Genomic DNA, 115,343 nt, shown 5'->3' with positions numbered 1-115,343 from the left:
ACCACGTGCAATAGAAATCACCCCTAAAGGAATTGAAATACTTGGGGTTAACAAAAACGTTAATAAGATTCCAATAGTAGGTACTGTAGCAGCGGGAAATCCCATCTTAGCTATTCAGGATACAAATGATTATTTCCCATTACCTAATAATTTCTATCAGTCTAGTGACCAACTATTCATGCTAAATATTCAAGGTGATAGCATGACTAAAATTGGCATTTTTGACGGCGATCAAGTTATCATAAGACGACAAGCGACCGCCGAAAATGGCGATATTGTCATCGCCATGAATGACAATAACGAGGCAACTTGTAAACGATTTTTTAAAGAAAGTGATCACTATCGACTTCAACCAGAAAATGACGATATGGCTCCAATTATACTAAAAAAAGTAACTATTTTAGGAATTGTAGTCGGATTATATCGCTCTCACATTAACTAAATAACCGGACCATTATATTTTTTAACAGGCATTTTATCAAAATCATATTTCTCTACATCTTCAAAAGTGGTTAAATAACTACTGATACTTTCAGAAATCATGAGATTGACGATGCCTGTTTTTTCATGAAATACAACTACCGGTTTTTTATTTGCTACCGCGTATCCAATTTCAAAGGCCGTTCCACTATCAACATTTTCACCAGTAAAATCAATTACTGCAAACACTAAGTCAGCTTTCAATATTTCATTGACATCTTCATGATATATTTTATTTGCCCATTCCGGAGTTCCTGGCTTTTCACCTGGCAAATTAGTAGTTCTAGGACTAAAAAAACTTTCGACAGTTGGGTTATTAGTTAATATATTTTCTAATTTTTCAATTCTTGATACCTGTTCATCATCAAAAAATGGACCAGCTAAGTATATTTTTTTCATAATACTAACCTCTTTCTAAATAAATTCGTTGATTATTCTTAACGCCAGATAATACAAAACGTGATAAATCATTTGATACATCCAATTCAATATCATTAACGATTGAGTTAGTCCATTGTTGGAATATTGTTTCATATCTACTAATACTAATTTTATGACGTTTTTCTAGCATATTTGTCAACTCAGTATTACTGTTGAATTTTTTAAAATTGGGTTGCAATGACATAGCGAAAAATTCACCTTGTGCACCTGAACCATAACTAAATAACCCAATTTTATCTCCTGATTTAAGTCCTTTTGAATTATTAACCAATGATAATAAGCTTAAATATAATGAACCCGTATACAAATTACCAACTTGTTCACTGTAAATTTTGCTAGCATCAAATCCTTTTTTTAAATTAACTTGGGATTCAATACTTGTTTCATCTAAAATTGAGCGTAACCCCTTAATGCCCATTTTTACATATGGTAAATGAAATACGAATGCCTTAAAGGAATTAACACCAACATTATTAATCTTCTTATAATTTTGCCAAGTTTTTTGAAAAAAGTCTACATATATGTTGTTAGAATAATGACCATCGACCAAAGCTTCTGTTTTATTTAACGGACGCCAAAAGTCCATAATATCTTCTGAGTGAAAAGAACTATCTCCATTGAAAGCTAAAATACTTGGGTTAGCACTGATAATCATTGCAACAGCGCCGCCCCCCTGTGTAACTTCACCAGGAGTATTTAATCCATATCTAGCAACGTCAGATCCAACCACAAGCGCCTTACTATTTGGATGTGCTTTTACATAATCTTTAGCCATTTGGATTCCAGCCGTAGCCCCATAACAAGCCTGTTTAATTTCAAAGGCTCGAGCATTTGAATTAAGTTTTAAAAGATTTTGCAAGTAAATTGCAGCAGATTTAGAGTTATCAACTCCTGATTCAGTTCCAAAAATAATTAAATCAATATCGTTTTTACAGTCACAAATAATTGGATAAGCTGCATTAGCTGCCATAGTTACAGCATCTTGGGTTACTGGTATAACTGATTGATTTTTTTGACCTATTCCAATCAAATATTTATTGGGATCCTCATTTCTAGCATTAGCTAAGTCATACATCGATATATACATATTTGGTGTAAAAAAGTTTATTTTATCAATTCCAACTTTCATCAAGTTTCCTCCTAATAAATTTTATAATATAAAAGCACACCAACATTGGTGTGCATATTAGCAAAATAATTAAATAAAATGAACTCTGTATTTATCAACATTATTTAAAGAGGTAATAACTTGACCTTCTTGTAAATCACCAGCATAAACGAATCCTTCGTGTTTATGACCAGTTGAAATGAAAGTCCATTGAATTACAGCATTACCTAAAAATCCTCCCGAAATTCGAACTCCAGAAAGCTGTCCAGTACTCTTGTCTGACAATTGTACTTCTTGATTACCTAAGTTTGGATTTATATTTAAGGTTAACATTGTACACTCCTTATAAAAATATGTAATACTATGATTAATATAACATATTTTTTACATAGTTTTATAATTAATTATAACATAACTAAATGTTATAATGTTTCATGTATAGAGAGGAGTATCTTTGATTGCCAAAAAATGATAGAAAAAATCAAGATAAATTAGAAAAAAAATTTAAAAGCCACTGGTATACAAAATGGTGGATATACGTTGTTTTAATATGCATATTTGTTTTATCATCTTACGTTTATAAAAAGGTTGAAAAACAAAGAAACAACAACCGAATTGCTCAAGAGCAAAAAATTAAAGCACCTAATACAGTTAATAATAATGTATTTTCAGGAGTTTCACAAAAACAAAGGCATAATGAATTAACTAACCATATCAACAATAAAATATTATTAAATAAAAAAATATATGGTGATTATAAAATTAGTTTTAATAAATCTGAATATCTAATAATTAATTTGCCTAAAAATAGTGATCTAATTAATCAATTAAATCATGGAACAACTGACACATGGGATAAAATGGCCCATAAACTATTAAAAGCTACGAAATGGATTAGTGGTAATTATGGTAAACAATACGCAAACATTGCTATAACTTATAACAATGAACAAAATAAGATATTTTTCTTAGCTCAAAACGGACATATAAAATTTAATGTGTCTGATAAAATAAAAGAAAACTTAAAAAATAAGTAAAAACAGGTAACTCATGTGAATATGGGTTACCTGTTTTTAAATTTATCAAGAAAAATTCTAACAAATGGCGAAAAAGCATTATAAGTTTTAACGTCATTGTATTGTCCATTGGTTTCGCCCCAAGCAGAAATTGAAGCACCAATATTGTTCTTACTTTTATCAATATCCTTGTTATGTTCATCATTCCAAATAGATGGATTCCAAGCTTTTAATTCATTTTTCCAGGTATTAAAAGAACTTTTTGTAAATGAACTTTTATCTAAAATAATGTATGTGTAATAGTTATTGCAATTTATGGTTTTAAAACCAGCACGATTTAGTTCGGGCATGGTAGCTCGTAAATGGACATTTTTATTATATTCATCTTTATCACTTACTTCACCGCTCAAGCTCCAATAATTAATTAAAATATTTTTATTATATTTATTAATAACTGACTTATGAAAACTATCATTCCACATCATCATGTTTAAGCCATGACTATTTATATAATCATCCATTTTATTAATATAGTTAACTACATCATTTTCATTTTTTTGATTATCAACTGATATTTCATCACCACCAATTGAAAAGTATGAATTTTTAGGCAGCATATCTACATATTCATTGAGTAATGTTTTACAAAAATCAATTGTTTCATTTTTTTGATAATACATTTCATTATATCCATCTGGATTCTTTATTTTATCAACAATTTGTTTGCCATTATCTGTATAGGACAATAATTTAAAAATGGATTGAGCGTGTCCTGGAACGTCAATTTCAGGAATTACTTCAACCTTATGTGTATAACCATAATCTATGATATCTAGCAACTGATTTTTAGATAAAAAAGCTAAGTTAGTATCGCGGTTATAATAAGTATTACCAACTATTTTTGCATTATCAACAGTTTGTCCTAAAGTACTGCTCTCAACACCAAATCGTTCGTTATCATTTAAATGCAATAATATATAATTGCCACCATGATCATGAATATCGTTAATGTATTTTTTTATGTAATCTGGAGAATGATAAACTCTAGCACAATCTAAGTTAACGCCATACATTTTATTTGATCTATCACTGTATACATTTAAACCTGGACTTAATGTTTTAATTAAAGAGATAACTACTAGTATTGTAAATAGTATAAATATTTTAATTTTCATGTTTTAATCCTTCTCTCAATAGTGATAATTATATCATCATAAGCGATAAATTTAATAAATTAAATATTTATGTAATAAAAAAGTCTAAAACTTATAAAAAGTTTTAGACTTTATATTTAAAGTAATTCTGCAAATACATCTTCTTGGCTATTTAAAAATTCATCACCTGGACCGATGTTAGTAACTTTTATATTTTTAACAGCTTTTTCTACCAAATCGTCAACATCAATATTACCCTCAAACATTCTAGCTTTTGAAGTATCAGGCTTGGTTTTAGGCGCTGGAGGTGTAAAAATAGTACAACAATCTTCAAATGGTAAAATAGATAAATCATAAGTACCAATTTTTTCAGCAATTTTAATGATTTCAGTCTTATCCATTGAAACTAAAGGTCTCAAAACGGGTAAATTTGTCACATCATTTATGGCCATCATACTTTCCAAAGTTTGTGATGCAACTTGCCCTAATGACTCACCTGTAAAGATACCCTTACAGTTACGTTGCCTGGTAATTACGTCAGCTATTTTTAACATCATTCGACGTTGGATGGTCATTAAATAACCTTCCGGAACTTTAGCTTTTATTTCTTCTTGAATCTCAGTAAATGGAACTTCGATAAATTGAACATTACCAGAAAATCTAGCAATTTTAGCAGTTAACTCTTTAGTTTTAGCTAAAGCTTGAGGACTAGTATATGGCGGACTGTAAAAATGAATCATATCAATTTTAACTCCTCTTTTCATTCCCAAGTAAGCAGCTACTGGTGAATCTATTCCACCAGATAGCATCATAGTAGCCTTACCGCCAGTTCCTACTGGTAAGCCTCCAGCACCTTCAATTGTGGAGCTAGATAAAAAGATTCCATTCATTCTGACATCAGCTTCTAAAACTATGTCTGGATTCTTCATTTTAACTTTAATACCATTCACATTATTTAATACATAACCACCCAAAGCATCATTTATTTCTCTAGTGTGCAATGGGAAATTTTTATCCTGACGTCTAGTTTTAATCTTGAAAGTCATTCCTGGCTTAAATTGTTCTTGAATCATAGATACAGCAAATTCTTTTGCCTTATCTATATCTTTTTCAATCCTTATAGCTGGCGAAAAATTTTCAATACCAAAAACGCCCTTCAGACGCTCAATTACTTTATCAGAATCTTCACCATTTAGCTTAACGTGTAATCGATCATGTTGAGCTAAAATATGCAGACTACTAAAATCTTTTAAAGCATGTCTTACATTATTTCCTAGCTGTTGAATAAAGTCTTTTCGGTTTTTACCTTTAGTAGATAATTCACCGTAACGAACCATTATTTCAGAGTACTTCATGAAGTTATCCTTTCTTTTTATAAAGTTAACCATTTATTTTACTGAATTTTGCATATAAAACATCAAAAACTTGGTTAAATTGTCGTGCCTCTTCAATCGTATTGTTTTCGTCTAATGAAACCCTAACTGCACTATCAGACAAAGATTGTGGAACCTCCATCGCATTTAGTGTTCCTGAAGTTTCTTTTTTCTTTGACGAACAAGCACTAGTGGTAGAAATATAAATACCATTATCTTCAAAAGCATGTACAATGGTTTCACCCCTAACTCCAGAAATTGCAAAGCAGAGTATATGTGGAGCAAACTCTTTTTCATCTAATTTAGAAAAAATAGTCACATTTTCAAATTTATCTAAATGATTATATATTATTTTCTTAATAGATATTTGATTATTAACGCTCGAAGATTCATCTTCCATTAGTAATCTTAGCGATTTAGCCATCGATGCAATTGCGGGTAAGTTTTCAGTTCCACTACGCAAATTACTTTCTTGTCCTCCGCCATCCATCAACGATTCAATGTGACGACCAAATTTTTTATATATGAAACCAATTCCACGTGGAGCATGAAACTTGTGACCTGAAAAAGTCAAGAAATCAATTCTATTATTTTTTAGAATATAATTCAACCCTTTTCCGATTCCCTGAACTGCATCGACATGAAAATGAATACTTGGAAAATTTTTTAAAACTTCAGCAGCTTCGACGATTGGTTGGATTGATCCAATTTCATTATTTACTAACATAATAGATACTAAAATAGTATCTTTACGGATTGCAGACTTAAGAGCTGATAATGATATCCTACCGCTTTTGTCAACTGGCAAATAAGTAACATCGTATCCTTGTTTTTCTAATTGCTTGCAAGTATTGATAACAGCTGGATGTTCAATAGATGTCGTAATAATGTGCTTGCCATATTGTTGCTTAGCTAAGGCAGTCCCTTTAATTACCCAGTTATCACCTTCCGTGCCACCGCTAGTAAAATATATTTCGTTAGTTCTCACGTTTAATAAATTAGCAATTTGTTTTCTTGATTGTTGTAAAAGCTGAAAAGATTTTTCACCAAAATCATGTAAACTTGATGGGTTACCCCAAATACTTTCTGAAACTTTTACATAAGTATCTAAAGATTCAGAGTTAACTTTTGTAGTTGCACTATTATCAAAATAAATCATTTAATTCACTAGTCTCCCAATTAATAGAACTATTATATATATCTAGGCAAATAAAAGCAAAGAAAAAATAACTAAATAATTTAGTTATTTTTTTCTCTGTTATATTCAGATTGTACTCGCTTTAGTAAACCTGGTTCAACTTTTTCTAAAGCTGTCGCAATAGTTTCTAAACTTTTATCATATTCGTAAGTATTATCAAAATAATTTTTAGCTTTTTCACAAGCCAACGAAACGTTCTCATTATCATTTTTATAGTGATTAGAGTATTGCATTAGACGTTCAGATAAAGCTGCATTGTCAACAATTGACTGCGTTATGTGCAATAATTCCTGCATATCCTCACTAACCAAAGAAAGCTTCTTATTAATAAAGTCCATACTGATTTTATCTTGATTAATATCTCTGGACAAGTCTTTAACTCGTTTGTAAAGAGCGTCATATTTTTCTAAATAATCTTTACTTACTCCAGGTAAATTTAGCCTATCGATTTCCCTCTGCATATTTAATAAGTTTAATTCAAACTGTTGAACTGACTCGCGCGCCTTAATCTCTTCATCATTTAAATCAGCAACAGAATCATTAATATCTCTTTGTTCTTTTTCAATTTTACTTAAGTTGGTTTTAGCTTCTTGTTGATTAGACAATATTTCAGAATAAACTGCTTCGCCAGACTTAAATAATTGATAATCAGTTTTATAAATGCTGTATATCTCATTAATAGCATTTGCGAAGCTTTTAGCATTTTTAATTTCATCGTGTTCAAGAGTATAATTTTTGCTTAATCTCTCTAGCTCTGCCATTAAAGCGTTATTTTGTTTTTGAGCATGAAAAATAAAATCATGAACTATCTTCATGTTTTTAATAACTTTCTTTTTAGCTAAAATTTCTTTTTCCATCTCTTCGTACATATAATCAATATGGTCTGAAATAGCATTATTATAAGAAACCACTTTTCCAATCTCTAAATCCTTCAAAAGTCTTAGTGATTCACTTACTTTAGCCTCAAGTTTAGAAATTAAGACTTCAAAATTATCATCTGAAAAACGATAAGATTCTTCAATCATTTTTTTATGACCAGCTTTTATCTCACTAAGCTGACTAGGAAATGTTTTATTAAGACTCTTGTATAAATTAGGAATATTTTCCATTAAATGCTTAATTTGTTTAAAATGATTATCTACTGTGCCTAACATTTTTTCCGCTGAGCTGTGATCACCACTATGCACCAACTTAGTAAACTGATTAATCTCTTTTTCTAATTTTCCAAGATTATCTTCAATTTTTGCTGCACTATCACCATATAAATAATTTTCATTAAGAATTTTTTTATTGTATTGCTTAAATTCTTTATTGAACTCTCTAATATTTTTAGTGTGCTTTTCATTTAACTTTTCAAAATCAGAAAGTTCTATTTTTAACACCTGTAAGCGTTTATTTATCGACTCAATTTGCGATAAGTTTCGCTTTTGTAAATTATTGGCAGATATAATTTTGTAATTATGTGCAAACTTTTTAGCCTTAGAAAGTGCGTCTTTTATGCTATTAATCTCTACATCAAAAATTACGTTATATTTCTTAGAGTAATCTTTAAACTGCTTTAGTGATTCTCCGTTTAATTTCAATTTTTTTATATTTTTAAAGTCATTTTCAAGAGAATTATTAATAACACTATTTAACTTTTCTTCGGTTCTTTTTATATTCTTTTGTAGGCTATATCTAGCAGTATAGAAAATGAGCCCCAAAATAATGAGAATTATTATAATAATTATTAAAGCTAAAGTTAATATGTGGTTAGACATTGTGTTATCCGTCTCCTCGTAATTTTAATCTTAAAATAAAAAGTATGTATTAATTGATTTTTATTGTAGCAAATAATAGAATCGTTAAATAACATTATATCATATTGAAAACATAGTCCAATACATAATTTGAAAGGAGTTCATACATGAATAAAAATATTTTGAATAAGCAACTATCAGCACTAATTGGAATAGAAACTGATAAATGGGCTAATATGGCTAACATGTCAGCTTTTATAATGCAATTTATTGATGATATTAATTGGGTTGGGTTTTATCGCTACGAAGAAAATAACGATGAGTTAATTTTAGGACCCTTTCAAGGAAAAATGGCTTGCGTGCACATTAAAAATGGTCAGGGCGTCTGTGGTAAGGCTTTTAAAACACAGGAAACACAACGCATAAGCAATGTTCATGATTTTAAAGGACATATTGCATGTGATGCTGATAGCATGTCAGAACTAGTTATCCCCTTAGGAAAATTTGGCGTATTAGATATTGATTCGCCCAAAAAAAGTAGATTTTCAGAAAATGATCAATCACTATTAGAATCAATGGCAAATATATTCATTAAAACATTGACAAATTAATAATAATTAAGTAGAATAATCAACGTGTAAAATAATGCAGCAGTGTATGGTAAGCTCGTCAACATATTGATGCCATATTGGTTCTACAAGTACCCCTACGGCTGCTGGGGTGAAAGTTGCAAAACAATATGCACGAATACTAAATACACAAAAGATTATTTTACTCCAAAAAAATTATTGGAGGAACTTTTTATGTCTAGATATACAGGTCCAAGTTGGAGAATTTCACGTCGTCTTGGTATTTCTTTATCAGGTACTGGTAAAGAATTAGCTCGTCGTCCTTATGCACCAGGAGATCACGGTCAAGGTCGTCGTCAAAAACTTTCAGAATACGGTCTTCAATTAAAGGAAAAACAAAAGCTACGTTTTATGTATGGAATGACTGAACGTCAATTCTCATCACTATTCGTTCGTGCAGGTAAAATCAGAGAAGGTCGTCATGGTGATAACTTTATGATTTTACTAGAACGTCGTTTAGATAACGTTGTTTACCGCTTAGGTTTGGCTACTACTCGTCGTCAAGCTCGTCAACTAGTTAACCATGGTCACATTACTGTTGATGGTAAACGTGTAGATATTCCTTCATACGAAGTTAAAGTAGGACAAGTTGTTAGTGTTCGTGAAAAATCAAAAGACTTACAAATCATTAAAAATGCTGTTGAAGCCGTTGTTGGACGTCCTCAATACGTTGAATTTGATGCTGATAAGCTAGAAGGTTCTCTAACTAGATTACCTCAACGTGATGAAATGAATGCTGATATTGATGCTTCACTTATCGTTGAATACTACAACAAACTATAATTTATTTATATTTTGTTGCCAAAAGCGTTTTGCATATGCAAGGCGCTTTTTTATTATACTTTTAATTGTTAATATTATAGTTAATAATTAACTTATAGGAGGAATTAAAATGAGTTCTAATGATAATGTAAAAGGTCGATTAGACCAATCAGTTAGTGGTACATCCCCAAAAATAAATCCAGATGAGCAAAGAAAATATTTAGGTACATTTAGAGAACGTGTTTCTTTAGGTATCAAAGTTAAAGATTTATCAGATAAATATGCAATTAAATGTCTAGTAAACGAATTTCAAAAGAACAGTGATTACCAAATAATTCTTAATGGTAATATTGGTCATGATTTACTATCTCCATTCATTAAATTAGCATCCCAAAACAATATAAAATTTACTGTAAAAAATGATTCTTTTTATAAAGACGGTGCCGATGACTACGGTGTTATATACGCTAACAAATCAGCAATAAATATTGATAAGATTGATTATAAAGAAAAATATCCTAAAAAACAGGCAAACGTAAATAGTAAAGAAACTAAAGATAAAAAAGGATTTCTCAGTAAATTGTTAAATATTTTTAAATAGGAGGTCATTATTTGAAGCCCCTAGCCTATCGCATGCGGCCTAAAAACATTAGTCAAATTGTAGGTCAACAACATTTAGTTGGAAAAAATAAAATTATTTATCGTATGGTTAAATCTAAAACACTATCTTCAATGATTTTATATGGCCCCCCTGGTACAGGAAAAACTAGCATTGCTAGTGCTATTGCCGGAACTACTAAGTATGCGTTCCGAATTTTAAACGCTGCCACTGATACTAAAAAAGATTTACAAGCAATTGCTGAAGAATCTAAAATGAGCGGTACCGTAATTCTATTACTAGATGAAATTCATCGACTAGATAAAACTAAACAAGACTTTTTACTGCCATTAATGGAAAGTGGCAAAATTATTCTAATTGGTGCAACTACAGAGAACCCATATATTAGCATTAATCCAGCGATTAGAAGTAGAGCTAGCATTTTTGAAGTATTTTCTTTGAAACCTAATGACATTAGTGAAGCAATTAAAAGATCTATTAAAGATAAAACTAATGGTTTAGGTCAATATAATGTAAATATTTCAGAGAATGCAATTAAATTTTTGTCTGAAGGAACTAATGGTGATTTAAGAAACGCTTTAAATACGTTAGAAATTATTGTTATGTCAGGATTGTCTGAAAAAAAGGTCGTAAACATTTCATTAGCTGATGTAGAAGACTGCTTACAAAAGAAACCTATTGCTGGTGATAAAAATGGTGATAGTCACTATAACGTTATTTCAGCTTTTCAAAAATCTATTCGTGGATCAGACGTCAACGCTGCTCTTCACTATGCAGCTCGATTAATATGTTCTGGCGATTTGCAATCACTTTGCAGAAGACTAATGGTAATTGCCTACGAAGATATTGGTTTAGCTAATCCAAGTGCTTGTAATCGGACCATCCAGGCCATTGATGCTGCTAATCAATTAGGCCTGCCAGAGGGACGAATTCCCATTGCTGACGCTATAATTGAGCTATGCTTATCTCCTAAATCTAATTCCGGAATGTTGGCAATTGATAAAGCCATTGAACGTGTTGAGCAAAATAATTATGGAAACATTCCAAGTTACTTAAAAGATAATCACTATTATGATGCAAAAAAGATGGGTGTTGGAAAAGATTACAAATATCCACACAACTACCCAAACGACTGGGTAAAACAGCAATATCTACCCGACAAAATAAAAGACGATTGCTACTATATACCAAAGAATAATGGAAAATTTGAAACTGCTTTTGAGCAACAATACAATAAACTGCTAAAAGCTCAAAATTTTAATAACAATAGTTAATTAACGAGGTATTTATAAATGACAGCAATAATTATATTAATGATAGTGTTTGCCGCTTTACAATTAGTTGTAGGTTTATTTTTATTTAAGCATCAAAATAAACCATTTATGTCTTTTCATCCAGAAAAAAATAACATTCTAAGTCAAATAATTAAAAACTTTAGTTTTATCTTCTTAAGCACGTTTGTGATAACTTTAATTTCAATAATAATATCGAACATTGTGTTTATGATGATAGTACTTTTTGTTGGTTGCATGGTTGTCATGGCACTACAACTCACCCTATCAAAATTTTTCTTAAAGTAAGTGCTTATGCTTATACATTTTTTAAAAATAAAGTAAAATATAGGTTGCGAGGTGATTGTTATGTTGCAAGATTACAACAATATTTTAGTACCAATTGATGGATCCAAAAATGCCGAATTAGCTTTTAACAAAGCTCTGGAAGTAGCTAAACGTAATAAGGCTCATCTACATTTAGTTCACGTGGTAGATGAAAGAGCTTTTCAAAACTTATCCAGTTTTGATGCTAAAATGATAGAAGAAATTACTGAAAGTTCTAAAAAAACTCTCGAAAAATATTTAAAGAAAGCAAAAGATTTTGGTTTAGATGGTACTGACTATTCAATAGAATATGGATCACCTAAAGTTGTCATAGCTAAGGATGTTGTAGGTAAACTAAAAATCGATTTAATTATGATGGGTGCAACTGGACTTAACTCAGTTGAAAGATTTTTAATTGGATCAGTTACCTCTTTCGTAACTAGGGTTGCAAAATGCGATGTTTTAATTGTAAGGACTGACTTAGATAATAAATAATTTAATAATTATAAAAAGGCACATTAGAAGTTTATATTTCTTCCAATGTGCCTTTTTTGAATTGAATATATAATTTCTTGGAAATAGCAACAGACATATCATTTTTATAGAAGCTACCCAAATCCAACGCAAATTTTAAATGTTTGAAAGCTTCAATGTTATTATCTAGCTTAAATAGGCTTATAGCCTTTAAATTTTTCAATTCACAGAGCTTAAATGCAACAAAATTTCTTTTAATATTTGATATTACAGAGCCATAAAATCTTAAAGACTCTTCATACATACCTAGGAGCTGATAATTTTCAATTATTTTTGAGTAAAGCAATGTTAAAAATTTACCATTATGCTCATCAAAATCAATTTTGGACAAATCATAACTTAAAGAATTTATTTGAGAAAGTAAATGTCTTACATCAAGTTGTTTTTGAACAAGATAGATTTCTAAAATGCCAACTGATGCACCAATGCTGTAAACATTGTTAGGAATATTTTTACAAAGCCTAATAACTTGATTATAAAAAAACATTGCTTGATTTAAATCTTTATGTAAATGAAATTGTAAGTAACCATTACAATAGTTGTACTTAATTCGATTCGTCTTGGAATCAATCAAATCATAATTAACATTCTGCAAATAGTCACTAGCTTTTAACCACTGGTTACTAAAAATGTAATTATCAACATCTTCTGAATGGTTAAAATTATTTTCTGAACCATTTACTACTTCGTCGATCGATATATCTAACTTTTTACATATAGAGCTTACGGTACTAATGCTAGGACAACTACCATTTTTTTCAATTGTACTAATGTTAGGCTGTGTACAAATTCCCTTACACAATTGCATTTGGGTTAACCCTCTAGATTCCCTGTACTTTTTTATAACATCGCCTTTTATATTCAAATTGTTATAAGCTCCTTTTATAATATTTAAAATATGACATAAATAAATATTATATTATAACATCAGTATTTTTTCAACAAAAAAAGATAATATCATAATTATAGATATTATCTTTTTTTATTAATTATGAAAGTGGTTTAAAATCATGAATAATTTCAGCTTTTCTACTAAATTCATCGAAAGCAAGTTTAATTAGACGATCAATTAGTTCAGTATAACTAATTCCTGAAGCTTCCCATAGTTGTGGATACAAGCTAATATTTGTAAATCCTGGTAGCGTATTAACTTCACCTAAGTATGGTATATCATCTTTAGAAACTAAAAAGTCAATTCTAGCCATCCCTTTCAATCCTAAAGCTCGATAAGCAGCTAGTCCCATCTCTGTAATTTCTTTAGATAATTTATCTGATACTTCAACTGGAATATCAAATTGAACTTGACTTGCATCAACAAATTTATTGTCATAAGTATAAAATGCATCATCTTCTGGAACTTTAATTGCACCTAAGCACGAAGCAATCGGATTTTCATTACCTAATATTGAGATTTCTAATTCTCTTGGACCGTCAATAGCTTGTTCAGCAAGTATCTTATAATCATATCTAAAAGCATCACTTAAGCTATCTTCATATTCTTTTTCATTCGTTACTTTATGAATACCTACTGATGAACCTTGGTTAGCAGGTTTCAAAAAGATAACTTTACCTAATTTTTGACTTAACTTATCATAATTCCAGTCATCTTTATTGAAAGGTGTAATAAGTTCATACTTAGTATTTCGTATTCCATTTAAATTAAGCATTTTTTTAGTAATATCTTTATCAAATCCCATAGCAGATTCTAAGATACCACTACCAACATAAGGTTTATTCATTAATCTTAATAATCCTTGAATAGTACCATCTTCACCTAAATTACCGTGAATAATGGGGAAAAATACGTCTATATCTTTCACTTTAGATAAGTTAATAATGTTAGCTAATGGATTAGATTGATCTAATTTAGGTAATTCTTCAGCAACTACATCGTCTTCATTTTCACCATTAAAAACACGGTGTGAAGCCTCGTTACTCAAGATGACACCATTTTTGGTAATTAAAAACAAACTGATATCGTACTTATCTTTATCCATTGCATCGTAAATGTTATGTGCAGATCTTTTTGAAACATCATGTTCGGATGAATTCCCACCGAATAATAATGCTAAATGTAATTTTTTATTCAATTAAATCCCGTCCCATCTATAAATCTAAGAAACTTAATTATAGCATTGTTTACTTAAAAAATATATTAAAAAAGTAGCTCTAATCTTTATAAATTTGAATTTTAGAATTAAATTTATAACTTAAGGTAGCTAATATTAAATCAACAATTAGCATATCAAAGGCAAATAAAAACGGATTAAAGTATAGACCTTGCTTTACAACATTTATCCCAAAAATAGAAAGAATAAACTTACCCAGTGAAAATATGAGATTGTTACCGCCAACATACTGTAAATATGCAATTATAAAACCAATCATAAATGGAATTGCAAAAACTAAAGCAACAATCACAAAGATTAATATTCTTCTAACTTTTTTAGTAAACATCAAGTAAAAATTATTCAGCGCCATAAAAAAGAATGTTGAAGATAACGTTAATAAAATAGACAACAAGAAAGCCATAAAGAAATTAAGAATTGGATTATGAAAATAAGAATATAAAGAAACGTCTCCGTATAAATTGTATGGGATAAAATTATTGCCACTTTTAAAAACATATGGTTTTTCAATTAGCATTAAAGCAAAAGATACTATTTCTATTATTAAAACAAAACCACAAAGGAGTAAAGTTCTAGTTTTCCAATATGATTTTCTAGAAATTCCGTTAGATATTGCAAATCTAAAATTTGTATTATTAAATAAAGTATTTATTATTAATGAAATACCCAGAGAAATAGTGATGAAATCAGGAGAAATTCCAGTAAAAACATCACCAAATGAAAAATTACCCGTAAAGATACGTAAAACAATCGGTAAAATCCAAAACAATAATAAGAAATAGAAGAAAACCCAAAACGTAATATTTATATAACTATGAATCAAATAATTTTTTAATTTTAAATGCATCATAACAACTCCCTCGAAAAATCTATTCTTTATCAGTCAAATTAACAAATAATTTTTGTAAATCTATATTAGATATAGTAACTGTATCAGGAATAGGCTTATCATTTAACTCACCAAAAATATAATTTGATTTTATTTTTCCAAGTGCTTCTGATCCAACTATATTCAACCCATCTGTATATTCATCTACCTGAGAAGCAGGCCCTGTAACCGCATAAGAAGAGGCTAAAATATTTTCTGTAGAGTCATCTATTAATATTTTACTATTTTTAATTACAATTACATTACTAATAATATTGGCGATTTCTTCAATAATATGTGTCGATATAACAAATGTTCTAGGTCTATCACTATAAGTTTGAATTAAAGCGTTATAAAAAACATCCCTATTTTTAGCGTCCAAGCCTAAAATAGGTTCATCCAAAAATATATAATCAGCAGGTACACATAACGCCACTATTATCTTAACAATAGAATTATATCCTGTAGAAAGATTTCCAAATTTACTATTTAAGTTCAATTTAAATTCATCAGATAATTTTTTACATAAATCATTATTAAAATCTTTATATATGTCCGATACCCAATGAAATAAATCCTTAATTTTAAATTTATCTGGATAAACATCAATCTCACTAGTTAAATAAACTTTTGACAAATTTTCGTCATTATCATGAATAGTAGAACCATTAAGTGTTATTGAACCACTATTACTAAATTTACGGTCAGCTATAATGTTCATAAGCGTACTTTTACCAGCACCATTACGTCCTAATAATCCATAAATTTTCTCAGGTTCAATCTTTAAACTAACGTTATCTAAAATAACATCTTTACGAAAACTTTTAACTAAGTTTTTAATTATGATACCTTCGCTCATGCTTTATACCCCCGCTTAATTAAATTAATTATTTGAATTTCATCAATATTTAAATTTTTAGCTTCATGTACTAAATTGACAATATAATCATTATAAAAATTTTCTTGTCGATTCTTTATAATCTTGCTTTGTGCACCTACACTAACAAAAGTACCTCTACCACGTCGTTTTTCTAACAGTTTATTGTCAACTAATATGTTCATACCCTTTAAAACTGTCGCAGGATTAATTTGGAAATTTTTAGAAATTTCAGTTGTAGATGGAATCTGACTGCCCTCTTTAAAAGTTCCTGTAAAAATAGCATCTTCAATTTGTTCTGCTACCTGCAAAAAAATAGGTTTAGCACTATTAAAATTAAACTTCATCAATCTTTCACCTCAATCTAATAAAAAGATTTTTTAGGTTTGTTACTGTTGTAACTAACTATATATTCAAAACATTAATCTGTCAATAATTACATAAAAAAAGAGTTGAAATTTTCAACTCTTATAATTACTATTTAACGTTTCCTGCTGGTAAAACTGCTCCATGATATTTATTTTTAATCCATTGTTGGGTTTCCTTTGACTGCAACGCTTTTAATAATAGTCTAATTGCACGACTATGCTCGTTATCTTTCCTAGCTACTAAAATATTATTGTAGGGAGAATTAGGAGAAGATTTTTGCAAGGCAATTGAATCTTTATCTGGATTAAGTCCACTTTGCACTGCATAATTTGAGTTGATAGCAACTGCATCACCCTCATTATGCTGATAAATCATTGGCATTAACTTAGCTTCATAACCAGTTTTAAATTTTAAATGTTTAGGATTCCAACTTATGTCAGAAAAATTAGCCTGTTCAACTTTAACGCCTTTTTTTATTTTAATTAAACCGTTTTGTTGAAACAATTGAATAATTCGACCATAATCTGGAGCATTACTACTTACTAAAATAGTTGCACCATCTTTTAAATCAGCCAGTTTTTTAACTTTTTTAGAATATATGCCCATCGGTTCCAAATGAACTGGACCTACATTGACTAAATTTCCATGATATTCTTTATTCCAAGTATCTAAGAAAGGTATGGTTTGAAAATAATTAGCATCAGTTTGCTTACCTACTAGAGCACGATTAGGTAAAACATAATCTTGAAAAGTCTTAATGTCTAATTTTATGCCTTCTTTTTTTAGTTGTGGAGCAACATGTCTTAAAATTTCAGCATGTGGAATGTTAGAAGCTCCTACAATCAAAGTATTTTTAGATTCATAGGTTCCCGGACCAACCGAAATTAAACCAATAAGGGCTAAAAATAGACAAATAATGACTGTAATTTTTTTCATAATTGTCTTTCTCCTCCCTATTTTATAAAGCTCTTTTGTCTACATGTTTAACTAATAAGTCACCTACAAATTGAATAATTAAAACAATTAGTAAGATAATAACTGTAGCGACCAATGTAACTGTATTGTTGTTAGATTGAAAACCATCTAAATATGCTAAATAACCAAGTCCACCAGAACCAATTGCTCCAGCCATTGCTGTATAAGAAATAAGTGAAATAGCAGTTACCGTTCCACCAGCGATTAATGCTGGCATACTTTCAGGTAATAAAACTTTCCAAATTACATCCCAACTGGTTCCACCCATAGACTTAACTGCTTCAATTACCCCAGCATCAATTTCTCTAAAATCGGCTTCAACCATTCTAGCATAGAATGGAGCTGCTGAAATTACTAATGAAGGAATTGCTGCCTTTGGTCCAATGATTGTCCCCACTAAATTTTGCGTAAATGGTAATAATAAAACAATTAAAATGATGAACGGAATTGAGCGAAAAACATTAACTAAAAACGAAACCAACCAATTAATAGCTTTATAACCGATTCCTTTTTTATCACTAGTTTCAAATAAAATTAAACCCAATGTAATTCCTACAAAAATGACGATAATCATAGAAATGGCAGTCATCCAAACTGTTTCCCAAGTAGCTTGTTGCATTGAGCTCCAATTAACATTTTTAAATTGAAAATAAGATTGAATTCCCTGATTATTCATGACTTATCACCTCAGTTTCGATTTTCAATGATTTCAAATAGTTAAGTGCTGCTTGTTGTTCTTCTGCATTTTTACTTTGTAAATGTATAATTAAAGATCCAATAGAACCACCTTGGATTTGATGAATCGAACCTTCTAAAATACTAATATCAACTGAATTAAACTTCCTTAATAATTGAGAAATGATTGGTTTTTGAGCTTTATCACCATTAAAAGTAAGCTTAACAATAATCCCGTTAGGATATTCTTTAATTAGATTATTAACAGTCGAGTTTAAATCATCTGCATTTACATTCGAATCTTCATTAACAAAACGTTTAGTAATTTCTTTTTGCGGGTTATTAAAAATGTTAACGACATTACCCTGTTCAACTACTTGACCTTTTTCCATTACAGCAACTTGTTCAGCCACTTTTCTAATTGCATGCATTTCATGAGTAATAAGCAAAATAGTTAAATTTAATTTTTTATTAATGTCCAATAATAAATCTAAAATTTCATCCGTTGTTTGGGGGTCTAATGCACTAGTGGCTTCGTCAGAAATTAAAATTTCAGGGTCATTAGCTAAGGCTCTAGCAATTCCCACTCTTTGCTTTTGACCACCAGACAATTCGGATGGATAATCATTTTCACGACCTTCTAACCCTACCAACTTAACTAGATTTAATGCTTTTTGATGGCGTTGCTCTTTTTTTACCCCTGCAATTTCTAAAGGCAATTCAACATTTTGAATAATTGTTCTAGACCATAATAAATTAAAATGTTGGAAAATCATTCCAATTTTTTTACGTTCTTCTCTCAAATCGTGATTATTTTGTTTTAAAATATTTTTCCCATTAATCAGAATTTCACCACTACTTGGAGTTTCAATTCCATTAAGCATTCTAACTAAAGTGCTTTTTCCGGCACCAGAATAACCAATAATTCCAAATATTTGTCCATCGTCAATTTTTAAATTAACGTTGTTAACAGCTGTTAATTCCGAGTTACTTAAGTGGTATTTTTTAGAAACCTGTTTAAACTCAATCATTAAAATAATTCTCCTTTCGTATAAAAAAAGCTTTCCACCTATACTATAAAAAAATTATAGTAAAGGGTGAAAAGCTTCACGTTACCACCTTTATATTATAGTTATTTCACAATAACTAACTTAGCAAGTTAAGATAGAAATCTTAACTTTGGCATTATAATGCTTGCCAAACACTACAGGCTCATAAAATTATACTTACCTATAATTTTTTTACGAAGGACCATATTCAATAAGGTGAGCTCTCCCTTTTTCACCAAATCAGGGCTCTCTAATGCAGCCAACGCCTATTTACTCATCCCACAATCAATTTTTAACAAAGTATATATAAAGTGTAATAAAAAGTCAATTAAATTGTTTATTTTAAATGAAATCTTTTTGTCCGCTAAACATATAACCACGGTTGTGATATTGCATGGACATAATTAAACCAATTCCAATCATATTACCAATCAATGCCGAACCACCTTGACTAACAAATGGCAACGGAATTCCAGTTAGTGGTAATAAACCAATACTCATACCAATATTTTCAAAAACATGGAATAAAATCATCATAATAATTCCGGTGGATATATATGCGTAGTAGACATTCTTAGTTTGAAATGTAACCTTAATCATCTGATATATTAATAAGAAATACAACAAGATTAGTAATAAGCCACCAATGAATCCAAAATTTTCACCTACTACTGAAAAAATCATATCTGATTCTCGAACTGGAACGTATACATGTGACACATTAAAACCAGTTCCGTGAATACCACCAGAACCAATAGCTTTGATACTTTGCCATAGTTGGTAGCCAGAACTACTTAGGTTACTAGCTGGATTAAGCCAATCATCAACACGATTAAATTGATATTCTTGGAAGCCAATTGACTCTAAAAATTTTCTACCACCAGGTATAATTACCATTAGTAATGCTGTTCCACCTAAAGTAGCAGCAGCAGTAAAAGCTGGCACGATAATTTTCCAAGTAACACCTGAAATAATCACCATACCACTAAGAATTGCCAAGAATACTAACATAGTTCCAAAATCATTTTCTAATTTTAACAGTACACAAATAGGTAAAGTCCATAAAACCATTTTACCAATTAAAATAAAATCATTTTTGACACTATGATAATTAAAAGCGTTATTATGTTCAACAATTACTCTAGCTAACATAACCACAAATGCTGGTTTCATAACTTCAGCCGGTTGAAAAGTTAAAGGCCCAATCTTGAACCAACTTTTAGCACCCGTTTGTACATAGAAATAACGACTGTAAAAAATTAGCAAGGCTCCTAATAACAATAAAGCCCCCCAATAAATAATTGGCGCTACTTTCCATAGCTGTTCCGAATCAAACTGCATCATAATAATAACAATGCCAACTCCGATTGAATACCAAATAACTTGCATAATAAGCTGCTTAACAATGTTATTAGAACTAGAATCATGTGACATTGCAATAAAAATCGAGCCTAGACCTACCAATGCTAACATTAAAACGCAGAAAATAATTCCCCAATCAATACGGTTATCTTCCTCGTTTGATTTTTGATTTTTTGTAACCAATTGAAACGTCCCCTTTTACATCATAATGACTTCAAAAGGCGTCATTAATTTTTGTGTAAGTGATATTCGCTTAAAAGAACTTCAATTCCTTCATCAGCATTTTTTACACGAAAAACGTCATCATTTGATGATGTAACTTCATACTTATTATTTTCAATTTCACGAATTTTACCGATGCTTTCATTGCCTACTTTAAGAACATCGTAAACATCACCGTTTATTTTTTCGCTTTCCAGTTGAACTTGAATGTTTTTTTTACTTTTTGACATACTTACCTCCAAAATAAAAATAGTCGACTTAATATCGGCTACTTTAAGTTAATTGAGCGACGATATTGATCTCTTGCTCGCTTATTTCTATAAATTGAAAACTTATCAGGTACTGGATCATATCCCCCCTTAATAAAGGGGTTGCATCTGATAATTCTGGATATCCCCATTATTAAACCTAAAATAACTCCATGCTTTTGCAAGGCAGTTATCATATATGTAGAACAAGAAGGATAGTATCTACAAGTCGGTGGAAACAATGGTGATATAAACTTTTTATAAAAATTTACTAGTAAGATTAATATAGTTCTCATTATTCTTCACTAGCGTTAATTAATTTACTTTCTTTACCAGCTTTACTAATATGTTCTAATAATGCACCAGCACCCTTAGCAACATTGTTCAAAGGATTTTCTGAAATAACTACCGGCACTGTTAAAACATCAGCAATGGCCTTATCAATTCCCTTAAGTAAAGAACCACCACCAGTTAACATAACTCCACGATCAACTATATCTGATGCTAATTCAGGTGGCACTACTTCCAAAACATCTTTAGCAGCAGTAATGATTTGATTTACAGTGTCTGATAGTGCTTCACCAATTTCTTTACTAGTTAGCGTTAGTGACTTAGGCATTCCTGTAACTGCATCACGACCTCTAACTTCCATAGTTTTAGAGTCGTCTGAGTTTGTATCAGCATTACCAATTGTCATTTTAATTTTTTCAGCAGTGTGTTCACCGATAATTAAACTATGGTTATTTTTAACGTAATTAACAATATCAAAGTTCATCTGGTCACCAGCTAAACGAATTGAATTACTTGCAACAATATCACCTAATGACAGTACTGCAATATCTGAGGTTCCACCACCAATATCGATTACCATGTTACCTTTTGGTTGGAAAATATCCATTCCGGCACCAATGGCGGCAACTTTAGGTTCTTCTTCTAGATAGACCTTACCACCACCTGATTTTTCAGCAGCTTGAATAATTGCTTTTCTTTCGATATTAGTAATATTTGTTGGTGCACAAATCATAGTTTTAGGTTTAGACATAAAACCTTTAACATTTAATTTATTAATAAAGTAAGTTAGCATTTTTTCAGTTACATCAAAATCTGAAATTACACCATCTTTTAGAGGTCTAATTGCTCGGATGTTACTAGGCGTTCTACCTACCATACGGTAAGCTTCTGAGCCCACTGCCAATACTTTGTTAGTTTGAACATCAATTGCCACTACTGATGGTTCATTTAAAACTATTCCTTTTCCTGTTACATATATAAGAACGTTAGCTGTTCCCAAATCGATGCCAATATCTTTTGCCATCATTGTTCCTCCTGAGTATTATCTTTCATTATTAATATCTTGTTTAATTTTATCTAAATTGATTTTGCTATTTTCATCAATGTTTACACGTCTTACTTTAGCGCCTAATTTAACTAGCTTATTATGGAAATCATAATATCCACGATCTAAGTATTTAAGATTTCTAACTTGAGTAATTCCATCCGCAACTAATCCGGCTAATACTAAAGCTGCACCAGCACGTAGGTCTGTAGCCGCAACCTCAGCGCCACTAAAACTAGTTGGGCCCTCTAAAACCGCGCTACGGCCATGTATTTTATATTTTGCATTCATTCGACGTAATTCTTCCAAATGCATAAAACGATTTTCAAATACATTTTCAGTTAACATGCTAATTCCATTTGCAGCTAACTGAAGGACGCTCATCTGTGGCTGCATATCAGTAGGAAAACCGGGATAAGGTAAAGTTTCAACATTAGTTGGCTTTAATTGCTTAGGACCAATTACTTGGATTCCCTCTGGCTTAACTTTTACCATCGCACCCATTTCTTTTAATTTAGCTATTAAAGGTAAATTGTAAGCAGCATCAGCATCTTTAACTAAAACATCACCATTAGTCAAAGCAGCAGCAACCATAAAGGTCCCCGCTTCGATTCGATCTTGTAAAACGTTATGTTCTACACCATGCAAGCTAGAAACACCTTCAATGGTCATCGTATTAGTTCCGGCACCAGATATTTTAGCACCCATAGCATTTAAGAAGTTAGCTAAGTCAACAATTTCTGGTTCCATTGCAACATTTTTGATAGTAGTTTTTCCGTCGGCTAAAGTAGCTGCCATCATAATGTTTTGAGTAGCTCCAACACTTGGAAAATCTAAATAAATATTACTACCCTTTAAGCCTTCTTTTGCAAAAGCTTCTACATAACCATCATGTTGCTCTATTTTAGCTCCCATGGATTCAAAACCTTTAAGATGTAAATCAATTGGTCTAGATCCAATTGCACAACCACCAGGTAATGCAATCTTGGCATGTCCCATTCTAGCTAATAAAGGTCCCATTACTACGATTGATGCGCGCATTTTAGAAACATATTCAAATGGAGCCTCAGTAGAAATATTGTTTGAAGCATCCATAGTCATTGAATTATTTTCACTATCAAAGTCAACGTCAATATTTAAAAATTTCAATACTGAACGCATAGTATAAACATCTGATAGTCTCGGTACATTATTTAAATGAACAAGTTGATTTTCAGCGAGTATAGATGCTGCCATTATCGGTAACACTGCATTTTTTGAGCCTTCAATATTTACACTACCATGCAAGCGATTACCGCCTTCAACAATTATCTTTTTCAATGGTAAACCTCCTAGATGTATACACCTCAAATTTGATTAAATAAATCGTGAATTTCATAAAGTAACGTTATAAAAAAAGAAGCACATAAATAGCCTAAAGCTACTGATAACATAATTATTAGCGCTTTAAACTGTGGTTCATGCATTCTTAGAAATTTTTCCAAGTGCAAATCTACAATACACCAAAATGCAATAAAGATAAAAAATAAATAACATACAATATTTAAGATTATTTTTAAGTTAGAATAAAGCATAAAATACCTCTTTAATAACCTATACTATAACACAAAATGGCCTTTTTGTCTGTTATGTAAAATGAAAAAAGCTTCCACAATAAGTGTGGAAGCTTTTTATTAGTGTTTAGAAATATTGATTCGGTTAATCGCTCTTTGCAAAGCAATTTGACTACGTCTTAAAGTAGCATCGTCATGTTTTTGACGTGCTTCTTCAATTCTACGTTGAGCTCTTTCACGTGCTTTATTAGCACGTTCAACATCAATATCTTCTTGTTTTTCGGCACTGTCAGCAATAATTGATACGTTATTGTTAGAAAATTCTATAAAACCACCGTTAACAGCAATTTCATCAGTATTTTCACCGTATTCAACTTTTGCTATATCTACTTCTAGCGAAGCAATAACCGGAACGTGATTAGGCATGATTCCTAATTGACCACTTTTAGTCTTAACAACAACTAAATCGGCAGATTCACGTTCATATACCTTACCATCAGGAGTAACGATACTAACGGTTAAAACTGAACTGTTATCAGCCAATCAGAACCCTCCTTAGTTGTTTGCAGCTTGCTTCATTTTTTTAGCATTTTCTACAACGTCTTCAATAGGACCACAATTTCTAAAGGCATCTTCTGGAAGATCATCATACTTACCTTCTAGAATAGCTTTAAATCCAGCAACAGTTTGGTCAACTGGAACATATTTACCAGGTAAACCAGTAAATTGTTCAGCAACACTGAAACTTTGTGATAGGAAGAATTGAATACGACGAGCACGACCTACGACAGTCTTTTCTTCGTCAGACAATTCATCCATACCTAAAATAGAAATAATATCTTGTAATTCACGATATCTTTGTAGTTCTTGTTGTACAGCTGTAGCAACTTTATAATGTTCTTCACCAACAATTGAAGGATCAAGTGCAGATGAAGTAGATGCTAATGGATCAACGGCTGGATAAATACCTTGTTGAGTCAAGGAACGTTCCAAGTTGGTAGTTGCATCCAAGTGAGCAAATGTAGTTGCAGGAGCAGGGTCGGTATAATCATCGGCTGGAACGTAAACTGCTTGAATAGATGTAATAGCACCCTTCTTAGTAGAAGTAATACGTTCTTGCAATTGACCCATTTCAGTAGCCAATGTTGGTTGGTAACCAACGGCTGATGGAATACGACCTAGCAAGGCTGAAACTTCTGAACCAGCTTGAGTAAATCTGAAAATGTTATCAATAAATAATAGCACATCAGTACCGACTTCGTCACGGAAGTATTCAGCAAGAGTCAAACCTGTCAAGGCAACACGCATACGTGCACCAGGTGGCTCGTTCATTTGACCATATACCATGGCGGTCTTTTCAAGAACACCTGACTCTTTCATTTCAAAGTACATATCGTTACCTTCACGAGTACGTTCACCAACACCGGTGAAGACTGAGATACCGTTATGACCTTGAGCAATATTATGGATTAATTCTTGAATTAAAACAGTTTTACCAACTCCGGCACCACCGAATAATCCAACTTTACCACCACGAATATATGGTGCTAATAAATCAATTACCTTAATACCAGTTTCAAGGATTTCAGCAGATGGGTTCAATTCATCATACTCTGGAGCATCTCTATGAATTGGCCAACGTTCTGCATCTTTATCAAATTCTGGGCCACCATCAATTGTTTCACCAAGAACGTTAAATACACGACCTAAAGTATCATCACCTACTGGTACTGAAATTGGTGATTCAGTGTTTTCAACTTCCATACCACGACGTAAACCATCAGTTCCGTCCATGGCGATAGTTCTAACAACACCGTCACCTAATTCAATAGCAACTTCGGTAATTAAATCTTCGTTTTCACTTTTCTTAACTTTAAGAGCAGTGTTAATATCAGGTAATTTAACGTCCGTTGGGAATTCAACGTCAACGACTGGTCCAATAACTTGTACAATTTTACCAGTACTCATTTTCGTTAATTCCTCCCATCATATTAGTGCTTCAAGGCTTCTTGACCACCAACAATTTCAGTAATTTCAGTGGTAATAGCAGCTTGACGAGCACGATTGTATCGTAATTCCAATGAAGATATTAAATCATTAGCATTATCTGAAGCAGACTTCATAGCAGAAGAACTAGAAGAATGTTCAGCAGTTTTAGCATCTAAAATAGCTCCAAATACTAAACTTTCAGCATATTGAGGTAATACAACATCTAAAACAGCTGATTCATCAGGTTCGATGTCATATTCAGCATTGATTTCAGCTGGTTTAATATCATTGCTTGCGTCTTCTTTAAACGCTTCACTATCCATTGGCAACATTTTTTCTGCCCTAAATGTTGAAGATACTCGATTAACAAAGTGGGTATAACAAACATAAAGTTTGCTAAATACACCATCATCATACATAGAAGTTACTGTCTTAACGATTTCTTGTATTTCCTTAAAAGTAGGAACATCGGATACATCATTATATTCATAAGCAACATTTGCACCACGCTTCTTATAAAAATCAGCACCATTGCTACCTACTGCAAGAATAATATAATCATCTTCGTTAGGAGTGTGTTCTTTTATGAAATTATTTGTCTCACGAATAACATTACTATTATAACTTCCAACCATTCCACGATCAGAAGTAACAACTAGATATGCTGTTTTCCCATTCTTTTGGGAGTTTGCATTACTTGAGGAATTTAAACTATCTAACAAATGAGACTGAGCTAAATGCATTACAACAGCTTTAACACGAGAAACATATTCCTCATAAGCAACTGAATGCTTTTGAATCTGACTCAACTTAGAAGTTGAAACCATTTGCATCGCAGTCGTAATTTGACGTGTATTCTTAGTTGATGCAATACGATGTTTAACATCATTAATAGATTCAGCCATTAGTTCTCACCATCCTTCAAGCTAGTTATTTTTTTGTTCTTTTTCAGTTGACTTACTTGGTTGAAAAGTTTGTTCAAATGCATGAACAGCTTCATCCATCTTATCAATATCTGGTAATTTACCAGTGTTTACGATTTGATCTAATAGGTCTCTATGAGAACCATCAAAGAATGCAAATAGTTCACTTTGGTAACGTGCGATATCGTCAATTGAAACTTTATCTAAGTATCCATGTGTTAAGCAATACAAGATAAGAACTTGTTTTTCAACTGGTAGTGGTGAATGTAGTGGTTGTTTTAATACTTCCACAGTACGAGCACCACGATTTAATTTAGCTTGAGTAGCTTCATCCAAATCAGAACCAAATTGAGCAAAGGCTTCTAATTCGTGATATGAAGCTAAATCAAGTCTTAAGGTACCAGCAACTTGCTTCATAGCTTTAATTTGCGCATCCCCACCAACACGAGATACGGAAGTACCCGCATCAACCGCTGGACGAGTTCCTGAATAGAACATGTCTGAGTTCAAGAAGATTTGTCCATCAGTAATGGAAATAACGTTTGTTGGAATATAAGCAGAAACATCACCAGCTTGAGTTTCAACAATTGGTAAAGCAGTCATGGAACCGCCACCCAATTTGTCTGACAATTTAGCAGCACGTTCAAGTAAACGTGAATGAGTATAGAAAATATCACCAGGATATGCTTCACGACCAGGTGGTCTACGAAGAATAAGTGATAATTCACGGTAAGCATTAGCTTGTTTTGTTAAATCATCGTAAACGATTAAAACATGCTTACCTTTATTCATAAAGTATTCACCCATAGCAGCACCAGCATATGGAGCAATGTATAACAATGGAGCAGGTTCAGCAGGACCAGCTGATAATACGATTGTATAATCCATTGCACCATATTTTTCTAGTGTTGAAACTTGTGAACGTACAGTTGAATCTTTTTGACCAATAGCAACATAAATACAAATCATGTCTTGATCTTTTTGATTCAAAATAGTATCTACGGCAATTGAAGTCTTACCAGTTTTTCTGTCACCAATGATTAACTCACGTTGTCCACGACCGATTGGAACTAATGAGTCAATCGCTTTAATACCTGTTTGTAATGGTTCAGAAACACTTTGTCTGTCCATGATACCTGGAGCCTTTTTTTCAATTGGTTGAGTATTTGATGTTGAAATATCACCTTTACCATCAATAGGTTGTCCTAAAGCATTGATGGTTCTACCAACCATAGCATCGCCCACAGGAACTTCCATGATTTTACCGGTACGTTTTACAGTATCGCCTTCACGGATTCCATCAAAATCACCTAAAACAACAATACCAACATCATTGCTTTCAAGGTTTTGAGCCATACCAAAGACGCCATTATCAAATTCAAGTAATTCGCCAGACAAGGCGTTATCTAACCCATGAGCACGAGCAACACCATCACCAACATAAGTAACAGTACCTGTTTCTTCAACAGATAACTCGTCTTTATAACCAGCTAATTGTTGCTTGATTAGAGCACTGATTTCCTCAGCTTTAATGCTCATAAAAGTTTCACCTCTTTGATAGAATATTGTTAATTCAATAGAAGTTTCTTGATATTAGATATCTTTGTCTTAACGCTTCCATCAAAAATAACATTTGATGATTTAACTACTAAACCACCAATTATGCTTTGATCTACTTTGCAGTTAAAAATAACTCTATCAGCATTTACACGTTTGGCAAAAGTTTGAGAAAGATTATTTTTTTGATCATCAGTTAATGGAACTGCACTAATCACATTAGCGTGAACAATTTTGTTTTCTTCATCATACAAAGCTTCAAAATGTTCAACGATTGCTTGTAAAGCATCCACTCTGCCTGCGCCAACTAATACTTTAAGTAGGTTCTTAATGTATTTAGAATCTGCATTATCAATCAAAGGCTTAATTAATTCTTGTTTCTTACTTTCTGGAAAACTAACGTCAGCCAAAACTTGCGATAAGTTAGCATTATCATTAAAGATTTGTTCAATCTGTTTTAATTCAGCATAGCCTGAGTCAAGTTGGCCGTCAGCTTTTAACACTTCAAAAAGTGCTTTTGAATAACGCTTTGCGAATGTGATTTTATCTAGCATTTTGCTTCCCCAACCCTTCAATATAAGAATCAATCAATGCTTTTTGGTCGTCAGCTTTCAATTCTTTTTGAATGATCTTAGAAGCAATTTCAATAGACAAATTTGCCACATCATCTTTGGTGTTTGCTAAAGCATCTTTACGTTCTTGTTCAATTTCTTTTTGAGCAGAATTTTTGATACTTTGAGCATCAGTTCTTGCAGAGTTTACAATTTGTTCACCTTGTTGCTTAGCTGTGTCTTTAGCACGGTTAACAATTGCAGAAGCATCATCTTGTGATTTTGATAAAGCTTCTTGACGTTGAGCAGCTAATTTTTCAGCTTCTTGACGTGATTTTTCTGCAGAATTAATATCATTGGCAATTTTATTAGCACGTTTGTCCATCATTTCGTTTAATGGACCCCAAGCAAAATGCTTGATTAGTAACATTAAAATAATAAAACAAAATGCTGTAAATAAAAGGTTACCAGTGTAAAGTCCTTCTGTTAAAACAAATGGACTACCAAATAACAAATGTGAAAACATCTATCGACACCTCCTTCTATTTGTTATTTTTAAAATAAATTACTTGTTCATTACAAGTAAAGAAATAACAAAGGCAATAATAGGCATAGCTTCAACTAAACCAACACCAATGAACATGTTAGTTCTTAATTCACCAGATAATTCAGGTTGTCTAGCCATACCTTCTAGCATCTTAGAAATAACGATACCATCACCGATACCACCACCGATAGCGGCACCAGCCATAGCGATTCCAGCAGCAATTGCTCCCATAATTAAAATCCTCCTTAGTTATAAATAATCTTATTCCTCAACTTCTATTTTTTGAGAAATATATACAGATGTCAAGGTTACAAATACAAAGGCTTGAATACTACCTAGAAAGACTGAAAAGCCTTGCCAAAGTAGTGTTAAAGGAACAGCAATAACCATGGTAATTGGTCCATGAGAAAAAGCAAAATTCATAATAACACTAAGTAGCATTTCACCAGCGAAGATATTACCAAACAAACGTAACCCTAAAGTTAAGAAGTTAGTAAACTCTTCAAAAATACTAAGTGGTAACCATACCTTAAATGGTTTTAAGTAAGTATTATTAAAATAACTCTTAAAACCAAATTTCGATACTCCCGCAAAGTGAGCCAACATTAATGTCATTAAGGCTAAAGTCATAGTGACAATTGGATCAGCAGTTGGACTCTTTACATAAGAGACATCGTTATAAGTCAATTGGATAAATAATCCTAATTGGTTGGAAACAAAAATGAAGAAAAATAGCACGAATGCATACAAACTAAATGCTCGTGAAGTGTTCTTATCAAGCGAACCCTTAACAATATTATTTGTAAAATCAGCCATCATTTCTAAAGCGTTTTGCTTACCGGTTGGTACTAATTGTAATTTTCGAGATAACACGAACATCAAAATAAATACCACTGCCGATGCAATAACAACAGAAACCATGTTACCAACATTAAAGGTTAATCCAAAAAGCTTAAAAGTAGAAACTGGATCGTTCACAGACTATCACCCCTTTTCGTAACCCCAGTCACTTTACAAAAATGCAAAGCATTAATGGCGTATTTTAATATAAAATACATTGAAATATTACCACCATTCAAAATTAAATTCAAAAGAAAATTAACAAACTTTTAAAAATTAATTACAAATTTGACAAAAAGATAGACAATATTTCTTATATGTAACATACACCATTATAAGCTTTTTTGTAATAGTTAATTGAAAATTAATCTTAATTTTTTATTTAGTACCAAATAAACGGTCACCAGCATCGCCTAGTCCTGGGACTATATAACCATTTTCAAGTTTTTCGTCAAGTGCAGCTGAATATACATCGATACTTGGATGAGCTTTTCTCAATGCTTCGACTCCTTCAGGAGCAGCTACTAAACAAACAAATTTAATATTTTCTTCAGCTACGCCACGTTTTACTAAGGCATCAATGGCCATGATTGCAGAGCCACCAGTTGCTAGCATTGGATCAACCACAAATATTTGACGTTTTTCAATATCACTTGGTAACTTCACAAAATATTCATGGGGTTCGAAAGTTTCTTCATCACGATACATACCAATATGACCAACTTTAGCTGCTGGAATTAAATCTAAAATTCCATCGACCATCCCAATTCCCGCACGAAGAATTGGAACAATTGCAACTTTTTTTCCAGATAAGCACTTCGAATTAGCTGTTCCCATTGGAGTTTCAATTTTAATGTCTTCCAATGGCATATCTCTTGAAACTTCAAAAGCTAGTAATGTAGAGATTTCGTTAACAACTTCACGAAATTCTCTAGTTCCACAATTTTTATCTCTTATAATTGTTAGTTTGTGTTGAATCAACGGATGATTCATAACTTGGAATTTGCCCAAATCTAAACACTCCCACTATATTTTTATTTTGCTAAAGGATGTGCATCTGTTAAAGAACGAACATCTTTTTTTATTTTTTCAATAACTTGTTCGTTATCATAATTTTCAATTGCATCAATAATTAACTTAGCAACTTTACGAGAATCATCTTCATTAAATCCACGTGATGTTATAGCTGGTGTACCTAAACGTAAACCACTAGTAACAAATGGGCTTCTTTGTTCATTAGGAATAGCTTCTTTATTAGTAGTTATCATAACTTCATCTAACAAGTTTTGAACTTCTTTACCACTTAAACCAGTATCAGTTAAATCTAATACCATCAAATGATTATCAGTTCCGCCAGAAACCACTTTAATATGTTCAGAATTTTTAAATTCTTCCGCCATAGCTTTAGCGTTCTTAATAACTTGTTCACAATATGTCTTAAATTCATGTTGTAAATCTTCAAAGAAACAAGCAGCTTTAGCAGCAACTACATGTTCTAAAGGACCACCTTGAGTTCCTGGGAATAAAGCTGAATTTATTTGTTTAGCATATTTGGATTGAGATAAAATCATTCCACCACGTGGTCCACGTAATGTTTTGTGCGTAGTGGTTGTAACTACATCAGCAATGCCAATTGGACTTGGATGTAAACCAGTTGCTACTAATCCAGCAATATGGGCCATATCGACCATCAAATAAGCGCCTACTTCATCAGCAATCGCTCTAAATTTATGCCAGTCAATAGTTCTACTATAAGCTGATGCTCCAGCTACAATCAGTTGTGGTTGCACCTCTTTAGCAATTTTTAAAATTTCATCATAATTCAAATGTTCAGTATCAGGATCTAAACCATAAGAATATGATTGATAAATTTTACCTGAAAAGTTAACTTTGGCGCCATGTGTTAAATGACCACCAGCATTTAAATTCATTCCTAAAATTTTGTCTCCTGGTTTCAAAAAGGCCGCATAAGCAGCTTGATTTGCTTGTGAACCAGAATGTGGCTGAACGTTTGCAAATTCAGCTCCAAATAATTTCTTAGCACGTTCAATTGCTAAAGATTCAGATACATCAATAAATTCACATCCACCATAATATCTACGTTTAGGATATCCTTCAGCATATTTATTGGTGAGTACAGACCCTTGAGCTGCCATAACTGCGTTCGATACAACATTTTCAGAAGCAATTAATTCAATTGTATGCTCTTGACGTTTTTCTTCATTACTAATTGCATTCCATAATTCTGGATCTTTTTGTTTGTAATCGTAATTCATAATAGAGACAACTCCTTAGGATTCATAAGAATTTTAATTTTAGTTAACTTTACTTTGTAAAATGAGTCTGACCAGCAGACTTATTTAAACGATTCATATAAGCTTCACCAATTCCATTAGCATCAAATGATTGCGTTAAAATTGATTTAACTTCAGATTCATCATCAAAATGACGTAGTCCGGCAAATAATAGATGACTTGCTGAATTAACATCTTGACCTAGGCTAAACGTTTCAACATTATCAGGAATGCTAAATTCAGCAATCCTGCTGTCAGTTGCCATCATTCCAACTGGACTATTTTGCTTGCTGGCCCAGACTAAAGCATCAGACCAATCATCTTCATGGTCGATAATATAAACTTGCGCATTTGGTGCATAATGTTTATATTTCATGCCTGGTGCTTTAGGAACTTCATTTTTCGCTACTTTATGATGTTCATCTAAAACAGGACCAATTATTTTAGAAATATCGTCCGAAGTAACTGCTCCTGGTCTTAATATTGCTGGTGTATCAGTTGACATATCTAAAACCGTCGATTCTACCCCAAATTTTGAAGTGCCATCATCTAAGATACCAGCAATCTTACCTTTTAAATCATGATAAACATGTTGAGCAGTTGTTGGACTAGGTTTACCCGATGTATTAGCTGACGGTCCCACAATTGGAACTCCTGCTTCTTTAATTAATTCAAGAGTTACCTTATTGTTAGGGTTTCTAAATGCAGCTGTATCTAGTCCACCAGTAACCGCTTTAGATAAACTACCTGGTTTTAATTTAAAAATAATTGTCAAAGGTCCTGGCCAAAAAGTACTTATTAATTTTTTAGCTGCTTCAGACAATGGTTGTGCATATTTTTCTACCATTTTAATACTGTCTACATGTACTATTAAAGGATTATCACTTGGACGTCCTTTAGCAGCATAAACGCTTTTTACCGCAACCTCGTTAGTAGCATCTGCACCTAATCCATAAACAGTTTCAGTTGGAAAAGAAACTAGATTACCATTTTGAATTTCTTTGGCTGCTTGTGGTAAATCGTTTACTGTATAAATCTTCGTATCCAAAAACTATCACATTCCTTAATCTTGAATTTTAACCATTCTTGGATGATTAGCTAAATCTTGCTTTGTTTCAATCTTAGATAATGGGTTTTTTTGTTTAAAAATATCAACGACCGCATCTTGTTGCTTGAAACCAATCTCTAAATATAAAGTAGAATTTTGTTTAGAAACATCACCCCTTTCAAGTGAGATGCGTTGATACAACTCCAAACCATTATTTTTAGCAAATAAAGCTGTATGTGGTTCGTATTTTACCACACTTTCATCCATATATGGAGTTTCATCACCCGAAATATACGGAGGATTCGAAACAATAATATCAAATTTCGAATTAATGTTTGTAAATAGGTCACTGTGCTTAAAATTAATATCAACATGATTTTTTATTGCATTTTTTTCAGCAACTTCTAGGGCTGCCGATGAAATGTCGCTAGCCCAAACATTCCATTGCGGACGTTGTTGCTTTAAAGCAATCGCAATCGCCCCGCTACCAGTTCCAACATCCAAAACATTTAAAGGTCCATCAGCATTATCATTTAAAATCCAATCTACTAATTCTTCGGTTTCTGGCCTCGGAATTAAAACATTACTATTTACAATTAAATCGTTCCCATAAAAATTAGCTTTTCCAATGATATATTGTGCCGGTTCTCCATTTATAAACCGGTTGATATCAGTTTGAAATTGTTTCAATTCATTTTCAGGCATAATTTCACGATAATGCATCAGTAAGTGAACATCATCCCAATTTAAACGTTCCATCATCAAATATTTAGCAGCATCTACGGGTAAGTTTTGTGCCTTTATGCACAAAGAAGCCCTTTTTTGGGCTTCAAAGTAAGTAATCTTATTCATTTTTAAGTTGCTCCAACTTTTTAGCTTGGTCTGAAACAATTAAAGCATCAATAATCGTATCTAATTCACCATTCATAACCTTATCCAATTTATTTAATGTTAAACCAATTCGATGGTCAGTTACACGATTTTGTGGATAGTTATAAGTTCTAATTCTTTCAGAACGGTCACCAGAACCAACTGCCGACTTACGTTCAGCGTTGTATTCACTTTCTTCTTTTTGTTGGTAATAATCATAAACACGTGACTTCAAAACTTGCATTGCTTTCATACGGTTTTGTTGTTGAGAACGTTCATCTTGCATAGCTACTACAATCCCAGTTGGCAAGTGGGTCATACGAACTGCTGATGAAGTTTTGTTAACGTGTTGTCCACCAGCACCAGAAGCACGGTATACATCAGTTTTAATGTCTTTGGGATCAATATCAATATCAACATCTTCAGCTTCTGGCATCACACCCACTGTAGCAGTGGAAGTGTGAATACGACCGGCAGATTCAGTTGCTGGAACACGTTGTACACGATGCGCACCATTTTCAAACTTAAGCTTAGAGTAAACTTTGTCACCTGTAATCATGATAGCAATTTCTTTAAAGCCACCCACTTCAGTGTCGCTTTCGTCAATGACTTGAGTCTTCCAACCTTGGCTTTCAGCATAACGAGTGTACATATTGTATAGATCAGCAGCAAATAAACTACCTTCATCCCCACCAGCAGCACCATGAATTTCCATGATGATATTTTTATCGTCATTAGGGTCTTTAGGTAGTAACATAATTTTAATTTTTTCTTCTAAATCAGCTTTTTCAGTTTCTAGACTACTAATTTCATCTTTAACCATTGATTCCATTTCAGAGTCTAGTTTTTCTTCAAGCATTTCTTTATTGTCATCTAGTTGTGAAGTAACATCTTTATATTTATTGTAAGCTGCTACTACATCACGCAAGCTTCCTTCTTCTTTAGAAAGCTTCATGAATCTTTTGGTATCCGCAATAACTTCTGGATCACTAATTAATTCATTTAATTCGTCATAGCGGTCAACTACTGATTGTAATTTTTCAAAAATTTCATCCATAATTAGTTAATCTCCTTATTTATTTAATGAATCAAAATCTGGATTGAAGTAATGTTTACGACAAACAGGGTAATAAGATTCATTACCACCCACTTGAATTTGTTCACCCTCATACACAGGTGCATTATCATGAAAACGTAAGTTCATGATTGCCTTATGTCCACAAAACCAACAAATTGTTTTCATTTCTTCAATTTTATCTGCATATAATAATAAATATTTTGAACCTTCAAATAAATTATTTTGAAAATCATTTTTTAAACCAAACGCCATTACTGGAATATTAAGTTCATCCACGATTTTAGCTAACTCTAATACATTTTTCTTACTTAGAAATTGTGCTTCATCAACTAAAATACAGCTTGCTTGTGGGTCCAATGATTGAACCATTTCAAAACAATTATCTTGGTCACTGATTGAATGCGCCTTTCTGCTAAGTCCAACTCGTGAAGCTACTACATCATGTTCTTCTCGAGTGTCTAAAGCACTAGTCATAATGATAACTGACTTTCCTTGTTCCTCATAGTTGTGAGCAACTTTAATGATTTCAATTGTCTTACCACTATTCATTGCTCCGTAACGATAAAATAGCTGAGCCATCTAAAAACTCACTTTCTTCATTTAATTTTCATACTCTATTATAGCGAATTTAATAAACAATTTCGATAGTGGTTTAAACATTCAGTCCTTAAGCCTAACTTATCTATTAAATTATTCATTTATAATGTTATTTAAAGATATATCCAATGAAAGTATGGTAAAATTTTCTATTATAATTATCGTAAATAAAGGGAGTCTTTTAAAATGTCAATTCGCAGTGGTATTGCAAGTTTTGCCGGTAAATCTTCTTACTGGTTCTTACACACTTTTTTGCATGGAGGTAGTTCCTTACCTGGTAAAATAACTACTAAAATCGATCCAAATATTTTATCACACTTAGGTAAGAACTATGATGTAATTGTAATAACGGGTACGAATGGAAAAACACTAACTACCGCCTTAACCGTTCAAGTATTAAAGCAAAAATACCCTAACATCTTAACCAATCCTTCTGGCTCAAATATGGAACAAGGTTTAGTTACAACTTTTTTAAAAGCTAAAAATCCTAAAACCGGACGTAATTTAGCAGTCTTAGAAGTGGATGAAGCTAATGTGATTAAATTAACAAAATATATTAAACCTATTGCTTTCGTGTTTACTAATATCTTTCGTGACCAAATGGATCGCTATGGTGAAATTTACACTACCTATCAAAAAATCATTGACGGTGTAAAACTAGCCCCAAATGCTACCATTATTGCGAACGGTGACGCTGCTATCTTTAATTCTGTCGATTTACCAAATCCAAAACTATTTTATGGATTTAAAAATGGAAGTGACGAAGATGATATCAAAGCAAAGCCTAATACTGACGGCGTCTTATGTCCTAACTGTCAAAATATTGTGCACTATCGTTACATTAGTTATGCCAACTTAGGTAAATATTTCTGTCCTAACTGTGGATTTGAACGTCCTAAGCTAGACTTTGCCTTAAACAAGATTAATGAATTAACCCCGGAATCATCCACTTTTGAAATTAATAATCAAAAAATCAAAATTGACATTGGCGGTGTTTATAACATTTATAATGCACTTGCTGCTTATTCCGTTGGTAAATTTTTAGGCGTTGAAGATAACAAAATTGCTCAAGCATTCACTAGTAATGAACGAGTTTTCGGACGTCAAGAAAAAATAAATGTTCATGGTAAAGATGTTACTTTAATTTTAGTTAAGAATCCCGTCGGCTTAAATCAAGTCATTGACATGATTTCATCCGATAAACATAAATTTTCATTTATCGGATTATTAAACGCCAACTATGCTGATGGAATTGACACTAGCTGGATTTGGGACGGTGATTTTGAACGCCTGCCAAATATGAACATTAAAAAATATATTACTGGTGGAGAACGTTATAAAGACATCACATTCCGTCTCAAAGTTGCTGGTGCCCCGTCAGAAATCCACGAAATAGAACCTAATTTAGATAAAGTAGTAGAAAAGATAAAAGATGTTCCTACTGAAAAAGTCTATATTTTAGCAACGTATACTGCCATGCTAAAATTGCGTAGTATTTTTGCCAATAAAGGTTACATTAAAGGAGGTATGGAATAATGCAATATGAATTGAACATTGCTCATTTATATGGTGATTTAATGAACACTTATGGTGACTTAGGTAATATTTTAGTTTTAAAATATTATGCAAAACAAATGGGCGTCAAAATTAATTCAAAAGTCGTAAGTCTAGATGAAGACTTTAAAGCTGACGACTATGACATTGCCGTATTTGGCGGTGGACAAGATTTTGAACAAGTAATTGTTTCTAAAGATATCCAAACTAAAAAAGCGGAATTAATTAAATATATTGAAAGCGACGGCTGTCTATTAGCTATCTGTGGTGGTTTTCAACTATTAGGTCATTACTATATTGACGCTAAAGGTGATAAAATTCCCGGAATTGGAGCTTTAGATCACTATACTGAACCCCAAGACAATAATCGTTTTATTGGTAATATTTTAATTAAGAATCCGGAAAACGGTGAAGAATATCATGGTTTTGAAAATCATCAAGGTGTTACCCATCTTGGTAAAAACGAAAAGCCATTGGGTATGGTTGAAAAGGGCTATGGTAATAATGGTCAAGATCATACTGAAGGAGCAATTTACAAAAACGTTTACTGCACATACTTTCATGGACCCATCTTAGCACGTAACGGTAATTTAGCTAAAAACATTTTAATGGAAGCGCTAAAACGTAAATATCCAGACCAAGATTTAAGTAAACCAGCTAGTCTTGAAGTCCCAGCTTCATACTAAAAAAGAGTGCGAAATCATTTCGCACTCTTTTATTTTAATCATTTAAAAAACTATCAATTATTTCTGCACGATAAGTCATGTATTTTTCATTAGGTGCTTTTGGATGAATTCGATTCGATAAGAAAATCAGTGCCTGCTTCAGTTTCGGTTTAATAACAATAAAAGTTCCCGTATAACCACCTTGCCAAATGTAAGTTTGACCGTGCTTATCTTTATCAATCGCCCAGCCAAAACTGCGTCCTAAACTTCCATTAATTGTTTGGTCTTCAAATAATTCATCAACTAAGTTAGGCGAAATAATTCCATTATTTTGGGGATTAATTAGCCATTTAACATATTTAATTAAATCATCAAGTGAGCTAAATAAGCCAGCCGAACCACAGTCTGCTTGCAAAATATTGGCTTTAGGGTCATCAACTACGCCTTGTAATAAGCCTTTATCTGGTGTGACCTCAGTTGGCACACATTGACTTTTTTCTAAAGGATTAAATGAACTATCAAACATATTTAGTGGTTCCAACACTCGCCTTTTAATTAAAGTTTGAATACTTTGTCCAGTAATTTTCTTAGCAATCAAACCTAAGAAAATAAAATTAGTATCACTATAGTTCATTTTACGGTTGATATCTTTACCAACTTTCAGGTTCAATAAAGCATCGATTAGTTCGTCATGGTTTAACTCATTACGGTGCGGAATATATCCTTCAATTCCCGAAGTATGCGTAATTAAATTTCTAATCGTAACCAATGGATATTTCCACTCTGGCAAATATAAACTGATTGAGTCATTAATAGCTAAACGTCCCTGTTCCGCTAATTGTAAAATAGCTGGAACTGTCCCCACTACCTTAGTTAAAGAAGCCAAATCGTAAATTTGATTTTCTAGCAATGGTTGTGGACTCGGCACCCATTGTTTATCGCCTAATACTCCAGACTTAATTTGCGTATTATCAATAAATGCATATGTAACCCCTGGTACAATTTTGTTTTCCACTAATTTATTAATTAATTCTAATGTATGTGTAAATTCCATCTTTTAATCACCTTGTTTATATTTTAAATTAAGTGTAAATAAAAAAGCAATCTTTTTCAGATTGCTTTTAATTATTTCAAGTCATTACCGATAAATTGTGAATTATATAGGTCAGCGTAAAAACCGTTTTGTTGCATTAATTGATCATGATTACCAGTCTCAATAATTTGACCATGATTCATTACAATAATATTATCAGCATCCCTAATCGTTGATAAACGATGGGCTACCACAAAACTAGTTCGACCTTGAATTAATTTATCCATTGCAGCTTGAATTAATGATTCAGTTCTAGTATCCACAGAACTCGTAGCCTCATCTAAAATAAGTAGTTCTGGATTAGATAAAAAGGCACGGGCAATAGTTAACAATTGACGTTGTCCCTGTGAAATATTAGATGCACTTTCATTAAGAATTGTGTTATAACCGTCAGGTAACTTTTTAATGAAAGTATCAGCATGGGCTTCTTTAGCTGCAGCATAAACTTCATCATCAGTTGCTGAGGCACGTCCGTATTTAATATTATCAAAAATAGTACCTGTAAATAGCCAACTATCTTGTAATACCATCCCAATGCGTGAACGTAATTCTGGGCGACTCATATCACGAGTATCCACACCGCTAAAACGAATCGAACCAGCTTTAATGTCATAAAATCGTTCTAGTAAATTAATAATCGTAGTTTTACCAGCTCCAGTAGGTCCTACGATAGCTACGGTGGTGCCCTTTTTAACTGATAAATTAAAATCCTTAATTAAAGGTACCGCTGGTTCATAGTTAAAGTTCACATTATCAAAAGTTACTTCATCATCAGTTTCAATGGCTGGAACGTTAGCTAGATTATCATCCATTTCAGGTTCATCTAGTATTTTAAAAATACGTTCACTAGATGCAATTGTTGATTGAATTGTATTAGTTAAATTAGCTAGATTACTAATGGGTTGATTGAACATATTAGTGTATTGTAAAAAGGCTTGAACATTACCTAGTGAAATACTACCATGTGCAACTTGAATCCCACCGATAATTGCTACAAATACGTAGTTAAGATTTTTAACAAAGTTCATCAAAGGAAAGATGAAACTAGAAATAAATTGAGCTTTCCAAGCAGCTCCGTAATATTTTTCATTTTGCGTTTCAAATTTATCAATTGCTTCTTCTTCACGATTAAAAGTTTTAATAATATTATGACCAGCAAAAGTTTCTTCAACTTGACCATTTACAGTTCCCAAATGTTTTTGTTGTTTACTAAAGTATCGTTGTGAACGTGGTGTGATTAATCCAACAATAATTGCTATCACTGGTAAAGTTGCTAAGGCAACCAAAGTTAGCGTTAGACTAATTGTAAACATCATGTATATAACACCAAAGAATAACATGATACTGGTAATAAATTGTGTTAAATTAGTCTGTAACATCGTGGAGATATTATCCATATCATTAATCATTCTGGACATAATATCACCGTTAGAAGTTTTATCATAATATGAAATTGGTAGACGTTGCATTTTTGCTTTAAAGTCTTTACGTAATTGATAAACTACCTTTTGTGAAATATACGTCATAATGAATTGCTCGGCAACGTTAAACAAGGCACCAATAATATATAGAATAGCAACTACTAATAAGATATGTCCAACCGCACTAAAGTCAATTGGAATGCTACTTAATTTAATTCCACGTTGGTTAGCCATGTAACCCTTAGTAACACCATTATAAATTTCAGTCGTAGCATTACCTAAAATCTTAGGCGTCACAATTTGTAGTATAACTGCCACGATTGATAGTACAATCACAAACGCTACGCCCCATAACCAAGGACGCATATATTTAACTAAGCGCCAGGTTGCTTTCCAAAAATTATCAGGTTTTCTCTTCTTAGCATTATCATTATCCATTATTAGCACCTCCCTTTTTAAGTTGTGAGTCTAAAATGGCACGATAGACTGGATTATTATTAGCTAGTTCATCGTGAGTGCCAGAACCGACTAATTTTCCATCACGCAATACTAGAATTAAATCAGCGTTAGCAACGGTTGAAATTCTTTGCGCTACGATTAAAGTGATTGCGTTTTGAATTTTTGCATTTTTATTCAAAGCCATTCTCAACTCTGCGTCAGTCTTAAAGTCTAGTGCTGAAAAGGAATCATCAAAGATATAAACGGAGGCGTTTTTCAAAATAGTTCGCGCAATTACTAGCCGTTGCTTTTGACCACCGGAGAAGTTATTACCATTTTGTTCAACCGGTGCATCTAGACCACCAATTTCATCGTTTACAAACTCATCGGCTTTGGCTACTTTTAAAGCCTCCCAAATTTCATCGTCAGTGGCATGCTCATTTCCATACTGCATGTTTTCTCTAATCGTTCCAGTAAATAGAACGGCTTTTTGTTGCGTAATAGAAATATTACGGTGTAACTCGGCTTGACTAATGTTTTGGATGGGTAAGCCATTTAATTTAATTTCACCACTAGTAACGTCATATAAGCGTGGTACTAAATTAACTAATGAAGATTTACCAGAACCGGTTTCTCCAATAATGGCAACCGTTTGACCACGTTTAGCACTAAAGTTAATATCTTCCAAAGCTAAATGATTGTCTTGACCATATTTAAAATTAACATGCTCAAACGATAAGCTACTTTCTTTATCAGCTAGGTTTTGGTTTCGATCATCTTCTGGATCTTTAATTGAAGTTTCTACTTCTAATACTTCATTGATACGTTTAGCAGAAGCACTAGCTCGCGGAATAAAAACAAACATAAATGATAACATCATGAAACTAATTAAAATTTGTGTTGCATACGTCATAAAAGCAACTAGATTACCTACTGCTAAGGCGTTATTAGAAATCATTTTGGCACCGAACCATACAATTCCAACATTCGTACCACTTAAAATTAAAGTCATAATTGGAAACATCAATGAAACAATCATAAAAACTTTTATTCCATTACTAGCATAGTTACGGTTTTGTCCGTCAAAACGCTGTTGTTCATATTTATCACGGTTAAAAGCACGAATAACCCGAACACCCGTTAAACCTTCACGAAAAATTAAGTTCAACTTATCAGTTTTACTTTGTAATTTTTTAAATAATGGCCCTGCAAAGGACATAATAATAACTACTACAATTGCTAGAACAATTAATGATACAAAGAAAACAATGGTTAATCGTGGGCTCTTGATAAATGCTAATGAGATTGCACCAATAAGCATGATTGGTGACATAAACATCATTCTTAAAACCTGAATCATAACATTTTGGATTTGCACTACATCATTAGTGTTACGTGTAATTAGTGATGCATCCCCAAACTTATCTAAATCTTGATCCGATAGATACATAATCTTGCGATACATAGCACTACGAATCTTTTTACCCATTTTTTGCGATTGAGTCGCTGCAAAGTAAATATTTCCAGCAGCTGCTAAAACTCCAATCATTGCCACAAATAACATCTTGAAACCTTCGCTCCAAATGTAACCAATATTATTTTTAGCAACTCCATTATCAATAATGTTGGCAGTCACCGTGGGTAAATACAAATCGCAAGCAACTTGTACAATTAAAAAAAGAACTGCAGCAATTACCGCACTCCATACTAAATATTTTTTGGATAATTTAAGCAAATATCGTCACTCCTTACTTATATATATTTTAAATAAACGTAATAGCCATTATATACTTTAATAATTTGCTTGAAAAGTATAAACTCTACTTGTGAATATTAAACACAACTAACGGGGGTAACATCATGAGCAGTAACTCTGACACGATTAGTAATATTTTATTCTATATTCAAAAAAATCCAGAAAAAGCTATTTTTAAAAGTGGTCAATATAAAAATTCCATACAAATCTTTATTCCCGACGATATTAAAATAGGTAACACTAATTTATTCTTTCCAAAAAGCAGGCTACGTGTCAATCGCATGAATACTGACTTCATGGAAAATAATAACGACTTAATTAACTATTTTTACAATTTAACTAACGATGAAGAAAATAATTACACCGAAGTTTGGGTAACCACTGGCCATATTATTAATCACCATAAATTCATCATTGATTTATCATTTGAATAAAATAAAAAGGTCTGCCGAAGCAGACCTTTTTAGAGATTGGGTATACTGGGCTCGAACCAGTAAATTGCGGATTCAGAGTCCGCTGCCTTACCAATTTGGCGAATACCCAATAAATATTACAATAAATATATTAAACTTAAATAAATATACTGTCAAATTTTTATTCAATATATAATTGAATTGACATTCGTCACTATCTTATATATAATATTGGTGTATTGTTTTATAGTTATTGCCCACTGGTCAAACTGGTTTAAGACGTCGCCCTCTCAAGGCGGAGTTATGGGTTCGAGCCCCATGTGGGTGATTCATACTAAAAAGCACTTAGCATATTGCTAAGTGCTTTTTTCGTTTCACTAGTAACTTAGAGCAAAGTAATAACATTTACGCCACTGCTTATTTAAACTTTTCACAGTTATGGTTTTCATACTACCTGACAGCGGATCATTATAGAAGAATACGCGACGATTGAAACCAACAATAATAATTGGAACAATCACATCATCATTATTTTTAATCCACAGCATAGTTGGACGATTACGCAATAGCTTACTTCTAACTCTTCGAAAAGACTTATTAGTTAAATCTTTGTAAGAACCCTTCAAGTTAACAAACAATTTAAAGAAGTGTTGGGGTGTATATATGAAATGACTATACTGACTAACATTCATATACTTATTAAAAGTATCCATATCAATATCTATTCCCGCAAAATTCAACATCATTTTAACCGCGCAAAAATACATTTCAGTATCATTAGTTTGGCTTTTTAGAGGTTCTAAGTTCAAGCGACGATAATTGTTACGTATAAATTTAAAAGGTACCCACCCCGCTCCATTAATCGAATCATCAAAATGAAACCAAGCATGTTTTTTATAAAAGCCCATTTTATTAATCATAAATTCTTTGTTGTTATCCAAGCGTTTAAATGAACGTTTTTCTTTTCTGGATTGGGTCATTTCTTGGAGACACCATTTTTCCATTCTAGAACGTTTTAATTTGATATAAAAAGGCATTAAATTTTCAAATGCTATTTCCTTATTTTTCATGGATTCATCCCTTCAATAACTAAGACGTTATATCATAACATTATAAAACAAATTAATCCCCTAATGGTGAAAAAATCCAATATCATTATAAATCCTTATCACAGCTGAACGGATTACTTTATTTTTTGGCAAAAATATGATAATATTTTTTATATACCTATTTTGGGGTCGTTATGGATTCGACGGGTATAGTTCGAATTCGAATTGCGTTCCGTAGCGGCGTCTACGTAAAAACGTCCAGTTTTTAAATTATAACTGCAAAAAATAATTCAAACAACGTCGCTTTAGCTGCCTAATAAGCAGACAACGACAATCCTCCTAGCTTCGTCTATGAGTTAGATCTGGGTTTTATATAAAGTAGACTTACGCCAACAGCTCCCACCTGAAGTTGTTGGAAGAGACTAATCAGGTTAGCTAGGTATGGTAACCCTGGAATACGGTGTTCTACCTGGTGAAATTTAAATAGTATCCCTATGAGCGTAGATATTCGGATGGCGATATGCTCGGACGCGGGTTCAACTCCCGCCGACTCCATTAGCCAACAAAAAGCTGATATAAAAGGACTTAAAAGTCTTGTTATATCGGCTTTTTTATTTAAAAAAGGTAACAATATAAACACATATAATCAAATACAATGGTAGCCAATATGGTAGCCAAAAATAAAATAATTATCGTTGGGGATTTGGTATAACAAAAGGGATGCTATTTTTTAGCATCCCTTTTGTTATACATTCAAACGTAGTGTTTTTATTACCAACAGATAAAAGTATGAAGTGTCCCCTAAGCTTCATACTTTTTGATGTTATAGTTAGCGATTCTTGCTAACTGCCTTTATTATAATGTTCAAGCCTATATACAAGTTAATATATTCAATTGAAACTTAATTTTGTTTATATTCAAATAATAATTCTAATGGTTTCCAAACATTATGATTAGTAATATCTTTATCATAAAAAGTATTACTATAAACTAATCTATTGCCATCAGGACGAACAAAAGCAAACTTCTTTTCAGGTGCAACTTCTTTAATGTAATCTTTTAAAGCATTAAATTTAGATGTAGAGTAATCATCTATATCGCTATTTTTTCCACCCTTGGTTTCTATGATATAAATTTTTCCATATATATCTTGAACTAAATAATCTGGGAAAAATCCTTCCTTTTTAGCACCATAAGCAATGGAAAAGTATTGATGTCCACGATCTAAACTACGATACCACCATTTAATATTTTCAGACTTTTCTAACCATTCCTCAAGCTGTAATTCAGGACCATATTTTCCAACACAATTAGCTTCTGAATACCCTTGATAAACATTTTTCTTTAAAACTTTTTTCTGTTTTTCCTTATCCATCAAAACTTTATAAGATTCTATTTTAGGAAAAGTGAATGGTACTTCGTCAACCAAATCAGGATTAGCATTGAACAAATTAAGATTATTACTATCCATCTCTTTAGCATCATCACGCAATTTTTTATAATTATTAATTATAAATGATAACAATTCTATATTTTTTAAAGATAGTATTGGGGGTACAAATAATCCCTCTCCACGATTACTAAAAAGTTCAACTAAGATTGCATTAACATCTCTTGGGCTAGATGTGTGAAGGTATTTTTGAATATCTTGTTCTCTATCCAGTAAAGTTAGTCTGTTCTTTTTAATGTCAAATAAACTGTTAACTTCAATGTATTTTACATGGTCGTTTTGAACATCTTTTACTAAATTATTAGATTTACCAATTTTTTGAATAATAAAATCTGAAAATACATAACCTCCGTCCATTAATTTTCTTTTATTAATAGAATTATAATTTTGTTTATCACGAGAAAGATTATATTTTTTCATTAATAAATTCCAATATGAACGGGTAGTTTCTTCAATGGTCATCTTAGATAACTCATTTGACTTTATAGATTTCAAGTGAAAGTCAGGAACATCAGGATTTAAACTATATTGCGCAATACGACAGCTACTTTTATCTTTTAGAACTTCATTGATATAATTTGTATCATTTGAAAAAACAAATGAATTATCTAGTAATTCATTATCATAATGAATTCGTTCAGGCATTCTTCTTATACGTCCAATTGTTTGTAAAGTGAACTCAACTTCCATATTTACACGTAAAGTAACTAATATTTTTGCTCTAGGAGCATCCCATCCAGTTGAAACCGCTTGTTTCATTAATAAGTAGTTAATAGGCGAATTGTTTTTTTCAATGTTTTCAATATTAAAATGATCACCTGATAACCAACGGGCAACTTGTTCTTCTTGTTGCCCAATGTCTTTTAAATAATCTTCTATACTTCCAATCAATTCTCCTCGAGCTTTCATGTATTCTTTATTTCTAGAACCACTCTTTTCGTCCGGAAGTTGTATAAGAACAAGCGGATTGATGTCTTTATTAATTTCCTGGTAAGCCTTTTTAATTTCACGACGTTTTTCGTCTGCTAAATCTAAAAAGTAACTAACCGGATTAGATACGTTATCTCCTTCATTAGCTCCAATATTCAAAATAACAGACCTAGTAATCATACCTTGACGAATAACATCTTCATCATCTACTTGAACTAGTTCATATGCTTCGCCCTTGGACTGTGGTGTAGCAGAAGTTCTAATGATTTTATCTGCAGAAAATGAGTCAATGAAAGTTTGAGTATTCGCATTACGATTTCTGTGTTCTTCATCAACAATTACTACAAAGTGAATGTTATTATAATGTGCTTCTGAAATTCTTTCAAAAACATTGGCTACCTCTCCATCCCTAGTAGCTATATTACCTTTTTTTGTAACCTGTTCCCAATTAATAAAAGTTACCGAATTATTATCAAACCCATTTGTTAAAGCATCTTGAAGCATTTGTGGCTTTACTAAACTAGATTTATTTAAAGCACTTCTATATGATTGTTCTTCTAATTCACCGTTTCCTGGAGTAAGCCAAACAAAAGCATACTCATAGTCATTAGGATTATTTTTAATAATGGAGTCCATTAAAGAAATTAGCATTACGGTTTTACCACTTCCAGTAGGCGATGAAAAAATAGTAGTTTTTTTTGAATTGGGATTAAAGAAAATATTTCTCAGCCTTGTAACTGCCAGTTCCTGAAAATCTTTTAATTCTATACCAATCATAGTCCTGCCTCCTTCATTTCCATTGCAAAAAATGTTTCTGGAATATCTATGATGTCTATGTCAACTAATTCTTTCAATAGTTCACGATTGAGCATCTTATGAGTTTGGCTTCTCATATAAATAGTTGATATTTTTGATAAATCCAGTTTATTTAAGTCATCCCTTTTATTAACTATCGCAATATCTGAACGATTTAAATCAACTCCATGTTTTAACTCTACTAATGCTTTTATATTGCTTAATAATTTTGTTTCTAAATCATCTGTATTTTTATCTATAAAATCTGTCTTAAAATATTTAAGATTCATAGGTACTTCTTTATTAATATTAACCATTCTTTGATAAGTTGTATCAATTACTTCATCATTGTTAGCAAGAATAAATCTATAGTTTCCCTTGTTTTCATTGTTTAGCTCCATAACAGATTCAGCTGTTGTTCCAGAACCTGCAAAGAAATCTAATACATTAACATTTGTTTCCTTACCACTCGTACAAGTTTCTATAAGCTGTTTTATTAAACGTTTTGGCTTTTTACCATTTTTAAATTTAACTCCTCCTTCAGATGAAAGATTCCCACCATCTGAAGAAAAACCTTTCCAAAGGTTTCCCCTTAATGTTCTTTCACCATAACTATTAAAGTAATCATCGGCTGTTCCTATTCTGTCATAATACCTAAAAATTGATACAGGATTGTTATTTTTATTAAGAATTACGTATTTGTTATTTAAACGTTTCACATGATGAGAGCTAAGAGTCGATAAATCTTCACTATTAACACTATTTAATTTATCTCCTATCCTAAAAATTCTTTTAGAAATATCTTCACTATATATCCAATTTTTAACAGTTGAATTAACTTGAATAAGCTTATTTAAACTTGGCATATCTACTTTTAAATGAGCATTTAAAAATTCATTCTTTATCTTTAGTTCACTATTTATTTTGTCAGAAAGGTTAATAATTCCTTTATCAGTATCATCAAACTTAGAGTAATGAGTATCATATCCTAAAACACTATCATATAATGGTCTTTTAATAATTTGGGTATTACCATTGCTATAAGCAAATACAAATTCAGTGGTTTTAACTACGCTTCCATTCATAGCAGCAAATCTTCTAGGACCCGCAACAGCAGATGTTTCTACATGCAAATCAGCTGCCATGTTTTTATAGCCAAATATTTCATCTAACAACAATTTGAGTTGATATCCTTCTTTGTTATCTATGGATATAAAAATTACGCCGTTTTCACTTAAAAGTTTTTTAGCAATTTTAAGTCTACGCTCCATAAAGCTAAGCCATTTAGAATGTCTAAATTTATCATCTTCATCTACAAAACTATCATTGTACTTAAAGTCCTTATTTCCAGTATTGTAAGGTGGATCTATATATATAACATCTATTTTACCAAGATGCGTTTTTTCAAGAAGATGCAAACTATGTAAATTATCTCCTTCTAGTAAAAAGTTAAAATCTTCACTATCACTATCATGTATTTTTTTACATTTATTTTCTAAAAACACTGGTATTTTGGACTTCATTTCTTCCTCAACCTTCTCTGGGTGTTCTTCCCATACAAGACCATATTTCTTAGAATTTAACATTTTACTTATTTTTTCTAGTTTTTCAATATCACTAGGATTATTAGATTCACTTATTAAATAATTCAAGTACTCAATAGCATTAAATTTTTTTTCACTTTGAGATTTATTATTACTATCTTCATTGCTCATATAAATACAATCCTTTCTATAAGAATATATTATAACAACAATACACAGTAAATAACTACCCATAATCATACTACCCATCCGCCCCCTAATCTGTTAATTTATGCATAGTAAAACTGTATATTAGGCAATGGGCTAAGGAGTTGCCAATATTCTAGCAGGTGGCGTTTATAATTAATTAAATAAGCTAAAGGGCTATCAACTATTAAGCTACCAGCACACCTTGTGGTGCTGGGTTAGAATATTTGATAGCCCTTTTAATATTCACATGAGTTCAGTAATTCGCCACCTGCTAGAATATTCATGGCGGATTAGCCCATTGCCCTCTCCTATTCATAAGTAATTAACAAATAACAGATTAGGGGGCGGATGGAGAGTTTAACAGTTTGTCCCATATTTATAATAAAGTGGGACAATTAGTATTTACAGCTACATCATCGCATTTATGAGTGCTAATCAATATGAAGTGTCCCTTATTGTAATTCATAAGTGGGACGGACTGAAACCCCTATAATATAACCTTTATAAGCATTGTGTCCCATTTGTCCCACTACTTTTCAACTTCTTTATATATATTAATATATATACAAACTCACTTCCGTGTATAGAGTTATATATTTATGGGACAAGTGGGACATAAGTGTAATAAAAGCAGTAATAACAATATTTTAAGCTGTCCCACTTCTATAATCAGTAATGGGACACCCTTAGCCTATATAACCTTTCTAATCATTGTTAAATCAGTATGTACAGGCATTTGTCCCACATTTATACAAACTGGGTCACACGTTTATAGAATAAGTTTTATTAATAATTATTTTATGTTAACATAAAATGGTTAAATTAACTTTGGAGGACTATTATGAAACTTAGAAAAATTTTGGGATTACTAACGCTTCTTTCTATTGTATGTATATTAATGACAGCATGTAAAAAAAGTTTAGCAGGTCATTATGAAGCTAATGATAGTGATTATAGCTATTTAAATGATTCAGTGGACTTAAATAAAGATGGAACTATTAAATATGTACATAGAAGTACTAATAAAAAAGAAAGTGGAATTTACGAAACTTTTGAAGGAACTTGGAAACAGGATGGAGACACACCATATATCAAAATAGATATAAAAAATGGAAATTATGACGAATATAGCGCAGGAAAACATTTAACGGCTAAAGTTTCAGATAATAAATTTACCGCTGATCATCAATCTGGCTGGGATAATAACTTAAGCTTACCTAAAAAATAATAAAAAATGCTCCTATTTTAGGAGCATTTTTTATTTATAAAAGCATTGAATGGCCATACCATGAGAACTTAAATCAACGTTGGATAATAACCTAATAGGTAGATTGTTCACCTTACTATATAAATCACTATATTCATTGAATGACATTCTAACTTTGCCTTTGTTATAATCTTCTAGAATATTTTGAATCTGGCGGACAAACTTACTGCGGGAAGTCGCTGCGTACCCATTCTCGCTACAATAACGGGTATAAGCAATATAAACCGCTTTAGTGCTAATCCGTGCAACATCCCATTGCCTAAACTCTTCATCCACGAACTCCTTAATTGGATCGTTCTCCTTTTCAAACTCATTTAAAGCTTGATTAGATACATCGGGAACAATGAACTTATCAAAGTCTGAATACACGTTCAGAGCTTTAAATAATACATATTCTAAGACATCAGCACGCTTTAAGTAAATATCCTTAATCTTCCAGTTATCTGAATTGCCTTGATAATGTTGACGAAATGGCACAATCAACATCCGACGATACGTTCCACCCTTATTACTAAAGTGCGGTAAGCCATTAAAGGATTGAATGACAGTCGGAGTTAGTTGAGTGGTAAAACTATCCTTGCCCTTATACTCAATATTAACCACATCCCCCGTTACCACACTATTAAAGTTGCTACTATCACGAATATAGCCACTCGGGTTATCATCGCCAATACAGACCGATTTACCCATTAAGCGTGACATCGCAAAACGTTCGCCAAATTCATTCACTTTAAGCGTGGCCACGTTATGTTGACCGACTAGATTAGCTATCAAGCTCTGAAACGTCCCCTTACCACTGTTACCAAGTTCGGAGTTTAAGAGAATCGCTTTACGACGTGTATAGTTTCCATTTAAAGCATCGGCTAAGACTTGCCAAAATAAAGTCTCTACTTGCTTATCCACGTTACCTGCTTCATCTTTAGCTAAGTTCATCAACCAACTATCAACATCCCATCCATCTAAATTAGGGGTATTAGCTGGTTCATTGTATTTAGCATCATAACGAGTACTAACTTTACTGGAAAAGACGTGAGCAGGCGTATATGGTTCTAGCTGCTTGGTCTTTAGGTTAAAAATCCCGTTACCAACTGGAATTAAGTCCTTGGTGTGTTCTGGTTGACGAATTTCTGTAATCAACATTTCAATCTTGTTGAGAACTTCGCCAATCCCCTTACTACTATAGTTCATGTACATTGCATTGATTAAACGACGGATATAATCATAATTACGTGTGTACAGCCCAAACCACGGACTGCGTTCATCACTTACATAGACGGCCACTCGTTCACCCTCATCAATTGAAAAACGTGTGAAGTGAAAGTATTTCAACATGATTTGCGCACCATTTAAATAACTTAGCTTACCATCCCTACTCTGTTGTACTAACCTTTTCGCATCCCTACATGCTTGTTGTAATTCATCAAAGTTTTCGGTATGAATGACTTGGTGGGGCTTGTTAGCAATACTTTTAAAGATTGCTTTCATTTCACTAGGCTTAAGGGATGGTTGCACATAGTTATCATTAATGTGGTTGAACCATTTCCATACTAATGTTTGATCTGCACCTGTAAAAAATAACTTTCCTAATATCTGCACCATTTGAGTATTACGTTGTCCCTGCTTAATTCCATGAATATACATGTCCGTGAGCTTTAACAACCAACTATGAGCCTTAACATTGATGTTATCATCCGTAGTTGGGGATGCTGGTTGCCTTGCTTTAGTTTCAATAGACTTAGTAATCAAACGCTTTAACCATTTTGGCATCGGTGGCACCGTGGTATTGATTAATAACTGGTCGTTAGCGGTTTGTCGATAGCCAGCACTCGGATAAATAATTGTCGACGTGGTCTTAACTTCAATCGCCCCACATTTATCCAAACTTAGTTGACTTGGTACATCAATCTCCAAATCATTTAGATAGAAAAAATGTATCCCTTGATTAGGGGTTATTTCAATAACAGAGCTATCCATTTTATAACCAGCTAGTTCTTTATCATTTAACCACTTCGTACCACTCAACTGTTGGTCGTGATTATCCACATCAATCACGATTAAATTACTCTTGCTAGGGTTTATCGCTACATCATATAAAACATTTCCATCTGCTTGCGGTTGAAACCACTCCGTTAGTTGTTCAATATCATTGGTCGCTTGATTCAACATGTCCTTAATTGCTGGACGTTTCGTGCCTTTAATCAATGGATAAAGACAAATTCCATTACTAGATAGTGCTTGAATGTATTCCCAGGTAGCCATGTGCGTACCCCTTTATTTAATTGTATTTTTTGATATAATAAAGGGTATAAAAGCCTTATACCTGAAGACTTATCAGACCGTTACTCGCCAAAGTAAAACGGTCTTTTTTTATACCCTAATTTATCCATTTTGTAACTTCCTTGTTAACATCCCATTCCCCAACGACATGTTTTTTATTGTGCTAATAAATATTTATTAATTTCTTGCTTGTTAAAAAATACAACTTCCATATCATCTAGATAATGGACGGGCAAACCTTGCGCCATAAGTTTCGCTAATGACTGTGGACTAATCCCTAACCACTTAGCAGCTTGTTTCTTACCTTTAAGCCAGGGCGTGTTTAGATTAACCTTATCTTCCGCATTCAAGATTGCTTGATGCATTAGTTCTTGTACATAGTTGTAAAAAGCAGTTTCTTGAGCTGGTGGGAGTTTAAATTCCATTAAGCACGCTCCTGCACAGTATTACCTAACATGTATTGATCAAGTTGTTGTTTATCGATACGTTTGACGTTTCCTACCTTGATAATTGGTAATCCATTCTCAATCATTTTCTTTAATGTAATGTAACTGTTGATATCCAAATACTTCATAGCTTCCTTGTATTTCAAGTAACGTGCATTGTTGTTCATAATAAATAGCCTCCAAATATTTTTCAAGACGATTTGTCTTGTTGATGAGATTAATAATATACAAAATATTTTCGGCTGTCAAGACATTTAGTATTGAATTGTGCTATTTTTTGTTATACTCTTATTAAGCGAGGTGTTAAATATGTACAATAGATTACGTGAAGTCCGTACAGATAAAGGGATTTCCCTAGCTAAACTGTCAGACGAATTAAAGAAAAAAGAAAATTTAAATATTTCAGCCGATGCGTTGGCTAAATATGAACGTGAAGTCCGTGAACCTAAGTTATCCACTTGGAATGCATTAGCTCATTACTTTCAAGTTAGCATTACTTATATTCAAGGGTTGAGCAATGTTCGCCAACCTGAAAATGTTAACTTAAGCCAACTTTCTACGCGTGAATTAGAAAATATTCAACAAGAGCGGTTATATGCTCAATGCAAACAATTAAGAAAATTATTTCTAACTACTAATGAATCCGATTTACCAGATAAAGAGTTTCAACAAATCGATGAGGAATTTAAAAAAATTGAACGATCTATTATTAATAATGACCGCACAGATAGTAGTTCTGTGGAAACTATGTTATTCATTTTAAATGGAGTCTTTATCGCTTTTGTATCTAGTCGCCATTGTAATAGAAATGCTGGTAACATAACCGAAAAACTGCTAGATGACGTGTTAGAGTTATATAATGATGATGGAAGTTTAAAAAAATAATATTATGTAAGATTAGAAGAAATGGACTATTTTCCATATTTAAATGGTTACGTAATTAAACACGTTTAGTATATTAAATTTAATATTAAAATAATAACTATAAATACATACCCAATTTCCCCAACGATATAAAAAGGGATGTATAGAATGGCAAGTATTAAAAGTTATAAAAATAAAAATGGAGATAAACTTTACCGAATACAACTTTATGGTGGTTTGAATCCACAAACTGGTAAGGTTCAAAGAATCAACAGACGTGGTTTTAAGAGCAAAAAAGAAGCCACCCTAGAAGCTTCAAGATTAGAGCTTGAAGTCGCACAAGGTGGCATTCAGAAAGAAAATAATATTAAATTTGAAGAAGTATATCACCATTGGTATCAAGCATACATTAATACAGTACGTGAATCTACTTATGCTCGAACTGATGCAATGTTTAATAATCATATCTTACCAGCATTTGGCAATAAACGCATTCGCACAATTAAGATTAATGAGATACAAAGAGCTGTTAATCAATGGTTCAAGCTCGCCCCTAATAACTTTAAAAAGTGGTTTAACTACACTTCTAACGTCTTTGACTACGCTATTAAGGAGCAATACATTAAAGACAATCCTTGTAAGCTGGTAAACATCCCTAAGAAACAAATTGCTTATGGAGATAAACCAGCAAACTTCTGGGATAAGAATCAATTATTAAACTTTTTTAGTTACATTTATCCAGATAAAGAACTAGAAAAGTATACCCTATTCCGTGTATTAGCATTTGCCGGCGTTAGACGTGGTGAATGCTTGGCACTAACCTGGGATGATATCGATTTTAACGAGCAAACTATCCGTATTAATAAAACATTGACACAAGGGCTTAAAGGTAAGCAAATCGTACAAGCTCCAAAAACACGTAAAGGTCGCAGAACTATTAAAATGGATAAGTCTACAATGGACTATTTAGAGCAATGGCGATTATCACAACGTAAACGCTACTTGATGCTTGGATTTAATACCTTTCAGAAAAGTCAGTTAGTGTTTGCTTCTAGCACTAACAATCATAAGTGTTTAAATACACCTGCTAAATGGTTAAAGAAGATTATTAAAGAGCATAACCTAACTAAAATAACCGTGCATGGTTTCAGACATACACACGCATCCGCCCTATTTTCCGCTGGTGCATCTATTAAAGAAGTTCAAGAGCGATTAGGTCATGAGGACATCCAAACTACAATGGATATTTATACCCACGTTACTAATCAACAAAACCAAGAAGCTGTAAATAAATTAGTTAAATATCTCAATTTTTAGGTCAATGGTAGCCAATATGGTAGCCACCAAACAATTAAATATGTAAATACAGTCCTATGGATAGCGGTATTAAAGCATTTGTAAAGTTGTGGTGTTCAAAACCCGCCGACTCCATTAGCCAACAAAAAGCTGATATAACTAACGGTAATAATCGTTGTTATATCAGCTTTTTTATTATTTTTAGTACTAATAAGTAAACAAATGGAACAATTAAATCTTAGTTGTTTTCTTAGTTAGTATTAGTTATTTTCTTAGTTAAAAAAACACATAAATAAATTATATCTGGGGAATGATATGTCAAGGGGATGCCATTAATTTAGCATCCCTTTTTGGCATTAGACGTGGTGAATATTTGTCACTAACCTGGGAGGTCTAAACTGCTATATTAAGTTGCTTTTTTATTTACTATCAAAGTGTCATAATAAGAAAGGTTGTATATATTTAAATGGAGATTTTTAATATTTTAATGATAATAATAATATTAGTTACTATTGTTAGTGGATATTCCAAAGGGGTTTTACAAAATTCGAAACTATTTTATTCATTAATGTGCTTACTTATAATATATGGATTTGTAAACACATTTTACTTCATCTCAATACTAGTGAATAAATGATGTAATTCTATTGCTATAATTCATTTTTATTAATAAGTCGCTTGCCCTATGTTAGGGAAAGCCCATGATATTAGTTATTTATGTTCTCCATTTGGGAAAAGTAGCATTAAATAAACGAATTCACAAAAATATTTAGGTTTTGTAAGGCTTTTAGCGACATTAAAATAAAATATATTAATAGTAGTAGATACACGATTACGTTATTTAAGTACAAAAAAGAGTGTATTTATTAAGCTATTTTATATATAGAGTATGATTTACAAACACTGTTTTAATGTATGTCTAAAGACATTTCCTATAAATATTATGATAGTGTCGTGATTTACGACTGTATTAGAATAATTATAACCAAGGATAAAGTACCAGGCTATTTCTTAAATTAAAACTTCTAATTTGTATTTTTTATTTGTAGCTATATAATTTAGATAATATTTATTAAGGAAGTAATAATATGCGTAAACTAAAAGTCTTAATTTTTGTACCATTGTCATTTATTTTATTTTATTTAGTTTCTTACCATGCTAGTGCTAATACGAATTCAAATAATAATTTAAGTTTTAATATTGAAAACGTCTCTAAACACTTTGTATCAGGTACTACAAATAAATACACTAATGTTAATGTTTTAGGCAAAAATATTAGAAGTAACACCAAAGGTTATTTTAGAATTTATTTAAAAAACAGTATTCGCTATAACAAACTAACTAAATTCCATTTAACTAAAAATAAAATGAGCAAAAATGTTTATGCCAGATTGTATAGTACCAAAGGCATTAATATTAATACTGTTGCTAAAGCTACTAAGTATGCTAGCTCTATTATTACTGGTAAATCAGCTCATAACTATATTTGGGGCGGTACTTACGATAAAAAAAGCAAATCTTATATAGTTAGACCAACGAACTTTAAACTACAATCTGAAGGTTTTACTGGAACTGGTAATATTTACAGTGTTCATAAGAACGGAATTATTTATGATTATGATTTTTAAAAACTAAAAAACACTTTAAGTTAAGATGACTATCAAAAGTTGGATAATAATATTCAACACTTGATAGTCATTTTTTAATTAATTAAAAGCCAACTTCGGTTAAGTCAAATATTTTAAGGCTATTAATTAGAATAATGTTTAATTTCAGAAACTTAATAATAATAGTAAATAAATTGATTATAGATATTGTGCCAATTCTTAACATAAACTTTAATAAAGAATGTAAACAACTTAATAAATATGACTAAAAGTATGAATATTGTATTACCTAATTTGAGTTTAAAAGACCTTATAAAGGATATCATAACAGTTAATACAAGGGTTTATTTTTTACTTATCTAAATAAAAATTAATATTGTAATTAATAATAATTAAAATATTTATATTTAAGAAATTTCACTTAACCTTGTACATTTCCTCAAACAAATTTATTATCTCCTATAACCTAACGTAATAGTCAATATAAAAACGAGTTTTCGTTAAGTAAATTTACCGTTTACTTTATAGTTAACTTAATAATCACGAACTAGTAGGTTTGTATTAAATTACGTCTTTATGTATAAAAACTTTTATGAGTACAATATTATCAGATTAAAATTAAGTTTTAGGAGAATAGTAATGGAATTTAAAGATAAATTGAAGCTACTCAGAGAAAAAAGAAATTATACTCAATCAGAATTAGCTAACAAACTAGGTACTTACAGAATTAAAGTATCCAGTTGGGAAAACGGAAATAGCTATCCAGATATCAAAATGATTGTAAAAATATGTGATTATTTTAATATTTCAATAGATGATATCTTAAATGAAGATAAAAAAATAATTGAAAAATTTAAAAATGATAAAAAGAAGATAAAGTTATATTCATACATAACTATTATTTCTCTATTTGTAATGCTTACTTCTTTCGTATTAATTTATAATTCAATGATAACAGGCATCAACGCTAATGAAATAAAGGTCATAAAAGTTAAAAAAATACCAGTAATCATACACAAAAAGATATACAACAAAATAAGAACAGAAAAGGACTATAAATATTACGTTTATGTAAAATTTAACTCTGCATTTAGAACTTTTGCAGCCAATATCCCATCAATGCAATGCGACTCTTATAAAAGGTATACTACTGCTTCTTTTAAAGCTAAGCATTCTTTAAATATATTTAAAAATCTAAAACAAAATAAAAGAATTCAAAAATTAGAAATACCTACTTATGCTGAAGATGAAGAAGGAAGTCTAAATAAAGGCAAAAACATCTGTATAGTTACCAATGAAAATAAACCACAAAAAAAATATATTATATTGCCATCTAACAAAAATAATTAGAAGGAGTAAAAAGTGAATTTAGGAGAAAAAATTAGAAAACTAAGAATTAAAAACAATATAACTCAATATGATTTGGCAAATAAAATAAACGTTTCTAGAACTACTGTATCTGGATGGGAAACAAATAGAAGTATTCCAGATTTACTAACAATAATGGATATATGTAAGTTCTTCAATGTAAAGATAGACTACCTAATAAGGAATGATAAAATTTTGTTAAAAAAAATTAGTATTTCAAAAAGAAAAAAACATTTATTAATATTAACTACCGCTTTAATAATAACAATGTTATCAATAATGATATGGTTTTCAATTTCATGTTACAATGCTGGGCTTTCAACTATAAAGCCAAGTTCCATAAAAATAATTAAGATTAAGAAAATACCATTTTACTTTAAAGAAAATAAATTAAAAAATATAGAAAAACACAAGGATTATAAATATGATATATATTTTAAGTATAATGGAACTTTTTCATATATAGAATATCCATCAGTAGAAAATTACAAAGATCCATCTGGTAATTTATTTATAAGTATGTCAGCTAGAAATAGTCTAAATATCTTTAGAAATTTAAAATTACACGATAAAACATATAAAGTAACTTTAGGAGCATATCCATACTCTAAAAATATGGGTAAAAGCATCATTATGTATTATCCAGACGAAATTGGAAATAAAAAAATATCGACTTTAAAAAGTAATAGAATATTAATTAACGCTAAAGATAACAAATAACGACAAATTTTTACCGTTATTTTACCTATATATAAATTTTATTAAAATGTCGCCCTACTGTCATACCATTGTCGTGTTAATGTCGTGTACAAAAATCGGCTAACCACTATAATGAAGATATGAATAAAACATTAATTCCTGATTTAAGAAAGCAACATGGGTGGACACAGGAACACCTAGCAACTAAATGTAATCTAAGTGTCAGAACGATTCAAAGAATTGAGGCAGGAGATGATACAAGTTTAGAAACGTTAAGGCTAATTGCTAATGCTTTTAACGTTAAAATAGGCGATTTATTTGAATCCATTTCTGACAATGCTAAAGGAAGTGAAATCAAAACTATGAATGATAAGCAGACTTTACAAATTAAAAAACGTCGAGAAGAAGGCAAATTAATTCGTAATACTATACAAATGATTTTTATTTTAGCAATGATGCTTTTCGGTTACTTATTATCACACTCTAACTATACAAGTGTATTAGGCATTATATGGGTATTCTTATGGCCGTTAGGTTTCTATGCTATCAAATTAATTAAAATATATATTATTGAACCAAAGATGGATAAAAAGTATCCATTAACTCAAAACATTCAATAAATTACCAAAAATATCACCATGATTAATATGATGATAGTTTTTTTAACTACATTTTTAAAAAGCTAATGTAACAAATCTCTGTTATGATATAAGCATTAAGGGGTTGATACAGATAATGAAAAACATCCTAAAATACATTTTTAAAGATGCTATTATATTGGTAATTGTATACATAATACTAGCTAATTTAAAAGAACACTTATTTTTTGGTAATGCGCATGCTAGTGCATGGTTAATAACTTTTGGTATCATGTCTGGTGTTGTATTGATACCAGTTGCTACAATTTCTTGCGTAAATGATATTATCAATGCAAATAATCAACGGTCAATTGACGATGCTATTTATTTAGAAAAATATAAGGCAATGGAAGACATAATAAGTGACATTATTAAAGTTAGAAAAAACGTTAGTAAGATGAAAACTAACTTTTTGCAAGTTAAAGATACTTTCTACGGAGTCTTTGTATTTACAGTAGATAAAGATAATAATGAAGTTGCTATGCGAATGAAGGCTAATTTGGACATGCACTTTGATAATGTTCAATATTTACATAACATTTTATACTTATTAGATATTAAAGATATCAATTTTAATAACAAAGCTAACCAATTAATCAATCAATTATTAAATTATAGTAGCTTAATCAATAATTGCTCCAAAAATGTGCTAAACGGTTATGCTCAAAAAAAATCTAAAGATATCGTTGAACAAAGTGAAGAAGGTTACAAAATAACTAAAGATAATTTAAAAAAAGATGGTACTTTCGGTCAAATTGCAGCTGAATTAAAAAGACTAAAAAAATTAAATCGATAGGCTTAACTAAAAAGCAACAAAGTTAATTTTTATTAACCTTGTTGCTTTTATTTTTCGTATAAATAAAAATCCAAAAATACCCTACTAAAGTTAATATTTCGCCTATAATAGCTAAAGCACCCCATGCAAATTTAATCGAATAGGTATCTGACAACCAACCATTTAAAGACAACGCAATTAGAGTCGCTCCAGCATTAATCGTGTTATTAAAGGAAATCAAAGTATTCCGGTTATCTCCAATAATCACGTTGTGCAACATCGTGTACCTAAAGACTTCATCTAGTGAAGTCGCTAGTACATGCAATAAAAAGAACATAACAGCTAACCATGTTGAATTAATTGACACTGATAGTAACGTTGTAAAAGTCATTATGACACTCAACAAAATCAAAGTTGCAAGTTTATTAAAATGTTTCATAATTATTCCGGATAAACCCGACCCTATAACCCCACACATGTTAACTCCAATTAGTATCCATCCCGTATGAATTGGTTGATGATTAGACTGGAACAATAATTGCCATTGATTGAATGGACCGCTCACAATTAAGGATAGTGGTAAGCCAGCTAAACTCAAAAAGTAAAAATCACGATTTATTTTTAAATTTTGTTTTAACTTTTCAAATTTCAAAGGATTTGTGAGTCTAAAATGTTTTAACCTATTAACATTATTCAATTTAAAACGTTGCAGGCCTTCAGCTTCATTAATCGCAAATGGAATGCACAAAATTAATAAGATACTTCCGGCTAAAATGGGATACCCTAAATTTAAATTAGCTAAGTACTGTGCACCAATAAATCCAGTTAACAATGATAAGATAGTTGAACAAGTTGAAGTAATCGTAAATGCATTTTCCAATTTAAAATGCTTGTCAATTCGTTTAGCTTTATTTACAAACCAAGCATCGAGGGTCCCTGAAAAAAGTGAATCACCAATGCCAGTTAAAATGGCAACCATAATTAAATTAAACACATTGTTAGCAGTAAGAAATAAAATCAATAACCCCAGGCTACGTATAACGCAACTCAACAAGAAAATATTAATATGACCAAAATAATCGGAAAGCCACCCTGATGGCAGTTCAGCTATAAATGTAACTATCCAAAAAGCCATTAAAAACATATTGATTTGAGCATAGGTGTAACCTATATGTCGCATGAATAAGTAGATAGTTCCACTCCAAATCCCTAATGCCGAATTATATATGATGGTTATCATAAGATACTTGATAAATAGTTGATGAGTATTTTTAATGATGTTCACCTACTTGTTAGTTAGTTTTAAAGTCTTTTTAAGGAAAGTATCATAAGATATAGTAAAATAGATATATAAATAATTTTTACAGGAGTTTAATCAAACATGCATAACGAACCAGTTAAACACAATTTAATAACCGCATTTAAATTAATGTGGTCTAATATGTTTTACATCGAGGGAAAAACTAATCGAATTGACTTTTGGCTAGGTGCCATCACGATTACTTTCATAAATCTCATTTTAGGCAGCTTAATGATTATTACTAACGGTAACATTATTACCCAACTTATATTTTCTATTTTTGGTGCATTTAATTTTATCATGTTATTAACTGCTGCTATTCGTAGGTTACACGATATTAATAAAAATGGGAATTTCTTATGGCTAGGTTTAATCCCCATTATTGGCTGGATAATTCTATTAGTTCTATTCATGTTGCCTACATCTGATGATAACCGTCACGGTGTAACTACCAAACCAGCTGATGATAGATGGCAAAGTAAAGGATTTAATTGGATAATAATAATCGTTACAGCTTTATCATTACTAATGGGCATTAAATTAATCGCAATTGCTGCCGGGACACCTCAAAAGCAAGTTGATAATACTAATCCTATCGAATCAAATAAAAAAGAAAAAGATTCCCATAGTAGCAAAAGTTATAATGATGAAGATAAGCAAGACCATGATTCTGATCATGAAGATTCAGATGATAATGACAATGGCCCCGAGCTAATTGATCCCGGTAGTGATGATAGCGATGAATCGTCTGACAGTCAGTCGCAAGACCAAACTAGCGAGTCTAGCCATAATAACACTTCAGATAACCAAAACCATGCATCCGAAAATAGTCAATCTGAAGATAGCAGTTCTGCCAATAGCGACAGTTCCAGTTCAAATAGTTCATCTCAAACTAATGACCAAAATAATAGTCATGACAATAACAAAGATGAACAAAACCAAACTAGTGAATCATCTTCACAGCAAGATAATCAAGAAAACAACAACGACACAGATAATCAAGAACAAAGCAGTCAACAAGCTAAACACGTGAATAATCCAGATCAAAATGATAGTAGTTCAGATAGCAATAACGCTAACAGTGAAAGTAATAGTTCTGAAAGTAGCAATCAATAATAATAAAGCATCTACGATATTTTAATTGTAGATGCTTTATTTCATTAAACTGGTAATTTCATTCAAGGTACGTATATATTCATCAATAATCCAAAAATTATTATCATCAATAATAATATGATTCTGTCTTCTTTCCGGGATTTGATTGGTTTGATTTACAAAAGCATTGGCAATTGCAGTAAGTTGCGATTCATGTAATGTTGGTTTATTATTTTCAAAAAACATTTTAAATTTATTAATGAAAGTATCGGTATTAAATGCTTCAAGGTTAAATAATGGATGAATAATTGAATTATATTTCATATCATAGTTTTTATTATGCTTAATATAATCTTGGCAAACATCACGATCATACTTATTAATTTTATAATATCGATGTGAAAAAATATTGCCACAGCCTAATCTGGAACTTACACTTTTACTAGCAATGTTTGGGTGAGCCGCAATAACAATTCTGTGCACTTCTTGTTTATTATTAACCAAGTTTAAGTTAGGATACTGTTGATTCAATTCATATATTAGCTTAGCAACTGCGCCCTCATGGTCTATTAATTGATGTGCTACATTCGCATTAACTGGTTTTTCATTATTTAAACATATCCGACCAGCATAATTAACTTTAAACATTGGATGATTAACATCTCGAGGAGCATAATTTTTTATTTCAACAATGAAAATACCTTTAACAGTTAAAATCAAGGCATCAATTTGATTATGTTTAGTTACCCCATCACTATAATTTCCATAGTATGGAGCTTTCACATTTTGTAACAAAACAACTTGCTTAGATAGATTATTGGCTCGGATATATTCATTGAAACGATCACAAAAGCGACTTTCACCGTCCATCCCCTTTCTAACGTTTCTAATATCACATTTGACCATATTTAAATTACGTATAAAATATTTTTTTACACGTTTCACATCGACTACCCGATCAACTCCATTCATACTTAAAAGGTTGTTAGTAGTCTGAATATTTTCAAATAGATTTTTACAATCATAGCCCACTTGACGTTCTAAGAAAGCTACATTAGCTGGCTGTCTACGAATGAATTCTTCATTACTAACTCCGTCATCATAATATTTGTTATCGGAATTAGAATTAATAAATAAAAATTGCAACTTGCTGCTTAAATCATCTAATTTATCTAACTTATGCTTTAGGTCAGCATTGCTATTTAAATTCGTATCATCGTTAAATGTGTCATTAAAGTTATAATACTGATTGCTATGGTCAGCATTATAACTATCATCATGCTGATGATAGTCTTTTGAAGGTTGCTGTTGATGCTGGTGTTGCTTATGCTTGTGGGCATTTACCTTGGTGCGCAAAAATTCATATAATATAATTACATCGTATATTAGAATTGCTAAATTCATTAATGATTGTGCAAAAATAAACGAATGGGCTAGATAAAAATACAAGAAAATAATTAAAAATGCGTACCATTTATATTTATGAAATATGATAAACAGAAAGGATACTAGTACGACTAAGTAAAATATCATGGTGTAAATAAAAAAAGTAATTTTAAACAACTCCGTATGTAAAATATTTTATTTATATTGTACTGTAAAGTCATGAAAAAACAAAAAGGCATTTAGAAATTAACAGAAATTTCCAAATACCTTTTTATTATGGTTGAATTCCTGGCAACAACCAATACCCTTTTACTCTCAACATGTCACTAATGATTTTATGTTGAGCTGGACGAACTAATTTATCCGTATCTCGTACTACATACTGGTCTAAATCATAATTGATATGGTTAGCATAGTTAGCAGTTTGAAACAGAATATAAGCTCGTTGAATATGACTTGAACTCGATACTAACGTTACTTTTTGTGCATTCACCGTCTTTAAAATCAAATTAGAGTTAATCGCATTTTGCACGGTGTCACGAGATTTATCTTCTTTTAAAATACGTTGACGTTTAATTCCGTGGTCCACTAGCCATTCAATCATCATACTAGCTTCAGTCGTGGGTTCTTGTGGAACTTGGCCCCCACTCACGATAATCTTTGCTTTAGGTTGAAGTTGGGCTAATTTTAGACCAGCCGCTAAACGGCGCCTTAATTTATCTTTGATATTACCGTGAATCGTTAATGCGGCACCTAATATCACAATATAATGACTTGCATCATCATATAAATTAAGGTCATCTATTGCATAGTTAGGCTGTAGTTTGTAAGCATCTGACACTAAGCCTATTAAAGATTCAATCTGACTAGTTTCAGTAGTATCCATTTGGTCTAATCGACGCATCGATTTATTGAACGCCCGCTCATTATTTTCCATCTGGGCATATAACGCCAAACTCAACAATGAACGATAGTCATTGGCATCGTGATTGATTAAGTATTGCCAAATAATGGCCGCATTGTCTAATTGATTATCCATACGATAGACTGAGGCTAATCCAGCTAAATATTTTTGGTCGCGTGGTGCTAGCTTTAAAGCTTGTTTATAAAAATTAATCAATATCTCGTTATCATACGATCGAGGTTTACCTGAAACTTGGTTAGCTGTAAAAATTGCCGGTTTGTGCCAGTAATTATACTTAATCGCCTTGTCTAGATATTTTAACTTACTAGTTCGATTGTCTAACTTCTTAAGGCGACTTAAAACTGCCCGGTAAGAATACTGGTAATTATAGTTTTGTAAATAGTCACGTGAACTAATCTTGTTCACACGATGACTAGCTCGATTGGGATAAAATAATGAAATTCTTGACTTAGTTTCCATAACAATCACCACCATTTCTTAGTTAATGTAGTTACATACTATGGCGATTGAAGGTTAAAGTAAATAAAAAAGACTGAGCTTATCAGTCTTTTAAGAAATTAGTAACGTAAATGTAACTTTGTAATCTATTTGTTTTGTTTTTCTAAATGCTCTTTTAATGTTTTTCCATTAATATCTTTCCACATAGTTTTACCGTTAGCGGAAGACTTGTATACAATAGCAGCTGCTGAAGAAGGACTACTAAATATATAATCTCTGCAAAAGACTCCATTTTTAATTACTTTGTTTTTTTCTAAATCTAAATACTTATCTAAAAAACCCTGCTTTTTAAAACTAGATGAAAATTCCTTCTTAGATACCTTTGAACCTTTGATAACTTTCAGCCTTCCATCTTTCTCTAAAGTAGCTTTTGCATCGCTATTGCGAGATTTACAATAAAAGATAATGTTAAAAATACTTTCATCAGAAGAAACTTCTTTAATAATAGAATTATTATTAGATTGGCCATTTTTCTTATAGCTATGACGCATATGAAAAATAGGTAATCCTAAAACTCTTATTAACATATCAATGTCTTGAAAGTCGTTAGTAAAATTATTATTGTCTCTCAAACTAATTTTAGATGCACCACTGGGCCTATGATCAGAATATAATTCAATATTATTAGAATTATATATTAAATCATACATATACTTTTCTAAATATAATATCTCATCAGAGCTAAACGAGATATCATTATTTTTGATAATTAAAATAGCTAAATTCCACCAATTTTCTTGAATACGATTATGTTCATTAGTTCTTTTAATAATATTTTTAGCTTGTCCTACATATACTTTAGTATCATAGTTTATATGATTATTTTTTAAATTAAGAAGCAAGTAAACTCCTGAAGAGCTTAAATTAGTATGCTCCTTTAAAACAACATTTATCATGTCTCTTGGAACATAATATGCTATAACATTTCCATTACTATTATAGCCGGCATACTTAAAGTTAAAATAATCGTCTTCATTTGACATAACTACATATATATCTTTTGAACGCAAAATTTCACCTCTAATCATTACTTATTTAACAAAACATTTTTTGCAAGTAACCTTTTTTTAGTTGTTGTAACTTAGATAACTTTTGTTGTTGTAATTCAATTAGTTTGTCTAATTTAAAAAACATTTTTCCTATTTTTTCTTGTTCTTTTATATCAGAAATACACATTTTTATTTTGAGAAAGTCTTTCTCCTTTATTTTAAACTGGCCATACGTAACTCCTTGTTTAAATTTAGACATTTTATATAAAAATAGTTTTAAAGAAGACATGGCATAAATGTAATAAACATTAAAATTATTTTTTATTTTAAAAATACTATAAACAGGGGAAATTACGGCATTACCAGTTCTATTTATACCTATTGATCCAGATAAAAAATTATTTGAGCTATATATAAAATCATCATAGTTAGTTATCTTATATTTTTTATCCATATTTTTAACCAGAGCTTTCCTGTCATATCTATCACTTTTGGGTATAACACCTAATTTTTGTACAAATGACATCAATGGATAATCAATAGATTCTACATGCATATGATTTTTTTCTTTAAAAATATCATTGAAACAAATTTCTTCCCATTCACCACTAAATCCTCTAAAACGCAATCTAGGTACTACTGCTCCTTTTTGTGGGAACATTTTTTGCAAATACCCACGCTTTAACTGCTTGAGCTGCTCAACTTTTTGCTCTTGTGCTTCAATGAGTTTATCTAGCTTACTAAAATATTCGCCGATTTTAGTTTGTTCTTGTATATTTGGAAGTTTTATAGGTAACCGTTTTAAGTCAGAATCTTTTATAGATATTCTATCTGATCTAGCACCAGAATTCCCATTTTTATATACAAAAGAATGCCAATTACTACTATAAAAATAATTGTCTAAAAAATATAAATCGTTATTTTGTGTATTAAAAACGTAGTAAAGTGGTGAAACGATACCTGGTTTGTTTAATTTATTTCTACTAATAGGTCCAAATTTTGCATATTTGGATACTCTTGGATTATAAATATAACTATTTGGATTAGATATATAGTATGAATTAATATTATTAGAATTAGCTATTTTTTTATCAAAAAAACGTTGCTGACTTACAACACCAAATTCAGCAGAGTTAGTGAGGACATTTTTTATTAAATTATCTTTATTTTTTTTATTAACTTTAGAAGATATCTCGCCTAACTTCTTCTCTTCCCATTCACTACTAAACTCTTTAAACCTTAGCTTAGGCACTCGTCCATTATTCTTTGTGTTCATTGCTATTCACATCCGTTTCTACCAAGTCGGCGGTCATGGCATCTAATTCTTGTTGTAATTGTGCCATTTCAGCATCTAAGGCTGCAATCGATTGTTTAACTGCGTCCACATCTATATCTGGTTCTGGTTCAAAAGTATCTACATATCGTGGAATATTTAAGTTAAAGTCATTTTCTTTAATTTCATCATATGTGGCTACGTGGGCATATTTATCAACGTCTTTACGATTTTTGTAAGTTTGAACAATTTTTTCGATATTATCCGCCGTTAAGTTATTTTGATTCTTACCCTTTTCAAATTCACGGGAAGCATCAATGAACATCACATTAGAATCTTGTTTATCTTTTTTAAGCACTAAGATTAACGTTGGAATACTGGTGGAATGGAAGATATTCGCTGGTAAACCAATTACCGCATCAATTCGATTATCTTCAATTAACTTTTGACGAATCTTACCTTCTTTAGCACCTCTAAACAATACTCCGTGTGGTAAGACAATTCCCATCGTTCCATTAGTCTTCAAATGGTATAGTCCATGTAGTAAAAAGGCAAAGTCCGCTTTCGACTTTGGTGGTAATACGCCATAATCACGAAAACGTGGGTCTGCCAGACGACTGTCACTATTATCCCAGTGAGCTGAATATGGTGGATTCATGACTACTGCATCAAATTGATATGGTTCTTCAGTGGGCCAATCTTTATCTAAAGTATCCCCATTGCGAATATCCATATCTTCATATGACACATCGTGCAACATTAAGTTCATTCGCGCTAAGTTATAAGTAGTAGTATTCAATTCTTGACCATGGTATTGAATCAATTTTGGATTATCAACGTGTTGCGCCACGTTCAATAGCAAGGAACCTGAACCTACCGCTGGGTCATAAATCGTACGAATCTGGTCATCGCCAGCATCACGTTGGTAAGTTACAATTTGGGAAATAATATCGGAAACTTGACGTGGTGTATAGAATTCTCCCGCTTTTTTACCAGCATCACTAGCAAATTGGGCAATTAAATATTCATAAGCATCCCCCAAGACATCTCCATTGTGACCAAATAAATCAATACTATCTAGAGCCAACATGGTTTCACTAATGGCTTGATTACGTTGACGTAAACTACTACCCAACTTATTACTATGCAAATCAACATCCGCAAATAAGCCGGCAAAGTCACCATGTGAAGTTTGTTCATTGGTGGAAACTTCTAGATTATGCAAGGCTGCATCTAATTGTTCTAGGGCAAAGTCATGGGCTTTGATTTTTTCAATCAAAGTACTGTATAAATCTTCTGGTTCAATATGGTAACCGTTTTTGTTTAATAGGCCTTTGATGGTAATATCACGCGTTTTATAACCCGCAATTTCATTCTCTGGGTCTAGGTATTGTTGATATTGTTTTTTCAAATCTGCAAAGTCAACATCTTGTAGACGGTTATTTTCCGCAAAAACTTTTAAAGCCTTAGCTGATAAGAAACGATAAAAGATTAAACCTAGTAAGTAATTTTTATATTCGGAAGCATCCATACTGCCACGTAGAGCATTGGCAGAACTCCATAATGCTTGTTCCAATTGGTTTGATTGTTTTTTGTCAGTCATATTAATTAGTCTCCTTTAGACTTGATATTCACTTAATTGAATTTTAATGAATTGTTTAATAGCGTCTTCTGCCTTGGCACTGTATAAAAATGGAATATTCAATTGCCCATCATTTTGAGCTTCAGCGGCAACTGCTAAGTCTCCACTATTAACTAAATCTTGTAAGTGCGGAAAATCATCTTGATCCACGTTCGATTCATTAGCTACCCTCGCTAACATATCAGTATCTAAGCCCCATTGTTGAGCAAAGTTCTGCATTAAACCATTAATTTTATTTTGTCGATAGCCATCAATGTAGGCATCAACATCTTTAGGTGCAACTTGATTGTCATCAATACTCTTTAAAATTTCACGTAGCAGCGCTGCTTGCTTTGGATGGCCGGCTTTATCATATTCATTAATCTTTTCCTGCACTTCAGCTTCGCGTTGAATATATTCACTCATGTTTTCTTGTTGCGCTTCATCCGAATCATATTGCGGACGCAATTTAATCAAACTTTTGATTAATCCCGTAATATAGTCATAATCTACTAAAATAGTGGAACCAACTGATAATGAAAAGTCTAAATTACTTAATTCATTGTTGGCATCATCATTATTTTGATGCTCTAATACTTCTGTTTTAATCCGATTAAATTTACCAATATAATGCTGCAATTCATTTTCCGTTAGGCCTAATTGTTTTTCCATCTGCTGCCAACTAAAATCATTGTACATAGCTAAAGAATTCAGTTGATTACTTAATTTTCTAAAAGTTTTCACAAAATCAATTTTAGCCTGCGTGCCTTTTAAGTTATCAACAGCATCTGCATTGGGGGCAACTGTTCGCAACTGATGCAACACTTCTTTAAAGTCACCCATTGCGTCTTGATACTGTGGACGGACTAACTCTGCATAAGAACCCTCGCCACCATATAAGGCATAGGCGTTCTTTTCATTTTCTTCCGTCGTTGCCGGTTTACGAAAAGTAATGATTTGACCTTCACGTTTATAATCATTATTCTCTAAACGATTCGTTCGAGAATAAGCTTGAATTAAATCAGCATTTTCAAAAATTCTATCCACAAATAACGTATTTAACCTAGGTGCATCAAAACCAGTCAATAATCGACGAACTACGATTACAATATTAATTTCTTTATCTTTATCCAAATGACTATAGCCGGCTTCACGTCGTGCGGTTCGTTTAGCTACATCATCGTTGTACCAACCAATTTCTTCATTGTTATTATGAAAGTTTGTGCCATATTGCTGATTATAATCAGCTAATATGGCGTCCATTGGGGAACGATTTTGGATACTATTGTCATCGTTTTCGCTTAATGAATACGTAACAGCAATCCGTGGCCAGCCATTATCTAAGTCATTTTTAACTAACTGCTTCTTCGCCTTTATTTTTTGATAATAACGAATTGCCATTTCAATCGAGCTCGTCGTTAAAATTGCGTTATAGTTACCATGCCCTAAGCTGGTTTTCCGCGGTCCCTGTTGCAAGATATAATCTACTACCGCATCTAAATGTTCGTCCTTTTCATAAATGGAATTTGGTAGATGTGATTCTTTATCTTTTGGTGACATATTTTTAACAGTCGCTGCAATTTCTAATTTACTCTTAGTATCTAGCGTTCTTCCATAGGCAGCTAATTTATCAGCTTGCTTATTTCCAAGGATTCGCTGCACTACTTCATCCACGTTGCCAATCGTATTAACGTGTTCCACATTGAACGGTAACACTGCGTGGTCTTCCAGTGCATCCCTCAAATTATAGGTATGACATACTTTACCAAACAATTCTTCTGTTGTAACACCCATATCACCCTTGATAGCTTTATGATTTTCCGCAAAAATGGGCGTCCCCGTATAACCGTACCAATTACTATTGACGAACGCATTTTTGATATCATTTCGCATTTGTCCAAACTGGGAACGATGTGCTTCATCAACGAAAAAGCATACCCGCATTTTTAGGACTTGGCTTAATTTCGTATTTTTACCAGCTTCCATGGCCTTACGTTCTTTATTCACTAAACGTGACATTTTTTGAATCGATGAAATTAAAATTTTGCCATCATTTTTCAGTAATTCTTTACGCAAATTACCAGTATTTTTGGCATCTTTGATTTCCATGTCATCATTTTTAGCATACGCTTGAAAGTTACTATTGGTTTGATTATCCAAAGCCTTACGGTCAACTAAAAAGACGACGCGGTCAACAGCTGGTTGTTGGGCGGCTAATTTAGCTGTCTTGTAAGAAGTTAGCGTCTTACCAGAACCAGTAGTATGCCAAACAAAACCATTTTCATGCTTTTTAATTCGTTGCATAACCGCTTCAATTGCGTATATTTGATATGGACGCAACAATAATAACTTTTGCCGCTCTTCATCAATTGCAGTGTATTCACTAACAACCTTATGTGCCATTGGAATGTTTAATACTTGTTTTGCAAAGTCCATCCCGTTTTGCACGGGTTGATTATGCTTGTCACGCCAGTTAAATACAAATGAACGGTTGAATTCATCTGGCTTACAATTAGCAAAATAAGCACTACTTTCCGGACTCATAATGACGAACATCTGAATCAAAGAATAGATTCCGTCATATTTATTTTCTTTAGCATATTTTTTAATTTGGTTAAACGCTTGATAAATACTTACGCCACTTTTTTTCAATTCCAGTTGAATTAAGGGCAACCCATTAATTAATAAGGTTATATCAAAGCGGCGGTCTTGTTCATCGCCTTCTACTAATCCACGTGGTCTAACGGCCTGACGTACGATTTCATAACTAGAATTACCGCCCGCCACGTCTGCTTTCCAAAAAATCTTTAAGGGTACATAGCCTAACTTAGCATCGTCTCTTTGAATCTCTAACTTACCGATTCCATTTTCTGAATCTAAAAGTTTAGCGGCTTCATAAGGACTATTAACCTGTGAAATAATATTTTTTACTCGTGCAAATTCTTCATCAGTTAATGGTTGTTGTTTTAATGCCGCCCAGTTATTATGGTTTAATTTATCACGAAAATTATTCCATAAATCATCTGGAGTAGCTTCATATAAGTCTTTTCGTTCTGTCCACTGATTACTGTCAGTGGATAGTTGCTTTACAATCTGTTTTTCAAAATCTAGTTCTGCCAATTTATCAATCCTTAGTTAATTATTATTAATTAATTGTATCATAGGAAATATGTAGAAAATTGTAAAAATAGAGAAGTTCACTATTAATGAACTTCTCTATTTTAAAATATTACCGTAAACCCAATATTTAATGGTTTTATTATGCTTATCATTGATATAAAAGCGATACCAATTATAGCGAGTTCCTTGCGTCGCCATTAAATCTACATGGATTGTATTATTTTTCAAATTAATTTTATCAATGCTTTTAGATTTAATGTTTTTTATATTTGTATTCGGAATATGATTGTAAACGTTGGCCCTTGTATATTTATTATTTAGGTTAAAGCTACGATTTATTTTATGGTATGAAATTCTACCTAATAAATTATTATCTGCCTTGGCTACACAAGTAAAAAATACCATTGATATAAAGAATATTGAAATTATTTTAACTGTTTTAATCATTTTAAATTAACCTCCCAAAATATAATATCATAAAAAATATGTATAAATATGCTACAATATACATATGTCAAAAAAAACATATGTAAGGATGGTTATATGATTAATTATTGGTTATTAGCTCTAACTTTTTTAAGCGTAAACTTAGACTTCTTTTTCATGCTTATTTTTCTAGTAAAAAAATATAATTTAAGACAATCAATTATTGGATATATTATAGGTGTAACAGTCATACTTACGCTAAGTTTTATTATTGGGCAAACTCTCGCCTACTTTATTCCTGAATGGATGATGGGTATTTTAGGTTTACTACCCATCTACATGGCTTTAAAAGATGATGACGATGAGGATAACGTCTCTAGTCATAAATCACCTATTTTAAGTTTTGTAATTACTTATTTATCAGTGTGCGCTGGTTGCAACCTATCAATTTTTTTACCAGTATTAATCGGTATATCGTTAAAGCAATTCATAATTATATTAATTTTTATAAATACACTAACAATTGTAGTTACAATCATCGTTAAATTTATCGCCGACATTAGATTAGTTAATAAGGTTATGCAAAAATATGGTGAAAAACTAATGAAGATTTGTTATATATTAGTGGGATTATATGTACTGTGGGATAGTGGATTAATTGAACATCTGATAAAATTGTTGTAAGGAGTTGATATCTTGCAATCAATTAATCCAATCGATAGTAAACATTTAACTGAAATGTCTGAAATAATTAAACTATTGAATAATCCTAAACGTGTACAGATGTTATTCATCTTAGAACAAGCTTCACTAAGTGTAAAAGAAATTTGTGAAGTGCTAAATCTTGATCAACCTACCGCATCACATAACTTAGCCATGTTGCGAAAGCATCAATTAGTATCCGCTAAAAGGGTTGGAAAATACAACCACTATATACTTAATGACCCCCACATTTTAGATATTATCAACGAAACATTTTCACATGCTGACCATGTTTTACGTGGTAAAAAACACGGAGAATAATTTAAAAAATCTAACATTTTCGTTGTAAAAATAACGGATAATGTTATTATTGTACTTAGTTAAATAATATAGTTTAAAACATGAAATAGGATAGGTAAAAAATAATTAATTAACAGCGAGCTAAGGTCGGTGTAAGCTTAGTAACCCTGATTATTTTTTATAACCCCTATTTGTCTTTATTCTGAAATTTAGTAGGAATAGACGTTTTTCATAGCGTTATCATGATTGAGTGGCTCTTTTATTTAAGAGTATTTTAGGTGGTACCGCGGAATAGACCTTTCGTCCTTATATTTATTGGATGAAGGGTCTTTTTTAAACTAAATTTAAATTGGAAAGGTATGTATATTTAATGGAAAAATTTACAATTAAAGATTTATATGCAAAACCTACAGAATTTGCTGATAAGCAAGTTGAAATTGAAGGTTGGATCAAAACTAGTCGTGGATCCAAAAAAATATGCTTTATCGAAGCTAATGACGGTAGCTTTTTAAAAAATGCTCAAATTATCGTTAAAAACGACAACCCTGATTTTGATGAAATTAGAAAATGGCCAATTGCATCAACTATTCGTGTAAACGGAACTTTTGTAAGCACTCCCGATGCTCCACAACCATTCGAAATTCACGCATCTAAAATAACTTTAGAAGGTCATTCAAACAGTGACTTCCCATTACAAAAGAAAGAACAATCATATGAATACTTAAGAACTTTAGCACACTTGCGTCCCCGTACTAACACTTTCTACTCTGTATTCAAGGTTCGTTCAATGGCTGCCTTTGCAGTTCATCAATATTTACAATCACGTGATTTTACCTATGTAAACACTCCTATCATTACCAGTAGTGATGCTGAAGGTGCTGGTGAAACTTTCCGTGTTACTACCATGGATATGAACAACTTACCTAAGACTGAAGATGGTAAAGTTGATGATTCAAAAGACTTCTTTAGAGAAAAAGCTAACTTAACGGTTAGTGGTCAATTATCAGTAGAAGCATACGCCCTAGCATTACGTAATGTATATACTTTTGGCCCTACTTTCAGAGCTGAAAATTCACATACTGCTCGTCACGCTTCTGAATTCTGGATGATTGAACCAGAAATGGCTTTTGCTGATTTAAAGGATACTATGGAAGTTTCCGAAGGCTTAGTTAAATATGTTGTTAACTATTTGTTTGAACACGCCAAAGAAGAATTAGATTTCTTAAATAGTATTAACGAAGGCTTAATTGACCGTCTTAAGGAAACTGTAAATGAAGATTTTGCTAAGGTTACTTATACTGAAGCCATTAAGCTATTGGAAGAATCTGGTGAAAAATTTGAAGTACCTGTAAAATGGGGTATCGATTTACAATCAGAACATGAAAGATACTTATGTGAACACATTTATAACAAACCAGTCTTCCTAACTGACTACCCTCGTAATATTAAAGCCTTTTACATGCGTGATAACGATGATGGCAAGACTGTAGCCGCTGCCGATTTATTAGTTCCTGAAATCGGTGAAATGGTTGGTGGAAGTCAACGTGAAGAACGTGAAGATAAATTACGCGCTAAGATTGACGAATTCGGCTTAAATGAAGAAGAATACAACTGGTACTTAGAACTTAGAAAATATGGGGAAACTGTTCATTCTGGATTTGGAATTGGTTTTGAAAGATTAGTTATGTACGTAACTGGTATGGCTAACATTAGAGATGTCATCCCTTACCCAAGAACTCCAGGTAACGCCCCATTCTAAAATATATTTAAACAAAAAGATTATTATCCGCTGTGAGATAATAATCTTTTTTAGTCTATACAGATTTTATGATAAATCAGAGCCATCCCTAACAGAAATGTTGAAGCACACAACGTAGATATTGGAAACATGTTGAACATACTTCTAGGCAGCACGATGGCTAATAAAGGCAATGTATAAGCTGCTGGTAATTTAACTTTCCATAAGCGTAGCCATATAAAAACTAATGGCAATGTGATAACAGCCGTCCCTAACCAAGAAGCAACTAGTATATGTACAATGGTTCCAATCGTGGCGGCACCTGCTAATGATAAAACGTGTCTATAATATGAATTAAAATTATAAGTTGACTGATTAATAATTCCGAATAAAGCTACAAATACTGGTGGAATAGCTGCCATATGTGGTTGATTAAACACTAAAATTATTAAAATCCAGGCCAACGTAATTAAAATATAAAAAAACATTTTATGAAATTGCATAGAAGGAATCTCAAGCTGACTAGTATGTTCATTCATGACATAGACTCCTAACATTACTATGAAAGTTAAAGTACCTGTAACTACAATAAAAGTCCAACTATGCGCATCAATAACAAGTGGCAATAGTCCAGTTGCAAAAGATGGGGCTAAACAAGAGTTAAATATTTTTAAAATACTGATAATTAATATCACCGCTAGTAAAACTTTCCAAGCATAAAAAATTTTTAATTGATTAATTGTAAAACCAATGGCAGATGTAATGGTAGGAACAATCCAAACAAATAATGGATATTTAATCCAATCACGCTTATGATATATCCAAGTTCCAGAAGTCAGAGCCGCAATTTCGGGCAAAATTACTTCGATATTGTGAAGCAATTGTGCCATTGCCACCATTAATAAAATAAAAATAAAGCCGAGCAAATAATCACGTTTGTTTTTAGCACTTATATAAATTTTAATCTACCCCTTCACAATAAAAAGGCTACTAAATAATAGTAACCCTTACTTTAATAGAATATTTTTAGCTCTACCGGTTAGTACATATATACAAATTGCTGCTACAATCGTATCTGGAATTACATAAATACTATTGTAAGTTAAAGCATACCAAAAAATATTGATACCTTTAGGAGCATATGCATCATAGAAGGCTACTCCGGCGATAGTGTGAAATATCAAACACCCTAGTCCAGAAATTAGTGACGAAATGATTAGGTAAATTTTAACTTTACCGTTATTTTTAACACTATTAATAAATTGATGTGAGCATAATCCGCCTAATCCAATCGCCGAAAAAGCTAGAAAATAATCACACAACACTTGTAACGGTGATAGAAAAAATCCACCAAATACTAACGAAAAAATTCCTACAATTAATCCACAGACACAACCATCAACGACACCATTTTTAAGTGCAATAAATAAAATTGGTGCCATTACCAATGAGATGTTACCACCCTGCGGTAATTGTATAATTGCCACATAATGTAAAATCAACGCTAAAGAAGCCGATATTACCATTTCAGTCATTTTTTTAGTTTTAATATTGATCAAACCTTACATAAATTATTGGTTTAATTATAGCACAAGCTAAAAACGCAAATAAAAACAACTCATCAAAAATGAGTTGTTAATTTATTATGAACGAATATTGAAACCAATTTCATTTGCAATGATAGCTATTTTTAACACTGCATCTTTTTTATTTTGAAAGTTAATAGTGCTTGGCATTTTTTTAAAAGTAGCGTTAATATCAGCTTTAGCTTTCTTAGTTAACTTGTAATCAAATAATTTATATGTTTTCTTCATAAAATCGCGATAATGTTCTACTTGAGGTTCAGTAAATGAACTTGGTAGTCCATTAATAGTTTCAGAGAAACTGCTTAAACTTAATCCAACAGTTTGATAGTCTTTAACCCCACTATTAAAACCAGTATCAATGCCCTTAACTAAATGATTATATTTTTGAACATCTACATATTCATTGTGACTAGTTTTATGTACATTTTGTTTATGATGCTTAGTAGCCTTATGGTGCTTAACAACTTTATGATGTTTAGCTGCACTAACGTTTAGCGTATTCAAACTACTACTAGCAATTGGAAATAATAAGGAAAAGCCTAACAAAACAATGGAACTTTTTTTAATAAAATTATGCATAAAAAACACTCCCAATAATAATATAAAATACTTGTAATACACATAAAAGTATATCATTATAAACAGGAGTGTCAATTTAGTTTACATTGCGTTCAAACGTTCAATTCGATCACTTATAGATGGATGTGTATCGAAAATACCAGCGTGTTTAGGAGCTACAATATCGCCAATGGAAGCAGTTTTTTTAACTTTACGACCATCAATAGGGTTACCACTAATAATAGATAAAGCTTCGGCTAAAGCGACTGGGTCTTTAGTTAATTCTGCTGATGAAGCATCAGCTAAATACTCACGATTTCGTGAAATTGCAAACGTTAAAATACTAGCTAGTAAGTTCCCAATGGCTGAAATTACATACATTAATATCCAAAATATAAAACGCATGCCTGCGTTAGAATCACGATCATCATCATTACTATCCCGACTATTACCAAAGATTAATGCATAATCAGCTAGGTTAGTTGCAATACCACCCATAAAATTAATTGCACCACCAAATGCTGATGCTAAAGTTGTGACTTTCATATCACCATTTTTAATATGAGCGACCTCGTGACCAATTACAGTTGCCAACTGTTCACGATTTAAAGCATTTAACAATCCAACAGTCACAGCTAATCCAGCTTTTTCAGGTTTAATCCCAGTAGCAAAAGCATTGCATTCATCAACTTCCACGATATATAGGGCTGGTTCGGGAATTCGTGCAGCTAAACACAATTCAGTTACAATATGCTCTAAAACTGGAATTTCATTTGGTTCTAAAGGACGCGCTCCATTAGCGGACATAACCGATTGCATTGATAAGCCATTGTACATAATCAACGCATAGAAACCACTAATTACCAGTCCGATTAAGCCTCCATACAAGGTAGTATTTTGACCACCCGCATTTGAAATAACACTAAAAGCATAACCGAAAGCCGCGCCTACTGCGGTTACTAAAATTAAAAATAATCCTAACAGTACTATCGTTCGATGCTTATTACTTCTTTGTTGTTCAAACCAATTACTTTTCAATAAACTTCCTCCTAACAAAAAAGCGATGCATCAACATCGCCTTTTTGAATAGTTATTTAATGTCATCAAAATTAACATTGACGTTTTGTTTTTCTTCTGAGGTAGCCTGAATCATGGCATCTTTCTCTTTCAAATTCATCATTTTAGCAACGAAAGATGAAGGAATATTTTGTACAGCCAAGTTATAATCTGCTACACAAGAATTATAAGCACTTTGACAACTAGCAATTTGATTAGCAATAGTTGTCATAGTTTCAGATAATTGCATAAAGTTTTGATTAGTATGCAATTCTGGATAACTTTCAGCAGTAGCATTCAAAACAGTTGTTAGATTATTGCTAGCTTGTAAAGCAGCGTTATAATCTTTTTTATCAACGCCATCGAGAATTTGAGTACGATATTTAGTAACTCGTTCTAAAGTACCTCGTTCAGCATTAACTGCCCCTTTAACCGTACTGATTAGATTAGGAATTAAATCTGCACGTTTTTTTAATTGTACATCAATATCACTACCACTTTGGTTAACTTGCATGTTCAAACGTTGCAAGCGGTTATGTTCATAAACATAAAATAAAACCAAAGCCAAAACAATAATTAAAATTATCCACCACATAAACTGAGCTCCTTTTAATAGCTTTTACATAAATTATTAATGTAACAGCAACATAAGTCAATTAATTTAGCAAAATATAAGAAAAAATTACATATCTTCAACAGAAGTTTTATCATCAACTACCGCTGGTTTTCGATATACTTTATGCGTTGGAGTCATTGCATGTATGTTCAATTCATTCATTAAACGCTTTAGTCTACGGTTCCCCACATAAATGTTTTTTTCTCGAAGTGAACTTTGAATTCTTGGAACGCCATATTCTCTATTATTATTTTCCCATATTTTCTTGATAAGTGGTTTTAGTTTTTCATCTTGCTTACGAGTATCAGTTGGTTCATATTTTAACCAATCATAATAAGTGCTAGTGGGAACATTTAAGAGTTTCAAAACTGTTGTTCTGTGATAACCATTGTCCACTGACTTTTGCACTAATTTTAGTAGCTTATCAACATCGTTACTCCATTGAACACCTTTTTGTAAAACAAATTTTAATATTTCGTTTTCTGTTTCAATGTCTTTAATATGTTTTTCTAATTCATTATACCTTTTTAATGAATACGTTTTCCCATCAATAACTGCTTTTCTAGATTCATTAACCCATCTTTTAACAGTGTTGACCGAAATGTCATATTTTTCAGCTATATCGTTTACAGATTCATTTTTATTAATAGCTAAGTCTAAAATTTTATCTTTGAACTTTTTAGGGTAAATTTTAGGCATATCTTTCATCTCCTGGTGCAATTGTTTTTTATTAAATTAACTTATTTTAATTATAATAAATAATCAAATTAATGCAAAATAACAGTTGAACATTATACAGAAATACAAAGGATTAAACAAATATTTAGACTAAAAAAAGCTATCATAATTGATAGCTTTTATAAGTTTTATTAAATTAACTTAGACGACTAATTACTACTGCTGCAATAATTATCATCGCTAAACCAAGTATTGTAAACAATAATTCACGCTTATTCTTACGTTCGTGTAAAATCAATAATCCACCTAAAGTAGAAACAACCACATTCATTTGAGTAAGTGGGAACGAAGTAGCAACACCGTTAAGATTTAATGATGTTAGATAAGCTAGTGTACCTAAACCACCAAGCAATCCAATAATTAAACCACGCATCGTTGCACGTGTGAATAAATATGATTCATGATCTTTAGATTGCATAAATAGTCCTAGCACAACTCCACCTAGTCCCATACCGATTGTTTGTGGTAATAATCCAACTAAACCAGATGCATCAGGAATTTTAGGAAATACAGAACAAGCTGTGTAACCAAATGAACCCACAATCAATAGGAATAATCCTGATTTGTAGTCCATCTTAGGACGATCAACACTACCATCTCTGAAACTAGTGAAACAAGTTCCTAAAATCAATAATGCAATACTTAGGAAACCAAATAATTTTGCGGTTGGTGTTCCCCAATCTCCCCAGAAAATAACTCCGGCTAACGGAATTTCAATTAACTGTAAACCGGTAGAAATTGGCATTGCAGTTGAAACATTCATCTTAGTAAATGCTGTAAATTGCATAAGCTGAGCAATTGACCATGCAAAACCACCAATAAAGGCCCAAATAAAATCGTTAAAAGTAATAGTAGGTCTAGTAAATAAGTAAATAACAACTCCAATAATTAGTTGACCATAGCCTGTACCAACTAATTGGTTAATAGGACGACCACCTAGCTTAGTAGCTAAAATGGGACCAATTCCCCAGAGAAAAGCCGGCAATATTCCAATTAAGATATTCATAAAAAACTTCCTTTTCTAAAAAATAATATTTTAAATATTTATGTAACATGAATATATAGAATATAACATATATTAAAAAATTACATAAGAATAATTTCAATAAAGTGTGTATTTATAATTATAGGCCTTACTGTAAAAAAAGTAAAGCGCTTACATTGTTTTTTTAAATATAAAAAATTTAAGCTATTTTTAAGAAAAAAATATCATAATAAAAGTTATAAATATAACTTGGAAGTGATAAAAATGTATAAAATTAAAAAAATAGTAACTATAACCGTCATTTCAGGAATTACCATAGCATTCTCGTTAGCCAGCCTAAATAACAGCTACGTAAAGGTAAAACAAGGTCCTGCATACAACGAACAAACTGAATATGTTTGGAAATAGTTAATCTTTTTTATGAATGAAGTAACCAGAAGCTGAAGCAATAATGCTAGAAATTATATCGTCCAAAAATGTGTTTACTGTACTATGTTTGCCATGGTCTTGTGAAACATCCAATTTTTTAGCAATTCCATTTTTAGTTTGATCTAAATAACCGTAATTAGCAATTCCAGCAGTTGTAAAGTGACTAGCAATGTAAATTCCAAACAATTCATCAGTTCCAAACTGTGGCAAATCTTTTTTAATAATTGAAAGTAACGGTTCATCTAACATGTTTTTTTCAGCTAACTTATCTAACTGAATTCCTACAGCTATCGTTTGAAGAATATCTTTGTCAGATAATACCTTGTTATTTATAATTTTAACCCCATCTGAAACTTTTAAATCTTTTGAATATTTGCCTTCAAAACTACAAAATTCTTTTGCGATGTCTTCAACTGTAATTCCTTTATTTTTAAAATAGTTTAAAACATACTTTTTTAATTCTTCTTTAGGATAAGACATAAGACGATTCTCCTTAAAATTTGTAAGCATTTTAAATGATTTTATTTAAATAAGCTGATATCATTTTAGCGTAGTTATAAATAAACAACAAATTTAGGAGGAAAATTATGACTGTAAAAATTGGTATTAATGGTTTTGGACGCATTGGACGTCTAGCTTTTAAACGTATCCATGAACTAAAATCAAGTGATATTGAGGTAGCTGCTATTAACGACCTAACAACTCCTTCTATGCTTGCATATTTACTAAAATATGATTCTACTCACGGAAAATTTCCTGGTGAAGTAACTTCTAACGATAATGCTATCATTGTTGATGGAAAAGAAATTCCAGTTTACGCTGAAAAAGATGCCGCAAACATCCCATGGGTTAAAAACGATGGTGTTGATTTTGTATTAGAATGTACAGGATTTTACACATCTAAAGAAAAATCACAAGCCCATTTGGATGCTGGTGCAAAAAGAGTTTTAATCTCCGCTCCCGCTGGCGACATTAAAACAGTAGTACCTGGTGTAAACTTAGATACATTAGATGCTAGTGATAAAATTGTATCTGCTGGTTCATGTACTACTGGAAGTATTGCACCTTCTGCATATTTCTTGAACAAGGATTTTGGAATAAAAGTTGGTACTATGACTACAATTCATGCCTTTACTTCTACTCAAGCTATCTTAGATGGCCCTAGAGGTAAGAAATTTAGAAATAACCGTACGGCTTCAACTAACACAATTCCACACTCAACTGGTGCTGCTAAAGCATTGGGATTAGTAATTCCTGAATTAAATGGAAAATTAAATGGAGTTGCTCAACGTGTGGGCGTTGTTGATGGTTCATTGACAGAACTAACTGCAATTGTCGAAAAGAAAAACGTAACTGCAGATGAAATTAATGACGCTATGAAAAAGCATACTGAAAACAACCCTGCTTTTGGTTGGAACGACGAACCTATTGTTTCATCAGACATCATTGGTGATACTCACGGTTCAGTATTTGATGCTACTCAAACTGACGTTACAACTTTTGGCGATGATCAATTAGTTAAAGTATGGACATGGTACGATAATGAATGGGGCTTTACATGCAACATGGTTCGCACCTTATTACACTTTGCTAAACTATAAGATTAATAATAAAAAGTCTACGATTTCACAATCGTAGACTTTTTTAATTTATAAATCATGATGTTTTCGCAAATACATTAGCATTACAACAATTATCACGATTGTAATTATAATTGTAAATATCCAAGAGAACCAACTATTAGCAAATGGTAAGCCAACGTTCATACCATAAAAACCGGATATGATTGGTGGAATTGCTAACACTAAAGACCAAATCGTTAAAACTTTCATTGTTTGATTTAGATTACTGTTAATGATATTGCCATAAGTTTCTTCAATTTGACCTACTATATCATTCAAAACATCGAACATGTATTGACACTCGTTATATTCAACTGTAACATCCTCAATCTTTTGTTTTTCCTGCGAAGTAAAGCTAATTGGAGTCGAAGGATTAGAACCCGTATTTTCCAATTGATGAATTGCTAATAAATTAGCAGCCGTAGCTGATTTTAAATATACTAAATCATTTTTTAAATTTGAAACTTCTTGTAGTTTTTTATTATTTACACTTCTATTTTTAGATTGTAGCTTTTCAGCTTGAGCATTGATATTATCAATTTTAGCAAAATAAGGATTACTAATTTCAACTAAGAAGTCAAAAATCAAATCAAATTTAGTACATTCACCTTCGTCAGAAATTTTATTAAAACTCTTGTTATTTTTAGTTACAATTAGATTGTCTTTAATAACTACTACTGCTGGTGAAGTTTTTACCTTGTCAATTTTCTTACTACGTAAAGCTCGCATAATTAAAATGGAGTAGTCTTTAAAATCATCATACTCAAAGCGAGAATGCTCATGCTTATCCAACATATATCCTTTAATATTTCTAGGCAGCTTATATTTTTGAATAACGTTTGTAATTTCTGTAGCATCTGTTTTATAGAGTTCAACCCAAATAGCATCTTTTAAGCTATGTATCTTTAACATATATTTCTTTCCCTTCTAAAAATTAAAATGGAGTGTTTGTTTTGAAAAATGGTGATTTATTATTTTTTCGAAAAGATAGTAATCAACTATCTAAGGCCATTGTAAACAGTACTAGTCATAATAAAGCAATACAGTACGACCATGTTGCCATAATTATTTATAACGGTAAAATTCCTTATGTTTACGAAGCGTGTCCAAAATATGGCGTTCGTAAAACTAGTTTTATAAACTTTACCAAAGATATTAATAGTAACATTGATTTATATCGATTGAAAACTACTTTTAATACTCAAAAATTATACAAAGAGGCAGAAAGTTATTTAGGATTGCCCTATAACCATTCTTTCAGTCCGGATGAGCCTGGATTTTATTGTGCCGATTTCATATATGAATCCTTTGAACACCGCTTTTTTCATTTAATACCTATGCAATTTGGCCCAAATCACACTATTGATAATTATTGGAAAAAATATTATCGAAAAATTGGTAAGAAAATTCCACTCAATAAACCCGGTTTAAATCCAAATGATATGATTAAACAAGGTTCATTAAATTTGATTAAAGCCAATTTCATGATTGAAAAAGTTGATTAAAATATTTAGAAAAATAGTTGTTACGCGAATAAACTAAGTTCATAGTTCTAAAAATATCCAAGCCAGTTAAATTAATTTCCCGTAGATTCCCATTAGCTAACTCTTTGCTAGCTAATGATTCATACATAAAAGAAATACCAACATCGTTTTTAACTAGTTCAATAATTCCCGTAGGTTCATTAAAACTAATTAATTTGTTAAAGTCATTGAAACTTAAGTTGAGTGATTTAAGCCAGTTATAAAGAATACACCTAGTTCCGGAACCTTTTTCTCTTAGTATCAGGGTTTGATTTAATAACTGACTAATGTTTACTTCATGTAACTGAGTTAATCGGTTGTTGGCATTAGCTACACAAATAAAACGTTCCTTTTGCATCGAATGATAGCTGTAATTATTTTTATTAAAATTACCTTCCAAAATAGCAAAATCTAACTTCCCATTATCAATCATATTCAAAATTTTTTCAGTATTAGTAACTACACAATTTATTTTGTCAAAGTTATTGGAAAAGTCTTCAATCACTTTTGGAACCATAAATATTGCTACTGATTTCGTAGCACCGAAAACAATTTCCTTTTGTAAATCCGGATTTTTTAAATAGTTAATAAACTCTGCTTGCTGATTGGTAATATTATTGACAAAGCTAGCTAACTTTTCACCTCGTTCAGTAATTTTCAAATGTGGTTGATGATATTCAACCAACTTCAGCTGTAGTTCTTTTTCCAGACTTTTAACTTGCTGTGTCACTGCTGGTTGTGTGATAAACAGTTTTTTAGCTGTTTTAGTGTAAGATTTAGTTTTAGTCAGAATTAAAAAGGTAATATATCGTTGATCAATCATTTCATTCTCCATAAGTAAATTTTATAGCTAAATTAATAATAATAATTTTATTTTATAACATTACCTTCATATAATAAAATATATATTCAATGAAAGGATGTTTCAATTTGAAAATTTTATCAACTAGTAAATTTTGGTTAGCAATTATTATTACATTAATTTGTACCATGATTGGTACTTATTTAGCTAATTTACCCTATTTAAATATCATTGGTTCATTAGTGTTATCACTAATTTTTGGAATGTTACTGCAAGTACAACCCAAAATGACCAAATCCATCAAAAAAGAAGTTGGCTTTATATCCAATAAGTTTTTACGTTTAGGAATTATTTTATTAGGCTTCAAGTTAAATCTAAACGCCCTAATGTCATCTGGAATTAAAACCATTTTACTTGCCATTGTAGTTGTCACTGGAACCATTACTGGAACCTATTTATTAAACCGTAAATTCGGGGTCGATAAAGAATTAGCTATTTTAACTGCTAGTGGGACCGGTATTTGTGGAGCAGCTGCAGTTATGGGAATTTCGCCTCAAATTAAAGTTTCTCCTGAAAAGCAGGCCCAAAAAGAAGAGGACCAAGTTTTAGCTGTTGCTATCGTAGCTATCATGGGAACTATTTTTACACTTATCGAAATAATGTTAAAACCATTACTACATATGGATGCAACCCAATTTGGAGTGGTTGCTGGTGGTTCACTTCATGAAATCGCCCATGCTGTAGCTACTGGTAGTACTGCAGGTGCAATTGGTTTAAACATTGCAATTATCACTAAGCTTTCGCGTGTGTTGATGTTAGCCCCGGCCGCTCTTATTATTGGTATTTGGTACCAAAAAAGTAGTCAAACTAACAATAGCAACACTCGTGGCAAGCTCCCTATTCCTTGGTTTATGGGTGGATTTATTTTAGCTAGTATCATCGGTTCATTCGTTCCTATGAGTGCTAGTTTACTTAACTTATTAGTTAAAGCTGCCTATATTTTCTTAGGTATGGCCATGGCTGCATTGGGAATTAGTGTAAACTTTAGAGTTATTCTAAATCGTGGTAAAAAACCAATTTTAGCTGCATTTATAAGTTCCATTATTTTACTAACATTTGTGATTATTGTAAGTAAATTATTCTTTTAACAAAAAAAGATGAACCTAATTATTATAGGCTCATCTTTTTTATTAATTTTAACCCTTACCCTCTTCAAATTCTGGGTATAGAGTCATTCCACCATCAACATAGATAGTATCTCCAGTTACATAAGATGATTCATTTGAAGCCAACCAAGCAGCAACTGCGGCAACTTCTGAAGGTTTACCAATTCGATCCATTGGAACTAACTTAGTAGTTTGCTCATATTGTTCAGGATCAGCAAACTTTTCAGCATTAATCGGCGTGTTAATAGCTCCTGGCGCAATACAGTTTACTCGAATATTCTTTTTAGCATATTCTAAGGCAACGGTTTCACTAAACATTTTCACGCCACCCTTAGAAGCTGCATAGTGTGAAAATGTTGGCCAAGGAATTGTATCATGTACTGATGACATGTTAATAATATTTCCATGACGACTGTTATCTAAGAAGTAATTTAGAGCTGCTTTAGTACCTAGAAAAGCACCAGTTAGGTTAACAGCAATAACTTTTTGCCAATCTTCTAATGCCATTTCATGTGTATGTACTTTATTTTCCATACCAGCATTATTAATCCATAAGTCTAGTTCACCAAAGTTAGAAACCGCAGCTTCAACTAAATCTTTAACATCGCTTTCAGAGGAAATGTCAGCTTGCACGGCAACTGCATCCCCACCATTATCTTTAATTAGTTCAACTGCTTTTTGTGCACCTTTAGCATCGGAATTATAGTTAAAAACTAACTTCATATGTTCTTTAGCTAATCGAATTGCAATTGCTTGACCGATACCCTTAGAAGCACCAGTTACAACTGCGACTTTACCATTTAAGTCTGAATACATAAAATTGTACCTCCTAATAAAATTAGCTCTTAGACCTAATATATAAGTCTAGTAATTTAAATTATAGAATAAAAAATTATTATAAACAAAAATAATAACAAAAAGTTTAAAAAAGAAAATAAAACTATAAACTTTTTAGCATCTTTTTTACTATAAATAGTTACTTGCTTTAAAGCTAAAAGATTAGCTAAAGAAGCAACCATAGTCCCTAATCCACCCACACTAACTCCATAGTAAATAGCAGGCATATATGTGCTAAATTTAGCAATCAATACTGAAGCCGGAACATTACTAATAATTTGACTAGTTAAAGCACTAAGTATAAACACGCTTCTTTGATTAGTTGCTAAACCAGAAATAAAGCTGTTAATAATCACCGACCGACTAAAAATTCCCACAATTAGGAAAAAGCCAATGAAGGATAATAAAAGCCCATAATCAATACGATAAATTATTTTATAATTAAAAATACATCCAATTAATATGGTAATTATTAATGTAATCACCACATTAATTATGCTAAATATTCCTAGTAAGACTATTACCATAAGTGCAACTGCTATAAAAACATTTACAGGTTTAAGATAAATGTCACTATGCTTATCGCTATTAAATATTGTTTTACTTTCAGCAAAAAAACTTAAACATAAGATAAAAGCAAACCCTATAATTCCAAAAATATAACTATATTTAAAAAATTCAACTACATTAACATAATAATTAGAAACTAAAAATATATTTTGCGGATTACCAATCGGAGTAACCGAACTTCCTAGATTTGCTGCAATGGTTAGCAATGTTAGCGGATAAGCCTTTTTCAAATGATACTGGTTAGCAATTTTTATAAACAATGGAATTAAAGCTAAAATTAAAACATCATTTGTAAAAAACATAGATGCAAAATAGTCGAACAAGACTAACATAATAATGATTATTCGTGAATTATTAGATTTCATAGTAATAAGATTACTGAAATAATCTAAAATATGCATCTCGCTAATTAAAGCCACAAAAGCCATTAACATCATCAAAGAAAAAATAGTATTCCAATTAACATCATTTAAACTTGGCTTGCCAACTAAAGCAGTACTGATTAAAAATATTACGAGTACTACTATTAAAATTGGATCTTTTAAAATCTTAATTTTTACACCTCCCCAATATTATATAACCTATAATATGTACATTTTTACAAAGTGAATTTATAATATTTTATTATTAATGCTTAAATAAACTGATTAAGGGTTGAATTTTTTTAAGAAAAGTTTAAGATTGACCTTTGAGTAATTTTATAAACATGTATTTGGAGGATTTAGTATGAAGGCTAAATTTGAAAAAATTTCTTTAGCAGGAATGTTAATTGCTTTAGGAATAGTATACGGTGATATTGGAACATCACCACTTTACGTTATGAATGCCATTATTGGTGATGTTGGAAGTATGTCTAACGTAACGCCCGATTACATAATTGGATCAATTTCGTTAATTTTTTGGACGTTAATGATTATTACAACTGTTAAGTATGTTTTAATCACGATGAAAGCCGACAACAATCATGAAGGTGGCATCTTTGCTTTATATGCTTTAGTTAGAAAGAATGCCAAATGGTTAGTTTGGCCTGCTTTGATTGGTGGAGCAGCTCTACTAGCAGATGGAACTTTGACTCCAGCAGTGACTGTAACTTCAGCAATTGAAGGTTTAAAGGGTCAATCAATTGGGTTTATTCATTTTAGTAATTCTCAAACGAATGTTTTGATTATTACATCTTGTGTCCTTTTGGTATTATTTTTAATCCAAAGATTTGGAACTGGTATCATTGGAAATTCATTTGGTCCTGTAATGCTAGTTTGGTTTAGTTTTTTAGCAATTGTAGGAATTATTAATTTATTACAATATCCTGCTGTTCTAAAAGCATTTTCACCATATTATGCAATCGAAATATTGTTTAGTCCCGCTAATAAAGTTGGAATTTTCATTCTAGGAAGTATTTTCTTAGCCACTACCGGTGCTGAAGCTTTATATTCTGATATGGGACATGTTGGTAAGAAAAACATCTACGGAACTTGGCCATTTGTATACAGTGCATTAATTCTAAATTATTTAGGTCAAGGTGCCTGGATTATTAAAAATGCACATAATCCACAATACGCTGGATTACATAATACAAATCCTTTCTATGATATGTTGCCAGGCCATTGGCGTATTTTTGCAATTGCCCTAGCAGCCTTAGCCGCTATCATTGCTTCACAAGCTTTAATTACTGGTTCATTTACTTTGGTAGATGAAGCAATCGGTTTGAAATTCTTACCTAGAATGATTGTTCATCATCCTAGTAATGTTAGAAGCCAAATCTACATTTCAACTGTTAACTGGTTTTTATGTATAGTTACTTTTATGGTAGTTTGGCTATTCCGAAGTTCCCAACACATGGAAGCTGCTTACGGTTTAGCTATTACCGTAACGATGTTAATGACAACTGTGCTATTGTTTGAATATATGTCTACTAAAATTAAACGTTGGTTAGCATTTGTTATTGCACTATTCTTTGCTGCAATTGAAGTTGTCTTTTTAATTGCTAGTTTAGTAAAATTCGTACACGGTGGCTACGTAACATTATTTATTATGTTTGGCATCTTATACGTTATGATAATTTGGTATTTTGGTAATAAGCGTCGTGATCATTATGAAAAAGAAAGTGAATATGTTTCTCTTTTAGATTATCGTGACCAATTATCTGAATTGAGTGCTGACGATTCCATTCCATTATATACTTCTAACTTGGTTTACATGACTAAGGTTAAGAATAATTATGAAATAAAACGTAGTACAATGTACTCTATTTTAGATAAGGAACCAAAACGTGCAAAAGTCTACTGGTTCGTTACGGTTAATGAAACTAATAACCCTTATGAAAGTAACTACACAGCAGACTTATTAGAAACTAAAAACATTGTAGATGTTCAGCTATATTTAGGATTTAGAAAACAACAAAGTGTAAGTATTTATTTACACCAAATTGTTAACTATTTAATTGAACAAGGCGTGGTTGATCCGCAAAAACAACATTACACATCTATGAAACATCGTGGAAATGTTGGTGACTTTAAGTTTGTTATCATTAACGAACGCCCTTCTGATTTAGCATTAAACACTGAAATTAGTGCTTTTGATAGACAACTTATCAGTGGTAGAATTTTTCTACAAAACATCACAGCTTCGCCAATTTCTTGGTATGGTCTTGAATTTAGTAGTGTACTAGAAGAATCATCACCATTGTTCATTACAATGCAACATGATCAATATCTAGTCCAAAGAAAGATATTCCATTCAATTCACTCAAGAAAGAAACGACGTTAAAATAGAAAATGGAACTGACTTAAATGTCAGTTCCATTTTTTTATACAATGTTCATTAAACAAAATATCAAAACCATTAAGTAAACAATTGCTAATATTTTTCGATATAATAAACTTTGTTTTTGTCTATGACTATACCAATAATAAAAATAGATTGGTGACATCATTAAACTAATCATCCCTAGTAACAATATTCCGACCAGATACAACGGACGACTGTGTGGTAAATTTCCTATTGAACTAATGATGAAAATAGCCGGAAAAACCACTAATATAATATTTAAGAATATTTCTTTAAAAAACATCCGATTATTCATGATGACTTAACCTCTTTTTCCAAACAATACTTTGTCTCAATATAAACGGTGATAAAAATGTAGTAATTACAATTGCTGCAATAATAACTGAATAATAGTTTTCTGATATTAAATTTCTACTTAAGCCAATTTGTGCGATGATTAAAGCTACCTCACCTCTCGAAACCATTCCAGAACCAACTATTGCTGAACTGTCTAATGAAAAACCACTTAACTTTGCACCTAATCCAGCTCCAAATAGTTTAGTAAAAATGGATAAAATAGTTATTGTCGTTAATAGCAATAGTTGGCTAAGCATTCCACTAAACTGTAAGCTCAAACCAATACTAACAAAAAATACTGGAATAAATAGTGAATATCCAATCGTTTCAGTATTACGACGAATTTTCTTCTTAAAAACAGTTTGTGAAATAGCAATTCCAGCAAAGAAAGCGCCCGTAATTGAACTTAAATCACATAACTCAGCTAAATAAGCAGCAAAGAAACAAATTACCAGTGATAATACCGTTAAATTAATTCTAAAATAATATGCAAATGATAATAATAATTTAGCACCAAATTTTATAAAAATTAAAACTAAAGCAAAAAATAAAATTTGTAGAAAAATTACCATTAAAATATTACTACTTCCACTACTCTGTGTACCTAAAAAGAAACTGGCAAAACTAAGCAATAGAATAGCAATAACATCATCAGCCACTGCTGCACCTAAAATAGTAATCCCTTCCTTACTATTCAACTTACCCATTTCTTTTAAAACTTCTACTGAAATGGAAACTGATGTAGCTGCAAAAATCACACTGACAAACATACTATCTTTAATAGTTAATCCATGATAATAACTAGCTAAATACATCCCAATCAATGGAAAAACAACTCCAAAAATAGCCACTAGCATACTAGGCTTAAAGTACTTTTTAAGTAACGATAAATTACTTTCTAGCCCTGCTATAAACATTAACAAGATAACTCCAATTTCAGAAAATGTACTAATAAATTCAGATTGCCTAATTATATTAAAAAAAGCTGGGCCAAAGATAATTCCAATAAACATTTGACCGATAACTACCGGCATCTGAATTTTTCTACATAAATAATTAGAAATCAGACTTAAAAACAATATAAAAGTTAGTATTGATAAATAGTGCATGTAATCCTCCTTAAATACAAAACAAAAAAAGCTACTACTAATCCACCGTTCCCGCCAACCCAAAACGAGAACAGATTCTTGAAAAGTAGTAACTTTCAACCAAATTTATATATATACTTAATATTATATCATACTATTCAACTTTTTGAATCCAACCTTCTGGAGCTTCTACATCACCAAATTGGATTCCTGTTAATAAATCATAAAGCTTTTTAGTCAATGGACCAACTTCAGTTTCACTATAAAATACGTGGAAGTCATCACCATGTTGAATTCCACCGATTGGCGAAATAACTGCCGCAGTACCACAAGCACCTGCTTCTTTAAATTTATCTAAATCATCAATGTAAACATCAGATTGCTCTGCCTTTAAATTTAATCGATGTTCAGCCAACCATAGTAATGAATACTTAGTAATACTTGGTAATATTGATGGTGAATCAGGTGTAATGAAACGATTATCTTTAGTAATTCCAAAGAAGTTTGCTGAACCAACTTCTTCAATTTTCTTATGAGTTAATGGATCTAAATATAAAACATCTGAAAATCCGTTTTTGTGTGCATTATCACCCGGTAATAAACTAGCAGCATAGTTTCCACCAACTTTACTTTGACCAGTACCCATATGTGCAGCTCGGTCATATTCAGAAGTTACAAAGTTTGTAGGAGTTAGACCCCCTTTGAAGTAATTGCCAACTGGCATCGCAAAAACTGTAAATAAATATTCATCTGAAGGATGTACGCCAATAGTTGGTCCTAATCCAATCATTAATGGACGAATATATAAGCTTCCACCTGTTCCATATGGTGGAACAAAATCAGCGTTAGCTTTAACTACTTTCTTAACTGCTTCAACAAATTTATCTTCTGGATATGGTGGCATTAATAATCTTTCACAACTGTTATGCATTCGATGAGCATTTTGGTCTGGTCTAAATAACTGAATACTCCCATCTTTAGTGCGGTAAGCTTTCATACCTTCAAAATCAGCTTGACCATAGTGTAAAACAGTCGCCGCTTCATTCATATTTATAGTGCTATCTTCAGTCATTTCGCCATCTTGCCATTCGCCATCTTTATAAAGGGCCTTAAATCGATAAGGTAAATCCATGTAAGCGAAACTTAAATTTTTCCAATCTATATTTTTTGCATCAGCTTTACTCATATAAACATCATCTTTTCTTAATATTATTTTAATCAAATTCTAACAAACAACTTATAAATAGTCAAAACATAATTGTGATTTTTTTTAATATCAGTTATAATAAGATGTACATACATTAGGAATTACTCAATTCTACCGAATGGTCTTAATTTATTAGTTTATTGCTATTATTTTTTGGAAAAGAGTTCGGACACATAAAAAAAGGAGCATGCATTTAACCAGCATGTTCCTTTTTTGTTTATTAAATTAGTTATTTGAAAATGAATTAGCGTTGGCCCAGTAATTATGTCCATCAATAGAAACTTTATACCAAGTACTTTGATTTCCATTGATATCTTTTACTGTTGCTTTTTGAACCGTATTAACTGCATGGCCCAATAAACTATAGTTACTCATTTTTTCATTTGATAGATGACTAGAATTTGGAATGTTATCATATAATTTACTTTCTATACCATTAAAAGTCATTGATTCACTACTGTTACTATATTGAACCGAATTAAAAGTTAAAGCCTTTTCAGGAACCCAATAAGTCTTAGCATTACTATTATTAGCAAATTTTATTCGATACCAAACACTATGGTTCTTATTGTGAACAGCTCGATTATTAACGTAAACTAATTGTTCAGCCTTAACACCTAGCTTTTTCCATTTATAACTAGTAGTTTTGTATCCAGCATTTTTGACATGATTATAAATTCCATATTTAGAATAGTTATAACTTAATTTAGCGACATCCTTACCTGAGCCATCGTTATAAGTAACTCCATTAACAACATTGCTGCTATTAGAAGAAATAGCTTTATCTTCCACTGGATTACTATTACCCTGATTTACATCAGAATTAGAGCTATTAGAACTACTATTGTTGCCATTTGAATTATTAGTAGTTGTTTTATTAGAATGCTTATTGTAATAATGTTTTACTAAACTAAAGAATTCAGACATAGTATAAGCCTTGCCAAAAAACTTTTTACCATTACTTTTATAATAACCAATTGGATCAGTATGATTAGATCCACCTAGATGTTTAGCAACTGATTTGTGTGACCAGACAGTTCCTTTACCAGTATTTTCGGCGCTAACAGCTGGCAAATTATACTTATGCAATAAATAGGCAGTGTAATAAGCGGAATTATTTACTTCCTTAGCAAACGCCTTTTTACTATGAACTTCAATTTGCTCAAATTGAATAAACCGAGCATTTCCAGGATATCCTACTCCCCAAGATAAATAATTAGTATTGGCTATATTAATTATTCGCTTATCGTCAACGAAGGAATGTACAAAAGCATTTCTCCAATATTTTTTCATATAAGCTATCTCACTATATATACTTGAGTGCGGGTTGGCTGTTTCATGAATAACAACTCCCTTAGGTTTTCCGCCTGAATACTTATATTTAGGAAATTTACTCCAAATATCTTCAGTTATCTTAGCAGGCTTAATGTTGTGCTTATAAATGTAACCATTTAAAGAAGCAGAATTGACAGACTTTACATTAAATATACTTAATGTAAAAAAAGAAACAGCAGCAATTAAGACAAGTACATATTTTTTACTCAAATTTTTAATCATGATAACCCTCTTATTTTAATAACTAGTCTAATTAATTTCTACATAAATAGTAACATTTAATAATTACAAACGTATTTACGAAAGATTACACTTTTTTACAAAAAACTAGCCGATATGATTTTCATCCAAAATCATTTTAACTTCATTTTGAATTTCTGGAGTCTTTTTCCAAACTTCAAATTTAGTTAAGTTTTCATCTGGCATATCAAAATTTTCATTAATATATTTTTCATAATTGTCAACATGCACAGAGTGCGGAATGTTAAGCTGTAAAATTCTTACTTGCTTAATTAAGCCTCTTTCAGCAGCTAATTCAGCTCTACCATTCTGAACCATATTACTTATTTCCATGTACTTAGTTCCATCATTGAGCGTTATTTCTTCAATCAAATCTAATTTCTCATCGTTTTTCAAGTGAATCAATCCTCCTTACAGTAAAAAAATCCGTCAGAATTAACGGATTTATTTTTTGTTTGTATTAACTTCATGTTTTTTAGCATCTTTATGATGAGCTTTCTTAATTTTAGCTTGTTTTTCCAGCTTCTTAGGTAATTTCAATTTTTTAGTTGGATGAATAATTGATTTAGGATGTTCTACAACATGTTTTAAGGTATGTCCTGAAACGTTTAATAAACAGAAGAAGATGGCTAAAAATGCTACAACCCAGGTAACTAGCTTAGTAGATAAAGACATCTTTTCACTAATAACTGAGCCAAATAAACGTTTTTTAACATTATTTTCCGCGACATGCACATCTTTAACATTTTGCTTTTCTTCATCAATCAATTCTTGTTGATACTTATTAATGTCAAATTCTTTTTGAATATCTTTTTGCTTCTTTTCGAAAGCTTTTTTATCTTTTTTCGACAATGACTTAAACCAAGCAATAAATTCACGATACTTAGTCAAAACTTCCTTAGTTGGACCAATTGATTTTAGTTTACCATAATTAATCCAAGCTACTCGGTCACACAAGAATTCAATTTGACGAAGTGAATGACTGACGAAAACAATGGTCTTGCCCTCTTTTTTAAAATCAGATATCTTATCAACACATTTTTGATAAAAAGTATCATCACCAACAGACAATGCTTCATCAATGATGAGAATGTCTGGCTTAATGTGCACGGCAATTGAAAAACCTAATCGTGATTTCATACCACTAGAATAGCTTTTAACTGGTTGATCAACAAAATCTCCAATATCAGCAAAAGCAATAATGTCTTGCATCATATCATCGATTTCTTCATTAGTTAAACCTTGCATTAAAGATTTTAATCTAATGTTTTCTCTTCCAGTTAAGTTTTTACGCAAACCGGCATTGATTGCAACAATGGATGTATCACCTTTAACATCAACCGTTCCTGTAGTTTGTGGAATAATTCCAGAGATTATATTAGAAATAGTAGACTTACCTGAACCATTAACTCCAATTAAACCTAAAGTCTCACCTGGCTTTACCTCAAATGAAACTCCCATTAAAGACCAGAAGTGAGGAACATTAGTCTTTAAAGAAAAAAATGATTTTAGCTTATCAGTTTGTGTTTTGAATAAATCGTATTCTTTGGTTACGTTTTCAACTTTTATTTTGTAATCTTTAGACATTTCAATACTTCCTATAAATTATTTCAATTTAATAATTATAAAACTAATGACTTATTATATCAAATTAATAAATAAAATCTATTGAGCAAAAGCTTGTGCTGATATCCAGTAACTTTTATTATTCAAATGAATGCGATACCAAACAGTTGCATATTTAACTCTTACACCCTTTAAGTCATAACTAACCACTTTATCAGTTAAGTTAATTCCATTCCAATTTTGTTTAAGCTCATTTTTGTTGGTACCTGGAATATGATTATATAGTTTAAATTGTTTATAGTTACTTGCTAACGTCTTAGTACCATTTTCTTGGTAGTATTTGGCGTTTTTTTCGGTACTAATCAGACCATTAGAATCAATCCAAACTTTTCCATATCCTTTTACACTAATACGATACCAAGTTGATTTCATACCGTTAATATAAAAAGCAGCTTCCATATCAGAAAAAACTTTTTTCACTTGAAAATTAACTGATGAAGCAATTTTCATAGCCATTTTATTGTAACTATAAACGTGATTATAGGTATCACGCGGATTAAATTGATCTAAAACAAAATTTTTGTTTACTTTTTTATAGTCTATTTTAGGAAATACAATAGCTTTATTATAGACCCAATATTTTTTGGTCGATTTGCCTTCATGTAAATCTAAACGATACCATATCGAATTTTTACCATTATGATTTTGCACAGCCATCAAGTCCACATTAACAATATCACCAGATTTTAAATTAGGTAGCCACTTGTATTTAACAACTTTTTTACGAGTATCTTTTACATGATTATAAAGATTATATTTATTAAAATTATTCGATAAGGTTACCGATATCTGATGACTTCCACTAAAATAAGTAGCCGTCGCTAATAAATTTTGTGTTTGCTTAGGCTTATTATTCTGCTTGTTGTTATTGTTTGGTTTGTTACCACTATTATTAGAACTATTATCACTTGGCTTGTTGGAATTTGTTGAATTATTTTGCTGATTATTAGACTGGTTGTTGCCAGAAGATGCATTTTGATTATTATCGAAAGTAAAAAGTGCATTATCGTTGATAATTTTAATTAATTTAAATGAATAATTAGGATCCGTAGCATATCCATCTTGAACTAAGTTTTGTGCCGCAATCTGATAAGTTCCAGCCACTGAACGATGAACATTACTGTACCTAGCAGTATTTAAAAAGTTAGCATAGTCTTGAAGACTCTCAGCTGGGCTAGGATACTTTCTAAAATTAGCATTGGTATTATACGCTCCACTAGAACCATACTCACTTGTATTCATACTAGTACTTTGGCCTTGATAATTCCCCTTAATACCAAAGTAATTATTTGCATTGGTGGCTAATGAACTAGTACCATAGCCACTCTCTAAAGCAGCCTGAGCCATCATAATTGATGGAAATAAGTCATTTTGGTTAGCGATACTTACAGCACTATCTTTTATACTATTAAAAAAATTAGCCTGATAAGGTTGAGCATTAGTAAAATTATTATTACTACTGTTTGATACGTTTTGATTATCATCGGCCAAAGTAACGGTGCTAGCACCAAATAGCACTAAGGCTAGCGACAAAAAAGTTAACTTCATAAAATTTTTATACATGATTTAATTAATTAACGCTCCCATTTTAAGTATAATTTCAGAGTTAAGCATACCATAATATTATTAAATTTTATTTAAAATATTCAATAATATAAAATTATCTTTTTACGCCACGGCGATTAGCACTTAAATTATTTTGTTGATTTTTAAATTTTTCCCAAGTTGCATCCTTACGTTTTTTGCTTTCTTGATTATTCTTATGTTTTTTAGTAAATTTCACAAATATTCCCTCCAAATTAAAAAGCCCTCTAAGAGGACTTTTATTTTTTAGCTTTATTCCACTGTAACACTTTTAGCTAAATTACGTGGTTTATCAACATCTAACCCTTTGTTTAAACTAGTGTAATAAGCCAGTAACTGTGCAGGAATTACACTTAATAGTGGTGCGAGCAATTCATCAACAGTTGGAATTATAATATCATCATCATTTCTAGCCAAGTCGTCACTTACTATTGTTATTTTCTTAGCTCCTCTAGACATTGTTTCTTGTAAATTGGATCTAGTTAAGCTAGCAGTATTAGCCTGCGTAATAATTCCAATAACTGGAGTACCATCTTCAATCAAAGCAATTGTACCGTGCTTCAATTCACCTGAAGCAAAACCTTCTGCTTGAATATATGAAATTTCTTTCAATTTCAAAGAAGCTTCTAGTGACACAAAGTAATCAGTACCTCTACCAATATAGAATGATTTTTCAGCATCTACAAAGTATTTTTTAGATAAATCGTCAATTGTAGCCTTTTCATCAACAATTGATTGCATTCCAGTCGCAACTAAACCTAATTGTTGTTTGATGTCAAAGTTTTTAGCAACTTCAATCTCTTTAAATTCACCTAATCCTTTAGCCAAAATAGCTTCTACAGCAATTTGGGCAGTATATGCTTTAGTTGAAGCCACTGATATTTCAGGACCTGCTTCTAATAATAAAGTAAAGGTTGCTTCTCTAGAAAGCGTTGAGTTTTCAACGTTAGTAATGGTTAAACTAGGAAAGTCCTTTTGGTTAACATTAACTAAAACTTCACGACTATCAGCAGTCTCTCCACTTTGTGACAAGAAAATAAAGAATGGATTGTCCGAAATGATGGGTTGATTGTATGCAAATTCAGAAGCAACATGAACTTCAGTAGGTACATTAACTAACTTTTCAAATAAGTTCTTACCAACTAAACCAGCATGATAACTAGTACCGGCACCAATAATATATAGTCGGTCAGCCTGTTTCATAGCTTCTAAAAGTTTTTTATCAAATAAAGGTGCTCCATTTTCATCTAAATACTTAGCAGATAACTTGCGCATAACATTAGGTTGTTCATCAATTTCTTTTAACATGTAGTAAGGATAAACACCTTTTTCAGTTTCACTAGCATCTGTATCCACATGGAAAGTATCTCTGTTAACAACATTACCGTCTTGATCTTCGATTGTTACAGAATCTGGTTTAACTGTAACTACTTCACCATCTTTTAGTTCTAAGAAGTCATGTGTAACATCTAACATTGCCAATGAATCTGAACAGACAACGTTACAGTCCTTACCAACACCGACTAATAAAGGACTTTTATTTTTAGCAACAAATAATGTATCAGGTTGTTCTCGATCCATCAACATGAACCCATATGAACCTTGCATTAGAGAAATCATTTTTAAGAAAGCAGCTTTAGTGTCCATACCTTTATTAACAACAAAGTAATCAATAAGTTGAACTGCCACTTCAGTGTCTGTTTGTGATACAAAATGAAAATCACTTAAATATTTTGTTTTTAAATCTTCAAAGTTTTCGATAACACCATTGTGTACAAGATAAAAACGATTATCTTGTGAAAATTGTGGATGTGCATTTTCAACAGTAACACCACCATGAGTAGCCCATCTAGTATGTCCAATACCAGTAGAACCGTGTACTTCATCTGTGATGGCTGCTTTTAAATTAGAGATTGATCCAGTTCTTTTAACTAAATAATCTTTACCATTTTGATCATTAACATAGATTCCGGTAGAATCATATCCACGATATTCTAATTTTTGTAATCCATTAACTAAAATACTAGTAGCATTTTCGTTACCAGTAATTCCAACTATTCCACACATATTATTGTTTCCTTTCAATTCAATTAAGAAATTGGTATATACAATATATTATCAACTCAAAATATACTTTACAAGTTTTTTATACATATGTCAATATGATTTATTTAAATTGGTATATGTTAATGTAAACTATTAAAAAAGTCGTTCACTATGTATCACATAATCAACGACTATCTAGTTTCTATTCAATTCCAACTTCAGCTTTAACTACATCGGCTATTTCATTGGTATACTTATCAACTAATTCTTTTGTAGGAGCCTCAGTCATAACTCTTAATAATGGCTCAGTTCCACTAGGTCTAACTAGAACTCTACCATCACCATTCATATCTTGCTCAACTTTTTTAATTACTGCGGAAACTTTTTCATTATTTAGGGCAGCTTTTTTATCACTAACTTTAACATTAATTAATTTCTGTGGATAAGTCTTCACATCAGCTGCTAACTCAGATAATGATTTTCCAGTATCTTTAATTACATGCATAACTTGTAAACTAGTTAAAAGCCCATCACCAGTAGTATTAAAGTCTAAAAATACAATATGACCAGATTGTTCTCCACCTAGGTTATAACCGTCTTTATTCATTTCTTCAACTACGTAACGGTCACCAACTTTAGTTTGAACGTTAGTCAAGCCATGGGCTTCCATCGCTTTGTACATCCCTAAATTACTCATGACAGTAGTAACAATAGTATCTTGTTTCAAACGACCATGTTCTGACATATATTTACCACATATATACATCAAAACATCACCATTAACAATATTCCCTTTTTCATCAACAGCGATACAACGGTCACCATCACCATCAAAAGCAAAACCAACTTCAGCACCATTTTCAACTACAAATTCTTGTAATTTTTCTGGGTGAGTAGATCCAACACCATCATTGATATTTAGGCCATTAGGCATGGTAGCCATAGTTTCAAAATCGATACCTAAATCAGCATATAGTCTAGAAACTAGATTACTAGTAGCACCGTTTGCTGAATCAATACAAATCTTCATGTCTGATAAATCATCTGGAATTGTTTGTTCCAAGAAACGAATATATTTTTGACTACCTTCAGAATAATCGTCAACCGTGCCAAGTCCCTTAGCAATTGGCCTTGGCAAATCGTCAGTATCATTTTCTAAAATCTCTTCAATTTCTTCCTCTAAGGAATCAGATAATTTATAACCATCTGCCCCAAAGAATTTAATACCATTATACTCAACTGGATTATGTGATGCTGTAATCATTACACCAGCAGATGCATCTTGAGTTCTAACTAAGTATGCTACTCCTGGAGTTGTAATCACACCTAATTGTAAAACTTCAATTCCGGCAGATAATAATCCGGCAATAAGTGCTTCTTCTAACATTTGGCCAGAAATTCGTGTATCTCTAGCTACTAATACCTGTGGTTGCTTATCTGATTCAGCATGTTTAGTTAAAACATAACCACCAGCTCGACCACATTTAAAGGCTAATTCTGGACTTAAATCCTTATTGGCAATTCCACGTACTCCGTCTGTACCAAAATACTTCATACTTTATTCCCCATTCTTTCAAAATTATTCCACATTCACATTTATTTTAATTTTTTCCGGATCAAATCCGTTGTATCCATCTACTAACTTACTTAATTGAATGCTTTTAGTAGTATCTGATTTAATATCTGAAACATCAATTGGCACAGTTACATCTTTTAATCCTGATAGTTGCTTTTCTGTACCAAATATTTTAACTGATTTTATATCAGAAGATATTGAATACTTTTTGTTTGAATCCTTATGCTCTGCTTTAAATTTTAAACTTACTTCTTTATTATTACCACTACTAATTGGTAAATCAACTGCTGTAGTTGAAGGCGTTAAAATAACATTCACGGTTCTACCTTTTGAATCTAAAGCTTCTATGATTGCTGAGGCACTAACAGTTTCTTTGGCATTTTGTGGAATACTTAATCTAGCGACCACGCTATCGATTCTATCAATTTCGCTTTCAGCACCAGTTGCTTTAACCGATTGAGTTCCTAAAATTGGAGTCCCTGCGTGATAACCATCAGCGATATTCTTTTTATCAAATTTAGCATGCACCGAAAATGTTTTGGTACTACGTTTTTGAACTTCTACATCGATGTATGAAGGATTGATTTCATATCTAATTTCATTATTCAAACCTTCCTCGTATAGTTTAACTCTGTGTTTACCCACTTTTAGATTGGCTAAGTTAGCATAAATCTTAAAATTTTGGGTATTAACAGTAGTAGTTACTAGCGCTGCTGGTCCAACTAACTTCACTGAAACTTTTTCAGGATACCCTGTTACAAAATATTTATTACTATTCAAGTTAAGTTGTAGCGGAACGGATACAGTCTCTGGTTTACTAGAAGTTAACTGTGTCGTTCTAGAATCAGTGTAGTTTTGATTATAACTTCCATTTAAAAATTTTGATTGATTAACGTAAATAAACAACAATAAAGCAAAAACTAAGGCTAATATTCGATAGAACCATGGACTGTTCAAAAACTTATTCATCGTTTTTGCCCCCATTCTTAAACTTGTTAAAAGTATTTAAAAGAAGGCTTAACAAACCATTATTGATTGGTTTCTGTTCTTTAATAAACTGATCTTTTAGAAATTTTAAATAATCTTGACGTGTCAAACCACGAATCAATTCATTATCCTTAGTAATTGAAACTTCACCAGTTTCTTCAGAAATAACAATTGTCAAAGCATCGGTTACTTCAGAAATTCCCACTGCTGCACGATGTCTAGTCCCTAATTCTTTAGGAATTAAATTACTTTGTGATAAAGGTAAATAAGCTGCGGCTACCGCTAAACGATTGTCTTTTATAATAACGGCACCATCATGTAATGGTGTGTTAGGTATAAACGTATTAATTAATAATTCTCCGGTAATATCAGCATCTAACTTAATTCCAGTTTCAATGTAATCTTCTAAACCTGTATCCATTTGAATAGTCATCAAAGCACCAATTCTTCTTTTTGACATGTATTGAATCGCTTTATCTAGCGAATTTATCATTTTCTCGTTAGATTCATTTTGATTCTGATTATGTCTAATTAGAGAACCTCGTCCTAAATGTTCTAGTCCTCTTCTAATTTCAGGTTGGAAAATAACAATAATTGCAATAACTCCCCAATTGATAACTTGGTCTGTTATCCAAGATACCGAGGATAGTCCTAAAAATATACTAATTATTTTAAAAATTACAATTACTAATATTCCTCTAAATAATTGTACCGCTTTAGTACCTTTCAAAAGGATAATAACTTCATAAATTATAAACCAAACAACAAATATATCTAAAATATTGCTTGGTGTAATTAACTTACCCCAGTCTAAACCCATTTTATAACCTCCAATAACAATTCAACCTAATTATATCACGACGAGTAGTACTTTGATTATCAATAAAATGTTATATCTAAAAGATTTATTTAAAATATTAAAAATAATTAGTATTTTCAGTTCAAATAATAACATTTTCAAGTTAGAATTAATATAAGTAATAGTAAGGGGTATGCGCATGTATAAATCAATAAACTGGCAAATAAGAACGTTTTTTATATTATGGTTAATATTTTTGTATTTCAACATAAGGCAACCATTTAGTTTTCTGCTGCTAAACACTTTTTTAGGATATATCCCCATTGAACTAAGTTTAGAACTAGATAATAAACATATTAAGAACAGCTGGTTAATGTGGCCTATTTTTATGATATGGATTGTATTTTACCCAAATGTTCCCTACCTTTTAACTGACTTATTTCATCTAGAACAGCTATATCCGTATATACAGGGAAATTTAAGATTAGATTCATTAATTTGGTTCAACTATGCATGCTTGATGGTTACAGTAATTGCATGTCTAATACTAGGTTGCTATAGTCTATTTAAAGTTACTAATGCTTTGGCTTATAAAATGCACCTAAATAATATCATTAGCAAATTAGTCATTTTAATTACACTAACTTTTATTTCTTCAGTAGGTATATTCATTGGAAGATTTTTAAGACTACACACCGTTTATATCATGCTTTCACCTAAAGTAGTCATTAAACAATTACTATCGATGTGGTCACCTGAAATGCTTAAGTTTGTGTTTATAATGATGGCAATTCAATTGTTCGCTTGTTGGGTTATGTCATTGGTGTACAAAAACATTAAAAATACCAAATAAAAAAGAGGCTTAAGCCTCTTTTTTTATTACTCTTCTGAAGAATAAAGTTCAACATTTTCTAAATAATTAATTTCTTGTCTTAAATCAGAAGCTGTAGTCCAATCAATTTTGCCATCTTCAAATAGCGACTGAATAGCTTTTCTTTGTGATCCAAAAGCTCTGATTTGTAATTTTCGATACTGTTCATCGTAATTAAATTTATTATTATTATTTTTAGCTAGATAAGCCAAATTTTCATATTCCAAAATAATTTGTCTTACTAAATCTTTATTATCAGAAAAAGAAGATTTTCTAAGTTCTTGAATCGTGTAGTTAAACACTAGCACTAAAGCATTATTCAAGTCTTTAACTGTTTTATCATTTTCATTTTTCTTAAATAACCATACTTTAAGCGTCTGATAAGCAGATTTCCATTCCAAAGTGTAACTAAATCGGTCAAACTCAGACAATACTTCAGATTCGCGATGATTAATTCTTTGATCAATTTCATCGAAAATAACCTTGCTAATATGATGATTATTTAACATATTTTTAGCAACTTGTCTTTCTAAAGCAATCGCTTTTTCCCGAATTCTTACTTCTTCTTGTAAAAAGTTTTGTGTTTGCTCATCATTATAAAGTTTCAAACTTAGCTTTCTTATCACAATTTGGTATTGCCAAATTAACGAATAAATAATATTTTTATTTACTTCATTCTTAGACTTATCGATATTATTAATTGCAGCTCTTAGTAAATGAATCTTAGCTCTATCAACATTCCAAAAATCTTGTTTTTCATATTTAACTACATCTTTATTATTAGAAATTAATGGCAACACGATAACTGCCGCAATCAAGCTGCAAACGATTACACCTGATGCAATAAACGTAATTAAATCACGGTCAGGAAAGGCCTTACCTGTACTAGTTAGTAAAGGAACCGATAAAACACCGGCCATCGTGATAGCACCTCTAACGCCTGAAAATCCAACAATAGTAGCAACTCTAATGTCAATATTAAACGGACGCTTTCCACTAAATAAGTTACTGAAAAATTGATATCCAGTAATCCAAACAATTCGAATAATTAAAAGTACTAACCATGTAATAACTGCGTACATAATAGACTGTAAAGTATTAAATTTAAGACTTTTAATAACTGCTTCGGTAGCAAAAGGCAATTCTATTCCCAAAATCAGAAACACAATTCCGTTTAAAATATAAATTATTATATCCCAAGTTTTTTCGTTAATTAAAATTAGCTCAGGTGATAATGCCTGCTTAGTTGAATTTTTCATGTGTAAAACAATTCCAGCAGTAACTACTGCAATTACTCCTGAAGCATGAAAAACTTCTTCAGATAACATGTAAATTGCAAATGGAGCTATGATTTGTAACACAACGTTAAAAATAACGTTCTTTATACCCTTACGATATAAAAACTTACGGACTGAAGTAATTATTAGCATGGTAACAATTCCAATAACTGCTCCCATAATACTTGTATAGACAAAATCACTAGCAGCCTTAAACACTGAAAAGTATCCAGTGACTGTAGCGGCAACTGCATACTTAAAAGCAATTAGACCGCTGGCATCATTAATTAAGCTTTCACCATTAACTAAATGTAAAATATTTGATGGCAAGTTGGCTTTACTAGCAATTGATTGAACTGCCACTGGATCTGTTGGAGATAAAATAGCAGCTAGTGCAAAACTAACTGACAGTGGCATGGAAGGGATTAATTTATAAATTAAAAATCCACCCACAATCGTTGTTAAGAACACTAAAACAATTGCATTACCGAAAATTGGCATTTTAAGCTCCCAAAGCTCTTTTTTGGGAAACCTTCGACCATCATTGAAAAGTAATGGCGCAATAAATAATAATAAGAACCAGTCTGTGCTCAACGGGATTTGAAAATTGGTAAACAATGCTAATCCACATCCCAAAATAACTTGAATTAAACTGGCAGGTATTGCTGGAATATAATGATTAATCACGTTAGACAATAATAATATTCCGATGAGTAACAAAATAACTTCGATAACTTCCATTCAGAAATCTCTCCTTTTGTTAGTCTTCTCCTATTATCTTAACTTCAGTTTCTAAATGAATTTTATTATCTTGATAAACTTTATCTTGAACATGTTTAATTACATTTAGATAGTCTGTAGCAGTCGCATGGTTAACATTTACAATAAAGCCTGCATGTTTAGTAGAAACTTGTGCTCCTCCATCCTGAAATCCTTGCAAACCAGCATCATGAATAAGCTTTCCAGCAAAATGGCCTACTGGTCTTTTAAAAACACTTCCGCAAGATGGCAAGTCTAATGGTTGCTTAGAAAAGCGTAATGCATTAAAATAATCCATCCTAGCTTGAATTAAATTAGCATCATCCTTATTTAAAGTAAAAGTAGCAGAAAGAACAATATAATTCTTATCTTGAATTACACTATGACGATAGCCAAAGTTAATTTCTTGATTTGATAAATCTTTGATTGAACCATTTTCATCAATAACTTTAACGGATTCAATTACTTCAGAAGTTTCTCCACCGTATGCGCCTGCATTCATATAAACTGCGCCACCCACACTACCAGGAATTCCAGCGGCAAATTCTAAGCCAGATAAAGAATGTTTTTGAGCGAAAATAGTGGCGTCTATATAAGCAGAACCAGCTCCAGCCACAAAACTAAATTCATTGATTTGTCTGATTTGCTTAATATCACGTAAAATCATTACAATTCCACGAATTCCACCATCCTTGATAATTAAATTGCTAGCATTCCCAATAACTGTAAGTGGAACGTTATTTTGACTAGCGTATTTGCTAATCGCACTTACATCTTCTAACGCTTCGGGAAATGCAACTAGGTCAGCACACCCACCGGTTTTGGTATACGTGAAATTTGACAAAGGTTCATTTCTTAAAAACTTTATGTTTAGCTTCTTAGTAATATCTTCCATGAGACTACATCCTTAATTAAAATAATAATATACTTACATTTTACCATGTAAATAATCTAATCAATAGCATGCTATACTAATTATAAGATAATCATAAACATTAGGAAATAAATTCGGAGGTTATAATGAATTTTATTGCAATTGATTTTGAAACTGCAGCTAGTAAAAGAGCTAGTGCCTGTTCTGTAGCTTTAACTATCGTAAGAAACAATCAAGTTATTGATGAGTTCTATTCTTTGATAAACCCAGAAGTAGATTTTAATTGGCGAAACATTAAAGTACATGGTATCCATACCAAAGACGTTGAAGATGCCCCTACTTTTCCTGAAATTTGGGAACATATCAAAACATTTTTCACAAGTAATCAATTGGTTATCGCTCATAACGCTCCATTTGACAATAGTGTAATTAAACAATCAATCATTAGATACAACTTAGAAATGCCAAAATATCTAACCCTAGATACTCTTAAAACTTCTAAAGAATTATATAAAGAGCTAGAAAATCATAAGTTGAATACCGTTTGTGATAAACTAAATATCGAATTAAAACATCATCATAACGCATTAGATGACAGTTTAGCGTGCGCAAATATATTGATAAATCAATATAAAAATCACGGTAAAGATTTTATTCAAAAATTCATAAGATTAAAAAAATAAAGCAATGAATTCAAAATTCATCGCTTTATTTTTTTAGTTGATAATTCATTTCGTAAGTAGATTTTAAATTGGTATCCATTTTAATAAATCTATTTTTGGATTTTTTAAAACCAATTTTTTCGTATAAGTGAATAGCTGCTAAGTTATCTTTTTTTACAACTAAATAAAAATTTTCCAGATTACTATAGTCGCATCCCCAATCAATACTTTCTTCGACTAAAGCGGAACCAACTCCTTGATTCCAGTAATCTTTTAATACCGCAACTCCTAACTCGCCACATTTTGTGTCATCAATTTGTTGAATCGTAACTACGCCAATTAATTCATCTACATCGTGTGTAGTATCTTCTAACTTAGCAACTAGAATAATATTATTCCTAGTTTGATTAATTAACATAATTTGACGAGCTTCATCTTGTTCACTAATTTGTCCCAAAGAACGATCGACTGTAAATGTATCTGATTCTTTGGTTAATTGTTTTAAAAGTTTAATTAAATTTTTAGCATCATTAGGCTTAGCTAAGGTATTTGAAACATCAGACATTAGTTTTCGATACTCTCTTTCACTAATTTTTCGAAATGTTCACCATGCGGAATAAAATCAATTTTACGGTAAGAATCACCTTGCTCATCATCTCGATGAAAAACTATTTTCAAATAGTCACTTGGTAATTCATCTTCAACGAATTGCGACCACTCAATAACATTTACTCCATCGCCATTAAAATATTCATCTAATCCTAATTCGTCACCACTACCATCATCTAATCGATAAACATCCATATGATAAAGTGGAATGCGGCCATCTTGATATTCTCTAATAATCGTAAATGTAGGACTTTTTATGTTCCTTTTAATCCCTAATCCCTTAGCAAGACCCTTAGTAAAGGTTGTCTTACCAGCTCCTAAATCACCATCTAATAGAATAATGTCTTTAGGTTTTAAGAATGGTGCTAAAGACTTGCCATATTGCATAGTCTGTTCAGCACTATTGACCTTAAGCGATATCATTTAAAACATATTCCTTTCCAATAAACTATTCCATTGATTGCATAGCTGTAATGATTGCAACATTGTAGACGTCTTCAGCGTTGCAACCACGTGATAAATCGGAAACTGGTTTAGCTAGTCCTTGTAAAATAGGTCCAAATGCTTCAAAACCACCCATACGTTGAGCTATTTTGTAACCAATATTTCCTGATTGCAGTTCGGGAAATACAAATACATTAGCATGACCTGCAACTTTAGATTCTGGGGCTTTTTTGGCACCCACTGATGGTACAAAAGCCGCATCAAATTGTAATTCACCGTCAGAAGGACATTCTAATTCGTCTTTGGCTTTTTCAGCTGCAGCCTGTACTTTAGAAACCATTTCACCATTAGCAGAACCTTTAGTAGAAAAACTTAAAAAGGAAACCTTAGGGTCCAAACCAATCATTTTAGCAGTTTCAACACTTTGTTTAGCAACTTCTAACATGCCGTCTGCATCTAATTCAATATTAATGGCACAATCAGCAAAAATATATTTTTCGTCACCCTTTTGCATAATAAAAGAACCAGAAATACGACGATAGTCAGGCTTCGTTTTGATTATTTGTAACGCTGGTCTAACTGTATCGCCAGTAGCATGTGATGCACCTGAAACCATTCCATCAGCCTTACCCATGTAAACTAACATAGTACCAAAGTAATTAGCATCTTTAATCCATTCCGCAACTTGTTCACGAGTATTTTTATTTTTACGACGTTCATACAATGCATCAATCATTTCATTTAATTTATCTTCTGGATATTCATTAATATCAACAATTGATACTCCGTTTAGGTCATTTTCGCTAACTTGAATAGCTATTTCTTCTTTAGAACCTAATAGAATTGGTGTTATTAATTTTTCATTAGCTAAACGAATGGCTGCATCAATAATGCGCTTATCGTTTCCTTCTGGAAAAACGATTTTTTTATCTTTACCGTTTATTTTAGCTTTCATTTCATCAAAAATATTCATAAACTTATCCTCCAATGAATTACATATTAATTTGTTCAGGCAATTGCCAATCAATTGGCTTTTCGCCTAAAGCTTCTAAGGCCTCATTAGTCTTAGAAAATGGTTTAGACCCAAAGAACCCACGATGTGCTGACAATGGGCTTGGATGTGCTGATTGAATTACGATGTTAGTATCAGTATCAATTAATTTTATTTTGTCACGAGCAGCTTTACCCCACAAAATAAATATAACCGGCATTTTACGAGCAGACAATTTTTGAATTGCCACATCAGTTAAACGTTCCCAACCTTTTCCTTTATGTGAAAAAGCTTGACCATTTCTAACCGTTAAAACTGAATTAAGCAATAGCACACCCTGTTTAGCCCATTTTTCCAAATACCCATGTTGCACCGGCTTAATTCCTAAGTCATCATGTAACTCTTTATAAATATTTCTCAGTGATGGCGGAATTTTGACTCCCGGTAACACTGAAAAACTTAATCCATGAGCTTGATTGGGTTCATGGTATGGATCTTGGCCTAAAATGACTACCTTAACTTTACTAAAAGGTGTCCAGTTAAATGCCTCAAAAATCTGATTAGCATTTGGATGAATAAGATTGTTATTATATTCATCCACCAAAAATTTACGTAAGTTTTGATAATAATCTTTTTGAAATTCTGGTTCTAATTGTTCCCACCAGTCATTATGAATAAATTGTTGCATAGCTAAACACCTCATTTTAATTTTATCATAGTCTTGTGAACGATTACACTTTATTAACTAAAAAAGGACTCCCGATGGGAATCCTTTTATTTATAGTGTTTTAATACACGTGAAATTTGACGATCTTGATCACGACGTTTAATAGTTTCACGTTTATCGTATTCACGTTTACCTTGAGCTACTCCCAACAATACTTTAGCGTATCCATGTTTTAGGTATACTTTTAAAGGAACTATCGTTATTCCTTTACTTTGCGTATCGTTAGCAAGTCGCTTAATTTCTTGCTTATGCAATAACAATTTTCGATTTCTTAATGGGTCATGGTTAAACTGATTTCCTTGTGCATACTCACTAATATGAACATTCATTAAATACGCTTGACCATTTCTAATCTGAGCAAATCCATCTTTTAAGTTTAACCTTCTAGCTCGAACTGATTTAATTTCAGTTCCAGTTAAAGCAACACCAGCTTCATAAGTTTGTAAAATACTATAATCATGGCGTGCTTTACGATTTTGAGCCATTAAATTATCATCTTTTGCCTTTTGCTTTTTTTTAGCCAAACTAAATCACCTCTAATTTATTATTTAGAACGAGAATGATTGGAATTCTTGCTACTTCTCTTGTGATTACCATTGTGATTATTACGACCAAATTTGTTAAGCTTATTAGAATTACCACGATGGCCTCTACCGTGACGACCATTATCTTTTCTTTCTGGACGTAATTTTGATAAAGGCGCATCTTGTGGATTAACTACTTCAAAGTCAACTTCACTTTGCTCAACATTAACGCCAACTAATTTAACTTTAATTGGTTGCCCAATTCTATAAGTTCTGTGAGTTCTTCTACCTACAAGTGCCATGAACTTATCAATGTATTCATAGTAGTCATCTTTCATTCGGCTAATATGAACTAAACCTTCTACTGTGTTAGGAAGCTCAATGAACATTCCAAATTTCATAACTGAACTAACGGTTGCTTCAAATTCTTCACCAATATGGTCTCCCATATATTCAGCTTTCTTCATTGCATCAGTGTCACGTTCAGCGTCAATTTCTCGACGTTCACATTTAGATGAATGAGTGGCAATTTCTTCAAGCAGTCTAGAGTACTTAGCTTTAGTTTTGTCGTTAATCCCATTATCTTGATAATAATGAATTAAACGGTGAACCATCGTATCAGGGTATCTTCTAATAGGTGAAGTGAAGTGAGTATAGAATTGCGCACCTAGCCCAAAGTGACCAAGCGATTGGTCAGTATACTTAGCTTGTTTCAAACTACGCAACATCATTACAGAAACAACAGCTTCTTCTGGCTTACCAGCAACTTTTTTCAAAACATTTTGTAACATCTTAGGTTTTAAGTGTTCAGGATCTCCCTTAATATCAATTCCAAACACCGAAAGAAAATCAAAGAATTTTTTAACTCTTTCACCATCTGGAGTTTCATGTACACGATAAATAAAAGGTGCATGCTTTTCAAAATAACTCTTAGCAACTGTTTCGTTAGCTGCCAACATAAATGATTCAATCATACGTTCAGCTAAGCCACGCACACGTACTTTAATATCAATTGGGTGACCAGTTTTATCAACGATAATTTCTGCTTCATTATCATCAAAATCAATAGCACCACGTCGTTTACGTTGCTTGTATAAAATACGGTGAAGTTCACCCATAGTTTCAAACATTGGAACTAGTCGTTTATAACGTTCCATAGTTTTTTCGTCATGTGATTCTAATATTTTATTCACATTAGTATATGTCATTCTAGCAGTCGATTTCATAACACTTGGGTGAATACGATGTTTTACGACATTACCAGCTGGCGTAATTTCCATTTCACAACTCATACATAATCTAAGTTGGCCTTCGTTTAAAGAACAAATTCCATTAGATAATCTTCTTGGTAACATTGGAATTACTCGGTCAGTTAAGTAAACTGAAGTTCCACGCTTATAAGCTTCTTGATCTAGTAAACTACCTTCTTTTACATAATGACTAACATCAGCAATGTGAACACCTAAATGGTAGTTCCCGTTAGGTAGTTTCCAGGCAGTAACGGCATCATCTAAATCTTTAGAAGCTTCTCCATCGATGGTTACCAGGTCTTGATCCGTGATGTCTTCTCGACCTAATTTATCTTCTTCAGAAATGTGGTCCGGAATAGCATCTGCTTCTTGAAGTACATCTTCAGGAAATTGTGATGGTATATCATGTGCATATACAATTTGTAAGATATCGATTCCTGGGTCATCAACACTTCCAATTACTTGTTTAGCTATACCAACCAACGTATCTTGGTGATCTGAACTAGGATACTCAGTTATTTCAGCAGTAATCACTTCACCGGGCGTTGGCGTTAAACCTACCTCTGTAACGTAAAATTTAAAATTGCTAAGTTTTTTATCTTTTAACTTAACTTGACCGTAATAACCATTGTCATCATCAGTCTTAACAAATTCTCCAACAACTTGTTGATAATTTCTTTCAACAATATCAGTAATTTTAGCTTCAGGTCCTTTATCTGAACCTTTTTCGGCTTTTCTAACAATCTTGATTGCTACAGTATCGCCATTCATAGCATTCATAGTATTATCTGGTGCAATAAAAGCATCAGGTAAATCATCATCATAAGCTACGAATCCAAACCCTTTTGGATTAGCATGAAAAACACCTTGCAAAGCATTATTCATACTTGATTGAAATTTTCCATCACTAGTTACAATTGATTTCTTTTCTCTTTCTAATTCTGCCATTACTTGAACAATCATTTTAAAAGCATTCGATCCATGGTAACCCAATTCATCAGCTAACATTTCAACCGAAAAGCTTTTATCAATATTATTATCTAAAACGTTTTGTAATTCTTCTTTTAAACTTTTTTCTATCAAATTTCATTCCTCATTATTATTATAAATTTTATGCCAAATTCATTAATATTAAAAAAACCCCTGTATAATTTACAGGAGTTCTTTTTAATGTGAGGATAACCATACTAAACCAAGTGCAGTTACAAAGAAAATAACTCCTAAAACAACCGTTACTTTCTGCATAAATGCTTCAAATCCTCTTGGCTTTGCGTGCGCAAATAAATCATCAGCTCCACCAGTTAATGAAGACATTGCATCATTAGTTTTAGCTGGTTGCATTAGTACTGAGATTATAATTAGCACAGAATCTATCCAAATAACACTCATTAAAAAATTATACAAGATAATTCCTCCTACCTAATAACTCACTTAGGCTTACAACAACATATTTTACAATATAGTTTATCATATAAATTATTAAGTTCCAAATTCATTATTAAATAATAAAAATAGATTTTCAAATATCTATCTCAATTATACAAATAACTAGCCCAATAATCTAATGATATATCTCATATATTTCAATAAATGTTTTTTAGAAGTATCAACAGTATTAATATGATTAATGTTTTCTAAATTATACTTGGTGTTATGACTGTAATTAAAAAGTTTCAGACCATTAGTGTCTATTTTAGAATTACATTCTTCAAAAAATAAATTTTGATAATTTTTATTTATA

At 31.7% G+C, this 115,343-nt stretch carries 114 protein-coding genes, 2 tRNA genes, 1 other RNA gene, 1 pseudogene and 1 other annotated feature (1 of these 119 running past the window's edge); of the genes and pseudogenes, 31 read left to right on the top strand and 87 right to left on the bottom strand.

Features of this window, described 5'->3' with window-relative positions; genetic code table 11:
• On the top strand, positions 1-442 hold the 3' portion of the coding sequence (lexA, locus tag FD06_RS06100; RefSeq protein ID WP_082605332.1) for a transcriptional repressor LexA. It extends 188 nt beyond the left edge of the window; the window shows 442 of its 630 coding nt (coding positions 189-630); its start codon lies beyond the left edge, outside the window; its stop codon occupies positions 440-442.
• Here lexA and FD06_RS06095 read toward each other — a convergent pair.
• The 3 genes from FD06_RS06095 to FD06_RS06085 all read right to left on the bottom strand — a co-directional run bounded on the left by FD06_RS06095 (position 439) and on the right by FD06_RS06085 (position 2,362).
• Positions 439-879, bottom strand: a complete 441-nt coding sequence (locus FD06_RS06095) for a nucleoside 2-deoxyribosyltransferase (protein ID WP_056966779.1) — start codon at positions 877-879, stop codon at positions 439-441. The two genes, lexA and FD06_RS06095, sit on opposite strands and share 4 nt — an antisense overlap.
• A gap of 4 nt (positions 880-883) precedes the next feature.
• Entirely contained in the window at positions 884-2,050 is a 1,167-nt protein-coding gene (locus FD06_RS06090; protein ID WP_056966776.1) for a hydroxymethylglutaryl-CoA synthase, read from the bottom strand.
• A gap of 69 nt (positions 2,051-2,119) precedes the next feature.
• Entirely contained in the window at positions 2,120-2,362 is a 243-nt protein-coding gene (locus tag FD06_RS06085) for a hypothetical protein (RefSeq protein ID WP_054656959.1), read from the bottom strand.
• Positions 2,363-2,487: 125 nt separating this feature from the next.
• On the opposite strand from FD06_RS06085, the gene FD06_RS06080 reads away from it, so the two are divergent.
• Positions 2,488-3,066, top strand: coding sequence for a hypothetical protein (locus FD06_RS06080; RefSeq protein ID WP_056966774.1), 579 nt, complete (start codon positions 2,488-2,490; stop codon positions 3,064-3,066).
• 26 nt (positions 3,067-3,092) lie between these two features.
• Here the strand turns inward: FD06_RS06080 and FD06_RS06075 are convergent, their stop codons facing one another.
• From FD06_RS06075 to FD06_RS06060, 4 genes are all read right to left on the bottom strand, one after another.
• Positions 3,093-4,220, bottom strand: a complete 1,128-nt coding sequence (locus tag FD06_RS06075) for a family 20 glycosylhydrolase (protein WP_056966772.1) — start codon at positions 4,218-4,220, stop codon at positions 3,093-3,095.
• 116 nt (positions 4,221-4,336) lie between these two features.
• Positions 4,337-5,554 (bottom strand): tRNA uracil 4-sulfurtransferase ThiI, encoded by a 1,218-nt coding sequence (gene thiI, locus FD06_RS06070; RefSeq protein ID WP_056966770.1) that lies wholly within the window; start codon positions 5,552-5,554, stop codon positions 4,337-4,339.
• A 25-nt stretch (positions 5,555-5,579) separates the two neighbouring features.
• Positions 5,580-6,731: a cysteine desulfurase family protein gene (locus FD06_RS06065; protein WP_056966768.1), complete on the bottom strand. Its 1,152-nt coding sequence runs from the start codon at positions 6,729-6,731 to the stop codon at positions 5,580-5,582.
• An 80-nt stretch (positions 6,732-6,811) separates the two neighbouring features.
• The gene (locus FD06_RS06060; protein ID WP_056966766.1) at positions 6,812-8,530 is read right to left on the bottom strand and encodes a septation ring formation regulator EzrA; all 1,719 of its coding nucleotides are present in this window, start codon (positions 8,528-8,530) and stop codon (positions 6,812-6,814) included.
• Positions 8,531-8,676: 146 nt separating this feature from the next.
• Between FD06_RS06060 and FD06_RS06055 the strand changes: the two genes are divergently transcribed.
• The 6 genes from FD06_RS06055 (at position 8,677) to FD06_RS06030 (ending at position 12,612) form a co-directional block, all read left to right on the top strand.
• The gene (locus tag FD06_RS06055) at positions 8,677-9,120 is read left to right on the top strand and encodes a GAF domain-containing protein (RefSeq protein ID WP_054656974.1); all 444 of its coding nucleotides are present in this window, start codon (positions 8,677-8,679) and stop codon (positions 9,118-9,120) included.
• 192 nt (positions 9,121-9,312) lie between these two features.
• Complete coding sequence (gene rpsD / locus FD06_RS06050) at positions 9,313-9,921, top strand: 30S ribosomal protein S4 (protein ID WP_054656976.1); 609 nt, start codon at positions 9,313-9,315, stop codon at positions 9,919-9,921.
• A gap of 109 nt (positions 9,922-10,030) precedes the next feature.
• Positions 10,031-10,501 carry a YueI family protein gene (locus FD06_RS06045; RefSeq protein ID WP_056966764.1) on the top strand — a complete coding sequence of 157 codons (471 nt, stop codon included), beginning with the start codon at positions 10,031-10,033 and terminating at the stop codon, positions 10,499-10,501.
• 32 nt (positions 10,502-10,533) lie between these two features.
• Positions 10,534-11,793: a replication-associated recombination protein A gene (locus FD06_RS06040; RefSeq protein WP_056966933.1), complete on the top strand. Its 1,260-nt coding sequence runs from the start codon at positions 10,534-10,536 to the stop codon at positions 11,791-11,793.
• A gap of 18 nt (positions 11,794-11,811) precedes the next feature.
• Positions 11,812-12,099 carry a hypothetical protein gene (locus FD06_RS06035; RefSeq protein WP_054656980.1) on the top strand — a complete coding sequence of 96 codons (288 nt, stop codon included), beginning with the start codon at positions 11,812-11,814 and terminating at the stop codon, positions 12,097-12,099.
• Between the two features lie 60 nt (positions 12,100-12,159).
• The gene (locus tag FD06_RS06030) at positions 12,160-12,612 is read left to right on the top strand and encodes a universal stress protein (RefSeq protein ID WP_056966762.1); all 453 of its coding nucleotides are present in this window, start codon (positions 12,160-12,162) and stop codon (positions 12,610-12,612) included.
• A gap of 31 nt (positions 12,613-12,643) precedes the next feature.
• On the opposite strand, the gene FD06_RS06025 is transcribed toward FD06_RS06030, so the two are convergent.
• From FD06_RS06025 to FD06_RS05895, 28 genes are all read right to left on the bottom strand, one after another.
• Complete coding sequence (locus FD06_RS06025; protein WP_056966760.1) at positions 12,644-13,516, bottom strand: helix-turn-helix domain-containing protein; 873 nt, start codon at positions 13,514-13,516, stop codon at positions 12,644-12,646.
• 124 nt (positions 13,517-13,640) lie between these two features.
• Positions 13,641-14,741: a D-alanine--D-alanine ligase family protein gene (locus tag FD06_RS06020; protein ID WP_056966759.1), complete on the bottom strand. Its 1,101-nt coding sequence runs from the start codon at positions 14,739-14,741 to the stop codon at positions 13,641-13,643.
• 79 nt (positions 14,742-14,820) lie between these two features.
• The gene (locus FD06_RS06015) at positions 14,821-15,627 is read right to left on the bottom strand and encodes a hypothetical protein (protein WP_056966757.1); all 807 of its coding nucleotides are present in this window, start codon (positions 15,625-15,627) and stop codon (positions 14,821-14,823) included.
• 22 nt (positions 15,628-15,649) lie between these two features.
• Positions 15,650-16,507: an ATP-binding cassette domain-containing protein gene (locus FD06_RS06010; RefSeq protein WP_056966755.1), complete on the bottom strand. Its 858-nt coding sequence runs from the start codon at positions 16,505-16,507 to the stop codon at positions 15,650-15,652.
• Entirely contained in the window at positions 16,504-16,872 is a 369-nt protein-coding gene (locus FD06_RS06005) for a GntR family transcriptional regulator (protein ID WP_056966753.1), read from the bottom strand. Before FD06_RS06005 ends, FD06_RS06010 begins: the two co-directional genes overlap by 4 nt.
• Before the next feature lie 130 nt (positions 16,873-17,002).
• Complete coding sequence (locus FD06_RS06000; RefSeq protein ID WP_056966751.1) at positions 17,003-17,830, bottom strand: MetQ/NlpA family ABC transporter substrate-binding protein; 828 nt, start codon at positions 17,828-17,830, stop codon at positions 17,003-17,005.
• A 22-nt stretch (positions 17,831-17,852) separates the two neighbouring features.
• Entirely contained in the window at positions 17,853-18,545 is a 693-nt protein-coding gene (locus FD06_RS05995; RefSeq protein WP_056966749.1) for a methionine ABC transporter permease, read from the bottom strand.
• The gene (locus FD06_RS05990; protein ID WP_056966747.1) at positions 18,538-19,575 is read right to left on the bottom strand and encodes a methionine ABC transporter ATP-binding protein; all 1,038 of its coding nucleotides are present in this window, start codon (positions 19,573-19,575) and stop codon (positions 18,538-18,540) included. The genes FD06_RS05995 and FD06_RS05990 overlap by 8 nt, the downstream gene beginning before the upstream one ends.
• Positions 19,576-19,935: 360 nt before the next feature.
• The gene (locus FD06_RS05985) at positions 19,936-21,138 is read right to left on the bottom strand and encodes an FtsW/RodA/SpoVE family cell cycle protein (RefSeq protein ID WP_056966745.1); all 1,203 of its coding nucleotides are present in this window, start codon (positions 21,136-21,138) and stop codon (positions 19,936-19,938) included.
• 44 nt (positions 21,139-21,182) lie between these two features.
• Positions 21,183-21,407 (bottom strand): DUF2969 family protein, encoded by a 225-nt coding sequence (locus FD06_RS05980; RefSeq protein ID WP_054656987.1) that lies wholly within the window; start codon positions 21,405-21,407, stop codon positions 21,183-21,185.
• A gap of 38 nt (positions 21,408-21,445) precedes the next feature.
• The gene (gene yidD, locus FD06_RS07535) at positions 21,446-21,721 is read right to left on the bottom strand and encodes a membrane protein insertion efficiency factor YidD (protein ID WP_082605321.1); all 276 of its coding nucleotides are present in this window, start codon (positions 21,719-21,721) and stop codon (positions 21,446-21,448) included.
• The gene (gene mreB / locus FD06_RS05975; RefSeq protein ID WP_054656989.1) at positions 21,721-22,740 is read right to left on the bottom strand and encodes a rod shape-determining protein; all 1,020 of its coding nucleotides are present in this window, start codon (positions 22,738-22,740) and stop codon (positions 21,721-21,723) included. Before mreB ends, yidD begins: the two co-directional genes overlap by 1 nt.
• 18 nt (positions 22,741-22,758) lie before the next feature.
• Positions 22,759-24,081 (bottom strand): UDP-N-acetylglucosamine 1-carboxyvinyltransferase, encoded by a 1,323-nt coding sequence (gene murA, locus FD06_RS05970; RefSeq protein ID WP_054656991.1) that lies wholly within the window; start codon positions 24,079-24,081, stop codon positions 22,759-22,761.
• A gap of 26 nt (positions 24,082-24,107) precedes the next feature.
• Positions 24,108-24,335: a DUF1146 family protein gene (locus FD06_RS07825; RefSeq protein WP_054656993.1), complete on the bottom strand. Its 228-nt coding sequence runs from the start codon at positions 24,333-24,335 to the stop codon at positions 24,108-24,110.
• Positions 24,336-24,434: 99 nt separating this feature from the next.
• Positions 24,435-24,857, bottom strand: a complete 423-nt coding sequence (locus FD06_RS05960) for a F0F1 ATP synthase subunit epsilon (protein ID WP_054656994.1) — start codon at positions 24,855-24,857, stop codon at positions 24,435-24,437.
• A 12-nt stretch (positions 24,858-24,869) separates the two neighbouring features.
• On the bottom strand, positions 24,870-26,282 hold the full coding sequence (atpD, locus tag FD06_RS05955; protein WP_056966743.1) for a F0F1 ATP synthase subunit beta: 1,413 nt from the start codon (positions 26,280-26,282) through the stop codon (positions 24,870-24,872).
• Between the two features lie 23 nt (positions 26,283-26,305).
• On the bottom strand, positions 26,306-27,208 hold the full coding sequence (locus FD06_RS05950) for a F0F1 ATP synthase subunit gamma (protein WP_056966741.1): 903 nt from the start codon (positions 27,206-27,208) through the stop codon (positions 26,306-26,308).
• Positions 27,209-27,229: 21 nt separating this feature from the next.
• The gene (gene atpA, locus FD06_RS05945) at positions 27,230-28,765 is read right to left on the bottom strand and encodes a F0F1 ATP synthase subunit alpha (protein ID WP_056966739.1); all 1,536 of its coding nucleotides are present in this window, start codon (positions 28,763-28,765) and stop codon (positions 27,230-27,232) included.
• Between the two features lie 29 nt (positions 28,766-28,794).
• Positions 28,795-29,337 carry an ATP synthase F1 subunit delta gene (atpH, locus tag FD06_RS05940; RefSeq protein WP_056966737.1) on the bottom strand — a complete coding sequence of 181 codons (543 nt, stop codon included), beginning with the start codon at positions 29,335-29,337 and terminating at the stop codon, positions 28,795-28,797.
• Positions 29,327-29,860: a F0F1 ATP synthase subunit B gene (gene atpF / locus FD06_RS05935; protein WP_054657002.1), complete on the bottom strand. Its 534-nt coding sequence runs from the start codon at positions 29,858-29,860 to the stop codon at positions 29,327-29,329. Before atpF ends, atpH begins: the two co-directional genes overlap by 11 nt.
• A gap of 39 nt (positions 29,861-29,899) precedes the next feature.
• Complete coding sequence (gene atpE / locus FD06_RS05930) at positions 29,900-30,112, bottom strand: F0F1 ATP synthase subunit C (RefSeq protein ID WP_054657004.1); 213 nt, start codon at positions 30,110-30,112, stop codon at positions 29,900-29,902.
• A gap of 30 nt (positions 30,113-30,142) precedes the next feature.
• A complete protein-coding gene (gene atpB / locus FD06_RS05925; protein WP_082605320.1) occupies positions 30,143-30,859 on the bottom strand; it encodes a F0F1 ATP synthase subunit A in 717 nt (238 codons plus the stop codon).
• Between the two features lie 240 nt (positions 30,860-31,099).
• Complete coding sequence (gene upp / locus FD06_RS05920) at positions 31,100-31,732, bottom strand: uracil phosphoribosyltransferase (protein WP_056966735.1); 633 nt, start codon at positions 31,730-31,732, stop codon at positions 31,100-31,102.
• 23 nt (positions 31,733-31,755) lie between these two features.
• On the bottom strand, positions 31,756-32,997 hold the full coding sequence (gene glyA, locus FD06_RS05915) for a serine hydroxymethyltransferase (protein ID WP_054657006.1): 1,242 nt from the start codon (positions 32,995-32,997) through the stop codon (positions 31,756-31,758).
• Positions 32,998-33,046: 49 nt separating this feature from the next.
• The gene (locus FD06_RS05910; protein ID WP_056966733.1) at positions 33,047-34,063 is read right to left on the bottom strand and encodes an L-threonylcarbamoyladenylate synthase; all 1,017 of its coding nucleotides are present in this window, start codon (positions 34,061-34,063) and stop codon (positions 33,047-33,049) included.
• Positions 34,064-34,078: 15 nt separating this feature from the next.
• Complete coding sequence (prmC, locus tag FD06_RS05905; protein ID WP_056966731.1) at positions 34,079-34,915, bottom strand: peptide chain release factor N(5)-glutamine methyltransferase; 837 nt, start codon at positions 34,913-34,915, stop codon at positions 34,079-34,081.
• Positions 34,908-35,990 carry a peptide chain release factor 1 gene (gene prfA, locus FD06_RS05900; protein WP_056966729.1) on the bottom strand — a complete coding sequence of 361 codons (1,083 nt, stop codon included), beginning with the start codon at positions 35,988-35,990 and terminating at the stop codon, positions 34,908-34,910. Before prfA ends, prmC begins: the two co-directional genes overlap by 8 nt.
• A 15-nt stretch (positions 35,991-36,005) precedes the next feature.
• Positions 36,006-36,590: a thymidine kinase gene (locus tag FD06_RS05895; protein WP_056966727.1), complete on the bottom strand. Its 585-nt coding sequence runs from the start codon at positions 36,588-36,590 to the stop codon at positions 36,006-36,008.
• A gap of 204 nt (positions 36,591-36,794) precedes the next feature.
• On the opposite strand from FD06_RS05895, the gene FD06_RS05890 reads away from it, so the two are divergent.
• On the top strand, positions 36,795-38,144 hold the full coding sequence (locus FD06_RS05890) for a Mur ligase family protein (protein ID WP_056966725.1): 1,350 nt from the start codon (positions 36,795-36,797) through the stop codon (positions 38,142-38,144).
• Complete coding sequence (locus FD06_RS05885) at positions 38,144-38,848, top strand: type 1 glutamine amidotransferase (protein WP_056966723.1); 705 nt, start codon at positions 38,144-38,146, stop codon at positions 38,846-38,848. Before FD06_RS05890 ends, FD06_RS05885 begins: the two co-directional genes overlap by 1 nt.
• 34 nt (positions 38,849-38,882) lie before the next feature.
• Here the strand turns inward: FD06_RS05885 and FD06_RS05880 are convergent, their stop codons facing one another.
• From FD06_RS05880 to FD06_RS05870, 3 genes are all read right to left on the bottom strand, one after another.
• On the bottom strand, positions 38,883-39,881 hold the full coding sequence (locus FD06_RS05880; protein WP_056966721.1) for a serine hydrolase domain-containing protein: 999 nt from the start codon (positions 39,879-39,881) through the stop codon (positions 38,883-38,885).
• A 71-nt stretch (positions 39,882-39,952) separates the two neighbouring features.
• Positions 39,953-41,779, bottom strand: coding sequence for an ABC transporter ATP-binding protein (locus FD06_RS05875; RefSeq protein WP_056966720.1), 1,827 nt, complete (start codon positions 41,777-41,779; stop codon positions 39,953-39,955).
• On the bottom strand, positions 41,772-43,514 hold the full coding sequence (locus FD06_RS05870; RefSeq protein WP_056966718.1) for an ABC transporter ATP-binding protein: 1,743 nt from the start codon (positions 43,512-43,514) through the stop codon (positions 41,772-41,774). Before FD06_RS05870 ends, FD06_RS05875 begins: the two co-directional genes overlap by 8 nt.
• Before the next feature lie 125 nt (positions 43,515-43,639).
• On the opposite strand from FD06_RS05870, the gene FD06_RS05865 reads away from it, so the two are divergent.
• A complete protein-coding gene (locus tag FD06_RS05865; RefSeq protein ID WP_054657008.1) occupies positions 43,640-43,969 on the top strand; it encodes a hypothetical protein in 330 nt (109 codons plus the stop codon).
• 36 nt (positions 43,970-44,005) lie between these two features.
• On the opposite strand, the gene FD06_RS05860 is transcribed toward FD06_RS05865, so the two are convergent.
• Positions 44,006-44,078 (bottom strand) — tRNA-Gln (locus FD06_RS05860).
• Between the two features lie 124 nt (positions 44,079-44,202).
• Between FD06_RS05860 and FD06_RS05855 the strand changes: the two genes are divergently transcribed.
• Positions 44,203-44,276, top strand: a tRNA-Glu gene (locus FD06_RS05855).
• 49 nt (positions 44,277-44,325) lie between these two features.
• Here the strand turns inward: FD06_RS05855 and FD06_RS05850 are convergent.
• Positions 44,326-45,018, bottom strand: a complete 693-nt coding sequence (locus FD06_RS05850) for a cysteine peptidase family C39 domain-containing protein (protein WP_054657009.1) — start codon at positions 45,016-45,018, stop codon at positions 44,326-44,328.
• Between the two features lie 164 nt (positions 45,019-45,182).
• Here FD06_RS05850 and ssrA point away from each other — a divergent pair.
• Positions 45,183-45,555, top strand: a transfer-messenger RNA (tmRNA) gene (gene ssrA, locus FD06_RS07530).
• Between the two features lie 343 nt (positions 45,556-45,898).
• On the opposite strand, the gene FD06_RS05845 is transcribed toward ssrA, so the two are convergent.
• The gene (locus tag FD06_RS05845) at positions 45,899-48,154 is read right to left on the bottom strand and encodes a DEAD/DEAH box helicase (protein WP_056966716.1); all 2,256 of its coding nucleotides are present in this window, start codon (positions 48,152-48,154) and stop codon (positions 45,899-45,901) included.
• Positions 48,151-49,887, bottom strand: a complete 1,737-nt coding sequence (locus tag FD06_RS05840; protein ID WP_056966713.1) for a site-specific DNA-methyltransferase — start codon at positions 49,885-49,887, stop codon at positions 48,151-48,153. The genes FD06_RS05845 and FD06_RS05840 overlap by 4 nt, the downstream gene beginning before the upstream one ends.
• Positions 49,888-50,746: 859 nt before the next feature.
• Between FD06_RS05840 and FD06_RS05835 the strand changes: the two genes are divergently transcribed.
• The gene (locus FD06_RS05835) at positions 50,747-51,133 is read left to right on the top strand and encodes a glycoside hydrolase family 43 C-terminal domain-containing protein (protein ID WP_056966710.1); all 387 of its coding nucleotides are present in this window, start codon (positions 50,747-50,749) and stop codon (positions 51,131-51,133) included.
• Between the two features lie 30 nt (positions 51,134-51,163).
• Here the strand turns inward: FD06_RS05835 and FD06_RS05830 are convergent, their stop codons facing one another.
• From FD06_RS05830 to FD06_RS05820, 3 genes are all read right to left on the bottom strand, one after another.
• A complete protein-coding gene (locus tag FD06_RS05830; RefSeq protein ID WP_056966709.1) occupies positions 51,164-53,431 on the bottom strand; it encodes a phage/plasmid primase, P4 family in 2,268 nt (755 codons plus the stop codon).
• A 173-nt stretch (positions 53,432-53,604) separates the two neighbouring features.
• Complete coding sequence (locus FD06_RS05825) at positions 53,605-53,874, bottom strand: hypothetical protein (protein WP_054657026.1); 270 nt, start codon at positions 53,872-53,874, stop codon at positions 53,605-53,607.
• On the bottom strand, positions 53,874-54,062 hold the full coding sequence (locus tag FD06_RS05820; RefSeq protein WP_054657028.1) for a MerR family transcriptional regulator: 189 nt from the start codon (positions 54,060-54,062) through the stop codon (positions 53,874-53,876). The genes FD06_RS05825 and FD06_RS05820 overlap by 1 nt, the downstream gene beginning before the upstream one ends.
• Before the next feature lie 142 nt (positions 54,063-54,204).
• Between FD06_RS05820 and FD06_RS05815 the strand changes: the two genes are divergently transcribed.
• From FD06_RS05815 to FD06_RS05785, 7 genes are all read left to right on the top strand, one after another.
• Positions 54,205-54,780, top strand: a complete 576-nt coding sequence (locus FD06_RS05815; RefSeq protein WP_056966707.1) for a helix-turn-helix domain-containing protein — start codon at positions 54,205-54,207, stop codon at positions 54,778-54,780.
• Positions 54,781-54,927: 147 nt separating this feature from the next.
• Entirely contained in the window at positions 54,928-56,076 is a 1,149-nt protein-coding gene (locus tag FD06_RS05810; RefSeq protein ID WP_056966705.1) for a tyrosine-type recombinase/integrase, read from the top strand.
• A 1,067-nt stretch (positions 56,077-57,143) separates the two neighbouring features.
• Positions 57,144-57,683, top strand: coding sequence for a hypothetical protein (locus FD06_RS05805; protein WP_056966703.1), 540 nt, complete (start codon positions 57,144-57,146; stop codon positions 57,681-57,683).
• Between the two features lie 618 nt (positions 57,684-58,301).
• On the top strand, positions 58,302-59,012 hold the full coding sequence (locus FD06_RS05800; RefSeq protein ID WP_056966701.1) for a helix-turn-helix transcriptional regulator: 711 nt from the start codon (positions 58,302-58,304) through the stop codon (positions 59,010-59,012).
• A 12-nt stretch (positions 59,013-59,024) separates the two neighbouring features.
• Positions 59,025-59,750 (top strand): helix-turn-helix transcriptional regulator, encoded by a 726-nt coding sequence (locus FD06_RS05795; protein ID WP_054657633.1) that lies wholly within the window; start codon positions 59,025-59,027, stop codon positions 59,748-59,750.
• 119 nt (positions 59,751-59,869) lie between these two features.
• Complete coding sequence (locus FD06_RS05790) at positions 59,870-60,349, top strand: helix-turn-helix domain-containing protein (RefSeq protein ID WP_056966699.1); 480 nt, start codon at positions 59,870-59,872, stop codon at positions 60,347-60,349.
• Between the two features lie 115 nt (positions 60,350-60,464).
• A complete protein-coding gene (locus FD06_RS05785; RefSeq protein ID WP_056966698.1) occupies positions 60,465-61,163 on the top strand; it encodes a hypothetical protein in 699 nt (232 codons plus the stop codon).
• A gap of 22 nt (positions 61,164-61,185) precedes the next feature.
• Here the strand turns inward: FD06_RS05785 and FD06_RS05780 are convergent, their stop codons facing one another.
• Entirely contained in the window at positions 61,186-62,382 is a 1,197-nt protein-coding gene (locus tag FD06_RS05780) for an MFS transporter (protein WP_156403103.1), read from the bottom strand.
• Between the two features lie 141 nt (positions 62,383-62,523).
• Between FD06_RS05780 and FD06_RS05775 the strand changes: the two genes are divergently transcribed.
• On the top strand, positions 62,524-63,558 hold the full coding sequence (locus tag FD06_RS05775; RefSeq protein ID WP_054657646.1) for a DUF805 domain-containing protein: 1,035 nt from the start codon (positions 62,524-62,526) through the stop codon (positions 63,556-63,558).
• Positions 63,559-63,594: 36 nt separating this feature from the next.
• On the opposite strand, the gene FD06_RS05770 is transcribed toward FD06_RS05775, so the two are convergent.
• The 7 genes from FD06_RS05770 to FD06_RS05740 all read right to left on the bottom strand — a co-directional run bounded on the left by FD06_RS05770 (position 63,595) and on the right by FD06_RS05740 (position 73,796).
• Entirely contained in the window at positions 63,595-64,941 is a 1,347-nt protein-coding gene (locus FD06_RS05770) for a nuclease-related domain-containing protein (protein ID WP_056966693.1), read from the bottom strand.
• 256 nt (positions 64,942-65,197) lie between these two features.
• Positions 65,198-66,307 carry a YdcF family protein gene (locus tag FD06_RS05765; RefSeq protein ID WP_056966691.1) on the bottom strand — a complete coding sequence of 370 codons (1,110 nt, stop codon included), beginning with the start codon at positions 66,305-66,307 and terminating at the stop codon, positions 65,198-65,200.
• A 125-nt stretch (positions 66,308-66,432) separates the two neighbouring features.
• Positions 66,433-67,356: a DUF4357 domain-containing protein gene (locus FD06_RS05760; protein ID WP_056966689.1), complete on the bottom strand. Its 924-nt coding sequence runs from the start codon at positions 67,354-67,356 to the stop codon at positions 66,433-66,435.
• Between the two features lie 25 nt (positions 67,357-67,381).
• Positions 67,382-68,611, bottom strand: a complete 1,230-nt coding sequence (locus FD06_RS05755) for a restriction endonuclease subunit S (RefSeq protein ID WP_056966687.1) — start codon at positions 68,609-68,611, stop codon at positions 67,382-67,384.
• Positions 68,595-70,211: a type I restriction-modification system subunit M gene (locus FD06_RS05750; protein WP_056966685.1), complete on the bottom strand. Its 1,617-nt coding sequence runs from the start codon at positions 70,209-70,211 to the stop codon at positions 68,595-68,597. Before FD06_RS05750 ends, FD06_RS05755 begins: the two co-directional genes overlap by 17 nt.
• A gap of 15 nt (positions 70,212-70,226) precedes the next feature.
• Entirely contained in the window at positions 70,227-73,349 is a 3,123-nt protein-coding gene (locus FD06_RS05745; RefSeq protein ID WP_056966683.1) for a type I restriction endonuclease subunit R, read from the bottom strand.
• Positions 73,350-73,445: 96 nt separating this feature from the next.
• The gene (locus tag FD06_RS05740) at positions 73,446-73,796 is read right to left on the bottom strand and encodes a hypothetical protein (RefSeq protein WP_054657662.1); all 351 of its coding nucleotides are present in this window, start codon (positions 73,794-73,796) and stop codon (positions 73,446-73,448) included.
• A 99-nt stretch (positions 73,797-73,895) separates the two neighbouring features.
• Here FD06_RS05740 and FD06_RS05735 point away from each other — a divergent pair, with 99 nt between their 5' ends.
• From FD06_RS05735 to asnS, 3 genes are all read left to right on the top strand, one after another.
• Positions 73,896-74,459 (top strand): cadmium resistance transporter, encoded by a 564-nt coding sequence (locus FD06_RS05735; RefSeq protein WP_056966930.1) that lies wholly within the window; start codon positions 73,896-73,898, stop codon positions 74,457-74,459.
• Between the two features lie 54 nt (positions 74,460-74,513).
• The gene (locus tag FD06_RS05730; protein ID WP_054657749.1) at positions 74,514-74,798 is read left to right on the top strand and encodes an ArsR/SmtB family transcription factor; all 285 of its coding nucleotides are present in this window, start codon (positions 74,514-74,516) and stop codon (positions 74,796-74,798) included.
• Positions 74,799-74,870: 72 nt separating this feature from the next.
• Positions 74,871-75,088 (top strand) — a binding site (T-box leader).
• A gap of 59 nt (positions 75,089-75,147) precedes the next feature.
• The gene (asnS, locus tag FD06_RS05725) at positions 75,148-76,536 is read left to right on the top strand and encodes an asparagine--tRNA ligase (protein WP_056966681.1); all 1,389 of its coding nucleotides are present in this window, start codon (positions 75,148-75,150) and stop codon (positions 76,534-76,536) included.
• Between the two features lie 50 nt (positions 76,537-76,586).
• Here asnS and FD06_RS05720 read toward each other — a convergent pair whose 3' ends face one another.
• The 8 genes from FD06_RS05720 to FD06_RS05685 all read right to left on the bottom strand — a co-directional run bounded on the left by FD06_RS05720 (position 76,587) and on the right by FD06_RS05685 (position 82,963).
• Positions 76,587-77,405 (bottom strand): hypothetical protein, encoded by an 819-nt coding sequence (locus tag FD06_RS05720; protein WP_082605315.1) that lies wholly within the window; start codon positions 77,403-77,405, stop codon positions 76,587-76,589.
• 117 nt (positions 77,406-77,522) lie between these two features.
• Positions 77,523-78,074, bottom strand: coding sequence for an energy-coupled thiamine transporter ThiT (gene thiT, locus FD06_RS05715; RefSeq protein ID WP_082605314.1), 552 nt, complete (start codon positions 78,072-78,074; stop codon positions 77,523-77,525).
• Positions 78,075-78,158: 84 nt separating this feature from the next.
• Positions 78,159-78,680: a hypothetical protein gene (locus tag FD06_RS05710; protein ID WP_056966677.1), complete on the bottom strand. Its 522-nt coding sequence runs from the start codon at positions 78,678-78,680 to the stop codon at positions 78,159-78,161.
• 81 nt (positions 78,681-78,761) lie between these two features.
• Positions 78,762-79,697 (bottom strand): M48 family metalloprotease, encoded by a 936-nt coding sequence (locus FD06_RS05705; RefSeq protein ID WP_056966674.1) that lies wholly within the window; start codon positions 79,695-79,697, stop codon positions 78,762-78,764.
• A gap of 52 nt (positions 79,698-79,749) precedes the next feature.
• Positions 79,750-80,310, bottom strand: a complete 561-nt coding sequence (locus FD06_RS05700) for a LemA family protein (protein WP_056966672.1) — start codon at positions 80,308-80,310, stop codon at positions 79,750-79,752.
• Between the two features lie 87 nt (positions 80,311-80,397).
• Positions 80,398-81,030, bottom strand: a complete 633-nt coding sequence (locus tag FD06_RS05695) for an IS3 family transposase (protein ID WP_054657682.1) — start codon at positions 81,028-81,030, stop codon at positions 80,398-80,400.
• Positions 81,031-81,205: 175 nt separating this feature from the next.
• A complete protein-coding gene (locus FD06_RS05690) occupies positions 81,206-82,075 on the bottom strand; it encodes a GRP family sugar transporter (RefSeq protein WP_054657684.1) in 870 nt (289 codons plus the stop codon).
• A 387-nt stretch (positions 82,076-82,462) separates the two neighbouring features.
• On the bottom strand, positions 82,463-82,963 hold the full coding sequence (locus FD06_RS05685) for a phosphatidylglycerophosphatase A family protein (RefSeq protein WP_056966670.1): 501 nt from the start codon (positions 82,961-82,963) through the stop codon (positions 82,463-82,465).
• A gap of 107 nt (positions 82,964-83,070) precedes the next feature.
• Here FD06_RS05685 and gap point away from each other — a divergent pair, with 107 nt between their 5' ends.
• A complete protein-coding gene (gene gap, locus FD06_RS05680) occupies positions 83,071-84,084 on the top strand; it encodes a type I glyceraldehyde-3-phosphate dehydrogenase (RefSeq protein WP_054657688.1) in 1,014 nt (337 codons plus the stop codon).
• Positions 84,085-84,132: 48 nt separating this feature from the next.
• Here gap and FD06_RS05675 read toward each other — a convergent pair whose 3' ends face one another.
• On the bottom strand, positions 84,133-85,017 hold the full coding sequence (locus FD06_RS05675) for a magnesium transporter CorA family protein (RefSeq protein WP_056966668.1): 885 nt from the start codon (positions 85,015-85,017) through the stop codon (positions 84,133-84,135).
• Between the two features lie 41 nt (positions 85,018-85,058).
• On the opposite strand from FD06_RS05675, the gene FD06_RS05670 reads away from it, so the two are divergent.
• Complete coding sequence (locus FD06_RS05670) at positions 85,059-85,610, top strand: YiiX/YebB-like N1pC/P60 family cysteine hydrolase (RefSeq protein WP_056966667.1); 552 nt, start codon at positions 85,059-85,061, stop codon at positions 85,608-85,610.
• Here FD06_RS05670 and FD06_RS05665 read toward each other — a convergent pair.
• Positions 85,588-86,451: a LysR family transcriptional regulator gene (locus FD06_RS05665; RefSeq protein ID WP_056966664.1), complete on the bottom strand. Its 864-nt coding sequence runs from the start codon at positions 86,449-86,451 to the stop codon at positions 85,588-85,590. The genes FD06_RS05670 and FD06_RS05665 overlap by 23 nt on opposite strands.
• A gap of 89 nt (positions 86,452-86,540) precedes the next feature.
• Here FD06_RS05665 and FD06_RS05660 point away from each other — a divergent pair, with 89 nt between their 5' ends.
• On the top strand, positions 86,541-87,578 hold the full coding sequence (locus tag FD06_RS05660; RefSeq protein ID WP_056966662.1) for a YeiH family protein: 1,038 nt from the start codon (positions 86,541-86,543) through the stop codon (positions 87,576-87,578).
• A 48-nt stretch (positions 87,579-87,626) separates the two neighbouring features.
• Here FD06_RS05660 and FD06_RS05655 read toward each other — a convergent pair whose 3' ends face one another.
• Positions 87,627-88,412: a glucose-1-dehydrogenase gene (locus FD06_RS05655; protein WP_054657698.1), complete on the bottom strand. Its 786-nt coding sequence runs from the start codon at positions 88,410-88,412 to the stop codon at positions 87,627-87,629.
• Positions 88,413-88,468: 56 nt separating this feature from the next.
• Positions 88,469-89,530, bottom strand: coding sequence for an SLC13 family permease (locus FD06_RS05650; RefSeq protein ID WP_269147741.1), 1,062 nt, complete (start codon positions 89,528-89,530; stop codon positions 88,469-88,471).
• Positions 89,531-89,729: 199 nt separating this feature from the next.
• On the opposite strand from FD06_RS05650, the gene FD06_RS05645 reads away from it, so the two are divergent.
• Complete coding sequence (locus FD06_RS05645; protein WP_056966658.1) at positions 89,730-91,769, top strand: KUP/HAK/KT family potassium transporter; 2,040 nt, start codon at positions 89,730-89,732, stop codon at positions 91,767-91,769.
• Positions 91,770-91,809: 40 nt separating this feature from the next.
• On the opposite strand, the gene FD06_RS05640 is transcribed toward FD06_RS05645, so the two are convergent.
• From FD06_RS05640 to cdaA, 12 genes and pseudogenes are all read right to left on the bottom strand, one after another.
• Complete coding sequence (locus FD06_RS05640; protein ID WP_056966656.1) at positions 91,810-92,085, bottom strand: hypothetical protein; 276 nt, start codon at positions 92,083-92,085, stop codon at positions 91,810-91,812.
• On the bottom strand, positions 92,078-93,235 hold the full coding sequence (locus FD06_RS05635) for a cation:proton antiporter (RefSeq protein WP_056966654.1): 1,158 nt from the start codon (positions 93,233-93,235) through the stop codon (positions 92,078-92,080). The genes FD06_RS05640 and FD06_RS05635 overlap by 8 nt, the downstream gene beginning before the upstream one ends.
• A 133-nt stretch (positions 93,236-93,368) precedes the next feature.
• A complete protein-coding gene (locus FD06_RS05630; protein ID WP_056966652.1) occupies positions 93,369-94,400 on the bottom strand; it encodes a branched-chain amino acid aminotransferase in 1,032 nt (343 codons plus the stop codon).
• A gap of 246 nt (positions 94,401-94,646) precedes the next feature.
• Positions 94,647-95,978: a peptidoglycan recognition protein family protein gene (locus FD06_RS05625; protein ID WP_056966650.1), complete on the bottom strand. Its 1,332-nt coding sequence runs from the start codon at positions 95,976-95,978 to the stop codon at positions 94,647-94,649.
• A 105-nt stretch (positions 95,979-96,083) separates the two neighbouring features.
• Entirely contained in the window at positions 96,084-96,392 is a 309-nt protein-coding gene (locus FD06_RS05620; RefSeq protein WP_054657707.1) for a hypothetical protein, read from the bottom strand.
• 153 nt (positions 96,393-96,545) lie between these two features.
• A pseudogene (locus FD06_RS05615) lies at positions 96,546-97,583 on the bottom strand (ABC transporter ATP-binding protein); the annotation flags it as partial.
• A gap of 78 nt (positions 97,584-97,661) precedes the next feature.
• Positions 97,662-99,155: a glycoside hydrolase family 73 protein gene (locus tag FD06_RS05610; RefSeq protein WP_162256016.1), complete on the bottom strand. Its 1,494-nt coding sequence runs from the start codon at positions 99,153-99,155 to the stop codon at positions 97,662-97,664.
• Positions 99,156-99,282: 127 nt separating this feature from the next.
• Positions 99,283-99,405, bottom strand: a complete 123-nt coding sequence (locus FD06_RS07780; RefSeq protein ID WP_269147740.1) for a hypothetical protein — start codon at positions 99,403-99,405, stop codon at positions 99,283-99,285.
• A 53-nt stretch (positions 99,406-99,458) separates the two neighbouring features.
• Complete coding sequence (gene glmS / locus FD06_RS05605) at positions 99,459-101,273, bottom strand: glutamine--fructose-6-phosphate transaminase (isomerizing) (protein WP_056966644.1); 1,815 nt, start codon at positions 101,271-101,273, stop codon at positions 99,459-99,461.
• Between the two features lie 181 nt (positions 101,274-101,454).
• Positions 101,455-102,807: a phosphoglucosamine mutase gene (gene glmM / locus FD06_RS05600; protein WP_056966641.1), complete on the bottom strand. Its 1,353-nt coding sequence runs from the start codon at positions 102,805-102,807 to the stop codon at positions 101,455-101,457.
• 24 nt (positions 102,808-102,831) lie between these two features.
• The gene (locus FD06_RS05595) at positions 102,832-103,797 is read right to left on the bottom strand and encodes a CdaR family protein (protein ID WP_056966639.1); all 966 of its coding nucleotides are present in this window, start codon (positions 103,795-103,797) and stop codon (positions 102,832-102,834) included.
• Positions 103,790-104,635, bottom strand: a complete 846-nt coding sequence (cdaA, locus tag FD06_RS05590) for a diadenylate cyclase CdaA (RefSeq protein ID WP_054657717.1) — start codon at positions 104,633-104,635, stop codon at positions 103,790-103,792. Before cdaA ends, FD06_RS05595 begins: the two co-directional genes overlap by 8 nt.
• A 172-nt stretch (positions 104,636-104,807) precedes the next feature.
• On the opposite strand from cdaA, the gene FD06_RS05585 reads away from it, so the two are divergent.
• A complete protein-coding gene (locus FD06_RS05585) occupies positions 104,808-105,467 on the top strand; it encodes a DUF1361 domain-containing protein (RefSeq protein WP_082605308.1) in 660 nt (219 codons plus the stop codon).
• A 26-nt stretch (positions 105,468-105,493) separates the two neighbouring features.
• Here FD06_RS05585 and FD06_RS05580 read toward each other — a convergent pair whose 3' ends face one another.
• Positions 105,494-107,503, bottom strand: a complete 2,010-nt coding sequence (locus FD06_RS05580) for a Na+/H+ antiporter (protein WP_056966635.1) — start codon at positions 107,501-107,503, stop codon at positions 105,494-105,496.
• Positions 107,504-107,522: 19 nt separating this feature from the next.
• Positions 107,523-108,416 (bottom strand): UDP-N-acetylmuramate dehydrogenase, encoded by an 894-nt coding sequence (gene murB / locus FD06_RS05575; RefSeq protein ID WP_056966633.1) that lies wholly within the window; start codon positions 108,414-108,416, stop codon positions 107,523-107,525.
• Positions 108,417-108,541: 125 nt separating this feature from the next.
• On the opposite strand from murB, the gene FD06_RS05570 reads away from it, so the two are divergent.
• Positions 108,542-109,078, top strand: a complete 537-nt coding sequence (locus FD06_RS05570) for a 3'-5' exonuclease (protein ID WP_056966631.1) — start codon at positions 108,542-108,544, stop codon at positions 109,076-109,078.
• A 25-nt stretch (positions 109,079-109,103) separates the two neighbouring features.
• Here the strand turns inward: FD06_RS05570 and FD06_RS05565 are convergent, their stop codons facing one another.
• From FD06_RS05565 to FD06_RS07745, 8 genes are all read right to left on the bottom strand, one after another.
• The gene (locus tag FD06_RS05565; protein WP_056966629.1) at positions 109,104-109,622 is read right to left on the bottom strand and encodes a GNAT family N-acetyltransferase; all 519 of its coding nucleotides are present in this window, start codon (positions 109,620-109,622) and stop codon (positions 109,104-109,106) included.
• Positions 109,622-110,089, bottom strand: a complete 468-nt coding sequence (tsaE, locus tag FD06_RS05560; RefSeq protein ID WP_054657732.1) for a tRNA (adenosine(37)-N6)-threonylcarbamoyltransferase complex ATPase subunit type 1 TsaE — start codon at positions 110,087-110,089, stop codon at positions 109,622-109,624. The genes FD06_RS05565 and tsaE overlap by 1 nt, the downstream gene beginning before the upstream one ends.
• Before the next feature lie 25 nt (positions 110,090-110,114).
• Positions 110,115-111,083 (bottom strand): phosphate acetyltransferase, encoded by a 969-nt coding sequence (pta, locus tag FD06_RS05555; RefSeq protein WP_056966627.1) that lies wholly within the window; start codon positions 111,081-111,083, stop codon positions 110,115-110,117.
• A 19-nt stretch (positions 111,084-111,102) separates the two neighbouring features.
• Positions 111,103-111,789 carry a uracil-DNA glycosylase gene (locus FD06_RS05550; RefSeq protein WP_056966625.1) on the bottom strand — a complete coding sequence of 229 codons (687 nt, stop codon included), beginning with the start codon at positions 111,787-111,789 and terminating at the stop codon, positions 111,103-111,105.
• Positions 111,790-111,875: 86 nt separating this feature from the next.
• Positions 111,876-112,352, bottom strand: coding sequence for an SsrA-binding protein SmpB (smpB, locus tag FD06_RS05545; protein ID WP_054657734.1), 477 nt, complete (start codon positions 112,350-112,352; stop codon positions 111,876-111,878).
• A 20-nt stretch (positions 112,353-112,372) separates the two neighbouring features.
• A complete protein-coding gene (gene rnr / locus FD06_RS05540) occupies positions 112,373-114,685 on the bottom strand; it encodes a ribonuclease R (RefSeq protein WP_056966624.1) in 2,313 nt (770 codons plus the stop codon).
• An 84-nt stretch (positions 114,686-114,769) separates the two neighbouring features.
• On the bottom strand, positions 114,770-115,006 hold the full coding sequence (gene secG, locus FD06_RS05535) for a preprotein translocase subunit SecG (RefSeq protein ID WP_054657736.1): 237 nt from the start codon (positions 115,004-115,006) through the stop codon (positions 114,770-114,772).
• Between the two features lie 144 nt (positions 115,007-115,150).
• The coding region (locus FD06_RS07745) for a hypothetical protein (protein WP_237757240.1) at positions 115,151-115,343 on the bottom strand (193 nt) is incomplete at its 5' end.

The sequence above is a fragment of the Apilactobacillus ozensis DSM 23829 = JCM 17196 genome, assembly GCF_001435995.1.
Lineage (GTDB): Bacteria > Bacillota > Bacilli > Lactobacillales > Lactobacillaceae > Apilactobacillus > Apilactobacillus ozensis.
This window is presented reverse-complemented; position numbering and strand designations above follow the sequence as displayed.

What these genes read in the sequence shown, in the direction of transcription:
- atpH (WP_056966737.1), bottom strand. Translation starts at nt 29,337, where the DNA reads ATGCTAGATAAAATCACATTCGCAAAGCGTTATTCAAAAGCACTTTTT.
- FD06_RS05800 (WP_056966701.1), top strand. Translation starts at nt 58,302, where the DNA reads ATGGAATTTAAAGATAAATTGAAGCTACTCAGAGAAAAAAGAAATTAT.
- gap (WP_054657688.1), top strand. Translation starts at nt 83,071, where the DNA reads ATGACTGTAAAAATTGGTATTAATGGTTTTGGACGCATTGGACGTCTA.
- atpA (WP_056966739.1), bottom strand. Translation starts at nt 28,765, where the DNA reads ATGAGCATTAAAGCTGAGGAAATCAGTGCTCTAATCAAGCAACAATTA.
- atpF (WP_054657002.1), bottom strand. Translation starts at nt 29,860, where the DNA reads ATGTTTTCACATTTGTTATTTGGTAGTCCATTTGTTTTAACAGAAGGA.
- FD06_RS06045 (WP_056966764.1), top strand. Translation starts at nt 10,031, where the DNA reads ATGAGTTCTAATGATAATGTAAAAGGTCGATTAGACCAATCAGTTAGT.
- prfA (WP_056966729.1), bottom strand. Translation starts at nt 35,990, where the DNA reads ATGGATGAAATTTTTGAAAAATTACAATCAGTAGTTGACCGCTATGAC.
- FD06_RS05770 (WP_056966693.1), bottom strand. Translation starts at nt 64,941, where the DNA reads ATGAATTTAGCAATTCTAATATACGATGTAATTATATTATATGAATTT.
- FD06_RS05825 (WP_054657026.1), bottom strand. Translation starts at nt 53,874, where the DNA reads ATGGAATTTAAACTCCCACCAGCTCAAGAAACTGCTTTTTACAACTAT.
- FD06_RS05755 (WP_056966687.1), bottom strand. Translation starts at nt 68,611, where the DNA reads ATGAACACAAAGAATAATGGACGAGTGCCTAAGCTAAGGTTTAAAGAG.
- FD06_RS05880 (WP_056966721.1), bottom strand. Translation starts at nt 39,881, where the DNA reads ATGGAATTTACACATACATTAGAATTAATTAATAAATTAGTGGAAAAC.
- FD06_RS05850 (WP_054657009.1), bottom strand. Translation starts at nt 45,018, where the DNA reads ATGAAAAATAAGGAAATAGCATTTGAAAATTTAATGCCTTTTTATATC.
- FD06_RS05830 (WP_056966709.1), bottom strand. Translation starts at nt 53,431, where the DNA reads ATGGCTACCTGGGAATACATTCAAGCACTATCTAGTAATGGAATTTGT.
- FD06_RS06005 (WP_056966753.1), bottom strand. Translation starts at nt 16,872, where the DNA reads ATGAAGTTTAATTTTAATAGTGCTAAACCTATTTTTTTGCAGGTAGCA.
- FD06_RS05865 (WP_054657008.1), top strand. Translation starts at nt 43,640, where the DNA reads ATGAGCAGTAACTCTGACACGATTAGTAATATTTTATTCTATATTCAA.
- murB (WP_056966633.1), bottom strand. Translation starts at nt 108,416, where the DNA reads ATGGAAGATATTACTAAGAAGCTAAACATAAAGTTTTTAAGAAATGAA.
- FD06_RS05895 (WP_056966727.1), bottom strand. Translation starts at nt 36,590, where the DNA reads ATGGCTCAGCTATTTTATCGTTACGGAGCAATGAATAGTGGTAAGACA.
- FD06_RS05645 (WP_056966658.1), top strand. Translation starts at nt 89,730, where the DNA reads ATGAAGGCTAAATTTGAAAAAATTTCTTTAGCAGGAATGTTAATTGCT.
- FD06_RS05780 (WP_156403103.1), bottom strand. Translation starts at nt 62,382, where the DNA reads ATGATAACCATCATATATAATTCGGCATTAGGGATTTGGAGTGGAACT.
- FD06_RS07825 (WP_054656993.1), bottom strand. Translation starts at nt 24,335, where the DNA reads ATGCTTTATTCTAACTTAAAAATAATCTTAAATATTGTATGTTATTTA.
- atpE (WP_054657004.1), bottom strand. Translation starts at nt 30,112, where the DNA reads ATGGGAGCAATTGCTGCTGGAATCGCTATGGCTGGTGCCGCTATCGGT.
- FD06_RS05990 (WP_056966747.1), bottom strand. Translation starts at nt 19,575, where the DNA reads ATGATTGAGTTTAAACAGGTTTCTAAAAAATACCACTTAAGTAACTCG.
- FD06_RS05635 (WP_056966654.1), bottom strand. Translation starts at nt 93,235, where the DNA reads ATGCACTATTTATCAATACTAACTTTTATATTGTTTTTAAGTCTGATT.
- FD06_RS05550 (WP_056966625.1), bottom strand. Translation starts at nt 111,789, where the DNA reads ATGCAACAATTTATTCATAATGACTGGTGGGAACAATTAGAACCAGAA.
- FD06_RS06030 (WP_056966762.1), top strand. Translation starts at nt 12,160, where the DNA reads ATGTTGCAAGATTACAACAATATTTTAGTACCAATTGATGGATCCAAA.
- FD06_RS05700 (WP_056966672.1), bottom strand. Translation starts at nt 80,310, where the DNA reads ATGTGGTGGATAATTTTAATTATTGTTTTGGCTTTGGTTTTATTTTAT.
- FD06_RS05570 (WP_056966631.1), top strand. Translation starts at nt 108,542, where the DNA reads ATGAATTTTATTGCAATTGATTTTGAAACTGCAGCTAGTAAAAGAGCT.
- FD06_RS05630 (WP_056966652.1), bottom strand. Translation starts at nt 94,400, where the DNA reads ATGAGTAAAGCTGATGCAAAAAATATAGATTGGAAAAATTTAAGTTTC.
- FD06_RS05765 (WP_056966691.1), bottom strand. Translation starts at nt 66,307, where the DNA reads ATGGAAACTAAGTCAAGAATTTCATTATTTTATCCCAATCGAGCTAGT.
- atpD (WP_056966743.1), bottom strand. Translation starts at nt 26,282, where the DNA reads ATGAGTACTGGTAAAATTGTACAAGTTATTGGACCAGTCGTTGACGTT.
- glyA (WP_054657006.1), bottom strand. Translation starts at nt 32,997, where the DNA reads ATGAATTACGATTACAAACAAAAAGATCCAGAATTATGGAATGCAATT.
- FD06_RS05785 (WP_056966698.1), top strand. Translation starts at nt 60,465, where the DNA reads ATGAAAAACATCCTAAAATACATTTTTAAAGATGCTATTATATTGGTA.
- glmS (WP_056966644.1), bottom strand. Translation starts at nt 101,273, where the DNA reads ATGTGTGGAATAGTTGGAATTACTGGTAACGAAAATGCTACTAGTATT.
- FD06_RS05885 (WP_056966723.1), top strand. Translation starts at nt 38,144, where the DNA reads ATGCAATATGAATTGAACATTGCTCATTTATATGGTGATTTAATGAAC.
- FD06_RS05815 (WP_056966707.1), top strand. Translation starts at nt 54,205, where the DNA reads ATGTACAATAGATTACGTGAAGTCCGTACAGATAAAGGGATTTCCCTA.
- FD06_RS05740 (WP_054657662.1), bottom strand. Translation starts at nt 73,796, where the DNA reads ATGATTAAAACAGTTAAAATAATTTCAATATTCTTTATATCAATGGTA.
- FD06_RS05685 (WP_056966670.1), bottom strand. Translation starts at nt 82,963, where the DNA reads ATGTCTTATCCTAAAGAAGAATTAAAAAAGTATGTTTTAAACTATTTT.
- FD06_RS05595 (WP_056966639.1), bottom strand. Translation starts at nt 103,797, where the DNA reads ATGAATAAGTTTTTGAACAGTCCATGGTTCTATCGAATATTAGCCTTA.
- FD06_RS06090 (WP_056966776.1), bottom strand. Translation starts at nt 2,050, where the DNA reads ATGAAAGTTGGAATTGATAAAATAAACTTTTTTACACCAAATATGTAT.
- FD06_RS05775 (WP_054657646.1), top strand. Translation starts at nt 62,524, where the DNA reads ATGCATAACGAACCAGTTAAACACAATTTAATAACCGCATTTAAATTA.
- FD06_RS06015 (WP_056966757.1), bottom strand. Translation starts at nt 15,627, where the DNA reads ATGCATTTAAAATTAAAAAATTATTTGATTCATAGTTATATAAATATT.
- FD06_RS06095 (WP_056966779.1), bottom strand. Translation starts at nt 879, where the DNA reads ATGAAAAAAATATACTTAGCTGGTCCATTTTTTGATGATGAACAGGTA.
- FD06_RS05835 (WP_056966710.1), top strand. Translation starts at nt 50,747, where the DNA reads ATGAAACTTAGAAAAATTTTGGGATTACTAACGCTTCTTTCTATTGTA.
- FD06_RS05640 (WP_056966656.1), bottom strand. Translation starts at nt 92,085, where the DNA reads ATGAATAATCGGATGTTTTTTAAAGAAATATTCTTAAATATTATATTA.
- FD06_RS05805 (WP_056966703.1), top strand. Translation starts at nt 57,144, where the DNA reads ATGCGTAAACTAAAAGTCTTAATTTTTGTACCATTGTCATTTATTTTA.
- FD06_RS05580 (WP_056966635.1), bottom strand. Translation starts at nt 107,503, where the DNA reads ATGGAAGTTATCGAAGTTATTTTGTTACTCATCGGAATATTATTATTG.
- FD06_RS05660 (WP_056966662.1), top strand. Translation starts at nt 86,541, where the DNA reads ATGAAAGGATGTTTCAATTTGAAAATTTTATCAACTAGTAAATTTTGG.
- prmC (WP_056966731.1), bottom strand. Translation starts at nt 34,915, where the DNA reads ATGAATAAGATTACTTACTTTGAAGCCCAAAAAAGGGCTTCTTTGTGC.
- FD06_RS05995 (WP_056966749.1), bottom strand. Translation starts at nt 18,545, where the DNA reads ATGAATAATCAGGGAATTCAATCTTATTTTCAATTTAAAAATGTTAAT.
- FD06_RS06085 (WP_054656959.1), bottom strand. Translation starts at nt 2,362, where the DNA reads ATGTTAACCTTAAATATAAATCCAAACTTAGGTAATCAAGAAGTACAA.
- FD06_RS06010 (WP_056966755.1), bottom strand. Translation starts at nt 16,507, where the DNA reads ATGAGCGAAGGTATCATAATTAAAAACTTAGTTAAAAGTTTTCGTAAA.
- rpsD (WP_054656976.1), top strand. Translation starts at nt 9,313, where the DNA reads ATGTCTAGATATACAGGTCCAAGTTGGAGAATTTCACGTCGTCTTGGT.
- thiI (WP_056966770.1), bottom strand. Translation starts at nt 5,554, where the DNA reads ATGAAGTACTCTGAAATAATGGTTCGTTACGGTGAATTATCTACTAAA.
- FD06_RS05820 (WP_054657028.1), bottom strand. Translation starts at nt 54,062, where the DNA reads ATGAACAACAATGCACGTTACTTGAAATACAAGGAAGCTATGAAGTAT.
- yidD (WP_082605321.1), bottom strand. Translation starts at nt 21,721, where the DNA reads ATGAGAACTATATTAATCTTACTAGTAAATTTTTATAAAAAGTTTATA.
- FD06_RS05625 (WP_056966650.1), bottom strand. Translation starts at nt 95,978, where the DNA reads ATGATTAAAAATTTGAGTAAAAAATATGTACTTGTCTTAATTGCTGCT.
- FD06_RS05810 (WP_056966705.1), top strand. Translation starts at nt 54,928, where the DNA reads ATGGCAAGTATTAAAAGTTATAAAAATAAAAATGGAGATAAACTTTAC.
- FD06_RS05655 (WP_054657698.1), bottom strand. Translation starts at nt 88,412, where the DNA reads ATGTATTCAGACTTAAATGGTAAAGTCGCAGTTGTAACTGGTGCTTCT.
- asnS (WP_056966681.1), top strand. Translation starts at nt 75,148, where the DNA reads ATGGAAAAATTTACAATTAAAGATTTATATGCAAAACCTACAGAATTT.
- FD06_RS06040 (WP_056966933.1), top strand. Translation starts at nt 10,534, where the DNA reads ATGCGGCCTAAAAACATTAGTCAAATTGTAGGTCAACAACATTTAGTT.
- glmM (WP_056966641.1), bottom strand. Translation starts at nt 102,807, where the DNA reads ATGAAGTATTTTGGTACAGACGGAGTACGTGGAATTGCCAATAAGGAT.
- FD06_RS05845 (WP_056966716.1), bottom strand. Translation starts at nt 48,154, where the DNA reads ATGATTGGTATAGAATTAAAAGATTTTCAGGAACTGGCAGTTACAAGG.
- pta (WP_056966627.1), bottom strand. Translation starts at nt 111,083, where the DNA reads ATGAATATTTTTGATGAAATGAAAGCTAAAATAAACGGTAAAGATAAA.
- FD06_RS05585 (WP_082605308.1), top strand. Translation starts at nt 104,808, where the DNA reads ATGCGCATGTATAAATCAATAAACTGGCAAATAAGAACGTTTTTTATA.
- FD06_RS05690 (WP_054657684.1), bottom strand. Translation starts at nt 82,075, where the DNA reads ATGAATATCTTAATTGGAATATTGCCGGCTTTTCTCTGGGGAATTGGT.
- tsaE (WP_054657732.1), bottom strand. Translation starts at nt 110,089, where the DNA reads ATGATATCGCTTAAGGTCAATAGTGCTGAACAGACTATGCAATATGGC.
- FD06_RS06060 (WP_056966766.1), bottom strand. Translation starts at nt 8,530, where the DNA reads ATGTCTAACCACATATTAACTTTAGCTTTAATAATTATTATAATAATT.
- FD06_RS06035 (WP_054656980.1), top strand. Translation starts at nt 11,812, where the DNA reads ATGACAGCAATAATTATATTAATGATAGTGTTTGCCGCTTTACAATTA.
- FD06_RS06000 (WP_056966751.1), bottom strand. Translation starts at nt 17,830, where the DNA reads ATGAAAAAAATTACAGTCATTATTTGTCTATTTTTAGCCCTTATTGGT.
- FD06_RS05730 (WP_054657749.1), top strand. Translation starts at nt 74,514, where the DNA reads ATGTCTGAAATAATTAAACTATTGAATAATCCTAAACGTGTACAGATG.
- FD06_RS05565 (WP_056966629.1), bottom strand. Translation starts at nt 109,622, where the DNA reads ATGTCTGATGTTTCAAATACCTTAGCTAAGCCTAATGATGCTAAAAAT.
- FD06_RS05710 (WP_056966677.1), bottom strand. Translation starts at nt 78,680, where the DNA reads ATGCATAATTTTATTAAAAAAAGTTCCATTGTTTTGTTAGGCTTTTCC.
- FD06_RS05980 (WP_054656987.1), bottom strand. Translation starts at nt 21,407, where the DNA reads ATGTCAAAAAGTAAAAAAAACATTCAAGTTCAACTGGAAAGCGAAAAA.
- cdaA (WP_054657717.1), bottom strand. Translation starts at nt 104,635, where the DNA reads ATGGGTTTAGACTGGGGTAAGTTAATTACACCAAGCAATATTTTAGAT.
- FD06_RS06055 (WP_054656974.1), top strand. Translation starts at nt 8,677, where the DNA reads ATGAATAAAAATATTTTGAATAAGCAACTATCAGCACTAATTGGAATA.
- FD06_RS05695 (WP_054657682.1), bottom strand. Translation starts at nt 81,030, where the DNA reads ATGCCTAAAATTTACCCTAAAAAGTTCAAAGATAAAATTTTAGACTTA.
- FD06_RS06065 (WP_056966768.1), bottom strand. Translation starts at nt 6,731, where the DNA reads ATGATTTATTTTGATAATAGTGCAACTACAAAAGTTAACTCTGAATCT.
- FD06_RS05840 (WP_056966713.1), bottom strand. Translation starts at nt 49,887, where the DNA reads ATGAGCAATGAAGATAGTAATAATAAATCTCAAAGTGAAAAAAAATTT.
- FD06_RS05750 (WP_056966685.1), bottom strand. Translation starts at nt 70,211, where the DNA reads ATGACTGACAAAAAACAATCAAACCAATTGGAACAAGCATTATGGAGT.
- FD06_RS05790 (WP_056966699.1), top strand. Translation starts at nt 59,870, where the DNA reads ATGAATAAAACATTAATTCCTGATTTAAGAAAGCAACATGGGTGGACA.
- FD06_RS06075 (WP_056966772.1), bottom strand. Translation starts at nt 4,220, where the DNA reads ATGAAAATTAAAATATTTATACTATTTACAATACTAGTAGTTATCTCT.
- FD06_RS05875 (WP_056966720.1), bottom strand. Translation starts at nt 41,779, where the DNA reads ATGGATAATGATAATGCTAAGAAGAGAAAACCTGATAATTTTTGGAAA.
- FD06_RS05675 (WP_056966668.1), bottom strand. Translation starts at nt 85,017, where the DNA reads ATGTTAAAGATACATAGCTTAAAAGATGCTATTTGGGTTGAACTCTAT.
- mreB (WP_054656989.1), bottom strand. Translation starts at nt 22,740, where the DNA reads ATGGCAAAAGATATTGGCATCGATTTGGGAACAGCTAACGTTCTTATA.
- FD06_RS05720 (WP_082605315.1), bottom strand. Translation starts at nt 77,405, where the DNA reads ATGGCACAATTGCTTCACAATATCGAAGTAATTTTGCCCGAAATTGCG.
- FD06_RS05890 (WP_056966725.1), top strand. Translation starts at nt 36,795, where the DNA reads ATGTCAATTCGCAGTGGTATTGCAAGTTTTGCCGGTAAATCTTCTTAC.
- FD06_RS05665 (WP_056966664.1), bottom strand. Translation starts at nt 86,451, where the DNA reads ATGATTGATCAACGATATATTACCTTTTTAATTCTGACTAAAACTAAA.
- FD06_RS05950 (WP_056966741.1), bottom strand. Translation starts at nt 27,208, where the DNA reads ATGGCTGAATCTATTAATGATGTTAAACATCGTATTGCATCAACTAAG.